Here is a 114,490-nt window from a genome sequence, read left to right on the forward strand (position 1 = left end):
GCCGTTGCTACTGTACCGCCAAGTACTTTAATAACGATGAAACTACCCGCTAATAAAAAGACGATACGAATAATTTGCTCAATAATTTGTGAAACCGTAGTCGGTCCCATCGATTGGTGGCCTTGGAAATAACCACGAATCAAACTTGCTGCCGGCACAACAATAAGCGCAAAACTTACGAGGCGAATAATCGTCGTAACTTCTTCTACCTTATTTTGTAAACTTTGTTTACCAAGCATTGCTTCTGCAAATAATGGTGCGGTCATGTATAGAACTAGGAACGAAAGAACTCCGGTTACTATCATCATAACCATTCCCGAGCGGAACATTCTCCGGCTCGTTTTATAATCGCCAAGTGCATTATATTTGGAAACAAACTTCGAAACAGCAAGCGGCACCCCTGCCGTTGCAATACTTAAAAATATCGTATATGGAATGTATCCATATGTATAGAGCGTTCCGCCTTCTGTGCCTACTAATGCATGAAACGGAAAGACGTAAATCATGCCTAAGAACTTTACTAAAAATGTCCCTAACGTCACAATAAGCGTTCCGCGCAGAAATTTTGAATCGGACATACAAAAAATCCTCCTACATCTACATAAAGTGAAACTATAATCAGTGGGGATTTTGTTCATCCCCACTGATTATTAGTTGAATCAATCGGGCGTTTACGGGCAGTTTATCTTCCACCTTACTTCCTGGCTCTAGCCGAATTTTGAGGTGGGAGTTTTACTGCCCGTTAATGCGGGATAAAGTGAAACTATAATTAGCGGAAGACTCCCCTTCTACTAATCATTCGAGCATTTACGGACCGTTTTAACTCCCTCTTTACTTCTCTTAAATCTTAAGATAGTAGTCTTATTGCCCATAAATAGCAGGATAGTGCTGAACTCTAACTTTTGTATTGTACCACAATTCTCCCCTTAAGCAGTACTTCACTCTATTTTTCTTTTAAGGGAAAACATGCTATTCTTTTAGGCAGGAAATGTAGAAAATGAGGTCGATATATTATGCATTATGATGTTATTGTCATCGGCGGCGGTCCTTCAGGGCTAATGGCTGCAATCGGTGCTGCTGAAGAAGGCGCAAGCGTCTTACTTCTTGATAAAGGAAATAAACTTGGACGTAAACTTGCGATTTCTGGTGGTGGCCGTTGTAACGTAACGAACCGTCTACCACTTGATGAAATCGTTAAACATATACCTGGAAATGGTCGCTTCTTATACAGTGCTTTTTCTATTTTCAGTAATGAAGATATTATTACATTCTTCGAAAATCTCGGTGTAAAACTGAAAGAAGAGGATCATGGCCGCATGTTCCCCGTATCAAATAAAGCGCAATCTGTTGTAGATGCACTTTTAACACGATTAAAAGACTTAGGTGTAAAAATACGCACGAATACGCCTGTTGAAACGATTGAATACGAAAACGGTCAAACGAAAGCCGTTGTATTACAAACAGGTGAAGTGTTAGAAACGAATCACGTCGTTATCGCTGTTGGCGGAAAATCTGTTCCTCAAACTGGTTCTACTGGAGACGGATACGCTTGGGCTGAAAAAGCTGGTCATACAATTACAGAACTTTTCCCAACAGAAGTACCAATTCTTTCAAACGAACCATTTATTCGTGACCGTTCATTACAAGGTCTTGCTTTACGAGATGTAAACTTAAGCGTATTAAACCCGAAAGGAAAAGTTGTCATTTCTCATAAAATGGACATGCTCTTCACTCATTTTGGCTTATCTGGTCCTGCCGCTCTTCGTTGTAGCCAATTCGTTGTAAAAACGTTGAAAAAATTTAAAACGAATACAGTTCAAATGAGTATCGATGCATTGCCAGAAGAAAATAGTGAACAACTATTCCAGCGCATGCTGAAACAAATGAAAGAAGATCCGAAAAAAGGAATTAAAAACGTATTAAAAGGTTATGTGCCTGAACGTTACTTCCTATTCTTATTAGAAAAAAATGAAATTGATGGCAGCGAACAAGCTGGACAAATTTCTCATGAGAAGATTCGTGCACTTGTGAAAGACTTTAAAGAATTTACTGTGAATGTAAATGGTACGCAGTCAATTGAAAAAGCATTCGTTACTGGCGGCGGTGTATCCGTTAAAGAAATTAACCCGAAAGAAATGTCTTCTAAATTCACGAATGGCTTATATTTCTGCGGAGAAGTTCTTGATATTCACGGTTATACTGGTGGCTATAACATTACATCTGCTCTCGTTACTGGTAGAATTGCCGGAACAACAGCTGGAGAAAACGCAAAAATGCAGTATTAAAAAAAGAAACAGGGATTCCTGTTTCTTTTTTTATATGTACATGAAATTATATCGGCGGTCTTTCACATATATCAGCGATTTCTCAATTATATCGGCGATTCCCCACTTATATCAGCGATTTCTCAAGATATACCGACTTACCAACAAAGAATGCCAAATCCCCTCGTTCTTTTTTGTTGCTTTATATACCTTAGTACCTTTATATTTTATATTGTTGAATATTTGAAAAAGGGTAAGGGGAAAACAAATGAGAAAAAAAGTCATGATGTCTTTAATGCTAATGACGTTTCTTTCTGCGGTAGAAGGAACGATTGTTAGTACAGCGATCCCTCGTATAACGAGTGATTTGTCAGGCGTCGAACTTGTTAGTTGGGTGTATGCAATCTATATGCTTGCAACAGCTGTTTCGACTCCAATATACGGAAAACTAGCTGATTTATTCGGCCGTAAAAAAGTTCTGCTCATCGGAGCAACAATCTTCTTAATCGGTTCTGCACTTTGCGGAGTCGTTACATCAATGGAACAATTAATCTTCTTCCGAGCCCTTCAAGGTATAGGGGCTGGTGCTGTTATGCCGATCACAATGACGATTATTGGGGACTTATATAGCGAAGCGAGAGACCGCGCGAAAGCACAGGGCTGGATGAGTGCCGTTTGGGGTGTATCTGGTGTTATCGGGCCGTTAGTAGGTGGATTTTTAGTTGATTCTCTTTCTTGGCGCTATATTTTCTTCTTAAACGTTCCTTTTGGAATTGTCGCTTGCATAATGTTTGCCATTTCTTATAAGGAATCTGTTAAGTCTGCCGCCAAGCAACATATCGACTACCTTGGTGCAACAGTCTTCTCATTAAGTACAATCGCTCTGCTATACGCATTATTAACAGGTAGCAGTAAGCAAAACTGGGGAGACATTTCAATTATCGGCCTATTAATCTTTGCCGCTGTTTCATTCATTATTTTCTTATACATCGAGAAAAAATCTCCGGAACCATTAATTCCGCTAGCACTTTTCTCTAACCGTACACTATCTACTATAAACATACTAACACTTATTGCTGGCGCAATGATTATTAGTATTACAGTGTATCTTCCAATTTGGAGCCAAGGTGTTTTAGGAAAAAACGCGACAGAAGCTGGACTCATTTTAATGCCGATTCCTGTTATGTGGACATTCGGTGCTATGTTCTCCGGTAACTTAGTTGGCAAGTTACAAACGAAACAAATTATTTTACTTGGAGCTAGCATTTTATCAGTTGCTACTTTCTTATTATTTACATTATCAACAGATTCACCATCGTTCCTTATCTATGTTGCAGTCGGATTATTCGGCTTAGGAATGGGACTTGTTACACCAATTTACATGGTCACAATTCAAGCAGCTGTACCGGCTCATACGCGCGGAACAGCCGTTGGTTTAAACACATTTATTAATACATTTAGTCAAACACTAGGCGCTGCAATCTTCGGAACAATCTTCAATACGATGATTCACGCGCGTGGTATTAAAAATCTTGATCTCGTATCTTCTGGCGGACACGGCGGAGCTACAGCAAACGTAGCAACCGAATCACAATCCGCATTAGCATCAAGTGTACACGTCATTTATATGAGCACTTTCGTATTAGCAGTATTCACATTAATTATCGCTTGGCTCTTATTAAAGCCAGCTAAACAAACAAGTGAGCAGTAAAAGAGGATGACCGAAATGGTCATCCTCTTTTACTCTTCATTCTCCACAATATGTTTAAGCATGGACAATTTATTATCCCAAAATCGTTCATAGTATGAGAGCCACTGCTGTAATTCTTCTAATGGTTCTGGATGCAAACGATATATCTTCTCTCTTCCACTCTTTCTTCCACTCACTAAATTCGCTTCCGAAAGAATATGAAGGTGCTTTACAACTGCAGTACGGCTCATCGGAAAATGATCCGTTATTTTGGAAATCGGTAACTCTTTATTACTTAATAACCGTATTACTTCTCGGCGGGTTGGATCAGCAATTGCTTGAAATACATCATATTTCGCTGCTGACGAAGACATTTAACCTTCAACAACCTTTTTCAGTTTTTCATTTACAATCGCTACCCAGCCGCCGCTCATTCTTTCGTGAATAATAGAGCTCTTCGCATTTGGTTTTGGAAGGATTTCATCAGGATGTTTCCAGCCGCCGTGAATTAACGTAAATTCTGTTTTATTATCTCCTAGATCTTTCAGGTTAAATGAAACAACCCAGCCATCTGTATCCCATGAGAAAGATAGATGGTTTGGCTCATCAATTTCTAACACTTTACATGGTGATGGCCCAAATGGTGATTGCACATGAAATTCATGTCCTACCTCTAATTCGAAATCATTTGGCATAAACCATGACGCAATCCCTTCTGCAGTTGATACTACATTCCATACTTTTTGAATAGACGCGTTAAAAACGATCGTTTGTTTAATATCAGTTAATGTATTTTGTTGTTCCATTTCCATTCTCCTTTATTCGGCGTTCAAATATAACACCTTTTGGTTATATTTAGATAATATAACACCTTTTAGTTTCATGTCAATCCTGATTCTTTTTTACTGTTGAGAAATTCTCAACATTTTTTCAACAGGACAAACACCCTCTGAGCATTCCCTCATAATATACTCACAAAGGCAACAAAAAATAAAAACTTCTCTCAACATGAAACTCCATCATTCATCTTGAAAGAAGCGCCTTACGTATATCATGCGTATTTCGTCTCTCCTCCTTCCCTCGGGGACACTACGCGAGATATGAAAAATCAGAAGGAATATGCCCACCATTTGAGTAGGTAGTTATTTCTCTTCTCCTCAACATTTCCTTAGGAGCGAAATGACTACCCACTCACTTTTTCAAACAAAAATACAAAGGGGATGAAAGCTATGTTCTATTGCATTAACTGTTCTGACATTCACCATGAAAAACATCCAAATGATAAAATATTCAAAAACGGTTTTTATATTGATCCATTTTTAGGTGATCGTTATCACCTCGGTATGTGTAAAGATGCCCAAAAACATGAAACAGAAGAACTTCTTTTAAAGACGAATAAGATAGGTACAGCACAATCTATTATGAACGGATTACCAACACATGTTGTCCCAACATAAAACATAAAAAAGAGCTGGCTCCCCAGCTCTTTTTTATGCTTTATAAACAATCATCGCTGAAAAACAATAAATTTGATTTTCATCATCATTAATCGAAACACCAACTTGATACTTTATATCTAAAAAATTTCCATCATCAATTTTTTTCAAAAATACATTTACAGCATCTTCTAAGTCTTTTTCATGACTTTCATCAAATACTTTCACACGAATCATGTTAACACCATCCTAGATCGCAGCCCTCCGCCGCTTGATTATTGCCACGGTGCGTATCTATGATGCGATAAAACTTTCCTTCTTCGTATATATATCCGTCTTCTAACACATATTGTTTACCTTCAGTATAGACATAAAACTTACCTATCATAAATTTACTCGTATATAATTCCAAATAATTTGGTCTAAATTTAGCTACAACTTTATTTGTAATATCAATTTTAATTGTGCGCCCCACCTTCTCTCCCTCCCTTGCAAAGAACGGATTTAGGTATATTGTATTAGCGATTTTACATTTTATGCTTAAAAATAAGTGGATATGCCCTCTTTCTTCGCCTGTACTATTTTTCTAAAAAAATCTCCTCTTTTCTTTCCACATATAAGGGCAAAAAAACATCTAAAAAAAACGCCTTTTATATATTGACTACAGTATATCAGATATGATATTATATAAAATTTGACATTTTTATCTAAATGTGTTATCATTAAAGATGGTTACCACATATGGAGGTGGATGATTTGTTTCAAATTGGTGATAAAATCGTTTATCCAATGCACGGTGCAGGAATCATCGAAGCAATTGAAGAGAAAGAAATATTAGGTACTACGCGGCAATATTGTGTTATACGCATCATTAATAAAGATATGCAAGTAATGCTTCCGATGGATCAATTACAAAAATCAGGTATACGTTATATCGTCGATAAAGGTACGTTAGATGGTATACTTCTTGAATTTCATCATGGGGAATCAGACCCCTCACTTTCCTGGAAACAAAGATATACAATGAATATGGAAAAAATGAAGAACGGCAATCTTCAAGATAGTGCAGAAGTTGTTCGTGATTTACTTCGTCGCAATAAAGAAAGAGCATTAAATGCGAGCGAAAAACAAATGCTAGATAATGCGCGCAAAATGGTTATTAGCGAAGTTGCGCTCGTACAGAATGTTTCAGAACATCAAGCAACAGAATTTCTTCAAGATACAATCAATCATTAATTTTAAAAATAGCTGACCGCTATTTTTTTTTGCAAAAAAGGACAAAGAGATAAAGCTCTTTGTCCTTTTCATATTATCCACGCCCAGCTTGGAACGATGGGTATAAAGTCATTCCACCATCTGCAAATAACGTAATTCCAGTTACGTAACTTGCCTCTGATGAAGCGAGCCAAGTTGCTACTGCTGCGATTTCTTCAGATTTTCCAATGTAGCCCATTGGTATCATACTTTCTACGTCAGCACGCTGCTTTGGATCAGCAAACTTTTCGGCATTAATCGGCGTATTAATTGCACCTGGCCCAATATTATTTACTCGAATACCTTTTGGCGCATATTCTAACGCTAACGTTTCTGTCATAAGTTTAATACCGCCCTTACTTGCTGCATAGTGCACGAATAGTGGCCACGGAATTTTCTCATGAACACTAGACATATTAATGACAGATCCTTTAATGTCGTGTTCCACAAAATATTTAATCGCTTCACGACTTCCTAAAAAAGCGCCTGTTAAATTTGTATTGATTACTTTATTCCAATCTTCTAACGGCATTTCATGCGACGGTACCGCGTTTTCTATCCCTGCATTATTAATCATAACGTCGAGCGTACCAAACTCTTTCACAGCAGATTGAATGAGATTCACAACATCTGCCTCTGCCGTCACATCACCTTTTACAGCAATCGCTTCTCCGCCTACTCTTTTAATTTCTTCTAACACATCATTCGCTTCTGACTCTCGTGAGCGATAGTTAATAACCACTTTCGCTTTCTCCTTAGCAAATCGTACTCCCATCGCTCTACCTAAACCAGTTGCTGATCCTGTAATAACGACGACTTTCCCTTCTAAATCACTATACATTTCAATGCCTCCTTATCCTTTTGCAATCCCTAACATAATTCCGGCTGCGATAATAAAAACGATACCCACAACGATACCTGTTAATTGACGTTTCGTTTTCTTTTCACCTAATATAAGAATCCCGCCAAGCGTCGAAATAATAATTCCCATTTGTGATAGTGAAAAGCTTGTTGCAACCCCGACACGTGGCTGTGAAATAAATAAAAACATATTTCCAGCTGCCCAAATTAATCCTGGAATAACATTTCGTATCGCATATTTATTAAATGGATGATGTTTAAAGGTAAGTAAAATGCCTCCTAACACCATACCAACTGCTTGTGGTAATAAAGCCGACCAACCATCTACGTTAAATAGCCTAATAACTACTACGTAAACTAAATAACCGACTGTTGAAATTAATAAAATTATGATGCCCCTTTTAAAATTTGCTGCTTGCTCTGCATTCTTTTCTTCTTCACTTTGAAGTGATGTTAAAATAACACCGATAATAATACAAACGAGCGCCAAAACTCCAAGGACGACTGATATTGTCGTGGACCACTCATGAAATACGATGACTCCAAATAAAGTCGTCGCAACTAATTGAAGTCCTGTTGAAATTGGCATCGTCCTCGAAACACCCATTAAATCAATACTTTTTAATTGATTCGCCTGACCAAGTGCCCAAAATAAACCTGATACAATTCCAACTCCAATAACAGTAGGAGTTAATACTGGCTTCACAAAAATATAAACAACAATCGAGAAAATAAGTGCACCAAATGTTGTACCGAGCGTTTGACTATACGGTCCTCCGCCGAGTTTAACGTTAAATAGCACAATACTCCCCCAAAATATAGCTGGTAAAATCGCTAAAAGTATATCCATCGCTCATTACCTTTCTTTACTAAATATCATCAGTTACCGCTCTACACCATTAGAGTGTGCTTTCATTTTTTCCTTCGCTCGTGCGCAAACCTTTTCTGCAATCGCACTAGACACATTTTTTTCTCGCTCTACTTTCTTTATCTTTATGTGATCTAAATTGTCTTCCAAAGTAAGTGTAACTTTGTCATTCGGCGGATTATGTGCACCTTGAAATGTAAGAAATTGTAGAGTTACTTCAAATCTAGGAACAAACTCATCTTTCTTACCTAGACGCTTTATATTTATAACTGAATCACATTCATATTGATCTTCTGTCGCTTGCCTTATAACTGAATAGTACCTATTAAGTAACGCACTCTCTAAAAGCTGTTCCTTTGACTCTTTCGCCCAAGAATAGCTTGGAGAAAAGAAAAAGATAGAACATATCATCGTCATCATTACACATATTTTTTTCATAATGCCCTCCTTGTTCTATAAATTAGTGTTCTCAAAACGCCCATAAAAAAAACGACTTCCCCTATTCAGGAAAGTCGTTTTAATAAATCCAATATTAACCACCGCTCACTGGTGGTATGAGTGCAACTACATCACCAGATTGTATCGTATCATCTTCATTTGCATATTCTTCATTAATCGCAACCATAATTGGTGCTGATACTGGTACATTATATTCCTTCGCGACAATATCTTTTAACTCTGCAACCGTAATATTTTCTTTCTCTATTTGTAATTCACTTGTTCCTGCTTCTTCTTGCAAGTTCGCAAATAACAATACTCGAATCATATTTATAGCTCCTTCCCAGGCTCTCCTGCTGGATATGGTGTCTTTTCTAATTGATCACCAATCCATGAGTCGCCATCTTCCCAAAACTCCTTTTTCCAAATCGGAACAATTTGCTTAATACGCTCCATAATATATTCATTTGCTTCATAGGCCTCTTTACGATGCGGCGTTGATACAGTAACAACAACCGCTATATCAGAAATTTGCAACGTGCCAATGCGATGTGTAATCGCAACATGTGTACCAGGCCATTTCTCCTTCACTTCTGTGCCGATTTTCTGTAGCATCTTTTCTGCCATCGACTTATAAGCAACATACTCTAAGTATAATGTACGACGCCCTTTCGTAAACTCCCTAACCGTTCCAATAAATGTTGTAACAGCACCGCATTCACGTCGAATTACTTTCTTTGCCACCTCTTCAATCGAGATTTCTGTATCAATTACTTCATAATACGTATTTATCATTTTGCACTCCTAACCGTTTGTAAAAACCAGTCTACATACAATTTTTCTTCTGTTATATGAAATACTTTATAGTCTTCTCTTAAATTTGACAGGACATTATCCCACGTAATAATTGCTACTACGTTTTCTACCTTATGTAAAAGTTCAATGTCTTCCGCAGAACGAAGTAACACTACTTTTGGATATTTCTCAGCTTTATAGCCCTCTATTAAAATCGTATCCACTTCAAAAAATTCGTACAAGCGGATAATTTCTTGCAAGGACCATTCATCTCGTAATGAAGACAGAGATAGTAATCCAGCGCCTTCTACACTACTTACGACAGCACCAGCTTTTCGGTGCCTTTCACTATCTTTTTGCGCTACTTCAGGAAAACCACCATGACCATGATGCTTAATTGTAGCAACTTTCATTTCGCTCTCGGCTAATGCATGCACAATTTTCTCTACAAGTGTTGTTTTCCCGCTATTTTGATACCCTACTATTTGTAAGATTGAAGGGGCGTTGCCCATGGCCAATCACATCCCTCAGAGTGTTCTAACAATAATACAGATACTTTCATCCCTGCTTCAAATCCTCTCGTTCCTCCGGGCAATACGATAAAAGCATTCGCATCTGCGAGTGAAGATACCGCACTCGATTTATCTAAACCGACCGGCGTCACTTGTAGTGCCCCATTAACAATGCTCGCTTTCGCTCTTACAAAACGAGTAAACGGATTTGGTTTCGGAAAATCTTTTTGCAAAATAGCGTCTGCCCTATATACGTGAGGTTCCTTCACATACAAATACGTTTTTATAATTGGATGCACAAATAATTCAAAGCCTACATAACAAGCTGACGGATTCCCTGATAAACCGAAAAGTAACTTTCCATCAACTTCAGCTACCGTCGTTACACTTCCTGGTCTCATCGCTATTTTATTAAAGAGTACATTCGCCTGTAATCTTTCATAAATAGCCGGTAAATAATCATAATCTCCTACCGACACACCGCCTGTTGTAATTAAAATATCAACTTCATCCATCGCTGATTGAACAGCTGTAAAACATCCATCTAACTCATCGGCAAGTTGGCCATAATAACGAACTTTCCCGCCGGCTTTCATAATTTGAGCTGCAATCATATAAGAGTTACTATTTCTAATTTTGCCTGGCTCTAGCGACTCATGCACTTCTAGTAATTCGCTTCCTGTCGTTACAATACCAACAACAGGCTGTTTTACAACTTTTACAGTGCTATATCCAAACGTCGCTAACAGTGCGGCAACACCTGGATTGATTACAATACCTTTATTAACAAGGACTTGATTTTGTTTTATATCTTCTCCTTTAAATGACACATTGTCACCATTTTGGAAAGAGCGTTTCAACTTCATATATGTACTTTCGTTCTTCTCGAATCCTTCCGTCAACTCTAGCATTACGACTGCATTGCAATCTTCTGGAATAGCTGCTCCTGTCATAATACGAACTGCCTGAAAAGCTCCTACTTCTTCTAAAAAAACAGAACCTGCTCCAATTTCTCCTATTACTTCAAATTCAACCGGATGCTCTTGACTCGCTTCCTTCGTATCTTCTGCTCGAATTGCGAAACCGTCGTAAGGAGAACGATCAAAGTGAGGAACGTCGTGATCTGAGACAACATCCTCCCCAAGAATCCTCCCATAACTTTCTGTAATAAAAACTTCTTCCACTTCACCATGCTTAGCGTATTTCATAACCCGCTCTACTGCCTCAGCAACTTGAATCGGGATTCGTTTTTCTACCATTGTTTCTCACCTCATATTTGCAAAATATCTAATCTCGATTACACTTTATATATTAAATCGTAATTACTTCAAGGAGGAATTCCATGTCTTCATTCACACATTTCAATGACCAAGGGCGCGCTAAAATGGTTGATATAAGCGACAAAAAAGTAACCGTTCGAACAGCAATTGCATGCTCTAGCATTCTCGTTACGAAAGAAATTTTTGACAAAATCTCTCACAATGAAATTGGTAAAGGTGATGTATTGGCTGTTGCACAAATCGCAGGCATTATGGCTGCAAAACGCACTTCTGATATTATCCCAATGTGCCATCCTTTATTGTTAAAAGGTGTTGATGTTTCTTTCGATTGGAAGCAGTCAGAAGAACAATATCGACTACTTATTGAAGTAAAAGTTAAAACAGAAGGTAGTACCGGCGTTGAAATGGAAGCTTTAACAGCTGCTTCCGCTACCGCTCTTACCGTGTACGATATGTGTAAAGCTGTTGATAAAGGCATGATTATTGGCGAAACGTACTTACTTGAAAAAACAGGCGGAAAAAATGGAGATTATATTAGAAATTCTTAATACTATCTTTTCCCTCTGAACCTAAAGGACTCTCCTTTAGGTTCACCCTATATATCTTGCATATAGGCGTTTCGCCACATTCATATCATTCGTCCCATGAATAAACGCTCTACCATCTGTAAATAAAACAAAACGATATTTTTCCACTGGAAATGATAATAAATAAGGCGTTTCCTTTACATCCACACTTTTTTGTAAGCGCTTTTTAATTTCTTCTAAATTAAACCCCTGTCGCACACCTGGACGGATTTGAACTGTATTTCGTCCACATAATACTTCTGTTTTCGTTTGTGCTTCAAATGTTAAGCTCGGATATGTACGTAGCTTTCCACAAGATAAACATGTATCCTTTTTCTGTCTATTCACTTTAAATGCCATCTGTTGATTATTCCAAAGATCAAATGATAGCATCGTTTCACGAAGTGCCTCAAAATCTTCTACTAATATTTTTAAAGCTTCCGTTATTTGATGCGCAACTACTAATTGCACTGCTGGTTGTATAATACCCGCCGTATCACATGTCGCTCCGCTCGCTGGATGTTCCATTAAACATCGAAAACATGGCGTTTTTCCAGGCAAGATTGTATAAGTTACTCCGTAGCTTCCAACGCACCCTCCGTATATCCACGGAACGTCATACATCTGGGATATATCATTAATAAGAAGACGCGTTTCAAAATTATCCGTCGCATCTAATATTAAATCTACACCTTTAATTAACTCTTCCATTTCTTGAACCGTTACATCGGTCACAACCGGTACAATTTCTACTTCAGAATTAATAGCTTTTAAATGTTCTGCTGCCGCTATCGCTTTCGGCTTATAATGTTTCGCATCTTCCTCTGTATATAATTGTTGCCTTTGTAAATTGCTCCATTCTACATAATCACGATCAGCAATCGTTATTTTACCAACACCTGCTCTAACAATTGCTTCTGCATTTGCTGCCCCGAGAGCACCAGCGCCGATAATAAGCACATGCTTCTCTCTTATTTTTCGCTGTCCTTCCTCTCCAACACCAGAAAATAATATTTGTCTTGAATATCGCTCCTGCATACAATAGCCTCCCTTCTTATCCTCCTATATAAGACATTTCAATTTTCGGACGATTCGTTGCACTTTCTTCTGTCCGTTCATCCGAATACCTGTCTTTTCTATTCATCCATACATCTTGTATAACGCTTACCAACTCATCATCCGAAAGATTTCCTCTAAGAAGTTCCCTTACATCCAATCCTTCTGTCGCAAATAAGCAAGTATAAAACTTTCCATCTGCCGAAATTCTCGCTCTCGTACAAGAAGAACAAAATGACTCTGAAACAGAAGTAATAAAACCGACTTCGACATTTGTTCCAACGTAACGATATCGCTTCGCAACTTCACCGAAATAATGCGCTTCAGCTAGCTCAAGCGGATACACGCTATGAATCATCTCAATTAACTCTCGCTTTGTAACGACTTGCTCAAAGTTCCATCCATTTGTACTACCAACATCCATAAACTCAATAAATCTAAGCGTGATTCCCTGCTCTTTAAAATACGCAGCCATCGGAAGTACTTGATGATCGTTCATCCCTTTTTTCACAACCATGTTGACCTTTATATCAAGCCCTGCCTCTTTTGCAGCCATAATTCCCTTTATAACAGGTTTCGTATTAATATTCCGGCCATTAATGCCCTTAAATACATCATCTTCTATTGCATCTAAACTAACATTTACTCTATGTAATCCAGCTTCTTTTAATGCTTTTGCTTGTTTCGTTAAATGAATCGCATTTGTCGTTAATCCTATATCTACTAACCCGTCAATTTTCACGAGACGTGCAATAAGTTTGGTTAAATCTTTACGAAGCAGTGGTTCGCCACCAGTAAGTCTAATTTTTCGTACACCGATGCTAACAAATAGTTTTGCCAAACGCTCAATTTCATCAAACGTCATTAAAAACTCATCTTTCAAAAAAGCATAATCTGGCCCAAATACTTCCGCCGGCATACAATATGTACATCTAAAATTGCAACGATCAATGACAGATATGCGCAAATCTTGAAGTGGGCGTCCAAAAAAATCTGTAACCATCTCCTGCATCGCCACCCTCCCTTTCTGCCAAATTTCTCTCTTTTCATTCTATTATAATATATTTTCGAACTGCGATGTTTTTTACTCAAACAAATAAAAAGCCTCGAAGCATAAAAGTTTCAAGGCTCTCTCCTTATTAACTTAAGCGAATAATTGTCAATACAGCCCCCGGTGTAGTCGTTGACAATGTCGCAATAGCAATTAAACCAAATAACTGCAAACTTATAGTCGCTCCTGCTGGAATATTTGCAATAACCGTAGCGCTAAACGCAGTTGTAGCTACTGCTGGTGAATTAACAGTTCCAGACAAAGCAGTTCCATTAACAATAATTTGCGAACTTACTAATAGCGAAGCAGTTATATTAATTGTATATGAAATATAGTAATTGCCTGCATTTGCAACTGTAAATACCGTATTAGCACCATTTACCGTAATTCCCGGTCCAATATTTTGGTTATTTGGCAAAGGAACATTCGTCCCCCCTAAAAGAACCGATATAGCTGTTCCAGATGTATTATTAGCAAAAGCATACGTAGCCGTTGTACTAACTCCAGTCGTCCCGGTACTTCCTGTTGAGCCGGTACCACCCGTCGGACCAGTGCTTCCTGTTGGACCCGTACTTCCTGTCGCTCCCGTACTTCCCGTTGCTCCGGTATTTCCTGTTGGACCTGTATTTCCCGTTGCTCCCGTACTTCCTGTTGCTCCCGTACTTCCTGTTGCTCCCGTACTTCCTGTTGGGCCTGTATTTCCTGTTGCTCCCGTGCTTCCCGTTACTCCCGTACTTCCCGTTGGGCCGGTACTTCCTGTTGAACCGGTACTTCCTGTTGGACCAGTGTCTCCGGTTGCTCCCGTATTTCCTGTTGATCCTGTACTTCCCGTTGGACCTGTGCTTCCTGTCGGGCCGGTGTTTCCTGTTGGACCGGTACTTCCTGTTGCCCCAGTATCTCCCGTTGGACCCGCGCTTCCCGTCGCCCCAGTATTTCCTGTTGGACCGGTGTCTCCGATTGCTCCCGTACTTCCTGTTGGACCGGTATTTCCTGTTGCTCCCGTACTTCCTGTTGCTCCCGTATTTCCTGTTGCTCCCGTACTTCCCGTTGCCCCAGTATTTCCTGTTGGACCGGTGTCTCCGGTTGCTCCCGTACTTCCTGTTGGACCCGTGCTTCCTGTTGAACCGGTATTTCCTGTTGCTCCCGTACTTCCTGTTGCTCCCGTACTTCCTGTTGCTCCCGTACTTCCCGTTGCCCCAGTATTTCCTGTTGGACCGGTGTCTCCGGTTGCTCCTGTTGCTCCTGTTGCTCCTGTTGCCCCAGTATCCCCCGTTGGACCCGTGCTTCCTGTTGCCCCAGTATCTCCCGTTGGACCCGTGCTTCCCGTCACTCCGGTACTTCCCGTTGCCCCAGTATTTCCTGTTGGACCGGTGTCTCCGGTTGCTCCCGTACTTCCTGTTGGACCCGTGCTTCCTGTTGAACCGGTATTTCCTGTTGCTCCCGTGCTTCCCGTTACTCCCGTACTTCCCGTTGGGCCCGTACTTCCTGTTGCTCCCGTACTTCCTGTTGCTCCCGTATTTCCTGTTGCTCCCGTACTTCCTGTTGGACCCGTGCTTCCTGTTGCTCCGGTATTTCCTGTTGCTCCCGTACTTCCTGTTGCTCCCGTATTTCCGGTCGGACCTGTATCTCCGGTTGCTCCTGTATTTCCGGCTGGACCTGTATCCCCCGTTGCTCCTGTATTTCCCGTCGGACCAGTGTTTCCTGTCACTCCTGTATTTCCCGTTGGGCCCGTGCTTCCTGTGGCTCCTGTATTTCCGGTCGGGCCCGTGCTTCCCGTTGCACCCGTGCTTCCCGTCGCTCCTGTATTTCCAGTTACTCCCGTACTTCCTGTTGCTCCCGTATTTCCAGTCGGACCTGTATCTCCCGTTGGGCCCGTGCTTCCCGTCGCTCCCGTATTTCCAGTCGGACCTGTATCTCCCGTTGGGCCCGTACTTCCCGTTGCTCCCGTATTTCCAGTCGGGCCCGTCACTCCTGTGGCTCCCGTACTTCCCGTTGCTCCCGTATTTCCGGTTGGACCGGTGTTTCCCGTCACTCCTGTGCTTCCCGTTGCTCCCTTATTTCCAGTCGGGCCCGTCACTCCTGTGGCTCCCGTACTTCCCGTTGCTCCCGTATTTCCGGTTGGACCTGTATCTCCTGTTGCTCCCGTACTTCCCGTTGCTCCTGTATTTCCGGTTGCTCCTGTATTTCCGGTTGGACCTGTATCCCCCGTTGGGGCCGTATTTCCCGTTGAACCAGTGTTTCCTGTCACTCCTGTACTTCCTGTTGCTCCTGTATCTCCCGTCGGGCCCGTCACTCCTGTTGCACCCTTACTTCCCGTTGGACCTGTATCTCCCGCTGCACCCTTACTTCCCGTTGGACCTGTACTTCCTGTCGCTCCCGTACTTCCTGTCGCTCCAGTTATCCCTGTCATTCCAGTTGGCACTGGAGGAAAAGTTGGGCCGACAAGATCTGGCGATATTTTAAAATTAGAATTTATCGACGCTTGTATTTTTTGTTTTCCATCATTTTTCCCCACCACTTCCACCCCCTCAAAAGCAAACTACAGCTGCCAAATATGTTCTATATAAAAATTCACCCTCCATTTGAATTGTATTTTCTAAAACTGTCTCCAATACTACTTTTAAAACAATTCCTGCTATTTTTATGTAACACAAGTTCTTCTTCTAAATAAAAACTCCCCTATTATTTTAGGGGAGTCCTGCAACTGAATCTGTATTATCCGTATTTGGTGCTGCTTGCGTAGTACTCGACGCATTTGCACTTTGGCCTGTATTCCCTCCTGTTAAAGTACTAGCAGAAATACCTCTCGTATATGTTGTCGTCACACTATCCCCCGGTTGTAAACAAAGCTTCGTCTCAGTCCCTATTATCGTAACAACATCAATACAAGTTGGACCTGTTGAACCACTATACGTTTTCGAAGCAGTAAACGAAGTATCACTCAAATTATCACCCGTAAATATATTCCCAGTATTATTAACAATAATAAACTCTTTAATATGTGCAGGCATAACTACACTCTACCTTTCCTTTATGAACCTAACGTACGTGTACTCGTCGCTAACGGTGGAATAAACACCGATGTTACAGGTACAACTGCTGCCATTCGTTTTCCATTTAAAAATGTCGCCGTGCTAGAACCACCCGCACCTGTATATATTTTTGCTACAGCGAAAGGTGCTAAATTATAACAATCACCTACATTAACAGCCCCTGTATTATTTATAATTTTTATTTTACGCATGTTAATGCTCATTCATCTCAACCTCCCTTTCATATACTCTATGCAAAATAAAAAAAACTTGAAACAAACACGTTTCAAGTTTTTTTAGCTAATTATTTAGTTTCACCTTCATATTGAAGCATACCGCCAACCATGTTCACTGTTTTAAATCCTTGTTCATTTAAATAATGGCATACATTTTCACTGCGCATTCCCGAACGACAAATAAAGATATATTCATTCTCTTTTTCAAAGAAATCTACTTTATTTGGAATATCACCCATTTTAATATGTACAGCTTCTGGAATTTTCCCTGCCGCTACTTCTTCATCTTCCCTTACGTCTACTAAAAATAACGTTTCTCCATTTTCTAAACGCTCTTGCACTTCTTCTGTAGTAATTGTTTTAACTTCTGTCATATGTCGTTCCTCCTTATATACAATAAACCCTTTAGTTTCTTCTTTAAACAACCATTTCTAATCAATTTTAGCATGCGAAAGAAAGAACGCAAAGAACCGAGAATTTATTTCTCAATTTTCTCGCAAAACTTATTCTTTACAAACATAACTCGTGCATTGTATCCTCAATATACTTGTTTTATGAAAGGAGCCAGTTAAAATGACACTTTTTCTTTTCATTATGGGTATCATTTTCTTAATTTCTGCGGTCATTGCTCTTAGTATGAAAAATAATAAAAAGATAAAATCCCCTCAAGAAATGTCATTCTTATTTCTATTACTTAGTATAGCTTTCTTTGGTTTATCAATCGCTTCATATATTTTCCGTCTGCAAATTATGTAAAAAAGGTGCCTATTATAAACAATGCACCTTTTCCACATTAATTATTTTCTACACAAAACTAGATACTTTCCGATTTAAAAACTCATACACTTTCTTTTCAAATAAATGAACATCTAACGCTCCTGCCATATGCCCATTTATACTTTCTATTTCATATACTTCTGCGTACTTCCCCTGCTTTTGCAAAAAATCTACCATTCTATAATTGTAACGAGATGGTTGAAGTAAATCTTGTTTGCATGGAATCATGAGTACATTCGCTTCAATCTTAGAAAGAGCCTCTTCTAAGGAAGAAAAACCATGTGCAATATCATGTAATAAGACTGCTTTCGCAGTGTACATCCATGAATTTGCATCTACTAAATCTATACTTTTACATGTCACTTTATTTATCTCTTTCTCAAATGATGTTAATACAGAAAATTGTTGATAAGGTTCCATTTCTATACTGTTCCGCGGGAATGCTGTTTCATAAAAATGTTCATCAAATGCATTCATAAACATCATTTTATTCGCTAAATGAAGCCCCTTCATTGGTTGCTCCTCTCCGTACTTTCCGCCTTTCCAATCTGGATCAAGCTGAATTGCTTCGATCGCATTTTGCGCTACATTTCCCGACGTTATAATTGGATTTTGCGGATTCGTAATAACTCCAATCATTCGTTCTACCTTATGAGGATAGTGGACAGCCCATTGCTGCGCAATCATCCCACCTGCCGATGGCCCGATTACAGCATGTAACCTAGCGATCCCCATATCTTTTATTAACTCATATTGCATCCGTGCTACATCTAAAAATGTGAAAACTGGAAAATCCATCGCATACTCAAAACCAGTCATCGGATTTATCGATTTCGGTCCCGTTGTAATCACATATGGGTTCTTCACTTGTACATTACAAAGGTTATCAGTACATATAATGAAATATTTATTTGTATCAATTGCTTTCCCAGGTCCAATTAATCCATCCCACCAACCAGCCCCCTCATCATGCTCTGTATATTTTCCTGCCGCATGACTTGTTGCACTAAAATAGTGACAAACCAAAATCGCATTTGATCTTTCTCTATTTAAAGTACCATACGTCTCATACCCCATTTGAACAGGAATCTCCCTACCATTTTCAAACACAAACTCTTTTAAAACAAACTTCTCCTTTTTTACAATTTGCACAGACTCGCCTTCTTCCCGTCATATTATGAACTGCTTACTAAAGGATTTTTTCTATGCAAACCAATCTCCTCCTTCTTTTCATAAATAAATGAATAATATACAAAATTAGCCACAAAATAGCACTATATTACACAATTAAAGAGGGCATACATATGATTTGGAATTGGCTACGTAAGAAAAAAAAATCAAATACAACAGAGAAAGACGAAACAGATAACTCGGAGCAACAACCTAGTAATCAAGAGGATGATAACAAAGAACAGACTAGAAGTATGAAACATAATAAAGGTAGCAATGGCGAGCAAAAAAAAGAAGAAAACAAGGATTCTGCTCAAGAACAGCAGCAACATTCTAAACAAGACGAATCAGCTCAGGATCAGCAACAACATTCTAAACAAGACGAATCTTCCCAGGATCAACAGCAACATTCTAAGCAAAATGATTCTGCTCAAGATAAGCAACAAAGTACTAAGAAAGAAGAATCTTCTCAAAATCAGCAGCAAAATAACTCAGCCCAAGATCAACAACAAAGCTCTAAACAAGATGATTCTGCTCAAGATAAGCAACAAAGTACTAAGAAAGAAGAATCTTCTCAAAATCAGCAGCAAAATAATTCAGCCCAAGATCAACAACAAAGCTCTAAACAAGATGATTCTGCTCAAGATAAGCAACAAAGTACTAAGAAAGAAGAATCTTCTCAAAATCAGCAGCAAAATAACTCAGCCCAAGATCAACAACAAAGCTCTAAACAAGATGATTCTGCTCAAGATAAGCAACAAAGTACTAAGAAAGAAAAATCTTCTCAAAATCAGCAGCAAAATAACTCAGCCCAAGATCAACAACAAAGCTCTAAACAAGATGATTCTGCTCAAGATAAGCAACAAAGTACTAAGAAAGAAGAATCTTCTCAAAATCAGCAGCAAAATAACTCAGCCCAAGATCAGCAACAAAGCTCTAAACAAAATGATTCTGCTCAAGATAAGCAACACTCCGGAAATAATAGTATTTATGATTTTACGAAACCAGGAAAAGACCGTATTCATTCTCTACAAGATTTAATAGAGAAGCTGAAAAGGTCTAGTGATTTTGTTAATTATCACACCTCTGACGATGAAACGATGCCTTATTGGATTTCTTACTATCGTCCTTCACTTGATGGTGAGAAATTACAAAAGTATTTAATGCCTACTCTTTTAGAACGACCTAACGCTTCGCTAGAAGAGCTGAAAGAACATATTCCGATGAGTGGTATCACAATTACGAATGACTTACAAAAAATTGAGGACATGGTTTTAAAAGGACATGCGATTATTCAATTGAACCAGCAAGATCAAAAATGTATGCTTGCAAACATTGCAATTGATAATTATCGTGCACCAACTCCTCCTTTAAATGAATCGACTGTTATCGGTCCTCAAGAAGGTTTCGTAGAGGATATTGATACAAATATTAATTTAGTCCGAAAACGTCTTCCTGTTTTAGATTTACAAACAAAAGAAATGATTGTCGGCGAATTTTCAAAAACAAAAGTTGTCATGATGTATTTAGACAACCTTGCTGAAAAAGATAATGTAGATTTTCTAGAAGAGTCTTTACGTGCTCTTGAATATGATCAAATTAATGATAGTGCTTATATACAAGAATTGATGGGAGAAAAGTCGATTTTCCCTCTCTATATCAATACAGAACGCACTGATAGAGTTACAAAAGCACTAATCGATGGGAAAATCGCTATTTTTGTTGATGGCTCTCCAAGTGTTTTACTAACACCTGTATCATATTTCGATTTTTTCATTTCACCTGAAGACTACAACGTCTCTTGGCTATACGCTACATTTTCAAGGATTTTACGCCTTATCGCCGTTCTATTCTCGATATGCGCTACACCGTTATACGTTGCAGTTTTAAATTACCATTATGAACTCATTCCGAGTGATTTACTTGAAACTTTAATTTTATCAAGAGCACAAGTACCATTCCCACCTTTAATTGAAGCACTCTTTTTAGAACTTGCAATCGACTTACTGAGAGAAGCTGGTGCGAGGTTACCGATGAAAGTTGGTCAAACGCTCGGTATTGTAGGCGGTATCGTAATCGGGCAAGCATCTGTACAGGCTGGTTTAACGAGTAATATTTTATTAATTATCGTTGCCTTATCAGCACTCGCTTCCTTTATTACACCTATTTACAAAATGGGTAACGCTGTTCGATTACTACGTTTTCCATTTCTTATCTTTGCCGAAATAGGAGGTCTCTTCGGGATTTCTCTTGGGTTTATCTTTTTATTTACTCATCTATTTAGACTTACTTCCTTACGTAAGCCGTACGCTTTGTTTTATCCGACAAGACAACAATCCGTTAAAGATTCTTGGATCCGTTTTCCATTAACAATGATTGATACAAGAGATGTGCAAGCAAGACCACAACATGTAAAAAAAGCAGCGAAAGGAATTTCAACAAAACATAGATCGGACTTTGATGATTAAGAAATGAGGTGCATTCGATGAGTAAAGTTCAAGAAAAATATCAAATATCTCCTGCCTTTGTTTTCTTCTTAATTCACGGTGCACAGTTTGGTGCTGGCGTTCTCGGTTTCGCTCGGATTATTGCAAAAGCTGCTGGATACGATGGATGGATAGGAGTTATTATCACAGGAATTGGTATCCATATTCTTATATGGATGATGTATTTTTTATTAAGGGAAACAAACGGGAATTTAATTGACTTACATCGGCAAACATTTGGAAAGTGGCTAGGGAATGGCTTTAATATCATCTTTGCAGCTTATTTTTTAATCGTCAGTATTTCCGTCATTCGAACATACGTTGAAATTATTCAAGTATGGATGTTCCCTACCGCTTCCACCTTTATGTTAACAATCTTTTTATGCTTAGTTAGTTATTACATTATTTCTTCTGGATTTCGTGTCATTACTGGCATTTGCGTCATCTCTGTTGGTGGTACACTAGGATATTTACTTCTTAGCTTATTCGTTTTGAAATACTCACATTGGGATAATTTACTTCCTATATTCACACATTCTTTTTCAGATATTTTAAAAGCCGCCAATCTGTCAATCTACAGTATGACAGGCTTTGAGATTTACCTCATGGTTTATCCATTTGTGAAAAAACCTATGCAATCTCATAAATACGCTCAATACGGGGCATTATTTTCAAATCTTCTATATTTATTTAGTACCCTTTTAGCCTTTGCGTTTTTTAGTGAGAAACAATTGTTAAAAACGATATGGTCACAACTTTCTATGACCCAAGTCATTCAATTACCATTCATAGAAAGGCTAGAATATATTGCAATTTCAGGCTATGCACTTGTTATTATTACAAGTTTCATCCTCCCCTTATGGGCGGCAACGAGAGCAACGCACGAAATATTCCGTGTAAAACAAAGAGGTGTTTTACTCGCTTTTATCCTTATCACTCTCATTGTTTCACAACTTTTAACAAACAGACATGATATTAATAACTTTATTAGTAATGCATCAAAAGTTAGTTTTTGGCTCATTTATGTATACATCCCAATCCTATTTATTATTGTGTGGGTGAAAAGAAAATGGAAAAAATCAAAAGCAAATTAATACTTATTTCTTGTATAGCACTCTTCAGTCTAACTGGATGTTTACAAAAAAATATTATCGACGATGTACAACTTATTCAAGGAACCGTTTTTGATGTAGCAAAAGATAATAAAGTAAAAGTGACATTCGTTTGTCCCATTCAGAAAAAAGGTAATAAAGTTCAAGTTTTTGAAGGCAGCGCAAATGCGGTAAAACAAGTAAAAGCAGATACATCTTTAGAGTCTTCTCAACCTTTTGCTAGCGGACAAATGCGGGTCGCTCTATATACTATAAGACTTGCCAAAAAAGGAATGTCTACTTCATTCGATACATTACTTCGAGATGTAAATATAGGGAACGCTTTATATGTCGGCTTATTAGAGGGGAATGGTACTGAACTTTTAAAAGGAAAATATACGACTTCATACAACGTTGCAATTTATATTAAAAAGTTGTTAGAACATAATATGGAGACCGGTCCTTTACCAACGGATAATCTGCATGTAGGAGCATTCCGTTATTATCAAGAAGGGCAAGACTACTATATTCCAATTTTAAAGAAACATGGTGATAAAATAAAAATTAACGGAATTGGTCTTTTTAAAAAGGATAAGTATATCGGTAAAATCGCGGAAAAAGATATGTTCATATTTAAAGGACTATTAGAGAAACACAAATTAGATTCTCACGAATTTAAAACAGATTCTGCGTACGTAATGATTAATAATATTCGTTCTGTTCCAACTTACGATATAAAAATTAAAAACGGGAAGCCTTCTTTTTTCATTCACGTTCATCTTGATGCACGTATTCAAGAACTATCGAAGCAAATTAACTTAGAAAATAACAAGAACACAAAAAAAATTGAAAAAAATGTCCAAAAACAATTGGATGTACAGGCTACCAAATTAATTAAGCAGTTTAAATCTTTAAACATCGATCCTCTCGGGCTAGGTGCAAAGTATAAGCAACATTATCGCCCATTCAAATTAGAAGAATGGAGACAAATGTATAAAGATGTTCCGGTTCATATAAAATACACCGTAAATATTACAAATTCTGGTGTAATTGAATGAGAAATGATTGAACTCCTCTCTCCAGCATGATACAACGGAGAGAGGAGTTTTTTATTACCAAATAGAGAGAGAAGATATTTACGGGGGAGCTTATGTCTAAAAAATTAGTAAAGCCTATTTTAAATGGTATTTTATTTCTCGGCGTCTTTTTATTTGCTCATACATACTTAAAAAATGTTTCTTTTACACGTTATTTATTTGTCGTTATACCGATGCTACTCATCGGAATATTTAGTATCGATCTTGTTTTATCCATTTTAATTAAGAAAGAAGAATAACGAGCGAACATCTTATTTCTCATAAGATGTTCTTTTTATTTAATAACTACCTTATGTTACAATAAACTTCGGCATAACGTAAGAAAGGATGAAACAACATGACAAACGAAAAAGGTTTAGATAAAGGGTACGAACTTGTTGCGAAAATGCACGAAGTATTCGGACATCCTGTGACAAACACTCCAACAAAACTAACAGAAGAGCGTGCAAAAATTCGTGCAAGTTTTATGCAAGAAGAGCTAGAAGAATTTCTAGAAGCAACGACTGTTGAAGATCAATATGATGCACTTATTGACCTTATTTACTTTGCATTCGGAACGTTTGCAGAAATGGGCGTACGTCCAGATAAAGGATTTGAAATTGTAAACAATGCCAACATGGCAAAACTATTCCCTGATGGAAAGCCTCGATTCCGTGAAGGCGATGGCAAAATTTTAAAACCAGAAGGATGGCAAGCACCTGAACCACAACTTCGTGCTGAAATTGAACGCCAGCGTCAAGAGGCGGAAAAAAACTGCTAGGATCTCCTAGCAGTTTTTTATTATGTCTTTTTTCACCGATATATTTTTCACGTAATTCATTAATGACCCGCGTGTCCTGCTGCTCCTGCAATACCAGCTGTTCCTGCTGCCGTCCCTGCTCCTGCTCCAACTCCACCAGTCCAAGGCTGTTGTTGTTGCTGATATTGTTGATATTGTTGTTGCTGTTGACCTTGGTGTTGCTGCTGACCTTGGTGGTGATGTTGACCATGGTGGTGATGTTGACCATGGTGGTGATGTTGACCGTGGTGACCATGATGATGACTTTGATGAGTTTGATAAAGGACAGCCTGCGGATGAACTTGGTGATGGCCTTGGTGATGTACTTGTTGCTGATGTTGGCCTTGGTGATGATGTTGACCGTGGTGGTGATGTTGACCGTGGTGATGATGTTGACCGTGGTGACCATGATGAGTTTGATGAGTTTGATAAAGGACAGCCTGTGGATGAATTTGGTGTTGGCCTTGGTGATGTACTTGTTGCTGATGACCATGGTGCTGTTGATGGCCATGATGCTGTTGATGGCCATGATGCTGCTGATGGCCGTGATGCTGTTGATGGCCATGATGTTGATGATGACCGTGGTGCATATGATGACCGTGATGCTGTTGCTGGCCATGATGTTGATGATGACCGTGGTGCACATGATGACCGTGAACACCTTGAGGAACGCCGCCGACTCCACCAGCTACAACACCGACGCCAGTTGGTACAGGAAATCCTGTTTGTACACCTCCCACAACAGATGGAAATGTAGTTGGCATACCTACAGGCACTCCTCCTTGTGCTCCTCCTACGAAAGAAGGGAATGTAGTTGGTACACCTACTGGAATTCCAGTTTGTGCGCCAGCCACTGATGTCGGGAATCCTCCTGTTAGTGTTGGCATTCCAGTTTGCATGCCAGCCACTGATGTCGGGAATCCTCCTGTTAGTGTTGGCATTCCAGTTTGCATGCCAGCCACTGACGTCGGAAATCCTCCAGCGGCTCCTCCCATCCAACTTGGGATTCCGCCATATCCGTGTTGACCATCTCCTCCCATGAACATCATTTGTCCATAACTATCCGATACACCTCCGAAGAAGCCATGTGGTGCATTATTGTCCATCCCTTTCATTCCTTTCACCTCTTCTGCTCAATTTAACCTACCTTTTTTATCATATTTCCTATAGAAGAATAGGTGTTTGTCTATATGGGAATTCCGCACCTTTTTCTTCGTTCTTCATTCATGATAGGATTAATGGACTGATTATTTTTCTTTCACTTGAAAGGGGGCATTTTCTTTGGAGAACGTAACAAAGGCTTCAATCGACGATTTAGGTTCAATTGTTCATATAGATATGGATGTAATTGGAAACGATAGTAGACGAAATTATATTAAACACGCTATTGATGCAGGAAACTGCATAATTACAAAAGAGGACAATTCCATTTCTGGTTTTCTAACATACGATACAAATTTCTTTGATTGTACTTTCCTCTCATTAATAATTGTTTCGCCAGTCAAAAGAAGGAGAGGTCATGCAAGCTCATTAATCTCATATATGTTAAGGCATTCCCCTACTCAAAAAATCTTTTCTTCAACGAACGAGTCGAATGAAAGTATGCAAAAAGTGTTTAAAGCGAACGGTTTTATACGCAGTGGAATAATTGAAAACCTAGATGAAGGTAATCCAGAACTTATTTTTCACGCAAAAAAACTCAGAGCATAAATGCTCTGAGTTTTTCTTTAAAATGAATTAGTTTGCAACAACGTTAACAAGTTTTCCAGGAACAACAATTACTTTACGAACTGTTTTCCCTTCAATTTGTTCTTTGATTGCCTCAAGTGCAAGTTGTTCCATTTCTTCTTTTGATGCGTCTTTACTCATTGTTAGTTTTGCGCGAACCTTGCCCATAATTTGAACAACGATTTCAACTTCATCTTCTACAAGTTTAGACTCATCAAATGTTGGCCAGCTTGCATATGTGATTGTTTCACTGTATCCAAGTTTGCTCCATAGCTCTTCCCCGATGTGAGGTGCAACTGGTGCAATCATTTTTACGAAACCTTCTACATATTCTTTCGGAAGTGTTTCAGCTTTGTATGCATCGTTGATGAATACCATCATTTGAGAAATCGCTGTGTTGAAGCGAAGCTCTGCATAGTCTTCTGTTACTTTCTTCACTGTTTGGTGGTAAGCTTTTTCAAGATCTTTGTTTGGTGCATCAGTAATTTTCTCACTTAATTCACCGTTATCTTGAATGAATAGGCGCCATACGCGGTCTAGGAAGCGACGAGCTCCGTCAAGACCATTTTCAGACCAAGCAATTGAAGCATCTAATGGTCCCATGAACATTTCGTATAGACGAAGTGTATCTGCACCGTGGCTTGCTACGATATCATCAGGGTTTACAACGTTACCTTTTGATTTACTCATTTTCTCGTTGTTTTCACCTAGAATCATACCTTGGTTGAATAATTGTTGGAACGGTTCTTTCGTTGGAACTACACCGATATCATATAATACTTTATGCCAGAAACGAGCATATAGTAAGTGAAGTACTGCGTGCTCTGCTCCGCCGATATAAATATCAACTGGAAGCCATTGTTTTACTTTTTCAGGGTCTACAAGTGCTTCGCTATTGTTTGGATCGATGTAGCGTAGGTAGTACCAGCAGCTACCAGCCCATTGTGGCATTGTGTTTGTTTCACGACGACCTTTTTTACCAGTTTCAGGATCAACAACATTTACCCACTCTTCAATGTTAGCTAGTGGTGATTCACCTGTACCTGAAGGACGGATGTTTTCTGTTTTTGGAAGAACTAATGGTAATTCTTCTTCTTTCACAGCTGTCATTGTGCCATCTTCCCAGTGGATTACTGGAATTGGCTCACCCCAGTAACGTTGACGGCTGAATAACCAGTCACGTAGACGGTACGTTACTTTTTGATTTCCTGCGCTCGTTACTTCAAGCCATTCAATCATCTTTACGATTGCTTCTTCTTTATTTAAACCATCAAGGAATGCTGAGTTTACGTGTGCACCATCACCTGTGTACACTTCTTTCGTAATGCCTCCGCCTTTTACAACTTCTTTCATTGGAAGATTGAATACTGATGCGAATTCATAATCACGCTCATCGTGAGCTGGAACTGCCATTACAGCACCTGTTCCGTAAGTTGCAAGAACGTAATCAGCGATCCAGATTGGTAATTTCTCACCGTTTACTGGGTTAACTGCGTAAGCACCAGTGAATACACCAGTTTTCTCTTTCGCAAGTTCTGTACGCTCTAAATCGCTCTTCATTTTAACAGAGTTAATGTAAGCTTCTACAGCTTCTTTTTGATCTGCTGTTGTAATGTCTGCAACAAGAGCATGCTCTGGAGCAAGTACACAGTATGTTGCACCAAATAATGTATCAGGACGCGTTGTGAAAACTGTGAATTTCTCGTCTGTACCGTCAATGTTGAAGTGTACTTCTGCACCTTCAGAACGACCGATCCAGTTACGCTGCATATCTTTTAAGCTTTCTGGCCAATCAAGCTCATCAAGATCTTCTAATAGACGATCTCCGTAAGCTGTAATTTTTAACATCCACTGTCTCATCGGACGACGTTCAACTGGATGCCCACCACGCTCACTCTTACCGTCAATTATTTCTTCGTTCGCAAGTACTGTACCAAGTGCTGGGCACCAGTTTACAGGTACTTCATCAACGTAAGCTAAGCCTTTTTCAAATAATTTTAGGAAGATCCATTGTGTCCACTTGTAGTAGTTTGGATCTGTTGTATTTACTTCACGATCCCAATCATAAGAGAAGCCTAATGCTTTAATTTGATTACGGAACGTATTAATATTAAGCTCTGTAAATTCTGCCGGGCTGTTTCCAGTATCAAGTGCATATTGCTCTGCTGGAAGACCAAATGCATCCCATCCCATTGGATGAAGAACGTTATATCCTTGCATACGCTTCATACGAGATAAAATATCTGTCGCTGTATAACCTTCTGGATGACCTACGTGTAAGCCTGCACCTGATGGATATGGGAACATATCTAGCGCATAAAATTTTGGTTTTTCTGTCTCATCTGGCGTACGGAATGTTTTATTCTCTTCCCAATGACCTTGCCACTTCTTCTCAATTTCTTGATGATTAAAGCTCATGAGATACCCTCCTTGAAATTCTATTTATTTTCACCGCCCAAAATACAAAAAACCTCTCATCCCTAGAAAGGGACGAGAGGTTATAGATTCCCGCGGTACCACCCTAAATTAATGTAATATATACATTCGCTTAGATCCGTAACGTGGATTAACGGCAATTGCTACTATTAGTTTCACAACTGCAACTCAAAGGCGAGTTCATAACGAAACGTGGATTGACTTGCACCGACCGTCAACTCTCTAAACCAGCTTCTATTACTACTACTCCTTCTCACTGTTATTACAAATATGAGTTAATTTAAATATATTCTAAAACATGTTGCATGTTCCGTCAAACTAAACTGCAATTTTTTCTTCAACTGCTTCTTCTACTTTTACTCGTTTATCGTAAATACTCGTTGCAATAAGCGCTACTACAAGCATTACCATGATCGCTATAAACAATACTTCCATATTGTATATATCAACAATTGCTCCGCCAACGACCGGTCCGAACATTTTCCCTACAGTCGCCGCACTATTTACGACCCCTTGATAAAATCCTAATTTATCTTTTGGTGCAAGTATATTTGCAATGGTCGGAACTGCTGGCCATACGAATAATTCACCAATTGTTAATGTCACCATCGCAACGAGGAACATCGTAAATTGCTGCGCTTGGCTTAACACAATGAATGACGCCGCAAAAATGACAATTCCAATCATAATTTGTTGCTTTAAAGAACGCTTCATCCAGCGAATTAGCATACTAACAAGCGGCTGCGCACAAACAATCATCGCTCCGTTTATCGTCCATAATAAACTATAGTGACGAAGGCTAATATTTAATTCTTGCATATGTGTTGCGATTGCACCTTGCCACTGTACGTATGTAACCCAGCATAAAGCATATGCTACACATACGATAAGAAGTGCTTTGAATCCTGGTGTAAGCGTCCACCCTTTTTTCGTTTCGACTTCTTTTTGTACCCCTGGCTCTTTTTTGTCTTCCATACCACGGAATCCAATAAAAGCAATTAAGAAGAAAACAAAGTATAAAATAAAGTTCGCTAAGAAAATATAATCAAAACGATACGACGCAACTAAACCACCACACGCTGTTCCAATCGCAATCCCGACATTTTGTCCAACATACATCGCATTAAACGCTCGTCTTCCGCCTTCTGGCCAAACCGTACCAACCATCGCATACATCGATGGGAAGACCATTCCAGAACCGAAGCCGATTAATGCTAGCCACACAACATATAACGGCCATCCGTGGAAGAACACAAGACCTAAAATCGATACGAGTGTAATGACAATCCCTACTAAAATTGATTTATAACCGCCCCATTTATCAAATAAAACACCGCCGAGCAAGTTTCCGATTACACCAGTAAGCGAGTTGATCATTAATACCATTCCGGCCACTGATAAAGATTTTCCTAGGTGATCATGCAAATAAATTGTATTAAAAGGCCATAAAAAAGAAGCACCCGTGACATTAATAATCATCCCAGCTACTAATAGCCATACTTTCCTTGGCATAGTCTCCCCTCCTATTCTATTTTTTTCGTTCATATATAACAGTAAAATTGTAGTCGTTTTTAAATAGGAAGGCAACTGATTAATAGTTGATGAAATTCAGATAACGGCATGTCGGTGAATGAAATTATATTGATTGCCGCTTGAAAATATATCAGCGATTCTTGAAATATATCAGCGATTATTAAAATATATCGACTTACCGACAAAGAACGACATCAGTAACAATATATAAATAAAGGGAGACTACATGAATTTCACATAGTCTCCCCTATACTATCCAACTTCTTTTTCTCGCTTCGCACGTTCTTTAGCGCTCCATTTAAATATCTTATCTAATAGAGAGTATATTCTCCCAGACTCTTTCGTTAATAAAGGACCTAACGATGCCAATATTAAAACGTATAGAGCTGAGAATGGTTTAATCGTTGCCATTAAGCCACCCGCAATTCCAATATTCGCGACAATAATGGAGAATTCACCTCGTGATACAAGCGTTAAACCAATATTCGTAGACGCCTTATGGGATAATCCAGCTTTACGCCCCGCAAACATTCCAGCTGTAAAATTACCGATGAGAGTAATGAAAACTGCTCCTAATGCCAACCACACTGCTCCTCCAAGCGAAAACGGATCTATACTTAAACCGAAGCTGAAGAAAAATATGGCTCCAAAGAAGTCACGAAACGGGACGACGAGATGCTCAATTCGATCACTATGCTCTGTTTCAGAAAAAACGAGCCCTAATAATAACGCTCCAATTGCCTCAGCAACATGAATCGTTTCTGAAAATCCAGCCACAAAGAATAAAATAGCGAATATTACGATAATAAAAATTTCATTGGACGAAATATCTAATACTTTATTTAGGAACGGCGTAGCTTTTCTAGCGATTACAAAGAATAGTAGCATATACCCTACTGCGATTAACACCGATGTAAGGGCACCTATAAATGATGTTGCACCTCCGAGTACTAATCCTGAAACAACTGACAAATATACAGCTAAAAAGATATCATCAAACATAATGATTCCTAAAATTAGTTCAGTCTCTTTATTACCAGATCTTCTTAAATCAACAATTACTTTCGCTACAATTGCACTCGATGAAATTGTAATGATTCCAGCAATGATTAATGTTTCTAGTAAGGGGAAGCCCATTATATATCCATAAAGTAAGCCTAATATGAAATTAAGCGATATATGAACACTACCCCCAAAAGCAATCGACTTTCCTGATTTAATTAATTTTTTTATTGAGAATTCTAACCCTAAGTAGAATAAGAGGAATATGACGCCAACACGGCCGAGAAAGGAAATAACTTCTCCGCTTTCAATAAACCTTAAATCGATAAGTCCTAAATCAGGGGCATGGGGCCCCACTAACATACCGAGTATAATGAGAAACGGAATAATCGAGAACTTTAACTTTGCAGCGAGGATAGCTGCAAAAGCTACTAATACTAACGCAGTTCCAACTTCAAAGATTAAAGTATCCATCGATTATGAATCACCTCCTGCTGAAAGCAATTCATTAATAATTCTTTTCACTTCATGTCTTTCACCCGACAACACGAGCATATCGCCAGCTTCAATAATAGAGTCTGGACCTGGATTGAAAAATTTCTTCATATTCTTTTTCAAAATAGCAATGATTGTTACGTTATATGTTTTTCGAACACTTAAACTGCCAATTGTTTTTTGCACAACTGGTGCGTTATTTTCTACTTTAAACCATTCAATTGATAACCCTTCAAAAGCCATCTCAATTGTGTCTAAAGCTTGTGGTCTATATACCATTCCGCCTAATATAGCCGCAATTTGTCTTGCTTCAGAATCACGAAGAGAAATGCTTGAAATACTCTCATCGTGATCCGCATCAAAATGATACATTTCTCTTCGGCCATCATCATGAATAACGATAACCATTTTTTCATTACCCTTTGTTATAACTTCAAATTTACATCCAATGCCCGGTAGTTCACTCTCTCTAATATTCATATTCCCGCCTCCTAAAATTTTTTAGTTACGGCTCTTCCCTTTTTACAAATCTACATCAATCTCTGTCTTAAACTTTTCATCTTTCGAGATTCCTAAATACTTTAATGTTTCTGATGGAGTCGCGTGATGGAAATGTTTTTGCAACAGTGCGATTGCTATTCCTCTTTTATATGCATGAAATCCAAATGTTTTTCGCATTGAGTTCGTTCCAATCTTACCAAGTATTCCGACCGCTTCAGCTGCGCTATGGATAACACGATACGCTTGTTGGCGTGAGATTGAATTTGTTGTTTTGTTCGATTGAAATACGTAGTTTTCTCTTTGAATATCAAAAGATTGTACGTACGCTAAAAGCGCTTCTTTTACTTTTGTATTTAAATAAATATCTTGTTTAAACTTTTCATCTTTCACAGGAAGAGAATAAAAATCTTTAACAGTTCTATCTTCATTTAATACATCTTCAAATTTAATACTTAATAGCTCAGTAATTTTTAATCCAGTGTTAATCCCAATAACAAATAAAAGATAATCTCGCTGCGAGTGCTCTTTTAAATATTTTTTCATATCCTCAATTTGGTTTATATCTTTCAATGCCTCTACAACTTCCATACATGTTTTCTCCTCATCTTATGAACGGTAATTTTCTCATTATGTTGTCCATTTTACCTTATCATGCTATGGGATTTCCATGTCTTATCCATTATTTTTACAATATACTTCTGTGGTCTCGGCAATTTTTAATGTGGAAACTTACGATTGTACAAATACGGTGTGGTTAGAAAAAAGTGTGGGGATAAAAGGTTCAGCTTCTTTCTACAGATCGGATTCCTCCTTTCCTTATCCAGCTGCTTCTACTTTTATTTTATGTTACTTATTTATATTATATTATATATTTCAGTAACATTAAATCGTTTTTTCTGAAAATAATAAAAACCGAGCAGTTTCGCTCGGTTTTTTATTAATCTTCTTTCGGAAGAACAATTCCTTTATACAATTGAACGGTAATGAAGTAATAAATCGTGTAAATAACTACGAAAATTACGATTGGTACCCAAATACGGAAGTACGGATCGATTAAAATAAATCCGAAAATATTCATACCGACTAATACGTGAGCAATACCTACAATTGCTGGGAATAGGAATACTAAGAATAATTCTTTATAAATTGATTTTGTTAATAATTCACGGCGCACCCCGATTTTACGAAGCATTTGATAACGCGTAATATCTTTTGATGCCCCAGAAAGAATTTTAAACATTAAACAACTTGCCATCATTGCTAAGAAAGCAATTCCAAGGAAGAATCCCATAAACACCGTTCCGCTCGCAACGCCATAGAACATGTCGTAAGCTTGATATTTACTATCTAATCTTTCAGCTGCTACATTTTTATATTTATCTAGTTGCAACTCGTCAAGTTTTTTCCATTCTTTTGTGTGTGCTTCAAAATCATCTGTTTTTCCAGTAAATACGATTCCTGCTTTACCATTTACAGTATCGTACATTTTTTGATCTACAATTTTAATTGCATGATCTTCATGTACGTAGAATGGCTCGATTGTTCTGAAAGCCTCGTCCCATTGTTGTGGAAGCTCTTTAGCGTTCGCATCTTTTTCATTCATTTCTCTAGAAACTGCACCTACTGGCAGTTCCTCTGAAACTTTTTTCGTTTTTACTAAATCCTTCATCGACTTCATGTTTTCCATATCTTTTACTACAGGACGATTTTTCTCTAAATCCTCTTTTACATAGTAAACGTATTTATCATCGACTTTGTAACGATATTCGCTTTTCTCTTTAAATGTAATACCGTCTAAAATTTTCTTTTCTTCAGCAGTTGGATTATGAACTACTGAATCATATATTACGAAACCATCAACCATTTTTATAACGTTATTTTTAAACGCCATACCACCTGAAATTGCACCAGCTCCAAGAGCAACTAACATCGCTACTGTCGCAAGCACCTTTGTTAAGCTATTAATACGGAAGTTTAATTGTGCAAATGTAAAAGCATTAAGCCCTTTTTCACTACGCTTCTTATTACTTTTTAACTTTTTAATAATGACTGGAAGAAGTGATCCAAATAGCATGTAAGTACCAGCTGTTGTTGTAATTAATGCGATAAGGATTCCCATTTCTCTTAACGTTTCCATATTGATCATAGCTGCATATCCAATGCCTAATAAAATAACAGCAAGGAATGCAACTACACCTGTCATTTTTCCTTTTACTGCAACTCGCTCTGTTTGCGCATCTGCATGTACAAGTTGTAATACAGAAATACGAGATAATTTAATACTATTCATAATTGCTGATAATACAAATAGTGCAAAGAAGAAGATGCAAGTAACAGTCATAGATGGCAGATAAAATGCTTTATAACCTTCACCCGCAAATTCGAGTTGTTTCATTAATAACTGCCCGATACCTTCTGCAAGTCCTACACCAACTGCAAGTCCAACCGCAAGAGACGCAGCTCCTAATACAATTGTTTCAATAAACATAAGTAATGTAACTTTATGCTTTTTTGCTCCTAACATCATATACATACCAAACTCTTTTTGACGAAGAGATAGTAAGAAAGAGTTCGCATATAAAATATAGAAGAAGGTTATTATTGCTAGTAAAAATGAACCTGCTTGGAATACGAATCCAATAGACTTAATCACTGAATTAGATTCGATAAACGCTTCATTAAGCGCTAACGTTTGAAACATATAAAAAATTGAAATCGACATGACAAGACCGACAAGTAAAACGATATAATCTTTCAGCTTACTTTTTAGTCCTGACATGGAAAGTTTGAATAACATGCTTGTACCTCCTTTCTTACGCTTTTTGTGTACCTAAATCTGCAAGTACATCTAAAATTTCTTTATAGAATTCTTCACGCGTACCACCGCGGTGAATTTCTTTATATAGCTCACCATCTTGAATGAATAAAATGCGCTGACAGTAACTTGCACTGTAAGGATCATGCGTAACCATCATAATCGATACGCCTTGTTCTTCATTTAAGTTTGTCATCGCATCAAGTAAACTTGCTGCATTTTTAGAATCAAGCGCTCCTGTTGGCTCGTCCCCTAAAATAATTGCAGGCTCATGTACTAATGCACGTGCTGCTGCTGAACGTTGCTTTTGTCCACCAGATACTTCAGATGGATATTTTTGAAGAATTGCTGAAATACCTAACATATCTGCTACTTTTTCTACTTTCGGTCCAATATTTCGTGATGAGACACCTTGAAGAGATAATGGAAGTGCAATGTTTTCATAAATAGATAAATTCTCTAATAAATTAAAGTCTTGGAAAATGAATCCTAATTTTTGTGAACGGAAATCTGAAAGCTCTCCTTGCTTCATTTTCGTAATATCCGTACCCGCAATTTCAACAACACCACCCGTTGCTTTATCAAGCGTTGAAATTACATTTAATAATGTCGTTTTACCAGAACCAGATGGCCCCATAATTCCTACAAACTCACCCTCTTGAATTGAGAATGATACACCTTTTAACGCATGTGATTGGTTCTCACCTTTTTTACCGTACACTTTTTGGACGTTTTTCACGTCTACAACTGGTTTCGTCATATATATCCTCCTACGCTTGTTTTTCCATTACCTATTTTGCGCCTTTTGGAGAGGAACTGCTATTTGTTAACATTACATTTACCTTACACTTTTGTAATATAAAAAGATGAGTGTGTAAGGTTCATTGGGAAACGAAATTTTATTAGCGATTCGACAAGTAATATCGACTGACCGAAAAAGATGACAATAAAAAATAGACTGTTCCACAAAAGGAACAGCCCACTTCTCTCTTTATTTCTTTAAAGGTGTTACCGTCCAATACGTAACAACACGCCAAATCCATTCTAGTGGACCCATTTTAAAGATTTTCATCCAAATTACACTAAACACAATTTGAATTGCATAGATTGCGATACATACATATAACGTCTGCATGTACGTTAAGTTTCCTGCAAAGTTAAATACACTTCCTGCAATTAAAATCATTGCAGTTTGTCCAATATAATTCGTTAAAGCCATACGACCATAGTACTTCAGTGGTGCTAACAATGTTTGAACTGGTTTTAATTGAAGCAGTAAAATTAATGCTCCAACATAGAAAGCTGAAATAATTGTTCCAACTGTAATACCAATTCTTAAGAATTGGCTTGCAGCATCCATTGTCCCATCCTCATTCTCAAGTATCATATTTACAAATGGAGCAGCAGGGACGTGCCCATATTGATACCATAAAGCTACAACACTTAAAACAAACATAATGCCTGTAAAAATAGCGACTTGCTTTATTTTCGCTGAAAGATTTTCAAATACTTTATACTGCCCTGCAGCAAGCCCTAATAAAATTAAACTTAGCGGCAGAAATTCTTTCGCAGCAAGTACACTAAAGGTAATCGTCAAAATAAGACCGATTACTAAGTTCACTTCTTTTTTCACTTTATAAAACGGTAAAACGATTAACCCGTAAATTGCATATAGCGTTAACGCTTCTCCAGGTTGAAACATTTGATGAATGTAGCCCAAAATAAATAGCGCAACTACACGGCGTAAAAATAAAACATATCCATTTTTCCCCTTCGCAATCGCTCTTGAAATAAAGATATAGAATCCTACCCCAAATAAGAATGAGAAGATTGAGAAGAAACGACCTTCTACAAATAAGTATAGAAATCTTTGATAACTCGCATCCACTGTATTAGGATCTGGAATTTTAATGTTAAGTAGTGCAAGAATATTTACTAAAATAATCCCCAGTAGTGCGAAACCACGAATGTAATCTAACTCATCAATTCGTTTGTTTGTAATATTGTTCCCCATAAAGCAACTCCTTGTATAAAATTTAATCCTTCCTTACTCTACTGGAGAAGTGGGCTTATAACTATCGACAAACCTTACAGAAATCTTACATTATTGTAATATAATAAAGTGAAACTTTAATCAGCCCTCACCAATCGGGCGTCTACGGGCAGCCCGACTCCCATCTAACTTCTTTGCTCCAGCCAAATTTTGAGGTGGGAGTCTTACTGCCCACAAATAGCGGGATAAAATAAAACCAGGTCATATTGCGACCTGGTCTACTCTGATTGCTTCGATTTTTGAGGTTGTCCTTTTTTACTGTTACGCTGTTTCACTTGAACAACTGGATCAAGCTCATTTGAAAATTCAGCGTTATGCCCATTTTGCGTTTTTTGCTCTGGGTTATTTTGATCTGAACGTTTCGCCATTACATTCACTCCTTATTAGTGCGGTGTAATAATCATTTGATGTTGCAATTGGCGAATTGCCATACGTGCTCTATTTAACTGCTCACGTTGCTCATCATTTGCATGTTGTTGCATCGTTTGTAAATCGTTATATGCTTGTTCTAATTGTAACTGCGCATCTCCATACTCCAACGTATTGTAATGCTCTTGTCTCATACCAAGATCTAATTGTTCTTTCGCATATTCCACCGCTTGTTCCGCTTGTGTAATATACGATTCAAGTGATTGACGCTCTGCCATAATTGTCCCTCCTTGCTTCAATTCCCCTTTAGTGTGTCCCTTCCATCTCTACCTTATGAGTATGTTATAATGGATTTTGTTTCATTTTGACTCGGCCTAGGAGGGAAAGTAATGAAGGTTCAAAACCCTTTTCCATATACAAACGACAATAAACGTTATCATACATGGAATTACCATTTACGAAATGAATTTGGTGAAAAAATCTTTAAAGTTTCATTAGATGCTGGCTTCGATTGTCCGAACCGTGACGGTACAGTAGCTTATGGCGGTTGTACATTTTGCAGTGCTGCCGGATCTGGTGACTTCGCTGGTGATCGCCGCGATGATGTTATAACGCAATATCATGAAATGAAAGAAAAAATGCGCTCAAAGTGGAAAGATGGAAAATGTATCGCTTATTTCCAAGCGTACACAAATACACATGCACCACTTGAAGTGTTAAAAGAAAAATTCGAACCGCTTCTAGCAGAAAAAGACGTTGTCGGTCTTTCTATCGCAACTCGTCCAGATTGCTTACCAGACGATGTCGTTGAATATTTAGCGGACTTAAATAAACGCACGTACCTTTGGGTTGAACTCGGATTACAAACTGTTCATGAACGAACTGCAAACCTTATTAATCGCGCTCACGATTATCCGTCTTATGTGGAAGGTGTTAATAAATTACGCAAGCATGGCATTCGAGTTTGTTCTCATATTATTAACGGTCTTCCACTTGAAGATTACGACATGATGATGGAAACAGCTCGTGAAGTAGCGAAGCTTGACGTACAAGGAATTAAAATTCATTTACTTCATTTATTAAAAGGAACGCCGATGGTGAAGCAATATGAAAAAGGACAACTAGAATTCCTTTCTCTTGAGGATTATGTAAGTCTCGTTGTTGACCAACTTGAAATTATTCCAGAAGACGTAATTGTGCACCGCATCACAGGTGACGGTCCACCTGATTTAATGATCGGCCCAATGTGGAGCTTAAATAAATGGGAAGTATTAAATTCCATCGATGCAGAATTTGTACGCCGCGGAAGCTGGCAAGGAAAATATGCAAATGAGGAGAAACAAAAATGAAATTAGAGCGTGTATTACCGTTTGCTCGCACGCTGCTGCAAACGGCTGTTAAAGAAGGAGATTACGCTGTAGACGCAACACTCGGCAATGGTCATGACACTTGCTTCCTAGCTGAAATCGTTGGAGATAACGGAAAAGTATTTGGATTTGATATTCAAAAAGAAGCAATCGAAAGCTCTACTATCCGTCTAAAAGAAAAAGGACTTTTTGAACGTACTGTTTTAGTTCACGATAGTCACGATACACTTGTATCCGTATTACCAGAAGATGCAAAAGGAAAAGTAACAGGCGCAATCTTCAACTTAGGTTACCTTCCTGGCGGAGACAAACATATCGTCACAAAACCGAACTCAACAATCTCGGCTATCGAACAATTATTAGACGTAATGGCACCAGAAGGTATCATCGTCCTTGTCATTTACCACGGACACCCAGAAGGACAAGTAGAACGCGACGCTGTTCTCAAATTTGCAGAAGAACTAGATCAAAAACAAGCTCACGTTTTGCGATACGGCTTCATTAACCAGCAAAATAATCCGCCATTTATTGTGGCGATTGAGAAACGATAATATATCAACGATTCGACACAACATAACAAAAAAAGACATGCATTCACTGCACGTCTTTTTCTTATTCTCCTATATAATGGATATATATAATATTGGAAGAAAGAAGGCTGGAACTTTGCTAGTAGAACTAAGGGGAATTCAAAAGAAGTACGACAAATCACTCATACTAGACAACATTGATTTATCCATTCCAGAAGGCGAAGCACTCGCTATTATTGGTGGGAACGGGACTGGAAAAAGTACTTTACTCAAAATAATTGCAGGATTTATTTCACCTACAGCAGGGACACTTCAAAAAAAAGAACACATACAAATCGGCTATGTACCTGAACATTTTCCTGAAGGGATTCGTTTTACATTAGAAGATTATTTATATCATCTCGGCCATATTCACGGTTTATCAACAAAATATTTAAGAAATAAAATTCCGATACTCCTTGAATCTTTTCACTTACATTATGCAAGGCATTCCGTTGTACGAAACTTTTCAAAAGGTATGAAACAAAAAACAGGCATTATGCAAGCATTACTTACAGACGTCCATTTATTAATTTTGGATGAACCTCTTTCTGGTCTCGATCCTAACTCTCAGCAAGAACTAGAGCACATTTTACTTTCATTAAAACAACAAGGTATATCAGTACTCTTCACATGTCACGAAAAACAACTACTAAAAAACTTCGCCGATAGAATTGTGACGTTAGCTAATCATACAATTTCGGAAGACGCCTCTGTGCAAAAATCAACAGAACAAGTCTATATTGAGGCAATCGTTCACGAAACATTTTCAGCGATAGAACTACAACAGCAATTAGGATGTATACACGTTACACACAATTCAAATCAAAACCTCATTCAATTACAAATCGAAAAAGAGTATACAAACGAAATGCTTCAGTTTTTATTACATAAAAAAGCATCTATCACACTGCTACAATCTAATTTTTAAATCGAAAGAAGGTTTATTATGTTCGCGCTTATTCGTTACCATTTTCTCGACTACACAAAATCGTATAAGTACATTCCTCCTATTGCAATGTACTGTATAAGCTTACTTTTTGTATATACATATAAGCCGACCCCTATTGTACCGACATATTTAGAAACAGCACTCGCACTTTATTTATTATCTGCCTGGATTACGGTCACAATTTTTCATACTGAAGACCCTGTACAAGAACAAATCACTATTTCACACACAAATAATATTTCTGCATTATACGTTGGTAAATATATTACGGCTCTCCTCATTTGTACTGTGTTATCTTTTATATCCGTAATCTACCCAATTATTTTGCAAATGTTTAATGAAAAAATGACAGCTTCTTTATTTCTAGTCGGATTTCTCGCTCATATGTCTTTCTCTATACTAGGGATTTCAATCGCGACATTATTTACAAGAAATATTATTCAAAAAGCAAGTACTGCTTGGCTTAGCCTTACATTTATATTACTTATAACGATTGCATCTATACGATTTAAAAAAGAGTTACTATGGTTTTTACCACCTGTCGAAAGCTTTCTAATGCTTGGACAATACAAATATAATATACTTACTCATACTCTCTGGCTCACAGCTTGGGCTATCGTCTATTCATTTTTATTACTTACTTTATTTCTTTTTCTCGTTCGCAGAAAACGTTTTTGATTACATATTAAAGGAGACGAAACAATGATTGGAATACTAGCAGGAATGGGTCCAAAATCAACTGGACCATTCGTTGATACAGTTATAGCAGGGTGCCAAACAATATACGGAGCAAAGCATGATATGGACTTTCCTCATATGATGATTTATTCTTGTCCAACGCCCTTTTACATGGATCGCCCTATTGAACATGCGGCGATGAAAAAAGCAATTATTGAAGGGGCACAAAAACTTGAAAGTACTGGCGTAGAATTTATCGCTATGCCGTGTAATACGGCGCATCTTTATTTTGAAGAATTACAGCGTTCTCTTTCTATCCCAATTTTAAATATAGTCGATGAAACGTTAAAAGCAATTCCTGAAAATACAAAAAGAGTCGCTCTTCTCGCAACAGAAGCAACTGTTCAAGCTGTGATTTACCAAGACGGCATTGCAAAGCGTAATATAGAGTACATTCACCATGAAAAATGGCAAGAAATGATTAATCAAATTATTACTTGTATTAAATCTGGAGAAATTGAAGAAGCTCGTGAATTGTGGAATACACTCGTTTTACAATTGCGAGTTGAAGTTGATACCGCTATTATTGCATGTACTGATTTGAATGTAGTCGCGAGTGAGAATTTTGTCGATTCCGCTCAATGTCTTGCTGAAGCGGTTGTTAGAATGTATGTAGAAAATATAAGGAGGTCCAAATGAATATACCTTTTGAAATGGGATACACATTTGATGAAAATCTTAGAGAAAAACCTATATCCCTTGCTGAAATGAAGCAAGGGATTGTATTTTTGAAAGAGCATTTACATAAAGGACCGTTATATGGAAAAAACTGCGGATTAATCGGTGTTTATGAACGAATCGCTGGCAACCTTTCTGACAGTAAGTATTACTTACAGGAGGCGATTGAATATTACACACAAACAGACAACATCCAAGGGATTTTTATTAACAAACTTCGTCTCGCACATACATATCATTGGGAAAGAAAATTTCCTGCTGCAAATGTACTCTTTATCGAACTTCTACAAACACTACCCGACTTACCTAATTATGAGGACTTCTTCTACCAACATTACGGAAAAAGTAAATTGGATGAGGGCGACTTCCACACCGCCCTTACTTATTTTCAAAAGGCACTTCAAATCAGGATACAAAAAGGAAATGAAGAGCTGATTCACTCAACTAAGCTTTGTATTACGTATTGTATGTCTCGCCGATAAAAATCCCCAAAACTTTTAACTTTCTTCACAATTCTTTCAAAGTATCCACACTTAATCTCGCTATATTAAATAAGTAGTTTATTCATATAGGGAAGGTTAGGGGAACTGAAAGTATGAAACAAAATCGTTCGCTTCATTATATTTTTTGGCGTTGGCATTTTTATGCTGGACTTTTTATTACGCCGCTTCTTATTACTTTGTCACTGAGCGGAATTGGGTATTTATTTCGGGAAGAAGTTGAGGATTTCATCTATAAAGATTTATATTTCGGGAAGAGCACCCAAACAGAATCTATTTCGATGTCTGATTCGCTTTTCTTAACAGAGAAAAAATATCCACATTATAGCGTGGCGAAAATTAGTGAGTTTAATGGGGATTATAATACGAGACTTACGATTGCAAATGAATATACTGGGCAACAAAAATATGTGTATTTAGATAGTAATAATCAAATTGTTGGGGATCAAAACGCAAGTGAAACGTTTGCTAATATAATGCGCGAATTGCATAGTTCTCTTTTAGTTGGTGGCACTGTCGTCAACTATACTGTAGAACTTGCGGCATGCTGGACAATCTTTTTAATTGTGACTGGGTTGTATATGAGTATACGCCAATTCAAAAACACACCGGCATCCAATAAGCGAGAAAAGGCAAAACGACGTCATTCTATTATCGGTATTATATTTACAATTCCTCTCGTTTTGTTAGTCGCATCTGGATTGCCGTGGTCAGGATTTATGGGTAACCAAATTTATAAAATTGCATCGTCGAATGAATCGCTCGGATATCCAAAGTTGTATATGGCACCGCCTGAATCGAAGGTAAAAGAATTGCCGTGGGCAACAAGAAAAGAAGCTCCTCCTGAATCTAATTCAAATGAGCCAAAAGCAATTTCAGTTGATACATTACAAAAAGGAATTGTAATAAAAAAGCCATATGTTATTTCACTACCAGCTGATCCGAAAGGTGTATTCACCGTTTCGAAATCGAGCGGTTCTGGTATTACGGGTATGCACGTCGCACCAAATGAAGAAATAACAGCTTACTTTGATCAATATAGCGGAGAACTCATTTCCAAAACGGACTATCGTGATTATGGCTTATTGGCACAATGGTTCACTTACGGTATCCCGCTTCATGAAGGTCATTTATTCGGATGGCCAAATAAAATATTATGCTTACTAACGACATTATCTTTATTACTTCTCATTTATTACGGAATAAAAATGTGGTTAGCAAGAAGGCCGAAAGGAAAATTAGCAGCCCCTCCAAAGCAAAGAGATAAGAAAAGTATATTCGTTTTCTTTGTCATGATGGTTATACTAGGCGCTGTCATGCCTTTATTCGGACTATCTGTTTTAGTTATTTTCACAATTGAACTTCTCATATACGTATTTTCAAAAATACAATCATAATAAAAAGAAAACCACTCTATATGAGTGGTTTTCTTCATCACTGCGCCATTTTCTTTCGGTACATCTTCCCGTTCCAGTAGAAGAATCGTGAAGTGAGCCCTCCGTATTTTACAATGCGCCGTGCCATTTTGTTCATATTCTTTTGTGCTGATACTTTTTGATCTGATAAATAAATACCAAGTAGGCCTCGGCTTATGAGACGATGAAACTTCGCATGAGGCAAATCACCAATGCTCTTCTCTGCTTCTTCAACAAAATGTTTCATACGATCTAATATAGCTTGCTCGTTTTCATAATAACTACAGAAATTCAAATCTCCGCCGATACGGTCTTCTTCTTGATCAATGAAATAATCAAGTAAAATGTGAAGTCCTTGTACGTAAGGAAAGTATCCTTGTCTAATTTTCACAATATCTTCTTCATGTAACTCATCATGAAATGCATATGCTACAAGACAGAAAATTCCAAGCGTAGAACCTGCACATGCTGAAAACTCAAACCAGCTCATTTCAGGTAAGTTTTCTTTATGCGCTTCAAACCATGTTTTTAAGCGTGGTTCTCTTTCTTCTAACTTCACGTGTTTATGAATTTGCAAATCACAATAATAACAAGCAAGCTCATGAAGAATTGGAGCAATTTTGTCATAATGCTTCGTTTTCTTTAAAACATCCTGACATGTTTCAACGAGCTCATCTAAATAACCACCATCATCTTGATCATCACGATAACGATAATAGTTACCGCCTCCTTCAACTTCAGGACTTAATGCCATTACCATCGACTCATGAAGAGCCGCAAAGTCTTTCGGGTCAAGTGATGTACTACGATCACATAAATTATCTAAGTAGTCGCTAATCGTTTGATACGCTACAATAAAACGAATACATTCCTCACGATGTTCATTTGCTAGCAGCGCTAAAATACCACCGCCTTCGCAATGAAACGTTTTATTTTCAATACTTGCGATCGCTTGACTATGAAGCTCGTCATTCGGAATATGGTAGGCACGCTCTTTCCACATCGCTAGCTCATGGTGTACAACCGGAAACACATCACGGTATACTTTGGCCATGAGCGTTATGGGATTACTCGGTACGTTCACTTCTTCCTTCATCTCCTCTATTAAATGTACAAATAATAATTTATTTGTTTGTTTCTACTATATTATTGACACGTATTTCAGTAAATGACTGAATATAATTCAAAATTTCATCACGCTCATACTCATTTAATAACTCATGATAACAATTAGGCCATTCCTTATATGCCTTATCACTCATTTTAACATTATCAAACCATGTGCGGACACGTGTTTTATCTACAAGTTTATCCTCACATGCCTGCATTAGCAAGAGCGGAACATCTGGAAAATCATCTATTTTCTCATGAGCAATCTCGATAGACTTAATTAATTCACTATACCAACGCACTGATACTTTACGCAAGAACAATGAATCATTCTCCATCGCATCCCTCACTTCATGATTGCGAGTTGACATTTCTACGGTGAGATTTGTTGCAAATTGTAACTTCGGGGCAACGATATTTAATATTTTTGAAGCAGCACGAAGCGGAGCGGAGGGTGCAGCTAATACTCCTAAACAAGGCGAGCTTAGTACAATCCCATCTATGTCCTCTCTTTTCGTTTCTTGCATCATACGAATAACGACAAGTCCTCCCATACTATGACCAAATAAAAAAATAGGCAATCTATATTTTCTTGCTTCTTTCACCCATAACTTTATTTCCTTTATGTATTCATCAAATGAGTCGATATGTCCTCTATTTCTTGAAGTTGTTCCGTGTGCTGGAAGATCGCCCATAACGACGTGATAACCGATATGATTCCACATTTCTGCAACCGCTTCATAACGCCCATGATATTCCATAGCACCATGCACGATAATAATGACGGCTTTCGCTTCTTCCGCTTCATAGTTCCACATACGAAACTCCTCCATTTCACTCTTTTTCATAATTTGATACACTAAAACTAGTCTCTAGGAAAGGAAGGCCTTACATGATATATCCTTATAAAGAAAAAAATCCCAAAATTGCGAGTAGTGCTTTTATCGCTGACTATGTTACTATTACAGGCGATGTTTCAATTGGTGAGGAATCAAGTATTTGGTTTAATACAGTCATCCGTGGTGATGTATCACCGACAATAATTGGTGACAGAGTAAATGTACAAGATCAGTGTACACTCCACCAAAGCCCGCAGTATCCTCTTATTTTAGAAGATGACGTTACCGTTGGGCACCAAGTTATTTTACATAGCTGCAAAATCGAAAAAGATGCTTTAATTGGAATGGGATCTATCATATTAGATGGTGCTGAAATTGGTGAAGGAGCTTTCATCGGTGCTGGAAGTCTCGTTTCACAAGGAAAGAAAATCCCTCCTAATACGTTAGCTTTCGGTCGTCCTGCTAAGGTCATTCGCGAATTAACAGAAGCAGACCGTAAAGATATGGAACGTATCCGCACACAATACGTTGAAAAAGGACAATATTATAAATCGTTACAAAAATGATTTTATCGCTGCCATAAGATTGGCAGCTTTTTTTATGAAAAAATCTAACTTTTTCTTTACAAAACATTATTATTCCCTCAATAAAATCTTATTAAAATAGAAGTTAATAACTCCATATATATGTAAATGAGGGAGGAAAAATCTCATGAAGGTCAGTGGACTATATAAAATAGAATGTTACATTTTCAAAGGAATTAATCGCTACTTTGATCAAAAAACATTAAACATCTTTTTCAGCAATATTACCCATATCGGTGGTGCTACTTTCTCAATCGCACTCACACTTTTCTTTTTAATTTTCGCAACAGGGAATTTGCATCAAGCTGCAATTGCAACTGCTATTTCTTTAACGATTAGCCATATTCCCGTGCAAATATTAAAAAGATGGTATCCACGAAAACGTCCATATTTGACAATTCAAGATGCGAAATATCCAATTCATCCATTAAAAGATCATTCTTTTCCATCCGGACATACAACGGCTGTTTTCTCTGTCCTCATTCCATTTATTTGCTATAATCCAAGCTTACTTGCTTTTCTATTACCGCTAGCGCTATGCGTCGGTATTTCCCGTATTTATTTAGGGCTTCATTATCCGTCAGATGTATTTGTAGGCATGTGCCTCGGCACTTGCTCTGGCATCATCTCTTTTTATCAACTCATTCCACTCATGTAAAGGAGCGATATGATGAGAGTCGCCATATTTACCGATACATTTACACCACAAGTCAACGGAGTGGCGAAAACTTTGGAACGTTTAACCAAATATCTCCAAAAAGAAAATATCGCCTATTCTGTTTTCGCCCCTCAGCATACGGCAGAAGATAATTTCGTAGCGAATGTAAATAAAATGAGAAGTATCCCGTTAACAATATTATATCCAGAATGTCGCTTTGCCTTTCCTACTCCGCGCATTAAGCGGGAACTTCTTACCTTTAAACCCGATATCATTCATATTGCTACGCCTTTCAATATGGGACTTTGTGGGTTATATTATGCAAAAAAGTTAAATATCCCGGTTGTCGGTTCTTATCATACTGATTTTGATGCCTATTTACGCTATTACAAAATCGAATTTCTCTCCAATATGCTATGGAACTATTTAAAGTGGTTTCATAGTCATATGCAAAAAAACTTTGTTCCTTCTCCTGAAACATTACATCAATTAAAGAAAAAAGGATTTCAACAGCTCTATATTTGGGGACGTGGTGTAGATTGCACCCTCTTTCATCCCACTTACAATAAAGACCTATTCCGAAAAAAATATAATATTACATCTAAGTATGTCCTTTCCTATATTGGAAGGATTGCTCCTGAAAAAGATATTGATACGCTGCAAAATCTTATCGTTAAATCAGCGCATTCTCTAGACGACATTCATTGGCTCATCGCAGGAGACGGGCCTCTAGCAACAAATTTGCGTGAAGCTGTTCCGAAAACAAATGTCACTTTTACTGGATATTTACAGGGCACGGATTTAGCTGAAGCATATGCTTGTTCTCATGTGATGGTATTTCCATCAGCTACTGAAACGTTCGGAAATGTCGTACTTGAATCATTTGCATGCGGTACACCTGTCATCGGAGCAAATAGTGGCGGGGTTAAAAATATTATTACAGATGGAAAAACGGGAATTCTTTGTCCACCAAAAGATACAGATTCCTTTCTATCCTCCATTAATTCTTTATTGCAAAATGAAGATCAACTTATGCAAATGGGCATAGCAGCTTCGTCTTATGCTAAATCAAAAAGCTGGGATGAGATCTTTCGTGGCTTACTTGACCAATATGAAGAAGTCCTTCAGCACACTGCATCAGAATTACTCGCTTAAACAGAAAAACTCCCTTCAAAGAACGAAGGGAGTTTATTACATGGTCATAAATTTTAGTTTAATAAATGATACATAAGGTTAAATATTGCATTATTTCTATATTTATTATAACAAAAATAAACATAACTAAACAGACTTGTAACAAAAACCCATAAAAATTAATATATGGTTATACAGTATTTTTTACTGTATGGTGATTTTAAGAAATTCCCCTTAAAATCAATTTACTCACATATCTTTATACAGTAATTGTTCCCCAATTTCTGTATATCAAAAAACCTTTCATTCATTTGAAAGGTCTTTTTGAGCCTGCACATATTCTTCTTTCGTATTCACATTTATAAACCAATCTGCGTTCGCTTGTACATCTTCACCGGCAACATATTTCACATTACATTGTGATAAAAGCTGGCCCATACTTCTTTTTTCTTCCTGAAGTAAAGCGTAAATCTTTTCTTTCACGCGATTATGGTACGCTGCAAGTAACGGTTGTTTTCTTCCATTAATAATAGGTACAATCGCATCATATTCATTACTCGTTTGCTCTAGTAAAATGGTAAACCATTCTTGCGAAACATTTGGCGCATCGCAAGGCATAATAGCGTACCAATCTGCTTCTATATATTCCATTCCTGATACAATTCCAGCAAGTGGTCCATTTCCTTTATAATGCGGAATATCTTCTATAACAGGAACTTGTACGAATTGCTCTACTCGCTCTTTTATATCGGAGTGACTAATGACTACAACTTCTTGCAACGCAGTTGTCATCACTTTCACAATATGCTCAACGAAAGTAGTCCCCTTCCAAATCGCTAACGCTTTCGGCTCACCAAATCTACTCGACATACCGCCCGCTAATACAATTCCAGTGTGCTTACTCATTGGCGATGCAGCTCAAATGTAATATGGCCTAATTCCGGTAAAATTAATTTATTCATCGCAAGGCGAACTGCTCCGCTAGATCCCGGCATCGAAAAGACTACTTTACGCCCAATTGTACCGCCAATTGCTCTACTTAACATTGCGCTACTTCCGATATCTTCTAAGTAACTTATCATACGGAACAACTCACCAAACCCGACGATTTCTTTATCTAATAGAACTGACACTGCTTCAATCGTTACATCACGTTTCGTAATACCAGTACCGCCATTTGTTAACACGACATCAACATCTTCCCTGTGATAACCAGCTAACACCGCTTGCTGAATACTTTCTTTATCATCTTTCACAATTTCATAAGAGGTCACTTTATGTCCTGCTTCTATTAATAATGCATGTAACAATTGACCACTCTTATCCGTCTCTTCCGTACGTGTATCGGAAATCGTCACGATCTTGCAACGCACTTCTTTTGGAGCTTGTTTTTTATGTTCAGTTACGCTCATTTTTTATCTTTCCTTTCTTAAAGACTTTTCTTCATTTTATCATACATATCTTTACACAATTATGTATGAAGCCAACGATGCATCATGATACAATATAAGTATATACACCCACAAAAAGGAAAATGAAAATTATTTATACTCCTAGACTTCACATCATTAGCTACTCTTTAACTCCCCTTATATTTTCTACATAGTAGATTTTATTTTAAAACTTACATTATAAAATAATTTGGAGGTTCACACACTATGGAACTATACAAAAAATTAACAACAACATTCATCCTCTTATTCGTCGCTTCCATTACTGTCGGTTTTTCGCTAAAAGGCGCGATTCCATATGCTACATTAATAAGCATTATATTCGCAACACTCTTTTTACTATGCAGTGCATTTTGCGCAGGAAAAGCACGTCAGATAAAGCAATGATTGCATATGTTCCGTAAGAAACCGACAATTTGTAAATCATGTAAAAAGGAAATACAAACGTATGAAAAAGTATATTGAGCTAGACGGAGAAGTGTATTGCAACTCATGCATCCAAATCATAAATAAAACCAAATAAAAAAAGCTTTGCGCACACAGCGCAAAGCTTTTTTTCATATATTATAGACCAGCTTGCTCTTTTAAAGTAGCTGCTTTGTCTGTACGTTCCCATGAAAGATCTACATCAGTACGTCCGAAGTGGCCGTAAGCTGCTGTTTGTTTGTAAATTGGGCGACGTAAGTCTAGCATTTTAATAATACCAGCTGGGCGAAGATCGAAGTTGTTACGAACTAGTTCTACTAGTACGTCTTCAGATACTTTACCAGTGCCAAATGTATCAACTGAAATTGATACTGGTTGCGCTACGCCGATTGCGTATGCAAGTTGTACTTCTGCTTTGTCAGCAAGACCAGCTGCTACGATGTTTTTCGCAACATAACGAGCTGCATATGCTGCTGAACGGTCAACTTTCGTTGCATCTTTACCAGAGAATGCACCGCCACCGTGGCGAGCGTATCCACCGTAAGTATCAACGATGATTTTACGTCCTGTTAAACCAGCATCACCTTGTGGTCCACCAATTACGAAGCGGCCAGTTGGGTTAATGAAGAATTTCGTTTCTCCATCCATTAATTCTGCTGGAACTACAGCTTTAATTACATGCTCTTTTAAATCGCGATCGATTTCTTCCCATGTAACATCTGGATGATGCTGTGTAGAAATTACAATTGTATCTACACGTACAGGTTTACCATTTTCATCATACTCAACTGTAACTTGCGTTTTTCCATCCGGACGTAAGTATGATAAAGTGTCATCTTTACGTACTTCAGTTAAACGACGAGCTAATTTGTGAGCAAGCGAGATTGGAAGTGGCATTAATTCTTGTGTTTCATTACATGCGAAGCCAAACATTAAACCTTGGTCTCCTGCACCAATTGCCTCAATCTCAGCGTCAGTCATTTGACCTTCGCGTGCTTCTAGTGCTTGGTCAACACCCATAGCGATGTCAGCAGATTGCTCATCGATAGATGTTAAAACTGCACAAGTTTCTGCATCGAATCCATATTTTGCGCGTGTGTAACCAATGCCTTGAATTGTTTCACGAACGATTTTCGGAATATCTACATAAGTAGAAGTCGTAATTTCCCCCGCTACCAATACTAAACCAGTTGTTACAGTTGTTTCACAAGCTACACGTGCATTTGCGTCCTTTGATAAGATCGCATCTAAAATTGAATCAGAAATTTGGTCACAAATTTTATCTGGATGTCCTTCAGTTACAGACTCAGATGTGAACAGATGACGTTTTTTTGTCATGTGGTAAACCTCCCTACAGTAATTGTATATATTGTACGGAACTCATCCTTAATTTGCCACAAACTGCGACATACATTTATTCTCCCACACAAGCATACAGAAAAACCTTTCCTACTTTACATAGAGGAAAGGTTTAATTTGCTACTTGCATACTGCTTTTTGCCCTTTGCTCTTATCGTTCGAGACCATTAGCCTCGCACAGGTTTTAGCACCTATTCACCTGTATTTACCACTACAAGTGAGGTTGCTGGGCTTCATCGGGCCTGTCCCTCCGCCAGCTCGGGATAAGAGAGTATCCGTCCCAACCTATACTAAAGAAATGATATTCATTTGTCAATTAATATTCACATTTTCCTGAAAGTTTTTCTCAATACGTATTAGGATGAAATATTAATAAGGAACTAATCCATTCACACAAACAAAAATAAATAAATAGTATACATTATTTATATAATTGTGTTATACTCTTGATGGGGATTACGAGAAATATTTCATTAAATGAAAAGGATGGTATATAAATATGAGTACTGTGAATGTCCAAATTGGTTTACATGAATTATTGAACGGAAGCAATGCACAGATTCAACTAAGTGTTCCGCAATTAGTGGAAAAAGTATTAATGCGAAATGAAGGGAAATTAACTTCTACTGGTGCCGTTTCTGCTTCAACAGGAAAATACACAGGACGTTCTCCTAAAGATAAATTTATTGTGAAGGAAGCATCGGTTGCTGACAAAATTGCTTGGGGAGCTGTGAACCAACCGATTTCTGAAGAACATTTTAATAAATTATATACGAAAGTTTTAGAATACTTAAAAGAAAAAGAAGAGTTATTCGTCTTCAAAGGATTTGCTGGCGCTGACCGCAGCTATCGCCTACCAATTCAAGTTGTTAACGAATACGCATGGCATAATTTGTTCGTACATCAATTATTTATTCGTCCAACTGAAGAAGAATTAGCAACTCATGAATCAGAGTTCACAATTGTTTCTGCACCAAACTTTAAAGCAGATCCAGCAGTTGACGGTACAAATTCTGAAGCGTTCATTATGGTTTCATTTGAACAACGTATCGTGCTAATCGGTGGTACAGAATATGCTGGAGAAATGAAAAAATCAATCTTCTCTATTATGAACTTCTTACTACCTGAACAAGACATTCTTTCTATGCATTGCTCTGCAAACGTAGGTGAAGAAGGCGACGTAGCACTATTCTTCGGTTTATCTGGAACAGGTAAAACAACATTATCCGCTGATCCAAACCGTAAATTAATCGGTGATGATGAGCACGGTTGGTCTGATAACGGCGTATTCAATATTGAAGGCGGTTGCTACGCGAAATGTGTAAACCTTTCTCATGAGAAAGAGCCACAAATCTTCGATGCAATCAAATTCGGTTCAGTTTTAGAAAACGTTGTCATTGATGGTCAAACACGCATCGCTGACTATAACGATACTACTTTAACAGAAAATACACGTGCTGCATACCCTATGCATGCGATTGACAATATCGTACTGCCAAGTGTTGCAGGACATCCAAATACAATTATTTTCTTAACTGCTGATGCATCTGGCGTATTGCCTCCAATCAGTAAGTTATCAAAAGAGCAAGCTATGTACCATTTCTTAAGCGGTTACACTAGTAAACTAGCAGGAACAGAGCGCGGCGTTACATCTCCGCAAGCTACATTCTCAACTTGCTTCGGTTCACCGTTCTTACCACTTGATGCATCTCGCTATGCTGAAATGCTTGGTGAAAAAATCGAGAAACATGATGCGAAAGTATTCTTAGTAAACACTGGCTGGACTGGTGGCGAATACGGCGTTGGTAAACGTATGAACTTAGGTTATACTCGCGCAATGATTCAAGCAGCATTAAGCGGAGAACTTGCAAAAGCTGAAACTGCGAAACACGATATCTTCGGTCTTGAAGTTCCACTTCACGTACCAGGTGTACCTGACGAAGTATTAATGCCTGAACAAACTTGGGCTGATAAAGATGCTTACAAAGTGAAAGCAATTGAACTTGCAAACGAATTCAAAGCAAACTTCAAAAAGTTTGATAGCGTTTCTGAAGATATTATTAACTTAGGCGGCCCAATCGCTTAAGTATAAACTTTCTGTTGGAATAACCCTTTTACTCATATGAATAAGTGTCGTGTAACCGTAAAGTTCCGCGTACTCACCGACAAAACCCAATGCGGCTTAACGGTTACACACACTTACATAAAAAAGAAGCTTACGTGAAAAACGTAAGCTTCTTTCTATATCTTATATAAAGTGAAACTTTAATCTCTTCATCTGTGACTTAGCTCATAAAATTCCATACCAATAACTCATGAAATTACAGAAAATTCATTTTATAATCATTCATTTTTAATTTTTATGATAAATTTTACATATACAGGAAAGGAGGAGGACTATAAAAAATTTTTTTCGTACAGGAAAAACTTTTTTAAGTTATGGAGCGATCCAAATGTTTTGGGGACTTGTGATGCTTAATGTTAATTTATTTGAGCATACAAGTGAAACGATAAAATACATTATTCTAATTACCGGAATAGTTTGTTGTATTGTATCTAACTTTTTTAAAGAACCTAAGAGTCATACTAATAAGTGATTTACTGTTAACTTAGTGGAAGCAGAAACCTGCATTTTATGCAAAGTTACGCTTCCTGTTGTACTATCCATCCCTGGATCCTCTATTCTATCTAAAAAAGAGTTTTTTTATCTTTTTATCTTTTTTTAGCTCTTTGTTAATTCTTTCTCATCTTTCATACTATAATAGCCTAAATTAACAACAATTAAGAAATAACCGCCCAAAATGCCTACTGCAAATGCCCACATAACCATATGGTGCTCAATTTCGTACATAATCACAGCGCCCAAAATGGCAGCTGCAAAACGATTAAACATACCGAGCGTCGGCGCTTTTGTCTTCTTTACGATACTATCTCCAAGCTTTTCAATTCGTCTCCCTAAAAGCCAAACACAGTACATACTTACAATAAGTCCAATTCCAGCACCTAGAAAATGAGCTGAAAACGGTGTTAACATCCAGCCTAATAACAGAATACCTAGTAGATAATACGATTGAATTTTAAACGATCTTAATGACATACTAATCATGCTGTACCCCTCTTCAGTAGTTTTTATCTATCCAACAAAAGCTGTATAACTCATTTCTTTCGAGTTCATACTACTTAAAATTCATTCCAAATTAAAAACAACATAAACAATGTGTTTATGTTGCTCAAATATTTTCAGGAAATAATATTATACAAGATTTCAAACATTATATTCTCATGATTTGTGACGTTTTTCCAAACATTTTTCGTCCATTTATGAAAAAAGTGATATCAATCTATGAACATACGGATATGATGTAATAAGCACATAAATAAAGGGGGCGTCTAATGATTTATTTTTTAATGGCTCTCATTCACCTCATTATCCCTGCACTTATTGGACTTTCATTGTATTGGTACACGAAAAATCATAGTATTTTCTACGCTGTCCTCGGTGTTCTTCTTCCAGGTATTATTCTTATCACACTCTTCCGTATTCCATTTTTAAACTTAATTCCACTTATTACTGCTATCTTATTTCTCGTCTTCTTACCAAAAATAAAAAAATAGGAAAGCAGATCATAGGTGATCTGTTTTCCTATTTTGATATAGGTTCCCCCGCAGTAGGATGAACTTTTACTTTCTCCGATTTCACAAACCATAGACCGAAGAAAATAATAATTCCACCGATTATTTGTTGAAACGATACATATTCATTTGCCCATATGGCCGCAAATAAGACAGCAACGAGCGGCGTAATATACATATATACCATCGTATGTGATGCTCCAATTTTTTGAATACCAACATACCATATCACTAAACCAAATACTGTTACAAAGAAAATAGAATATAGTAAAGCAAATAGTGTCATTCCGTGCGTAATGTGAAATGGCATTAAAAATACATGTGGACCACTTAACAATAAGAGCGGAATCGCACCAACTAGTGCAGACCATGCAGTAACACGTAGTGCTGAATATTTTTTAATTAATGGTCCTGCTAAAACAGGATAAAGCCCCCAGCATATCGATGTAATTAGCCCAATTCCATTTCCATAAAAAGAACTAGCAAGTGAATGCCCTGCTACTAAAACTAATGCTACACCAAAAAAGGCAATCATTGAACCGATTAACTTTCGAGAAGAAAACTTTTCTTGTTTCAAAAAAATCGCAAATACAGTTGTAAAGATAGGTGAAATAGAAATGAGTAAAGAGGCATTTGTAGCGGATGTATATTTGACAGTTTCCATAAATAATGTTTGATACAGTACAATACCTACAACGCTAACGATGATTAATCTAGGTATATCCTTTCGCTCCATATAAACCGACTTTTCAATAAAAAATGTAAGGAGTAACATAAGCGGTGCTGCCGATATCATCCGAAGTGCAGTAAACTCAATTGCTGTAAATTCTAAAAGTCCATATTTCGCAATTGTAAAATTAATCCCCCAAATAATAACGACACTTAAAATTAATAACTCAATCCCCCATCTTTTCATGCGCAACCCCCTCCGCAAAGAAGATTATACAGAAAATTCAATCATATGTACATTTCATTATGTGAAAAAATTCATAAGAAAAAGGAGCATATTATACACTCCCTCTCTCTTCATTATACTCGAACATGTAACTTCATATTTGGATTATAAAACTGGCTTGGGCTCTTCAGCTGAAAAGTCCCTCCACCTTCATGCCAATCAACTGTTAACTTATCATCCATAAATACAAGCTTTGTGCGGTCTGCAATAAAATTTAGTACGCTTGATTCGATATCTACATCGCGCTCATCTTTCTCTGAAACGGCTACTAAATCAATAATCCCACTCATGACACAACCGCAACCTTCATTATCATAAAATAACTTTATATATTTCGTTTCACTTGGAATCGTATCCATAATCTTTTTATATGCTGCCTCTGTTACAGTAACGTACATGTGTGAACCTACATCCTCTCTTCTCGCATCATTTATATATTGTACCACCATTTTTCTTAAATTTTATATACAGAAAATTAAGACTACTATACAATATATGTGATAAAGTGAAACTTTAATCAGGGGGATATCCATCCCCCTCTGATTATTAGCCCTCGCCAATCAGGCTTTTACGGGCAGTTAATACACGATAACGGAGGTTGTATCACTGATGTTCAAACTACAGCGATATCCCACTTTCTTAGGTCTATTAGGTAGCTTTTTTATTTCTATCGGAATGGTATTACAACATATACTTCCCTATTCTCCTTCTATTGGCTGGATTCTAGGTTTTATTTGTTTCCTATCCGCTTCTTATTTTTCCATAAAAAACAAAAACAACTAACAAAGTAAGAATTATCTTAAGGAGGATTACTAAACATGCCAGCCTTAAAAGAAATAGAACAATCACTTAATCATTTATTCCAAATTAAAAAATACGGAAAAGACAGTGCCTTTAGTCGCTTCATTCCAGCTACATATGATCAAATCCAGTTTCCATGGCAACAATTTTTCGAAGCAAATTTTGTTGAGCTATTTAACGGTCTTATGATAAGAGGTGCTGAAAATGTAAACACAACCTTTTTAGCTGTGTTCCCAACTGATGATGTTCTCGAAAAATTCATTTCACAATCCATGCCAGGTGATTTACTCTTCATGCACCATCCACTTGTGATGGAGTGTGGTGATCCACTCGGAAAATCAGGGCACGGATTTATTCCAATTTCATCAAAATATTTGCAGGCAATAAAGGAAAAACAACTTTCTATATATACATGTCACGTTCCAATGGATTTTCATCAAACGCATGGAACTAGCATTTCAATCGCAAAAGCACTACAAGCCAATGTAATTGACGGATTTGCTTACGGTGGTCCAGATAACGAACCGGTCGGTCTCATTTGTGAAATAGATGAAACAACAACAGAAAAACTCCAAAAACGTCTAAAAAAGCTCTTTAATATTCCTTATATAGACTTCGAAGGTAAACAACACGATTCCATCAAGAAAATTGCAATTATCGCTGGCTGCGGCGATGTCGTATCTTTAATGAAAGAAGCAGAAGAAAAAGGTGCTGAAGCATATATTACAGGAGAAATCCATTGTCATATCGACAATGATTACGGCAAGCATAAATACTCGCTCATTATGGATTACGTAAAAGAAACAAACATGTCACTCATCGGTGTGTCACACTCTGCCTCTGAATATTTAGTGAAAGAGACATTGATGTATGATTGGTTTAAAGAGAATTTTGATGCGGACGTTACTTTGCTTCCACAGGAAAAATGGTGGTTATAAAACCTTAGTTATCGAACTAATAAGACCTCCCCTATTTTTAAAATCTATATACACAATACAATTGACCACACAAAAATATAGAATCTACAATATATATATAGTGGTTCTACTTTTATAATAGATTTTCAAAAATATAGAAAGGAGAAAGTACATGTATCAACGCAATTGTTTTAGCTGTGACGGTAGACGTAACAGTAGTTCTATCGGAAGCACTGGACCTACTGGCGCTACAGGACCCACTGGTGCTACAGGACCTACTGGCAATGCCGGACCTACTGGGGCCGGTTTGCAAAGTACTACCGCTTTTAGTCTAGCAGCCGCTCCTAACTATAAAACGGGACAAGTTGTGACTTACACGAGTAGCGGCTATGTTGTAAAAAAAGATGCACCTCAAGGTTTTCCGAATGTATCTCCAGATTATATCGTATTAGTAGAAGCTGGTCCTACTGGAAGCACTGGACCTACCGGCATTACTGGGACTACCGGGGGCACTGGACCTACTGGCATTACTGGACCTACTGGCATCACTGGGACTACCGGGAGCACTGGACCTACTGGCATCACTGGGACTACCGGGAGCACTGGGACTACCGGGAGCACTGGACCTACTGGCATTACTGGACCTACTGGAAACACTGGATCTACCGGAATCACTGGGACTACCGGGAGCACTGGACCTACTGGCATTACTGGACCTACTGGAAACACTGGATCTACCGGAATCACTGGGACTACCGGGAGCACTGGACCTACTGGCATTACTGGACCTACTGGAAACACTGGATCTACCGGAATCACTGGGACTACCGGGAGCACTGGACCTACTGGCATTACTGGACCTACTGGAAACACTGGATCTACCGGAATCATTGGGACTACCGGGAGCACTGGACCTACCGGCATTACTGGACCTACTGGAAACACTGGATCTACCGGAATCACTGGACCTACTGGCATTACTGGACCTACTGGAAACACTGGATCTACCGGAATCACTGGACCTACCGGGAGCACTGGACCTACCGGAATCACTGGGACTACCGGGAGCACTGGACCTACTGGCATCACTGGGACTACCGGGAGCACTGGACCTACCGGCATTACTGGGACTACCGGGGGCACTGGACCTACTGGCATTACTGGGACTACCGGAATCACTGGACCTACCGGGAGCACCGGACCTACCGGGAACACCGGACCCGCTGGAAGCAGTTCAGCAAAAAGCATCCTTTTCCAAGGAACTAACACTGAGTTTCAACGTATAGCAGGTGCTCCAGCAGTTGATTCCAATATTATTCCTTATGTAGTTGCTGGATCTGGAAATATAGCTGGTTTTTCTGCATCTATAAATGTAAATAATTTGCCTATAGAAGTTTATACAATTCAAATCTGCACTAATGTCCCAACAAACCTTTCCGCCCCTACCTCTAATCACGTTATATCTACTATTACTTTTACCACTACGGCCAAAATCACTGGAACAATCACATTTACTATTACTCCTTCAGACGTTGGATCACAGCTAGTCCAAGTGTATGATCCTACCCCTTTACCAGGACCTGCCACTGTTATTTGGACTAGTACAACAACTGGAAATCCAGTTTCCAGAGGAGATGCATTATGCCTTTATATTAGCCCTGGGATTACTGACAGTGCTATATACTCCATTTTTCTAATTACCTCTATTTAAACTGTACTCTATAGAAAAAACTTTAATCAGTAGGGGGATCCCTTCCCTACTGATTATTGGTTCAACCAATTGGATCTTAGCGCAAGATAAATCAAAAAAACATCACTTTTGATTAAGTGATGTTTTCTATTTATCTCTTACACTATCATTAAATCGGCAACATAATCTCAACAGTCGTTCCAACTCCAACTTCACTTTCAAAGTTCAATTTACCGTGGTGATCTTTAATAATTTTTTCCGTAACTACTAATCCTAAGCCTGTTCCAGTTTCTTTCGTTGTGTAAAAAGCTTCATTTAGCTTCGGAATTTTATCTTTTGGAATGCCGCATCCCTCATCTATAATTTGAACAATTATCACATCTTCCACTATAACTTTTACAGTAATAGTTCCGCCAACTGACATTGCTTCAATCGCATTTTTTATTAAATTAAAAAATACTTGTTTCAATCGTTTTTCATCACATGTAATTGAAGGTATATCTTTACTATAAATAGCATGGATCTTTATCCCTTGTTCTAAAGCTGGCTTTTCCATAACTCTGATAACATAAGAGATGATTTCTTTAATATTATGAGTTTCGGATTCTACCGATTTAGATTTCTCAAACCCATTTAGTTCTGTAGCAATCGTATGAATTCGCTCTACTTCCTGTCTCATAATTTCACTATAAATCTTATCTTCTGGATATTTTTTCGCTTGCTTATTTACAAGTTTTTTCAATTTTTCTAACGGTCTTCTAATCTTATCACCAATTACTGTTGCCATTTTTCCAACCATCGCCAATTTTTCTACCTTTTGTATTTCTTTGTCCATCATTTCAAGTGTACGAACGTAAGATTGGAATCTTAAAAATATAATCCAACATATAATAACAAACACGCTATATAATGCTATTGGGATAAGAATAATAAAGGATTGAACAACGAATCCCATAAGTGCATATTTTCCAACAATAGTTCCGGCAACTAACCAAAAGTACCTCTTATTCACAAATATCGGTGCAAATAAAATAAAGAATCCTTCTACTATATTCCCGCCATCAAATTCCATATCACTTCCGTAATAAATAGTGAAGTTATTAATAAAATCCAATATATTATAGCCAATTAAAATAATATACTTCACAATATAAGGCTTTTTCCGTTTCATAAAATAAAGTCCTATAAAGAATAATCCAATCATCAAACTATATAGCCATAGACCTAAGCCTTCTCCAAAAACATCTGCTAGTTTTTGATTTTCATCTGATAAAAGGACACTAGCCTTTTCAGTAAAATCATACGCAAAAAATATAACGAAGAATAAGCTTAAAAACATTTTTAATGCCTTTATCTCTTCTTTTTCAAATATATTGTCTTTTTCCATATGATAACTCCTTTAACAACACCTCTTAATCTTGTGTCACATCGCGCCCACATTTTTTCGGGAGCAGTATTTCTACTCTCGTTCCTTTCTTTACTTCACTAGAAATGTGTAATTCTCCAAGATGCTCCGTAATAATTCGCTCTGCTACCGTAAGACCTAATCCAATTCTATCTTGCTTTGTTGTATAAAAAGCATTCTTAACTCTTCCTAAATTATCTTTTTTTATCCCAAAGCCACTATCTACTATACTTACTATTACGTAATCTCTTTTTTTATTTTCAACTTGTATTTTTAATGTTCCACCATGTTCCATTGCCTCTAAAGCATTTTTAATAACATACAAAAATACTCCTTTTAATTTGCGTTTATCACATTCAATTTCACTTCTATTTTGCTCTTCATTAAAGGTGCAATTTATATTTAACTCTTCCATTTTTCCGCGCATGTTTTCTACCGCTTGTACTAAAACATCACTTACAATGTGTTTTTCATAAACAGAAGGTTTACATGTAGCAACCTCCATTAATTCACTAATCATATTATTCATATTTTCTATTTCAAGAATCATTTGTCCATATGTTGCATCTTTTTCGTGTTTCTCTTTTTGTAATTGCGTAAACCCTTTTAATGAAGCAAGTGGATTTTTAATTTCATGTCCGACTGTCGCTGCCATTTTTCCGATAACCGCCAATTTTTGTGACTGACTTGCCTCTGCAATACGTCCCTTTACCGCTGAAAGATATTCTAAAAATCGATTTAAAATAATAAATGACACGAAAAGTAACACCATATTTATAACAAGAGGTATAAACAAGTTAAGTTCTCCAAATACAAATAGGTATATCATATATTTCCCTATAAGAAATGGTGCTAAGACAAATAAATATCTTTTACTCAAAAATATCGGTACGAAGAAAATGAAAATATATTCAATTACATTCCCTTCATCAAATGCTATTGTATTATGAAAAGCATACCATCCAATATTAAAAATCTCTGCGATCATGTATGCAAATAAATATGTATATTTAACTAAATATGCTTTTCCTCTCTCAAATAAATAAACACTAATACCTAATATAGCCATAATATATGCAAGCTTCCATATCACTTTATACCAATTTCCTAAAGGCATTTTATTTTCTAATATAATCACGTATGCAACCTCGTATACAATTAAAATAACATGCATTACCCATAAGAAAATCTGAGCGTTTTTCTTTTCTTCTTTAGCTGATAGAAAACTCTCTCCCACTTCAACACCCCTTCAAAAGAATACCATTTATTATAATAAATGATTTTCATAGACAAACAAAGATAAATTGAACAAATGAGGAAAATCAATCCATAGATAATATACTTCTTCAGACCATATGTAAGCATAAAAATCATGAAAAATAATACGTATAATATGGGAGGTGCTTTATATGGACGGTCGTGAAAATAAAAAAATAGAACAGTTACAATCCTTTACAAAAGACAATGAAGGAAAAGAGATGACAACAAATACAGGTGTCAAAATTTCAAATGATGAAAACTCTTTAACCGCCGGCGATCGTGGTCCTACACTTTTAGAAGATTTCCTTATGCGAGAAAAACTCGCTCATTTTGACCGCGAACGAATTCCTGAGAGAGTCGTGCACGCCCGCGGTTACGGAGCACATGGTGTTTTTGAGCTATATGAATCTTTAGAAGACTTAACAATGGCTCATTTTTTACAAGACCCATCTAAAAAAACACCTATTTTTATTCGTTTTTCCGAAGTTGCTGGATCAAAAGGTGCAAATGAAACGAACCGAGATGTACGAGGGTTTGCTGTTAAGTTTTATACAGAAGAAGGAAATTTCGATTTAGTAGGAAACAACATTCCAATTTTCTTCATTCAAGATGGTATTAAATTTCCGGATCTTATTCATGCTCTTAAACCCGAGCCACATAATGAGATTCCCCAGGGGCAAACAGCACATGATACTTTTTGGGACTTTATCGCCAATAATCAAGAATCAGCTGCGATGATGATGTGGATTATGTCGGATCGCTCAATTCCGAGAAGTTTTCGAATGATGCAAGGATTCGGCGTTCATACATTTCGCTTAGTTAATACGCACGGAAAGTCCCGATTCGTAAAATTTCACTGGAAGCCTAAGCTTGGCGTTCACTCGTTAATTTGGGATGAAGCTCAAAAACTAGGCGGTGCTGATCCAGATTATCATCGCCGTGATTTATGGGAAAATATTAATGCTGGAAACTACCCTGAGTATGAACTTGGCATTCAAATTTTAGAAGAAGAGGATGAATTTAAATACGATTTCGATATATTAGATGCAACAAAAATTTGGCCGGAAGAAGACTTCCCTGTTAAAATCATCGGAAAAATGACGTTAAATCGGAACGTTGATAACGTATTTGCTGAAACAGAACAAGTCGCACTGCATCCTGGAAGCATTGTCCGTGGTATTGATTTTACAAATGATCCTCTCTTACAAGGTAGGCTCTTTTCTTATACAGATACACAATTGGCGCGCGTCGGTACAAACTATCAAGAATTACCGATTAATCGTCCGATATGCCCGTTTCATAACAACCAAAGAGATGGTGCTTCTAAATATATAATTGATAAAGGGAAAGTCGCTTATCATAATAACTCCTTAGCTAATAATTCTCCTTACACTGTCCCTGGAACAAAGGGTGGATTTGTTACATACCCTTCTACTGTATCTGGGCATAAAACGAGAGAAACAGCTGCAAGTTTTAAAGACCACTTCTCACAAGCACGCTTATTTTGGAATAGTATGAGTCATGTCGAAAAAATCCATATTATACAAGCCTTCTCCTTTGAATTAGGAAAAGTAAAAAGTAAATCTGTTCGCCAACAAGTCGTAAGTATGATTGGTCATATTAGTACAGAATTGGCTACTTTAGTCGCAGAAGCGGTCGGGGTAACAGTACCCAATGTTCAAAAATCCAATGTCACAAAATCATCTCCAGCACTCAGTATGGCAAATACAACATTTAGTCCAAGTACATTACGGGTAGGTGTCATTGTTGCAAACGGGTATGACGGACAAAACGCACAATCTATGCTTCAGCAATTCAAACGAGTCGGTCTGCAGCCAGTAATTATTTCTGAACGATTAGGTATAGTGCAAGGAACACAAAATGTACAGTGGGATGTAAATGATACTTTTTTAACAGGATCTCCACTTCTTTACGATGGCCTACTTCTTATTGGTGGAAATATTGATGATCATTTTCTTAATAAAGCAAATTCATTTGTAGTAGAATCATATAACCACTTTAAGCCAATCGGGGCTTTCCAAAATGGAACTACTATTATTCAATCTTTAAATATTGAAGGAAAACCTGGCGTTATAACAGAACAAAACCCTACTCTATTTGCGAATGAATTTATTCAGGCAATGACAAAACGGCGCTTTTGGGAGAGAGCCTATTAAAATGTATGAGGAGGATATATCATGTTCGTTACAGTGGAAAAAGATGTACATATTTTTGTGCAAGATATGAACCCAGATCCTGACAGTAAAACTGTTTTCTTCGTACACGGATGGCCTTTGAATCACCAAATGTTTCAATATCAATTCAATGTTTTACCACAGCACGGTTTTCGCTGCGTCGCCATGGACATTCGCGGAAACGGGCAATCTGATAAACCATGGACCGGTTACACATACGATCGTTTAGCTGACGATATCGCAATTGTATTAGAAGCACTTCAAATACAAAATGCTACGTTAGTTGGTTTCTCAGTCGGCGGTGCTCTTTCTATTCGATACATGTCCCGATATAACGGTCGCCATATTTCTAAACTTGCATTAATCGATGCCGTCTCCCCCTCTTTCGTAAAAAACCAACAATCCCCTTACGGCGTACCGAAAGAACAAGCAGATACCCTTATTAATCAAATGTATGTAAATTTGCCTAAATTTCTAAATGATGTATCTTTATCATTTTTTAATAGGAACTTAGGAGCCGCTACGTTAGAATGGTTTTCTTATCTCGGTATGCAGTCCGCTTCCTATGCTCTCATCAAAATTTTGCAAGCTGCTGCAAACGAAGACGTAACGAAGGACTTAAGTAAAATTAACGTCCCAACAAAAATATTCCACGGTGTTCACGATCAACTTATTCCTTATAAAAGCGCTGAGCTAACAAAAGAGCGAATTAAAAACTCTGAAATATACCCTCTTACAAATAGCGGGCACGGCTCTCCTATCGATCAAGCGGATGAGTTAAATAAAGAACTTATTAAATTTTTAAATTCATAGTTACTTTACAAAAAAAGAATTTGCCCTTACGGCAAATTCTTTTTCTTAACTACCTTTTTCTATCGATTTAGAAGACACCGGAATGAACAATGATTTATCTATTTCCTTCTTTTCCTGTCTTTGTTCATATGGCTCTTTCTTTGTCTTTTTATACATAGAATATAGATTACTACCTTGCTCTTTCTTTATTCCTTTGATCATCATATGTAAAACGAATATAGAAACAGTAAAGAATAGTCATAGAATACGTATACGGTTCAATAATTCGTTCAAAAAAGGGAATTGACTGCATAGTGTTCGTATCAATATGTGCAATCTCCTTTGGAGAAGCTAACCTCTGTAAAAATGTAATAAAGTCAAGCTTATTCCCTAGAAACAAATCATCTAATTATACACTAAACGAAAGATTCACACACTTCTCACAAATCAATCAATAAATCGATTCTATTTTAATTTATACTAAATGTACAGGTAATATTCCCTAAACCCAGACTGTCTGGTTACCCCGTTAAATACTATGAAAAAAGAACTTGTATTGTATACAAGTTCTTTTTTTCGCTTATTTAAATAATATATCCTTACTATATTGCTTTCCGGCGAGTAAGTCATATTGAATAAACTCATATTGCTTTAACATTTCTTTTTGCTTCGCTGTTAAATTTTTTATTACTTCTCCGTCTTTTCCTATCATCAATTCGTCACGAAGTACGGGAACTTCTTCATATAACTTCGATAAAAATTGATAGAACGGTACCTTATTTAATCCAGCATAATCAAGGACAAGGTTTGAAAAATAAATTGGACTTACTAAACCTAAATTGTCATTTGGTATATCAAAATTGGCATACATTAATAATGGCGTTTGTGCCATTGCTAATCGTTCACTTGGCGTTTTTTCATTTGTTATATAGCCAGTCTCTTTATAAAGAGATTTATTTGTTCCTAGTGATGGGAGATGATCTCCAAAAAACACCAATAATGTAGGTCTATCTAGACTATCTAGTTGCTCTATTAAATATTGAAGAGCTTCATCTGAACGTCTTAAACCTTCTGTATAAGTCTCTAATTCAGCCCTCGATTCTTCATTTTCTAATCCACTAATCTCGATTTGATTTTCGCCAAATCTTCCTTCTGTAAATGGAAAATGATTTTGCATCGTAACTGCATGAACAAACGTAGGTTTCTTTTGTTTCTCTAATTCAGCTATTATCTCTTTACTTATAGATAAATCGCTAATATAATCTCCATCAACTTCTACATTTTCCATCGTATCTTGTGCATTAAAATTATCAAAACCTAACACTTTATATACATCATCGCGTTTAAAAAATGAGCGACCGAACGAATGAATAGCGCTCGTGTAATACCCTTCTTTTTTCAATGTTCGAGGAATGGATGGAATTTCTATTTTATTTGTAACGACTTGCTGATATGGTATAGATCCTGGTTTTAACAAACTCATTGAATAACTCGTTAACGCCTCAAATTCAACATTCGCAGTATTCCCTCCAAATGTTGGCGAAATAGTTTGTCCACCTGGAAAACTTTCTATATAATGATGCAAATTCGGTAAAGGATCTTCACTAAAGGAAAGATTCGTTAATTTCGTTGGATCCCAAAACGATTCACTCATTACAAAAATAATATTTGGTTTCTCTTCTTGTTTCTGTACCCCTATATTGCTACCATATTGTTTCTTTATGTCGTTTGCTATTTGAAGCATATTTTCTTTTGAATAATCTTTCGGCTTTTCAATGACTGTCGTATCTAAATTACTTATAAAGCCTAACACAAAACCATTCGAAGCATAATTTTCATTTTGATTCCACAAAACGAACTCTATACCCGACTTTTGAAACCATTTATTCATAAACGTATTCGTAAAATTACCATACGCATATAAAACAAAAACGGATCCTACTACTAATAAGGCTCTTACTCCTGGATGAATCTTTACACTTTGAATATATTTTCTAATATATATCCCCGCTATAATACAAGCTACAATACTTACGATAACGACAAAAATATAACTCCAACTAAAATATTCCATCACCATCGGTATAACAGATTGCATATGGCCAATCTGTGTAAAATCAGAAGGATATAGAGGCTCTCCTCTAAAAATAATTTTAAAGTGATTTACAATAGCCAAAATAATTAATACACTGCTTGTCAAAATAGTACTCAAAAAAACTTTTCCAAGTACGTTGTACACCAAGACATATATCGCATAAATTAAAATTAAGCTAAATATAAACTGTGCATTATAGCTGTAAATCCAATTCATTGTATTGAATAGGTCCATATTATTTTGCATAAAAATAAAAAGTAGAGTAACCGCATGAGCTACTAAAAAAGTTCTAATATAAATCCGAATAATCGGTTTAAATTTATTAACTATACCTTTATTTAAATATGCAACATACAGTAGTACAACCCACATCAAAATTGTCATTGTGCTTAAAACAATTTTTTGATTTAACATATCTTTCATCGCATCTAAACTAAAATATTTTAAAATCAAGAAAAGTGTGGGTACAACATATAAGGTTACTAAACCACTTAAAAGCGCTGAAATTAATATACTTCTTCTTGGCTGATGAAATGAAGAATTATCCCTCAATTCATTCCCTCTTTTCTGTTTATTAATTTCACCCCGCACCGTAATAAAATATTACTTATATAAACATAACATATTATGTACACAACGTCTTCTCATGTACACCCTCCGTATAGTGTCATCTGTTACCTTTTGTACATACCGAATAGAAAAAAGAGATTTCCTAAGAAAGGAAATCTCTTTTTCTTTTTCATTACCCAACACTTTGAACACGGCCAATTTGTCCATCTTGTAATCGAACTTTAATTCCGTACGTATGTGTTTCCGTGTTTGTTAAAATATCTTTCACAACACCGCTCACAGTTTTACTATAATCTTTATCTAATTGGATAACTACATGGGAACCGACCGAAATTTGTGATCTTGTCGGCTTCCCACCCGTTGCTTGTGTTGTTTTTTCTTGTTTCTGTGTTCTCTCTTGTTGTGCAGACTGTTGTTGCTGGATCTTCTGCTGTTCTTGCTTACGTTTTTCTTCTTCTACTCTTTGTTGCTCTTCTTGCTTACGCTTTTCTTCTTCTACTCTTTGCTGCTCTTCCTGCTTACGCTTTTCTTCTTCTACCCTTTGCTGTTCTTCTTGCTTACGCTTTTCTTCTTCTACTCTTTGCTGCTCTTCTTGCTTATGCTTCTCTTCTTCTACTCTTTGCTGCTCTTCCTGCTTACGCTTTTCTTCCGCTGCCTTTTGTTGTTCTTCTTGTTTACTTTCCTCTTCTACCTTCTTATCTTCTACTTTCTTCTCATCTATTTTCTGTTCTTCCGCTGCCTTCAGCTTGTCCTCTTCATCTTTACAAGCTGTTAAAACAACTACACATAAGCCCGTAAGTACAAATAATAATAATTTCTTTAACATTAAAAAATCCTCCTATATATACATTACAAATAATGACCTTTAATAGAATAACAAATATGTATGAACCCAATTGTCGTAATTTGTCGTATGCATTGAATTTCCCATGTAACACTATATGCTACAATTGGAAAAAGGGGGGCCAATGTGAATACACCTACATTCTCATTTCCCAAAATCATTTTCCTCATTATTTACTTCATGCTATATATTCCATTCTTCATTCGAATTACTTCTCACAAGCCGTTAGAATTTGGATTGCTTTCTCATACTCTTATCCTCTCTTCCTATTTAACAATTACCATTTTAAATTACAAAAAGAAGAACAACAACAAATGGACTAATTGTAGAATGGATAAAGGCGCTTTCTGTGTCTTAATTAGTAAAAACAAAGAAAAGACACCCATATAAGAGTGTCTTTTCCGATAGTTTTTTAGCAGAAGCAAGAAGCTCCAACTATGATTAATAAAATAAATAATACAACTAATAAAGCAAAGCCGCCGCCACAACTACTACAACTACCACCAAAGCCCATAATAGTTCCTCCTTTAGATAAGAGGAGAAAACAAGGTGTCACTCATGTATTTTAACGGATTCAATTTACTTTATGTTTTTACTCATTAATTGAGCAGGTCCTTTAAGAAAAAAAGAAAAGACACCCTAAGGTGCCTTCCTCTGACTTGATAACCAAGTTTTATGTATTAAACTTCTATCCAATATTCTTGGAATTTCAATTCTTTTTTTTCGAAAATTTCCAATCATACACCTTATGAAGTTTACAATTATTCACAGGTTAATCATACCAAATAATCGTATAGACAACGAGACTTGTATTTAAATTCCAATAGCAATTTGTATCGCAGATTTAGTTATTTTATTTTGGTTTGTTGTAATGGTTCTAACACGAAAGAAATAGATTTATAGTAATTTAAAAGTAATATTTTACTGATGTATAAACCTAAAAAACTCCCTTTAGATGCCTAAGGGGAGTTTTTTTAAAATCTATATTTTATATGGATTAAGGATAACGAGGTTTATTGATAAAAACACACAAAAACCCCGAATCATGGGCTTTTTTAAGTGCCCATGATTCGGGATACAGTTCAATGCGACAGGTTCTTTTTGTTACTTATTTATGAAAGGAAAAAATGATGAAATGATTAGCATGTTTACTATATAAGAGGAAGCATCCATATTTTCCATATGATACACACGATTACTATAAAGATAAAATCAAAAAAATCTAATCTCGGCCCCTTTTTCATAGTCATATCTAGCCACATATGAATCCATTTCATTTCCTTATACTTATGAATATTTTTCTTTGCAAATCGGTAAATGAGCACTTGCATAATGAAAACTCCGGCTACGCAAATACATAATAAGATGAGAAATCCAATCACGAAATTCCTCCTTATTTTTGCAGCGCTTTTTCTACGATATGGTTCCGGAGCACCCATTCTTCAAACTGTGCACTTCCAAATTCCCAGCTAAGATCACGAGCATGTACAGAAAAAACGTAATAACCGGCATATTCGTCCATAAACATTCCTGCCTCTACATCATCTTTCTGAATACCATATACTCCAAAATTAAAATATACATCCCACACGTCTTCATGCTTCCTCTTATAAGCAATCGATTCCATATCACATTCAGTTCCGAAATAATCAAGATGTAAATGTACGCTATCATCGTATTCGTAATCCATTTTATCACCCCTTATATTTGTACTTCTTTACTACCCCAAAAATTCCTGCTATATATACTCACATATGGGCACTTACCTACATATTATGCTTGTAGATTGACTTCTAGGAGGTGTCATATAGTGAAAAAATTAATTACCGTTTTTTGCATCATGTTATTAGCTGTTTTCACATTCACTGCTTGTAGTAGCACAAAGGAAAATACGAAAGAGCAAGATCAAAAAATTCGCGTTGGCGAAGTTACCCACTCTCTTTTCTACGCACCATTATATGTTGGAATTGAAAAAGGATTTTTTAAAGAGGAAGGTTTAAATATTGACTTACAAACAACAGCTGGCGGAGATAAAACGATGACCGCCCTTTTATCTGGCGGAATTGATATTGCGCTTGTTGGTTCAGAAACGTCTATTTATGTTCATCAACAAGGAGCAAAAGATCCTGTCATTAATTTTGCGCAGCTTACACAAACAGATGGCACATTTTTAGTTTCCCGTAAAAAATTAGATTCTTTTAATTGGAACGACGTAAAAGGCGTTACGTTTTTAGGACAGCGTAAAGGCGGCATGCCACAAATGGTTGGTGAATACGTTTTAAAGAAAAATGGCATTGACCCTCGCAAAGATACGAACTTAATTCAAAATATCGAGTTTGCTAATATTGCAAATGCCTTTTCATCTGGTACGGGAGAATTTGTACAGCTCTTTGAACCGACTGCAAGTATACTGGAAAAAGAGGGAAAAGGTTATATCGTCGCGTCTTTTGGAGCTGAATCTGGCACTGTTCCGTATACAACGTTTATGGCAAAAGAAAGTTTCTTAAAGAAAGATAAAGCTGCTGCTGAAAAATTCACGCGTGCACTATATAAAGCACAGCAATGGGTTGATACTCATAGTCCAGAAGAGATTGCCAATGCTGTTTCACCACTATTTAAAGACACTTCAAAAGACATTTCAGTGAAAGTAATTGAACGCTACAAAAAACAACATTCTTATGCAACAAATCCATTATTAGATGCTTCTGAATGGAAACAGCTCCAAACGATTATGAAAGAAGCTGGTGAATTGCAAAAAGAAGTTCCACATGAAACGCTCGTCAATACAAAAATTGCCGAAAGCGTTATTAAGAAATAGAGGCGAAGTGTATGAGCTTTTTACAAATACGTAACGTTTCTCACTGCTTTTTCGCAAAAGAAAATGCCAAACTTATTCTTGAAGATATGAGTTTACAAGTAGAAGAAGGAGAGTTTATTTCTATTCTTGGTCCGAGTGGTTGCGGAAAAACAACACTCCTCTCCATCATCGCAGGGCTACTTGATCCAATTGAAGGTATCGTATTTCTAGATGGTGAACCGATTACAACTAAGACCCCATCTATGGGCTATATGCTCCAGCAAGATTACTTGTTTCCATGGAAAACAATTGAAGAAAACATTATGCTCGGACTTCATATTCGGAAGATTTATGACGAATATACGAAAGAGCATACATTAAAGCTTTTACAACAAGTCGGTTTGCATGATATAGAACTGCAATATCCTCGTGAACTATCCGGCGGTATGCGCCAACGTGCAGCACTCGTTCGAACGTTAGCGACCGATCCAAAAATTTTATTGCTGGATGAACCATTTTCCGCACTCGATTATCAAACAAAGTTAAAACTAGAAGATCTCGTCTTCACATTATTACGTAACTATAAAAAAACATCTCTACTCGTGACACACGATATTGAAGAAGCAATCGCGATGAGTGATCGTATTTATTTACTGCAGGCAAACCCTGGAAAAATTGCAAAAACGTTCATCGTCCCAGAAAGTATTCGTTCCTTATCACCGTTAGAAGCACGCCACCACCATGACTTCCCATCCCTCTTCCAAGAAATATGGAAGGAGTTGGAACGACTTGGATAATATAAAACAACTACATGAACAGTTTCGAAAAAAAGAACGCAGGCGCGCATGGTTAGCACGTTCTTTACAGCTTTTACTGCTCATCCTCTTTTTTGCGCTATGGGAAATAGCTAGTAAAAAGGAGTGGATTGACCCTTTACTCTTTAGCTCTCCTTCGAGCATTTGGGATCTCTTCTTAGCGAAATGGATTGACGGTTCACTTTGGATTCACATATGGACGACATTACTGGAAACCGGAGTAGGTTTTATTCTCGGAACTGTACTCGGAGCTATTATCGCTACTTTCCTTTGGTGGATGCCACTTTTAGCCCGCGTACTTGATCCTTATCTCGTTGTCCTAAATGCAATGCCAAAAGTTGCACTCGGTCCAATTATCATTGTTATTTTTGGTCCAAACATTTCATCTTCTATCGCAATGGGAGTAATCATTTCCATCATCATTACCATTCTCGTTATTTACAGCGCATTTCAAGAAGTCGATTCCAACTATATAAAGGTCATGGACACATTTGGCGCAAATAAATGGCAATGCTATAAACACGTTATTCTCCCTTCATCTTTCCCTGCAATTATTTCAACGTTAAAAGTGAATGTTGGCTTATCGTGGGTCGGTGTTATTTTTGGGGAACTCCTCGTTTCTAAACAAGGACTTGGCTATTTAATTAGCTATGGATTCCAAGTCTTTAACTTCACACTCGTCTTGCTCAGTGTATTGCTCACTTGCGTCCTCGCAACTCTTATGTATGTATTTGTCGAGGCGTTTGAAAAACTCCTTATCGGAAAGCGAAAAAAAAGCTGACTTAGAGCGATACGCCAGAGTCAGCTTCTTTCTTTTATCTTTGATCGCACATTTTTGATTCATTTGTAACGTTTCCATTCGCAACCGTAACTGTATGGAAACAATCTTTCACACGCACTGTAACGACATTATCTTTTCGATCTATCACATGATAATCATTAAACTTTTTATCCAATGCACTACGAATTTGCTCTCCTTCAAAAATCGGAAAACCATGAGACATTACCCAAATGAGACCAGCAACCGCAAGAATCGTTTTCATACGCTTCATTACCTCCTCGAGAGTAAACTTATAGCCCCTATAATATGCGCATTATAATTGTGTCTAATTTGTGACATTTTTATACTAATTCTATTTTAAAGCTTCAGTTCCTTCTTCTTTTTTAAAAAAGACAGAATTTTCAATCTTATAAATATAAAGAAACGCAAAGAAGTAAAATTCTTCACGTTTTCCCTTGGCTAAAATATATCGAACACATCCATCGCATTAGTGTCCACTTTATTGTTCTATAGTTTTCGAAACATCATATAATCCCGCTAACACTTCCGCTCTCATTTTTACAAGCTCAGGGAATTGATAGAAGAAGGCAATTTTTTTATATTTTAATTCTGATCCTTCTTTCACCTTTTTTGAATCTTGTAATATAAACGCTGTAAATGTATCCGCAATATCCTCTGCTACATTTGTCGTTCCATACAGTGAAACAAACTCATCATGCTTTTCCTTAAAGAATTCAATTTGAGCTTCTTCGCTTTCTTCCACTTTCTTTTCTGTCCACTCCTGCTCAATTGGTTTCCAGAATAAATTATGGAATTGATTTATATAAGAGCTCTCTTTCGCACATCCTTCTTGTAAGAAAAGAGATTTACATTTATTTTGGTATGATGAAATATCTTTATCTTCTTCAAAAGCCTTTAAGTACTTTTCATTTACTGGTATTTGTTTATTCCCCAGCGTCAATACGTGAGCCGTCTCATGAATTAATGTTTTCATCACTTGATCGATATTTACTGCAGAATCAAGCGTATCTAAACTAATGGTCCACTCTTTCGGATACTCCACACTTGGCATAACGTGGGCGACAATTCCGTCGTAACCGTCTGTTACCATGTCAAACTCTTTTATATCAGTGCGATACTTAGCTGGAATAAGAGTGCTATACATCTCCCATAACGATTCATGATAATCCCTATCTTTACGTTGCTTTAATACTTCTTCTTTCGCTTCCTTATCATCCGCAAAAGCCTTATTCAATCGTTTACGATCTAGTTTGTCGAAATAAGGCTCTATAATTTCATTACCATCAATATAATACGAAGCTAAAAAGAAATAATTTTCATCATCCTCTTTTTTCATTCCTGCTTCTTTCATATCGTTATTTGTATGCTGTTCCACTACATAATCTTCTGGTACTTCAAGCTCTGAAAGTCCATCTATCTTTTTATATACTTTTTGAAGCGTTTTATCGCCTATTTGTGTGCATTCTTCTTTCGTTTCGCACACATCTTTCTTCTCTCTTTTCGAAGTTTGCTTCGTCATATCACATCCAGCCACTAAGCTAATTGAAATAATGAAACAAACTAACCTTCCATACAGTTCTTTCATATAAACCTCCGTCGTTTCATTCTACAAAAATATGATAATCATTTTCCAACGAATATGCGATAATTATTTATAAAACTTTGAGGAGGTTACATATGATTCGTGCAGTCCTATTCGACTTAGATGGAACACTATTAGATCGTCGTCAATCTTTAGAGCGATTTATTCACGACCAATACAATCGCTTTTCTCTTCATTTTATAAACATAGAACAAGCCGAGTATTGTTCTCGTTTTCTTGAACTCGACAATAATGGCTACACGTGGAAAGATAAAGTATATGCTACTCTCCTTTCCGAATACAACATTACCACTTTAACACCAGAGCAACTGTTGCACGACTACATTACAAATTTTCAACATCACTGTATTCCTTTCTCAAACATGCATGAATTACTTCAGCAACTAACTCAGCACAATATAAAAATTGGTATTATTACAAACGGCTTTACTGATTTTCAAACAAATAATATTCGTGCCTTAAACATACATACGTATACAAATACAATTCTCATTTCCGAAGCAGAAGAAATTAAAAAACCACATCGAGAAATTTTCGAACGAGCTTTGCAAAGGCTAAACGTAAAAGCGGAAGAATGTATTTACGTTGGGGATCATCCAGAAAACGATGTACTTGGGGCTGAAAACGTAGGAATTCGTGGCGTTTGGAAGAGAGATTTATTTTGGGGTGATTTTGAACATTCACATGTGGTGGATGATTTGTTGGAAGTACTCTTGTTTTTCGAGTTAGAAATTAAGTAAACTTTTTAAACAATACGATAGTAAATGAAATTATATCGACGTTTCGACAAGGAATATCGATTTACCGAAAAAAACTGATAATAGTAAGAGGAGACTTTGATTCAAAAAAAGAAATCGGCCACTTTACTTCGTAAAACAGCCGATTTCTTCTATATGTTTCATCGTACGCGCTAATACATCATCGCGCATAATAAAGCTAAATTTTCTATCCGTTTTAATGTTATCAGGAATGTCTGTTAATAAAACAGATCCTTTCGTTTCTTCGTAATGCGTATGTGCTTCTACCGCACTAATTGTTGCAAAATAAATGTTTTTAATGATTATTTTGTCTTTTCCGGATACTTTATATTGTCCTAAGTAAGTTAAATCAGAAACTATGCCGCCGGTTTCCTCATGAACTTCTCGAACTGCCGCTTCTTCCGGTGTTTCCCCGAGTTCTACTTTACCACCTGGAAATTCAAGACCGCGGCGTAAATGATGCGTTAATAACCATTGATCCCCGTACCGGCATACAACCCAAACATGCTTTGGCTCAGGAGAAAATGGGTAACGTTCAAACGATAATTGTACAGTGTTGTGGTAATAATCTTTAAATTTGTACATGCCATTACTCCCCTATTGATGGTTACAAGCTTTCCCTACCACAAATTGTAGCATATTCTCGCTTTTCTGCATAATATTATCCAATTATAATCCATTGATTATTCCCATTTGTGCGACTAATTCTTTCGTTTCGTGATTCCCTAAGTCATAAATCATTTTATATGCTTCTTGTAGTTGTTCATCATATCGATCATTATTTGAATCATGATGATACTCAACGAATGGAACGTGGGAGCGTACAAACGAACCTAGATCCTCTTCATATGCTTGATCAAAATACTCCCTTAACTTTGTAATCTCCTCGTCATTTGCATAAATTTCAAAATTATATGTGTCCGCCGTCTTCACTTGTGAAATTTGACCATTTCCAACTGATACATAATATGTTTTTTTATTCTCCATGTAACACCCTTCTTTCATCCTTTTAATTTCTATTGTTTTCATCAATTACAAAATTATGTAAAATAAAGAAAAGGAGGGGTTTCATGTTCAAAATATTAGTTATCGGGATTATAATCGTCCTAGTCATCCTAGTACTCTCCGTCATGACGATTAATAAAGGCTATGCATATAAAGTGAAACTATAATCAGTGGGGGTTTTGTTCATCCCCCACTGATTATTAGTTGAACCAATCGGGCGTTTACGGGCAGTTGATCTCCCGCCTAACTTCTTTGCTCCAGCCAAATCTTGAGGTGGGAGTTTTACTGCCCGTTAATGCGGGATAAACATTCCGTTGATAAACCAGAAGATAACCCTTATACAAAAAGCAGCAAGGAGAATTCATAATATGCTTCGTATACTTCGTTTACTAATTGCGTTCATTGTAATAATCATATCCACAATTGGTTTACTAACAGGCCAACATAACTTTCTACCACTTTCGCAATTTTTCTTAGGAGCTTTAATGTTTCTCATCGCAATTGAACAAATAAAGAAAAAGGATTCAGGAACCGGATTTATTTGTATTGTTGCTGGTGCTTTCTCTTGGATTGTTCTCATCATTACATACATAAGATAGAAGGAGAGTGACTTCATGCTAAAAGGATTACGGATTTTTCTCATACTTTTCATGATTCTCGTACTCTCTCTTTGCACTTATTCTCTTATTACCGGTAATTTCATACTTCTCCCATACATGCAATTTTCTCTTAGTTGCTTCTTTATTCTTATAGGAGTTAATGAACTGAAATCTGGACGAAAATCGATGAGTATTCCGTATTTTTTCGTTGCTAGTCTTATATTCTTCGTTTTAATATCAAACTACTTTCACTACATGTAAAATGTAATTTCAATCACCTACTGAATATATCACTTTCACCAATTTGGCTTTGTCGAACAGATAATAAATTTGAGGATAATCTAAACAAAAAAAGGTGGAGAATAGTATGCTAAAAGTATTTCGTATTATATCCGCACTCATCGTCATCGCCCTCGCTCTATATGGAATGTTTAGAAACCCACTTGTTACGATGCCCTATATGCTTATTGCCTTAGCTGTTATGAGTTTCATCATAAGTGCAGAAGAAAAACAGAAACAAAATAAAGTAAATAGTACACTCTCTTTCTTTTCTGGCGTCTTTATTTTAAGTATTGTCATCCTTATTCTTGTCTCTCGATAACAATACTTCTACTAAGGAGGATACCATGCTAACAAACCTTCGAATCTTACTATCTGCTATTGCTTTTATTCTTGCTTTATTTAGCCTCTTTGCACAGATTTCTATTCTTTTCCCATACGTATTTATCCTTTTAAGCATCATATTTATCCTTTGGGGTATTGATGAAATACAGCAAATACAAAAATCGAAAGCAATCGCTTGTTTTATAGTTGCGACAATCATTTTCTTCGTTGGAATTTCCGATATACTTCCATGAAAAAAGAAGAGCATTCCTGCTCTTCTTTTTTCAACTCCTATTAAAGTATTTCTCCATTAGAACTAATAACATCTTTATACCAGAAGAATGAGTTTTTCTTTTTGCGCTCTAATGTCCCAGTTCCATCATCATGCTTATCAACATAAATGTAACCGTAGCGTTTAGACATCTCTCCTGTGGAAGCACTCACTAAATCAATATATCCCATGTCTACAAAAGAAAAAACTGCCCTTTAACAGGCAGTTTTCTTTTATCCAAACACTTTCTCAAGTTCATCTTTATCTTGGCTTAACCAGAAGTTCATTAAGCGTTGTGCTCCTTCTAAGTCATGAAGCTTCGCTTGGCCACACTGCGTTTCATTTGCAGCTGGAATTTCTGTAATTTGAACCGCATCTTTTAATGTTAGTTCTAATAAATCAATGATTTCTCGGACCGTCGGTGTTCCGCTTACTACAAGGTAATACCCTGTTTGGCAACCCATTGGTGAAATATCAATAATATCAAAATGCGGATAACGATCAATATATTTACGTAAATTAAATGCTAATAAATGCTCTAACGTATGAATAACATCTGGTTTCATCGCTTGTTTATTTGGTTGGCAAAAACGAATATCAAATTTATTTACAATACCGTCACTACCTACATTATGGACTCCGCAATGTCTTACATAAGGCGCTTTTACAATTGTATGATCTAATTCAAAGCTTTCTACTGATGGCATATAACATCTCTCCCGCTTTTAATTTAATTCCGTTATATCCAATATGATATAACGGAAATCGACATTAGTAAAGAATTATGTACGGTCGTGCTATAATACTTTAAGACTATGCTGAAAAGGAGACCATTATGAAACAGATTTTTATCGGTATTATACGCTTTTATCAAAAGTTCATTTCTCCAATGACACCACCAACATGTCGCTTTCATCCGACTTGTTCTCATTATGGATTAGAAGCGTTTCAAAAACATGGTGCACTCAAAGGATTTTGGCTTACATGTAAGCGTATATTAAAATGTCACCCTTTCCACCCGGGAGGATTTGATCCTGTCCCAGATAAAAAGGATGACAAAGTAAATTCTTAATTGTCGTAGCCATTCACAACTAAATCTAATTTTCCTGTGTCAGGATCTATAACAAGACCGTGAACAGGTACTTCTCCCGGAAGTAATGGATGGTTGCGAAGTATTGACACACTATGTTCTACACTTTCTTCTACACTAGAGAACCCTTGTAGGAATCTTTCTAAATCGATTCCAGAATAACGAAGTGTATCTAATTTCTCTTCTGTTACGCCGCGTTCTTTCATTTTTTCAATTGTACTGCTTGCTTGAATTTTTGCCATACCACAATCGTGATGACCAACTACACATACTTCATCAGCACCAAGTTCGTATACAGCAACTAAAATACTACGCATAATACTTCCGAATGGATGTGAAATAACAGCGCCCGCTACTTTAATAATTTTCACGTCACCGTTACGCATATTCATTGCTTTCGGTAATAGTTCAACAAGACGAGTATCCATACAAGAGATAATTACCATTTTTTTATTTGGAAATTTTCCTGTTTCATACTCTTCGTATTTTTTCTCTTCAACAAACTTTTCATTGTATTGTAAAATCTCTTCTAATGACTTCATAGTTAAAAACCCTCTTTTCTCTCATTTACACTACATAGATAGTGTACCAAAATATGAAAAACTCAAAAAGGATATTGTCTTATTATAAAAGCAATATATTTTCAGATAACCGACATAATTCTTTCAAAATATACACACAGCTTTGTAACAAGTCACATATACCTTACCCCTATTCACACTATAAACTAACTGTAGATAATGTAAAAAGGAGTGAATATTTATTATGTCCGACGTTCTGTTACTGAGTCGTTTTCAATTTGCAATTACTATTTTTTATCACTTTTTATTTGTACCTTTGACAATCGGACTTGTTATTTTAGTTGCATGTATGGAAACTCAATACGCCCGCACATTGAATCCAACATACCGCAAAATGGCAAATTTCTGGGGTAAATTATTTACAATTAACTTCGTAATGGGGATTATAACCGGGATTACGATGGAGTTCCAATTTGGCACAAACTGGTCTGAGTACTCCAAATATATGGGAGATATTTTCGGTTCACCTCTCGCAATCGAAGCACTCGTTGCCTTCTTCTTAGAATCTACTTTCATGGGAATATGGTTATTCGGTAAAGACAAAATTTCACCAAAGTTCCGTGCTTTCTGTATGTGGATGGTTGCACTTGGAACAAATATTTCTGCCCTTTGGATTATTACTGCAAACGGATTCATGCAAAATCCTGTTGGGTACGTAGTACGTAACGGACGCGCTGAATTAAATGACTTCTGGGCTCTTGTTACAAATCCATATGCATGGAATATGTTCTTCCATACTGTAATTGGTTGTTATATTGTCGGTGCTTTCTTCGTTATGGCAATTAGTGCATATCATTTACTACGTAAAAACGAAGTAGAATTCTTCAAAAAGTCATTTAAGTTTGGTTTAATGTTAGGATTATTCGCAGCAACTGTTACACCTTTTATGGGACACCAATCTGGTGTATCAGCAGCTAAGTATCAACCAGCAAAAGGGGCTGCAATGGAAGCTGTTTGGGAAACTGGAAAAGGACAAGGTTTCTCAATCATTCAAATTCCTGATGTGAAAAATGAAAAGAACTTTGAACTACTTACAATTCCAAAACTCGGAAGTTTCTTCTATACAAACTCATTTGATGGAGAAATTGTTGGTTTAAAAGATATTCCGAAAGAAGATCGTCCAAACGTTAACCTCGTGTACTATAGCTTCCGCTTAATGGTTGCACTTGGCATGTTCTTTATGGCATTAACTTGGTTCGGTTTCTATTTAAACCGAAAAGGAAAACTAGAAAACTCAAAACGCTATTTAAAAATTACAATGTGGTCTGTCTTACTGCCGTACATTGCAATTAACGCTGGTTGGATTGTTGCTGAAGTAGGTCGTCAACCGTGGACAGTTTATAAACTAATGCGTACAGCAGAATCTGTATCACCTATATCAGTTCCACAAATTTGGTTCTCATTAATTAGTTTAATATTGTTCTACACTTTACTCTTAATTGCAGACGTATACTTAATGCTAAAGTTCGCGAAAAAAGGACCAGCAGCATTAGAAGAACCTGCTACTGAAGGAGGTACAGCTCATGTCTCATGATATGCTTGCAGTCATCTGGTTCGGTTTATGGGGCGTAATTTGGACAGTTTACTTTATTCTTGATGGCTACGCACTCGGTAACGGGATGATTTTCCCATTCGTTGCGAAAGACCGACAAGAACGAAATCAATTACAAGAAGCCATTGGCCCTTTCTGGGGTGGTAATGAAGTATGGTTAATTACAGCTGGCGGCGCAACATTCGCTGCCTTCCCAGTCACATATGCCAATATGTTTAGTTATCTATATACACCGTTATTCTTAGTATTACTTGCACTGTTTGCTCGTGCTGCTGGACTTGAATTTATGCATAAAGACGATTCACCAATTTGGCAAAAAACTTGTAAATGGGCATTTACAATTGGTAGTTTCCTAATCGCCTTCTTATTCGGGGTTACGTTCGCTAACCTTTATTACGGACTACAAATCGGAAAAAATGGCTATGAAGGAAATTTACTTAGCTTACTAAACCATTACGGTATTTTGGGAGGTCTGTTCTTCACCGCTATATTCGTCGTATCTGGTGCCCTTTGGGTTATGATCAAAACGACTGGTGAAGTATCTGATCGTGCTTATAAAATCGCAAGACCATTTTCAATGGCAGCTGCTATCATTTTAGCTATTTTCTATGTAGCAACTGCAAATCGTACAAACTTATTCCAAAACTTTACGGAATATCCGGTACTATTCATCCTTCCAGTACTCGCAATGTTAATGAGTGTACTCGCACTTATTATGGTGTATAAACACAAAATCGGCCTTGCATTTACATTCGTTTGCTTAACAATCGCAATGTTTATGACAACTGGCTTTGCAGGTATGTTCCCAAGAATGTTACCATCTCGCATTAACGACGCGTATAGTACAACGTTATACAACGCAGCTGGTAGTCAATTAAACTTAAAAATTATGTTCTTCGTTGCAATGGTTATGGTACCAATTGTTATTGGATATCAACTTTGGAGCTACAGTATCTTTAAAAATAAAATTCATAAAGACTCTGCTAAAGGATATCACTAAAATGCAAAAAGACACTTCGTTTGAAGTGTCTTTTTGGTACGTATGATTTTCGATAAGATGTTATATTTCCAATCTAACAACTATAATACAGAAGAATCATTAACAGCTCACAGTTAAATTGTATCACAGGACAAACACGTTACTTTATGCAACTTTGCATATAAAAATTATAACGTAGATTGGATTACTTGATCATACACATCGTTATCCCTTACATCCGCTGTACTAATACCACTAAACGTCCTCACATTAAATCCTGTATTCGATGATCCCGATCCATTATAAGCTTTCGTTTTTTCAATCGGCTGCACGTTATATTTATCCCCTAAATTAATCGTTCCATTACAGTTTTCAATAATAACCCCTTCCACAACTGACGGCATTTTGTCACCTACTTTCATCTCCTTACTTTCATTTTATGAAAAGCGCCTAAAAAAATAGCATGTTTCAATAAGAAAAAGCACTCAAATTGAGTGCTTTTTCTCTAAGCATGAATGGCAAGTTTGGAGACAGTTGACTTCTTCAAAATTTTATTAGGGGTAATATTTTGAAAAAGAAAGCCTTTCATATGTAGCTTAACATCGCTGGAATATATAGTGAATTGATAATCTTTATACGGAAGATTGCCAATGTTTAGTATAGATACTTTCCACTATACTAACAGTAAAAACTCACCTCCACTAAACAACAAAAAGTGCCCTCAAAGAAGACACTTTTCATAAACAGACACTATAAAACAGAATTATTTATTGTTATACGATTGTTAGATACAAAAAAGTAGAGGAAATGTTTGTACAAAATTCTGCTTTATAAAGCCTGTCTACAACTTATATTTTAATCCTCTTTTTTTGAAAAGAAATACAATATGCACAATTACATACAAAAAAGAAAAGACACTCTACTGAGTGCCTCTTCAACCACTTTACTTTTAATATATCACCTTACATGCATTTTAACATATGTATCTATATATTTTGTTAAGAAAATTCAAAATCCTTTTTCTTTCATTTTCACTTATAAAATCATGTAATATAAAAGGTATGTCAAATTCTTATACAAGTTGAGGTGTACTATATTTATGCTGTATTTTGGAATTATTCCTCTTATATTGTTTATTATTTTTCTTATCTCGTATTTAAAAGATCCGCGAAAAATAATAAACGGCTTTTTATTTAATGCCTTTATCTGTTTTTTCCTTCTTTTTTGCGTGATCGTATCTTTGAACTCAGATAGTGCTGTCTTGCGTTACATTATATTTTTACCTTTTTTAGCACTCCTCATTATGCTTCCTTTCGGTATTATCGCTTTAATGTTTGGATTATTTCTTAATGCTAGAATTTTAATGAAGCGAGAAGGAAGACGGTTCACTAACTGTTTAACGCTCCTTGCTGCTTTAGGGATGTTATTCTTTATGTTACTCCCTATTATAAATCCAGCAAGTTTGGTCTCATCACATTTAGAGCCTATTTTTGCAGGTATTTCTCTTATAAGCGTATATTTCTTTATACACTTATCTAACTTCTTAAGCGCTTATTTTCTATACCAATTCAACAGACCAAGACGTAATCAGGATTTCATTATCGTTCTTGGTAGTGGCTTAATTAATGATAAAGTACCACCTTTACTTGCAAGTCGTATTAATAAAGCAATCGACTTTTATTGGAAACAAGCAGCTGTGAATACACCACCAACAATTATTTTCTCTGGTGGACAAGGTCCAGATGAAGGGCTTCCAGAAGCAGAAGCGATGCAAAATTATGCTGTTGAAAAAGGAATTCCTCTTGAACATACAGTGCAAGAAAATCGCTCTGTAAACACATATCAAAATATGTCGTTCTCTAAAGAAATTATGGATTCTTTAAAACCTGAAGGTAAGTATAGAAGTATCTTTACAACGAACAACTTCCATCTTTTCCGCGCTGGTATATATGCAAGACAAGCGGGTCTTAATAGCCAAGGAATCGGATCAAAAACTGCATTTTATTACTGGCCTAATGCAATGATTCGCGAATATGTCGCGATTATCGTAATGGGACGTAAGCGCCATATGAAAGTGTGCGGGACTATTTTAGGTTTCGCTTTATTCCTAACAGTCGTTAGTCTTATATTTTCTTAACAACACCCCATCCTTTAAAAGGATGGGATTTCCTATACCCATTTCAAAAATATTTTAAAGATAATATGGTGATAATATTCCCTGCATACATCCATTAAAGGAGAATTTTTTCAGATTAAATGTTAAAATAAAATTTAGGTGTGAATGATGTAACAAACAAGAAACTAGTTTGAAACGAGGAAATTACATGGAGAAAATTATCAAAAACAAGCCCAATAAGCTAAAAATCGCTTCAAAAGCTTTGATGATTATTATTGGGGCGTTTATCACAGCGTACGGATTAGAAGCAGTATTAATTCCAAATAACGTATCAGACGGTGGTGTGACTGGTTTAAGTATCGTTAGTTCAAGACTATTTGGATTGCCATTAGGGGCTCTAATCGCAGTTATTAACATTCCTTTCGTTTGGTTAGGATATAAACAAATTGGTAAAAGCTTTGCAATTTATTCTATTATCGGGATTGCTTCATTAGCAATAGGTACCGTTGTCATGCACGGAATACCAACTATTATTGAAGGCGATACACTACTCGTTACAGTTGTTGGTGGTATTATTATCGGTTTCGGTATGGGACTAGCACTACGTAACGGCGGCGCATTAGATGGAATCGATATGCTAGCTGTATTACTTTCTCGCAAGTTACCTTTTGGAACGAGTGACCTTATTTTATTCTTAAACATGTTCGTGTTTATTTTCGTATCAACAGTATTCGGTCTTCAAGGAGCTATTCTTTCGGCAATTGCTTACTTTATTGCTTCGAAAGTGATTCATATCGTTGAAGTTGGTTTAAGTGGTTCGAAAACATTTAAAATCATCACAAAAGAGCCTGAATTAATGGTAGAAACCATTCGCGATCGTTTAGGCCGAAGCGCAACGTATAACGAAGTATACGGTGGTTATTCAAGAGAGAAATTCAAAGAAATCTCTTGTGTAATTAACCGTTTAGAAGAAAGTAAAATGAAGGACCTGATTAATGAAATCGATCCTAATGCCTTCATTACAGTTTATGATGTAGCTGAAGTAAAAGGCGGTAATTTCAAGAAACGTGATATTCATTAATCGTTATACAAAAAAGAGGCAGTCCCCAAATTTCGGGACTACCTCTTTTTATTATTAAGTTGCTATCGTTGTCAGTTTTTGTCGGTAAGTCGATATATTTCAATAATCGCTGATATATTTTGAGTTGCGGTCGATATATTCTAATAATCGCTGATATATTTTGAGTTGCGGTCGATATATTCTAATAATCGCTGATATATTTTGAGTTGTGGTCGATATATTCTAATAATCGCCGATATACTTTTACTCCCCCCATCTTCCTCCATTCTTAATCCATGCCACGTATTTTTGAAAGACGGTTACTTCATGTTGAAAGCGAAGCGGAAAATACAAAAAGAGGGTACATGTACATAGTATCCATAGAATACCTACTACAAAGTGAAATTTCATCGTTGTGCTAATAAACAAGCTGAGGAATAAGACGAGGAACATAATCAAACTAAACCTTTTATATATAGTCATACTAATCTCCTCCTTATAACTTAATTGTACCAGCTAAAAGGAATTAATTCCCACACAACAAAAAAAAGACCGAAAAGCAACTTCCACCTCTCGGTCTCTCTACTATCTTCTTTTCGTAACTTTCCCTGAACCGCCAACCCTTGTTTTCGGGGGAGACGTATTCTTTGGCGGAGTTTTAATGGATGATTTCGGCTTCACATCAGATCCGCTCGATCCATCTGGCATTTTCGTAATTTTCCCTTTGCTTCCGGTAGAAGGTGGAGGCGTCGTATTACTTCCTTTTTCAGTAATACTTCCCTTATCACCTACTGATGATTTCGAATCTACATTATCGCCTCGCTTAATGATAGATCCTTTCCCTTCCTTCGTAATTGGAGGCGGGGTTTTCTTTTCTTCTTTCGTAGGTGGCCTTTCCGGGATAACCGGTTTATGATTTTGTCTATCGTTATATCCGCGATAATCACCGTATGATGATTTCCGTGAACCGAATATATCGTTTAATATACTCCCCATAATATATCCTTGTAAGAAGGATGGTTGGTAATTTTGACGAACAAATTCTTCATTACTTATTTCAATTAGCGTATCAGATGGTTTCTCTTTATCCTTTTGAAGATTATACATTTTATCAGAATAAACGAGGAACATTTGATTTTCGTCTTCTTTAGATGCTTGCTTCGGTTTCCTTTCGGCTATAAGTTCCTTTGCGACTTCAGGAACTGACCGATTGGCGGCCCTATACACGTAAGATTCTTGTTTACCTTCTTTTGCGACAGACTCAAGCGGATAACGGTCTTGAATTGACTTCGCTTGACCACTTTGACAGCCTGATAAAGCATAACCAGCAATAACAAGTAATGTAACGATAGCAAGTATAGGGATTACGAACGATTTAATCATGGTAAACAATCGGTTTGACATGATTACGCCCCCCTTATGTTGCTCTTATGATTTGTACATCAGCAGGAATAATTGTTTCTCCCTCATACATCATTGTGCGACCATTCTGCCATTCAATACGTAATAATTTTCGGTTATCAGATTGGAATTCCCATACGTGCTGTTCTTCTGAAGCAGCGAATGGTGTTTTCCCCATGACAACAACACGTCCGTTATATTGCTCTTCCATATGGTACTCTGTATCATCCATTTCAATTGTCGTCGGAATTTCATCAATTGAATCTAAACGACCATCAATCGGTGTATATAATTTGTAATACGTATTTTCACGGTCTTCAATTTTTAAATAGCGAATATCTTTCCCGTCCTGCAGGGTTAAAACAATCTCCTTACGAGAATGCATACTCGTTTTCCCAGTTAATTCGTACATTACTAACGAAACTTCGATCATATCGCCAGGAGCTAACGTTAAAAGACTCTTTTCTGGTTTCGGCGGTTCCGGGCTTTTCATTATATTTTTAATACGTTTAAATAAGCTCACAATCTACCCCTCCTTCTCTCTTTATAAACAAGCACCTAAAATAAGTGCACCAACAATATGTAATGAACCAGCTAACATCGCATGTGCTACGCTGCCTTCTTTCGTTCCTTCTTCTAAATCAAGACCTGCCATTTTTCTTAAAACAAATTCAATAAACATTTCTACAACTAATAAAATAACGAAAGAAACTGCTGAAGCAAGAAGTGCCTGCCATAAATCATTCGCTTTCGTAATCGATTGGGATAAAATATAACCTTGCGCAAATAATTTCATAACGAAACGAGTTGTTACAGCTGTATTCCCGTTTTTTATTTCTTTTAAATCATTGTATTTTGTAAAAATCGAATCAACCCACATAATTGCAAATAAAAGTACTGCACTTGCTCCAGTCCATACAAGCATGGCTAAAACATTCGTCCACGTCATTGCAAAACCTCCTCTAAAAGGTAATAGAAAACCGACATGAATTCTCTTCAGACATGTCGGCTTCTTTGTCTATTCTATATTATTTCTCATACTGCTTCATAATACGAGCTAATTCATCGTCAACAGCAGAATTTTTGTTTAAGCTTGCGAACTCATCGTCTAATGACTTTTCTTTCTTGTAAATTTCACCGCTTGCTTCTGCTTCAGCCTCTAATTGAAGAGCTTTCTCTTCCATACGGCTTAAACCAGCTTTTGCTGTATTTGAGTCAAATCCAGACATCGCCTGATTAATATTCTTTTGTGCTTTCGCCGCATTTACACGTGCTACAAGTGTTTCACGTTTATTTTTCAGCTCTGTTAATTGCTTACGCATTTCTTCTAGTTTCAGGCGAAGATTATCAGCAGCAGCTTTATTTTGCTCATAGCTCGCTTTATATTCATTCATCTTTTGCTCTGCATTTTGTTTTTCTTCAAGAGCACGACGCGCAAGATCAAGATTGCTTGCTTGAACAGCCATATGAGCTTGCTCTTCACGTTTTTTCACAAGTGCTTCTTGCTCTTCAAATAATATTTTAAATTTCTTCTCAAGTGCGATTTGAGCTGCTACACTTTTCTCAGCTTCTTGTACATCCGCTTGCATATCGCGTAAATATTGATCCGTCATCTTAACTGGATCTTCAGCTTTTTCAATTAATGAATACACATTCGACATTGTTAAATCTCTTAATCGTTTAAATACAGACATCCAAATTCCTCCTATGATATACCTCATATTTCAAATTCACTACTTGGAAATTTAAAAATCTCCCTTTACAGTAAGAATATTCATTTTTACGACCTATGTGTTTATTATAACAAAACAAAGATGTCCTTACATGTTATTTCCAAAATACATACAATATAATATGACATTCTAGATAGAATATTGTATTCCTACTATATTCTTATTATTTCTTTTCTCAAAATTAACTTATTTTTACGTACTTTCACTAAATTACATAATTGTAATGTTACTGTAAGCTAACTCGATAGTTACGTTTCAACATTTCTTATACACTAATACCAGAGGCAACACAATAACAAACATGCTTCTCATCATTTAAGGACTAATACAAAAAGTGTATTTACTATAAAACATACAAAGAGGAGAAATCATCATGAAAAAATTAGTAGGAATCGGGTTAGCTGCAGCAATTTCATTCGGAGCATTATCAGGTTGTTCTTTATTAGGAGAAAAGGCGAACGGCTTTGTACTGTACGGATCAGAAGAGCAAGTCACGCAAATTGCAGATAAAAACAAAAAAGAAGTAAAAGAAAAAGATATGTATAAAATGAAACTTACAACACTTGAAGATAAAAAAGTTCTTGTAATGGATAAAAAAACTGGTGAAGAGTTTGTTAAAAAAGAATTACTGAAAAAAGTCGATAAAAATGACGACACAAAAGCAATTGATAAATTACCAGCTGTAACAGCAGACCAAGGTGTATTATTTGCAAAAGATAAAGTAGAAAATGCTACACTTGATGGAGCAAAATTAAAATATGAAGGCAACACAATTATCGGAAGTGGCCGCGCATATGCAGATATGTTCGCAATAGTTGACGATACAACTTACGGAAATGTAAAAGGTGAGGAAAAATCTGTAGGTGTACTAAAATTCGATAAAGACCCTAGTAAAGAGTTCCCTGGAAAAGTTGGTGTAGAATCCGCTCAACTTGTTACAATTAAAAAATAAGTAAAAAAGCTTTGCGAAATTCGCAAAGCTTTTTTCTATTTATGAGCAATTTGCTCCATATCAGGACTACAAGTTTGTGACTGACATGATTTATTTAAAGAACATGCTGCGCATTTTCCTTTTTTACTTCTCTTTACAAAATTCACTAGCGTATATGTTGCATAACCAAAAATGATAGCTCCAATTATAATATTGACCATCATCGTAATACATCTCCTTCTAGAATCCGAGTAAGGACCCAACTTGGTATATAATGAACGTTAATACATAAGCAACAACTAATGGATACGCGACTGAGAAAATTGTCCATTTCATCGATCCTGTTTCGCGTCTAATAACAGCTACTGTCGCTAAGCATGGAACATATAATAAGACAAAGAACATAAATGCGTACGCTGATAAAGCAGTATAATGTGCCCCCATTACATTTCCTAGCACATCTTCTTTAACCGCATAAATAATTGCCATTGTAGAAACAACAACTTCTTTTGCTAAAAATCCTGTTAAAAGAGATGCCCCAGCTTGCCAAGTTCCAAAACCGAGCGGTGCAAATAGTGGCGCGATAAATCCACCAATCATCGCTAAGAAACTATCTCCCATATCAACACCAAATCCTGATGGACCTGCATAGTTTAATAACCAAATAACAACCGAACCACCGAAGATGAATGTACCTGCTTTACGAACAAATCCTTTACCTTTCTCCCACGTGCTGAGCCATAACGTTTTCGCTTGCGGCACACGGTAAGGAGGTAATTCAATTACGAAAATAGATTTTTCCGCTTTTAAAATAGTAAGAGACATAATTTTTGTAACTAATAGGGCAAGAACTATACCCGCCACATATAAAGAAAATACAACAGTCGCCTGACTATGAGGGAAGAACACTCCCGCAAATAATGCATATACAGGTAAACGTGCTGAACAAGACATAAACGGTGTTACAAGGATTGTAAGTAAACGTTCTTTTTCCTGTTCAATCGTTCTCGCTGCCATAATCCCCGGAACGTTACATCCAAAACCGATAATCATCGGAATGAACGCTTTTCCGTTTAAACCGAAAAATTCCATAATTCTATCCATAACAACTGCAATTCGTGCCATATATCCCGAGTCTTCTAATAATGAAATGAAAAAGAATAGTGCAAAGATTTGTGGAACGAATACTAATACCGCACCAACACCGGCAATAATACCTTCTGTAACGAGTGCTTGAATAAAATCAGAAGCCCCAACACTTGTGAGCCCAGCTGTAACCCAATCAGTAAGTTGTCCGCCAAAAAATCCATCAAGCGTATCAGATAAAGGCGTACCAATCCACGTAAACGTAACCTGAAAAATAAAAAACATAACTGCTAAAAAGATTGGAAGTCCTAAAATTTTATGTGTAATTAACTTATCGATTTTTTCCGAAAAAGGAATTTTTCCTTCTTTCTCATGCTGAATGACATTTGTTTTTAACTTTTCAATATACGCTTCACGAGTTTTGTAAATGTGCTCTTCTAACGTACAATCAAGTTTTCCTTCTAAACGAGATCGAATGGCTACAAGTTCCTTATAAATTGGTAATGCTTTCATTTCTTTTTCTACTACTTCGTTATTACTTAAAAATTGAAGGGCTAACCATCTTGGATGCTCATAATTCGCTGTCTCTAAAAGAGCAATTACCTCTCCGATTCCTTCATCCAATTGTACACCATATGAAATAATGAATGACTTTTTCTCTTTTTGTTTCTCTTCATGAAGAGTAGCAAGTAATTCTTCACAGCCTTTTCCGCTTCTTGCAACGACAGGAACAACTGTTACACCTAATATTTCTGATAATCGTTTTACATTAATAACAATTCCTCTTTGCTTTGCCACATCAATCATATTTAAACCAATTGAAACCGGCTTACCAAATTCAAGTAATTGTAATGTTAAATGCATATTTCGCTCAAATTGCGAAGAATCCACTATATTTAACATATGATGAAATTCGTCTGTTAGTAGAAAGTTTGTAACGACACCTTCATCACGTGAAACTGGATTTAAATCATAAACGCCTGGTAAATCAATTAGTGTTCCTTGCTTATCTTTTAATTTACCAACCTTCTTTTCTACTGTTACACCGCTCCAATTTCCTACATATTCATAAGAACCAGTGAGCGCATTAAATAATGATGTTTTCCCTGTATTTGGATTCCCTAGCAAAGCAACCTTATTCACGCTAATTCCACCTTTATCATTTTCGCGTCACAATGACGAATACTAATTAACTGTCCGCGACACTCCAATGTACAAGGACCTTTAAACATCGCTTTCTGTTTCAGGCGAAGTTCGCTTCCTTCCGCGAGACCGAAAGCAGCCAGTCTTCTCTTTAGTAAATTATCTAACGACTGAATACTTTTTACTAACACTTTCTCACCAATTTTAATATCTACTAAGCTCATAACCTTCCCCCTCAGAAGAGAATGATAATTATTTTCAAAAAAATTATATCATACTCTATTTCAATTGGACTATATCTTTTTGCTTCATATTTATTAACATTTCAATACAATTATATTTCACTTATTGTCATACGAGGTTCATTTGCCATTCTCATCCATTTCGCTTACAATAAAAAATAGCAAATAAAGAATCTCGTTATCACAGGGGGAGCCTTATCGCTGAGAGGGAACACTTCGTTCCGACCCTTAGAACCTGTTAGTTAATGCTAACGCAGGGATTGTGCAAACGTCCGAAATACATACCTCTTTTTCATTTACGTATTTCGTATCCTCCTATGATAATGTTCTTTTTTGTGCAACTTGGATTTAGGGGGAGACAACATGCGTAACACCAATTTACAAGCGATGATCGAATCTGCTATTCTTGCAGCCTTCGCCTTGATTATCGACATTTTACCATTATCAATTAAACTTCCAACAGGCGGTTCCATCTCATTTGCTATGATTCCTATTTTTATTATTGCATACCGCTGGGGCTTCAAAATGGCTTTCTTAGGTGGCTTAATTTGGGGACTATTACAAATTGTCGTAGGTGATGCCTACATTCTAACACCAGTGCAAGCATTCATTGAGTACTTCGTTGCCTTTGCCTTTATCGGCTTTGCTGGTTTATTCTATCGTCCAATTCAAAAAACACTTGCCTCAGAAAACAATAATGCAGAGCATTCAAGTTTCGGTAATCGCAAAGATAAACCAAAACAAAACAAGGGAAAAAAAGCACTCGTTTACATTATCCTTGCCACATTTGTCGGCAGCTTTGCACGTTATTTCTGTCACTTTATTGCTGGTATTATTTTCTTTGGTCAATATGCACCTAAAGGACAATCAGCTGTCTTATATTCATTAATTGTAAACGGCAGTACAATGATCGGCTCTTTCATACTATGTACTGTATTACTAATTCTTTTATTTACAACTTCACCACGCTTATTCAAAAGCATCGGTGCTTATCAAATGAATAGAGCAAAGAAGAGCGCTTAATGAGCGCTCTTTTTTCACATCGTAATATCAATTAAAAATACAATAAATGCACAAAAGAAAATAAATACCATTATACTTAGCCAATTGCTATGCACGGTTCATCGACTCCTTACATAACCTCATTTTCTATTCAAAGTATACTGCTCCAAAATAAAGATTAGGTAAAGATAATATGAAAATAAATTAAAAAAGCGTAGATTATATTGTCTACGCTTTTTTCGGTAAATAGAAGTAAAATAACACACCATCTTCGGTATTCTTCACCCCATATTCAGCATTATGCAGTTCTAAAATATTCTTTGAAATTGCAAGACCAAGCCCTGTTCCACCTTGTGAACGCTGGCGAGCTGCATCCACTCGATAAAAACGATCCCAAATTTTATCTAATTGTTCTTCTTCAATGTGAGTACCTTTATTTTCGATACACACTTTTATATGATTCGTCTCGTCTATTGTGGAAATAATAATATCTTCTTTTTCTGGTGTATAACGTATTGCATTCGTAATAAAATTCACAATTACTTGTTCAATTCTATTTTGATTTCCAATGACTTCTGCTGGACATATATGTTTGTGCACACTCAGTTCTTTTTTCTCTATCTCCGGTGAAAGCTGTTCACATATTTCTTCAATCGCTCCATCTATATAGAAAGAATCCATATTCATGTTATACGTGCCAGACTCGAATTTAGCTAATTCAAGCATATCCACAATTAGTATATCCATCTTGTCTACTTCTTTTTCCATTGCCTGAAAATAGTAGTCTTTCTTATGTTCAGCTACCCCATCTTTTAAAATGGAAATACAGCTTTTCATAATACTAAGCGGCGTTTTTAGTTCATGCGATACACCTGCAATAAATTCTTTCCTTGTGTTTTCTAACTTTCTTTCTTTTTCAATATCTTGCTCTAACTGTCCAATATGTGAATGTAGTTTATTAGATAATGTATTAATATTTTGCGATAAATCACCAATTTCATCTTTTGAAGTTATCGGAATTTTTTCTGTGAAATCCAAATGTGCTATTTTCTTCGTTGTATTATTTATTTTTAATAATGGTTTTGCAATTTGTTTTGAGTAATAGAACGAAGCTAGAAAAATAAGAATGACTACAAATGCAATAATGTAAATGTAGTAATCTTGCACCATTTGCACAGCCTCGTCTACAGGTTGTAAAGAAGCCATCGCATATATATATGTTACTGATCCGTCTTTTTCTTTTATTGGTTTAATTAATAATTTATATTTTATATCATTCTTTTCATAGTCCATTGTTTGTGTTGCATATTTTATTTGATTGCTTTCTTTTAATAATAAATTAGCTTGAAATTCTTTTATATTATCCAAAAATAAATTATTTTTATAAATTGGATTTACAGGTCCTTTTACATCAGGGAACTGTACTTTCGTAACACGTCCTCCTATATAAACATCTGATTCCTGAGCAGCTTGTTCCTGAACGGCCGGCTTCTTTTCCTTAGCAAATTGTTCTTGAGCCGCTTTCTTTTTCTCCTCATTTAATTTAATCACTTTCCCCTGAAACGCTTTTTCTAACGGTTTATTAGATCCATTTAAATTTTGCTTACTTAACGTGAAAGAGAATGGAATGAAACTATCTTCTTGTTTCACTCCAGAAACATAAATTTCTTGTCCTAAAAACTGATCTGATGATTTATTATCAATCTCCTCTATATTGACGAGATTGTATAAGGGAACCTTGAATATTTGTTGTCCAAAGTTCTTTTGTTGCCTACGGTCTATCGTTACCTCAAAATAAAAATCATCCGCATGTTTTAAATTCCCATTCTGATCTAACGTCGTAATCCACGTATTATTTTCTCTTAAAAAATCTTGCTCCAGCTTCTGAATTCCATCTGCACTTCCTGCATAATTTAAATAGTTCTTTACAAAAGAATTTAAATTTACTTTAATACCTTCCACTTTTCGATTCGCATAATATTGCTTAAAAAATATCGTTTGTCCAATAAATATCGTCGCTAAAATCAACATGCACAATGCTGTTGTGAGAGTAAATAATTTTAATACAATCCCTTTTCTCATACATTCCCCTCGAATTTATAACCGGTTCGCACTACAGTTGTAATGTACTTTGCTTTCTCTCCTAATTTATTTCGCAAATTACGAATATGGCTATTAACAGTTCGATCATCACCAGCAAACTCATATCCCCAAATTCTTGAAATTAATTGCTCTCTTGTTAGTACAATTCCTTGGTTTTTGATGAAATACACTAATATTTCAAATTCTGTATGTGTTAAAGTAATATTTACTTCATCAACAGTAACAGTACGTGACGGGAAATGGACATGAATGCCGTGAATTGATAACGTATCATCTTCATTCTCTAAAGGTTTCTTTGTTGCTTTTCTACTTTCCAACAACCTTTTCGCTCTCGCTAATAAAATAGGCGGACTATATGGTTTCGCAACATAATCATCTGCCCCAAGCTCAAACCCAAGTAACGTATCATCTTCATCTACACGTGCCGTCAGCATAATAATTGGAACCCCGGACGTCTTACGAATTCTTCGGCAAACAGACCATCCATCTAGTTCTGGTAACATAATATCAAGTATAACTAAATCGACCTCTTCTTCTTCAAATAAGACTAAAGCTTCTTTTCCGTCTCTCGCTTCAAGCACTTTATATTGTTCACTCAAAAAGTAATCCTTTAATATTTCACGTAAAATATCTTCATCTTCAACAATTAAAATGTTTTTTGACATAATCTATGTCTCCCCCTCTCGCTTTAAGAAATTACTATTCAAAGCTCTATAATTTATTTTGAATTACTCGTAATTAACTTTGCCTCGATAATATATCGATCCGGTGCATCCCCTATATAATCAAATGGATAACAAGTCGTCAATGTTAATGTCGGTTCTTCTTTTTTTACAATAACAGTGCGATCATCCGCATGTGTAATCCACATCTTTTGAATTTCATATGTGTACATTGTATTGTCATATTCTAAAATGAGATTGTCTTTTTCTTTAAGCTCCCCTAATTCTGTAAATACAGTATCCCTATGCCCGCTCAGTACAGTATGCCCGCCTCCAGATGGCGTTGTCGTTAAATCACTAACAAACATACCTACTCCTTTTTTCAATGTTGCATCATTTGCTCCCCAATATATAGAAAACTTCTTCTTTATTTTCGGTATATTTAACATTGCTACCTTTTCTCCTTCTTTATGCTGTATTTGAGAAGAAGGTACTTGCGCATTTACTGGTACCTCACTAGAAGGCTGCTTATATGTTTGCTGCTCAAAATTTTTAATTTCTTCTGTCGTTAAATCTTGTGCAGAACTTTTTCCTTTATACCATTCAAAAGCGTAATAGGCTCCCATTAATAGGCCTACTATCATTAACGTAAATCCAATACGATTTAGAACTGTCACTGTGAATCCCTCCATGCAAAAAATGGTAGGAGTAACCTACCATTTTTAATATATGAAATTATCCCATTCTTTATAGGCTAATATTTTATTTACGCTTTAACCTTATTGCGACGATTCAATCCAAATAATGTCCCTATCGCTACAAGACATGCGCTTAATGCCATCATTGCTACATTACCTGATGCTGTGTTTGGTAATTTTTCACCTTTTACAGCTGGTTTCGCTACTTCTTTTTTCTCTGCATCATTCTTTTGCCCGGCCTGAATTGCTGCTTCTTTTTTTGCAAGAGCTTCCTTTTCTTGCACTTGTGGTGTTACTTCTTTTTTCGCTGTATCATTCGTTTGTCCAGCTTTTATTGCTTCCTCTTTTTTAGCCATATCACTTTTTTCTTGTACTTGTGCTGCTTGCTTTTTCTCTGCATCATTTTTTTGCTGTGCCTTAATTGCTTCTTCCTTTTTAGCTACATCTGACTGCACTTGCGCTGCTTCTTCATTTGTCAGTGTCCCAGTTGAAGCGCTCGCTACCGAAGAATATCCTACTGTTAAAAGTGCCATCGCACAAATTGGTAATAGTTTTTTTTTCATTTTATTTCTCTCCTTTTATTCTAGGAATACATCACGTCGCACCGGATGTATTCCTAGAATAAACAAGAGATGTAAATATAAGATGCAGATGAAATGGAATTCTGTTAAAGATTTCATTATAAAAAAAGGTTATCCAAAAATAATCTTTTGGATAACCTTTTTTATTTAATCTACACTTAAAGCTTTCTTACCCATTTGGTTATAAATACTTGCAAACCAACTCTTACTTACTTTTACATTTTTCGTTCCATAAAAAGGATCATTATAATACACATAATTATCATCGGCACCTGTTAAAACGACCGCATGAGTATTCATTCGCCCATTAATTGTTTTTCCGCCTGGTGTTTTCCATGTTGTAATTGGTCTAGGATTATTTAGTGCTACAGTTACCCAAGTAACAACTGGTTTCCCATTTCGTACATAATCTTCTAGGACTGAAAAATCATTTCCTGTTAAGTTCGTTCCCCTTGCATACTTATCTAGCAATCTTTTTAATGGTTCTGGATTAATAGAATATCCTGGCGTATTTCCTGTCACATCACCTACAAACCCTACATCTGGATCTCCCCAAATTTGTGATGATGTTTTATAGTTCTTTAATTTCGTTTGATCAAAAGGCATTTCAAATGCAAATGCTACTTTATTTAATGAACGACCAATTTGATGTTCCACAAGCATTTGTAAAGAGACTACTTCACAGCCATTGTGTAATTCTGGGAATTGATAAATTGATGGTACGTTCAATATCACTTGACTACGATTAACATTGCCTTCATTAACCCATTTCAAACCATTATTAGTTTGTATTTGAATCCAACCGCCTTCTCTTTCGCCATAAACTTCTACTGTTTGCGGAGAATATTTCCCTGATACACGCGATACAAAACTAGGACTGTCATATGCAAAAAACACTTTAGATAAATACTTTGTCTCCCTTTTCGTGTCCAACCATTGGTATCCTGCATATGTACTTATTCGAAGCCACGTTCCTCTTTCTTCTACAACAGTTACTGTTTGTGGTCCATAATACGCTAAAATTTTCGCAGAGCGTGACGGAGCATCGTAAGTAGTAAAGTCTCTATCAATCTGTACTTTCTTTTCAGTTAGACATACCCATTTATAGCCTAAACTAGTATGAATTTTAATCCAATCGCCTTCTCTTTCTTCAACAACCGTCACTTCTTGCGGAGTATACTCGCCTGAAATACCCGACGATAATGACGATTCATTATATGTAACGAAGTTTTTCGCTATATTTACTTTCTTCTCAGTTAAGCACACCCACTTAAAACCCAGATCCGTATGAATTTTTATCCATCCACCGTCTCTTTCTTCATATACCTTTACTTCTTGTGATGCATACGCATTTGAAATACCTGATGATAATGATGGCTCGTTATACGTAAAGAAACTTTTCGTTATATTTACCTTTTTCACTTTTACTTCGCTATCTTTGGATTGATCTGTTACCGCAACAAGTCGCGCTGCCTCAGCACGTGTTATCGATTTGTCAGGTTGCCACTGTGTTCCATCAATACCATTTGATATACCTAATTCTACTAAAATATTAATGGATTTCTCACCCCAATGATCTTTCACATCATTAAATAATGTCGGTAATTCTCCATTAACTTTCGAATCTAATTGATATGCTCGTACAAGCATTGTTGCCATTGCCGCCCTTGTCATTTGACCGTACGGATTAAATTTCCCGTTTCCTTCACCTTTAATAACACCTGCTTTTTCCACCGCTGCAATGTAGGAAGATGCCCAATTATCTTTCGAATCTATAAAGGTCGGCTTGTCCCCTTCTTTAACTTCTAATCTTAAAACTTTAGCCATAATTGTAGCCGCTTCAGCCCTACTTAATACGTTATTCGGTGAAAATGTTCCATCCGGCATTCCTGTAATTACTTTTTTATTCACTAAATAATTAACAGACTCTTCCGCCCACCCTGGAACATCAGGGAATGATTGTGGTGCTGTTTGTAAATTACTCACTGCCCTTTTTAATTCTACTTCTCTTTTTTCCTGTTCTTCCTTTTGCTTTAACTCAAGCTCTTGTTTTTCTTGCTCTTCTTTTTGCTTTAACTCAAGTTCTTGTTTTTCTTGCTCTTCTTTTTGCTTTAATTCAAGTTCTTGTTTTTCTTTTTGCTTTAACTCAAGTTCTTGTTTTTCTTTTTGCTTTAACTCAAGTTCTTGTTTTTCTTGCTCTTCTTTTTGCTTTAATTCAAGTTCTTGTTTTTCTTGCTCTTCTTTTTGCTTTAATTCAAGTTCTTGTTTTTCTTGCTCTTCTTTTTGCTTTAATTCAAGTTCTTGTTTTTCTCGCTCTTCTTTCTGCTTTAACTCTATTTGTTGCTGCTCCAATTGTTGCTGCGTTATTCTTAATTCTTCTTGCTGTTTCTTTAATTCCTCTCTCTTTTGTTTCTCTTTTAATTCAGGATTTGTTTCTTCTTGATTATTCTTTTCTTTTTCTTCTAATCGACTCTTCTCTTCAAGCTCTTTCTTCCTTTTTTGTTCCTCTAATTCATTCAAGTTTGTCTCTTCTTGGTTATTCTTTTCTTGTACTTCTAACGGATTTTTCTTTTCAAGTTCTTCTTGTTGTTTCTTTAATTCATCTAATTTTTGCTGAACTTCTTCTAATTTTTCTTTATCTTTACTATCTTGTTTTAGTAATTCTTCTTTTTTCTGCTTTAATTCGTCAACTTTATCAAATAACTCTTCCTGCTGTTTCAAAATACCTTTTCTTTTTTCTAATTCCATTTGTCTCTCTTTTATAGCATCAAATTGTTTTTGCAATTCACTCTGTCTATCACTATGTATACTCTGTAAAGCTTCTATATTATTTTCAATTTCCGCTAGCGAACTAGAAGGAAACGCTAATAGATTTGTTGTCAATAAACTGGCTACTGCAATTACACTATATTTTTTCATCATACACACCTTTTCTAATTTTACTAAAATCCCATTTCCTACCATACGTAAAATGTAAGATTCCTCCATAATCATAGCAAATCTGTTCTACGCAAAGGGACTTTTCGTAAAAATAAAAAAAGCATCGTATAATACAATGCTTTTTTTGATGTGCCTCGATATTTATTTGTTACTTTCACGTGACTTAGAAGTAGAAAGGGCCGGAGTGATAACTAATTGTCTCGGCTCAGTTTTCTTTAAGTGATTTTTGACGTTACACTTACGACGTTGAACAACCCACGCTTTAATAGGATTTGTCAAAATAATCTTTTGCTCTTCGTTAGGGGCCTCTTCTTCCAACCTACAACTTTCGCTCCATTTATTCCATTTCATTGTAAGTTTAGAAGAAGAATGATCGTCTTCTCGATCAAACAAGTGCAAAAAATCCATTTCGCCAGCTAGCATTACGGTGTTGCTAGTTGCTAAAAAAGAAAAGGTCGTCCAACGTTTCTCCATGCCCTCCTACTCCTTTTTCACATATAGAGTGCCTAAAACTTAATTTACCTAAAATATGCTTGCCTTTTACCTTACACTTATAGTTTATCCAAAACACTACTATGCAACTATCGATTTGCCTTACAACTACCTTACATTTTTGTAAGAAACAAAAAACCTTCACTCTCTATACGTGAAGGTTTCTCATTTCTCATCTATATGATCTTTCATATGATCGACTCCAGCTTCTTGTAGCTGTGACATCATACCGTGGGAAATTGCGCCTAATACTAAAGTCATTCCAATTAGTGAAATCCGAATCGCTGGTACATCAATTATGTAAGCCAAACTACCAAGAACAATTGTTAAAAGTAATGCTTTTATAAATGTTGCACTTGTATACTCTTTCTTTTTCATCATAATCACCCTTTATGGAAGCGTTTTCTTAATGTAATCAGTATATCATATCATCTGACTATTTTGTGGGGATTTCTGTAAAAACCTTATATCTTCTTTGACTTTTTTCTTTCTATCCTTTACAGTCGAAATGTTCACAAGTTTTACACTGTAGGAGGATTCAAATGAAAATTGAAATAAAAGACACTTTAATTTCTGAAGAACAATTACAAGAAAAAGTAAAAGAACTAGCGCTTCAAATCGAACGTGATTTTGAAGGAGAAGAAATCGTTGTAATCGCTGTATTAAAAGGATCTTTCGTATTCGCTGCTGATTTAATTCGTCATATTAAAAACGAAGTAACTATCGACTTTATCTCTGCATCTAGCTACGGAAATCAAACAGAAACAACTGGAAAAGTAAAACTATTAAAAGATATCGATGTAAACATTACTGGAAAAAACGTAATTGTCGTAGAAGACATTATCGATTCTGGTTTAACACTTCACTTCTTAAAAGATCACTTCTTTATGCATAAACCAAAAGCATTGAAATTCTGTACGTTACTTGATAAACCTCAGCGCCGTAAAGTGGACTTAAAAGCTGAGTATGTTGGCTTCCAAATTCCAGACGAATTTATCGTTGGCTACGGTATCGACTGCGCAGAAAAATATCGTAACTTACCATTTATCGCTTCAGTTGTAACGGAATAAATATAATAAAATAAACTTCCATCAATTATTGATGGAAGTTTATTTTCTATCACAATTCGTAAAAAACAAAGGGAGAGAATAAAAATGACAAAGACAAAATTTGAAAAAGTACTCCTCATCGTAAATCCGAAAGCCGGTCAAGGCGACTTACATACAAATTTAACGAAAATCGTACCACCTCTTGCCGCAATTTTTCCTGATCTACATATCCTTCATACGAAAAAGCAAGGTGATGCAACAAAATATTGTCAGAAGTTTGCTAGTAAAGTAGATTTAATTATCGTCTTCGGTGGTGACGGGACTGTATTTGAATGCACAAATGGCTTAGCCCCTCTTGAAACTAGACCTACACTTGCAATCATTCCAGGCGGAACTTGCAACGACTTCTCTCGCACACTTGGTGTTCCGCAAAATATTGCAGAAGCAGCGAAACTCATTACAAAAGGACATGTAAAACCAATTGATGTTGCAAAAGCAAACGGACAACACTTTTTAAACTTCTGGGGCATTGGACTCGTATCTGAAGTATCAAACAATATTGATGCAGAAGAGAAAGCAAAGCTTGGTAAAATCGGTTACTACTTAAGTACCATTCGAACTGTCAAAAACGCTGAAACATTCCCAGTAAAAATTACTTACGACGGACAAGTATATGAAGACGAAGCTGTCCTTGTTATGGTTGGAAACGGTGAATATCTTGGCGGTATCCCGTCCTTTATTCCGAACGTGAAATGTGATGACGGAACACTTGATATTTTCGTAGTCAAATCAACAGGCATTCAAGCCTTTAAAGATTATATCGGAAAGAAACTATTTGAAGACTCAAATGAAAATGACATCTTCCACGTCAAAGCTAAATCCATTCATATTGAAACAGAAGAAGAAAAAGAAGTAGATACAGATGGTGAAAGCTCTCTACATACACCGTGTCATATTGAATTGTTACAAGGGCACTTTACGATGATTTATAATCCTGCGGTTGTGTAATGCAAAAAGAAGAGCTAAAGTTTCAACACTTTGGCTCTTCTTTTTTATTAGCAAGGCATTTTAATCTACTCTTTAATTTTTAATATAAGTTTTCATAATCAAACTCCACCCAATTTTTCCAGTGCGTATTAGCATCCTTATCTACAATAACACTTGGATCTTGCTTCTCTATCGCTGCAGCTACTGATTGGAAGAATTCATTTTCACTTACTTTCTCTTCTTCAACATGTTGCCACTCTTCCGTTTCATAAGCTACTTCCCAATCACCTTTTAAACCGAACTCTTCTAAAACTTCTTCTTTATCCCACCATAATAACTTTCTAGCTTCTTCATTAGTAGCCAGCATACGCATGAAATATATTGGATAAGACTCTTTCGTTTTCACTTCTATTCCATTATTCGCATAATCTTCTTCTGTAAATTGATATTCAAAATGATGATCACGAATTTTTAAACTACCGTTATGAATATCCGGTATAAATTCACCTTTATTATCAAATAATTCATAATCTCCATCATTTACTTGCAAAATACCGTCATCACCAATTGAATGATTCATTCTATCGCCATATACTTGAATATCATTAAATACACCTAATGAACCTACACCGAGAATTTGAAACACCATTAACCAATCCTTAGTACCTTTAAAGAAAAGAGAGAATTTCACTTGCGAAATATCCATATATTCATTATCAAAGGCAGGAAATTCATAGTTACTTTGCTTTCTATCTAATAGCTTCAAAATATCTTTTTGCATATGTATCACCTTTTCTTCAATTTCTTCAATATAAACAAAATTTTTTTTGATTTCACTAGAGTATAACATAGACATACTTGCCTTTCATTTTCTAATAATACTACTAACAAAATGACAGAAAGGTCTGTTTGCATGGCCTAGTTCTTTTTAGGTACAATGAGGGAAAGAGGCAACCTGATATACAAGGGAGAGGAAAAGCTGTGTTCAACCAACAGTTAGTTAATTTACGCATTGATTTTGCATTTAAACAATTGTTTGGTACGAATGGTAGTGAAGATATTCTAATTGCATTTTTAAATGCAATGTTACAAGATTCTTTAGAATCACCCATCGCTTCTCTACAACTAGAAGATCCACATTTACACCGGGAACATGAAGAGGATAAGTTATCTATTTTAGACATTTCAGCGACATTAAACACAGGAATAAAAGTAAATGTAGAAATACAACTCAATAATAATCACGATATGATGAAACGCAGTTTATATTATTGGGGAAGACTATACACATCTCAATTACAAAAGGGCATGCCATATAGCTCACTTCATAAAACCATCACCATAAATTTATTAAACTTCATAATGTTTTCAGAACAAAAAGCCTTCCATTCGACAAGTATATTATGGAATACACAACAACAGAAACTACTAAGTGATGACATAGAAATCCACATTGTAGAAATTCCAAAATTAACACTGCAATGGCATGAAGAAAAAGTCAATCCGTGGAAAGACCCGTTTGCTCGTTGGCTCTTATTACTTCCAGCAAATGAGGATGAGCATTTAACTAAAACATTGGAGGATATTGCTATGAACCAAGATCCTATTTTACAAAAGGCATTAAATAAATGGGAACGTATGAGTCAAGACTCCTCTTTTCGCCAAGCCTATGAAGCGAGGGAAAAGGTTTTAATGGATGAGGCTGCAAAATTTGCCCACGCAGAGAAAGAAGGAATGAAAAGAGGCATAGAAAAGGGTATGGAAAAAGGCATGGAAAAAGGGATTCAACAAGGAAAAATACAAGTGATTAAAGGTATGTATGAACTTGGTATCCCTCTTGAAACGATTTCTCAAGCAAGCAAATTAAGTGTACATGAAGTTGAACGCATGTTAAGACATAAATAATGATGAAAAAGAGCTTGAATGGTTTCAAGCTCTTTTTCATCAACTTTCCTCAATTCTTTCCATCTTCCAAACTAAATTATCTGGATCGTTTTTCTCTAAAAAGGTTAACATCCACATAGTTTTCCCTTTGTCGTTCATCAACATCACTTTATGGTTTAACTTCCATGCCACGTCACTGACATGATTAAACATTTTATACATATCTTCTTCTCTAATAAGCTTTTCCTTTTTGATTAACCGTCTCGTTCTATACTCTCTTATTTCTAAGTAAATATCAGCATAAGCCACTTCATGTTGACAAATTATACTACATACATATTTTTTATTTGGACTACTCTTCTTTATATATACAAGTTCATTTTTATAATCCAAATCCAGTATCTTATTGTATGCTTTTTCTAACACCTCTATATCCCAATCATATTTTCCAGCTAAATTCTTCATTTCAGAGTGTACAATACGAAGAGCCAATTCTTTTTTCTCTCGATCTAATAAATACAAAAAATCCTTTTCACTCCCATACTCTACAAACACATTCATATATTCAGGAAAAATTCGATATTGCTTCTCCCACTGATTTAATAATGAAATATCATCCACACAGTAAATCAAAATACCTTTTTCATATTCTGTTCTTAACTTCTTTATATGTCGTCCATATAAAGAAGTAATACAGCTCGTTTCTTTAAAAAAAGATATCTCTTCATCGTAGTTGCTGGAGGATGTTAATTTTAATACCTCTAGACTACTTATATTCTCTTTTCTTTTTAGAAAACTTACTCGGATATCTCTTATAATTGGCATTTACTCTCTCCTTTTTAACACTACGACTATATAATTGATTCTCTAGCTTCAACTAATCAATTTCAACCCATCCCATTCCCATAGAGAGAAATAAAAGCCCCACTACAAAAAAGAGCGCACCAATTAAAAAGTAGAACGGCGCTCCGTGCAGCGGATCGCTAAATAGCTCTAGAAAATCCCGCGCCACTATTATCCATTTGTCTTTCTTTGAATCTGTTTCTTTTATTTCTTTTACAAACCTATAAATACTTAGACCAATAAAAATGATGCCTGTTAATAGGCATCCTACTACGATGAGAATTCCCAAATATAACACTCCACTTAAAATATCCTTGTTATGTACACCCCATTTTAACTAAAAGGGCGAAAGAGAACATCATTTTCTCTTTCATTTTTCTGAAATCGTGCTGTGATTTTTCAACATAAAAAATCCAAAACCATACAAAGTGATTTTGGACTTAATATAGTTAAAATGTTACATTGCATTTCGAACAAAAAGGAGCGGAATTACCTCTCCTAATTTTCGCATTACATTTTGGACAATATACATATCGCTCTTCTATCTTTTCTCGTTCTATCATATGTAAGGATACTATTCTCATACTACACATAAATCCAATTAAAATAAGACTAACAATGAGTAGCATCATTCTTGCCCCCTCCTACTACATTTTACCATAAAATAGCAAAACCGATTCCTTTATTAAGAATCGGTTTTATACTTACAGTCCTAACTTAGCCCTCGCCCCATCAGGAATTTTGTCTATCGTTACTTGCACTTTATCATGTAAGAACTTGCCACTCGTGAGCACATGCCAGTATGAACCTTTTGGCAATTCATCTACTCCGTTAATTGTAACTTCTTTTTCCTTCCCATCCTGATCGTAAGCTTTCACCGTATATTCACGACTTTTATTTCCGCCTAACTCTTTTCCATCTGTATCAATAATTGCATAATGATTCTCTATATCAAGAAAGGGATTCATTTGATCTAACAGCTTACTCCCATTTAATAAATATGCGGCTCCTGCCACAATAACAAGTAACGATCCAAAAATAAATCTTTTCATCTATACTCCGCCTTTCATTATATTTTTCTGTAAGACGTTTCTCAGTATATAGCGTATTTCTTAATAAAAACTCATATAGCTTCTTAACATTTTCTTAAACTAAAAGTGAAATAGTAATTAGCAATATCAAAATAAACAAAAGTAACCCTTTACACTATCATTGACAAAATTATACCTTTAGTGTAATTTTACACCATATTAAAAAAGGAGCTGTATTATGAATAAACAAGAATTTATTGAACTCGTTAATTCAAAATTAAAACTCATCCGTGTTGAAAGTGATTTATCACAAGATAAAATGTCAGAAATTATTGGTCTATCGAAGAAAACATTAGTGGAAATTGAAAAAGGAAGACGCACGCTAACATGGACAGGAGCAGTTTGTGTCGTAACACTCTTTGAACAGAGCGATACAGTCCAGATGACATTCGGAGATGATGTGAATGAAATTATAAAAACGATTGCTTTTACACATTACAATACGAACTTCCCGAAGACTTTAGGAGGAAAAGTATGGTGGCGACAAATAAAAGAATTAAACGGTTATAAAATACAACAAAATATGCTATCTCAACACTATAGAATTTTAGATACAGAAGACCGCAGAATATGCCATTCATTCGAATTGGATGAAATTGAACAAAGATTTATGGAAATGGCAAAAACATCTCAATAAAATAAATTTCGGAGTTTAATTCAAATGAAGGAACAGACAAATATCACGATTTTAAATACGCTAATCATTAGCACGTTAGTATTCAATTTATTTATTTTCACATCGAGAATGAGCTTTTTACCTTGGTATATTGAATATGGATGGAGATATTTAGGATTATTATTTACATCCTTTATTTTCTTACTTTGCTTCTTTAAATCTTCGAAGCTTCATAAAGATGGAAAGTTAACTACGCTACAAAAGTTCATTCCACTTGCTTCTGCCGCACTTTCAATCTTTGTTCCTGTCACTCCATCAAGTGATTTTATGACTATATTAGCTAATCTAATCAATACAATCATATTAACAATTTATATAATTGTATTTCAAACAACACCTAATGTAAGTAATGAGAAGCTATTACAGTAAAAGGGAGAGTTATTCTACAAAATAACTCTCCCTTTTATACTACTCTCAATAAGCATAAACCTTTATTCTATTTATTTACTCATCACCGTACTTCTTCTTTGCTTATACAAATAAACACCACTCGCAACAACAAAAACAATCCCGCCAAAATACACGCCATACTCTATAGCAATTGCTACAATCCTGTTAATATGTTGTCCAAATAAAGAACCGAGCACAAAGTAAACGAGTATCCAAACAAATCCTGTCGTATAGGAATATAAAGCATACGTCTTAAATGACATGTTATTCATCCCAACTAAATACGGCACGATATGTCTTACAACTGGTATGAAGTAACTTGTAACTAACGCATAATGACCATATTTCTCTACCATCTCTTGCGATTTCATAACATATTTTGCTTTTTTCTTTTTCATCAACTTGTTTAGTACTTTTACACCAAAGATTTTCCCTAGTATATAACCTAAAGAAAGCCCGGATACAACACCTAAATATGTTAATAAAAACGCAGGAATAACACTTAATACGCCTAGTGAAGATACAAAACCACCGCTCATCACAATCATTTCATCTGGAATCGGCATACCGATAATGCCTAACCATAAACAGAAAAATAACGCCCAATAACCGTACTGCTCAATATATGATAATAATTCATGTAATTCCATTATGCATACGCTCTCCTTAGCTCTTTTTTACAGCTAAAGACGTAAGCTGGCGGGAAATTGAGCCACACTTTTTCTAGTGTAATTTCCGGAAAGAAATGCTGTATAAATCCTTTTTTCACAAGTGAATATTGAAATGTAATGAATTCCCCATTCTCATGTATCGCTTCCATTACATTGTTTAAAATGCGTTTTGAAACTTCTTCTGGTAAAGAAGTAAAAGGCAATCCTGATAAGACGTAATCAATGCATTCTATATTGAACTCTTCCATATACTTCTTTATATTTTCAGCTGAACCGTGCACAACAATGACGTTCTTCTCATCTTTAAACTTTCTCTTTAGCTCTTTGCAAAACACTTCATTAATTTCAATAAGAAGAAATATTGTTTCCTTCTTCTTTCTCTTCATAATTTCTTTCGTAAAGACTCCTGTACCAGGACCTAACTCTACGATGCACTTTGCTTTATTAAAATCAATTACATTTACCATTTTCTTTGCTAATATTTTTGAACTGGGCGCAATTGCACCAGTATGTTTCGGATGTTTAATAAATTCGTGTAAGAATGTTATGAGCTGCATATAAACCTCCCTCCATTCGTTCAATAGTTTTTAACTTGTTTCTAAGTATAACTATCGTTTCTTAACAAAAATTGAGGAGATTTCTTAAGATTTTATGAAGAATTAAAAAGCAGTATCTAGCATTCATTCTTATACATGAAACATTTCGTATTCCATATATAAATACCTCTTTTATATTTATTAATTTGGTATAATGGATATAAAAAGAAATTTTATGGAAGGTACCATCACTACGTCTATTTTCATACAACATGTGCGGAAATGAATCTGTAACTCACCTTTCATCATTATCCAATATATGTAATCCTTTTCGTGTAAGCGAAAAAATTCAAATAACAAGAAATTTATATCTTATAGAAATGCATGTAGATTTAAGTATACATATTTAGTACTTCAAAACTATTTAAAAGGAGAAGACAATGAATAATTCCATCGACCTACAGCACTTATGCGACCTTGTACACAGCACTTTTCATGTACCTGTTCAATTTTTATCTACTGATAGAAAAATTGTGTATGAATCTACTTCTCATACGATTGGCAGTCCGTTTTATTCTTCTAAAGAAGAACATCTGAATGAACTTTATCAAGAAAATACTCCTTGTAATTTTCCAATTTTCAAAGGGAATAAGTATCTTGAGAATTTCATTAGCATCCATATAACTGATCATGAACAGATAAAAGGAACGATTATAATCGGCCCTACTACCTATCCAAAAGTATCAGATGAAATGGCTATTAAACTTATGAAATATTTCAACTGTAATAATAAAATGCAACAAGGAGTAGACTACTATCAATTTCTACCCGAGATAAAAAAAAGTACGCTAATTGATATAAGTATTTGGTTACATTACGTAATTTTCAATAAAAAATTAGATCGCGATATTGTTTGGGAAAAAAATAAATTGCTCGAGGATGTTTCTTATAAAATCGTAAATCCTGATCTATATATTTCAAAACGTCGCCGGCATGATCCGCAAAATTATGACATATCATTGGAACGTAAATTTTTTTCAGCAATTAAAGAAGGCAATAAAGAAAAGGTCATACAATATGCGTATTCCTTCCCTCAAGAAGATGCGGCAATTTCATCCAAAGGAGATCAACTGAGAAATCAAAAAAATAACGGTATTATCGCAATTACACTAGCTATTCGATATGCGATAGATGGTAATCTTCCGTCAGATATTGCTTTTTCACTCGGTACTTTATATATCCAGACCATTGAAAAGCTAGATAACATGTATTCCGTAAATAGGTTAATTGAAGATGCATTATGTACTTTTGCAGAACGTGTGAAAGAATATAGTAATCAAGCATATTCTAATTCCATTACTACGTGCCTAAATCATATTCACAAACATATTTACGATGAAATAACTCTCAATGACCTTGCTAACCTTTTACATATTTCCCCTACTTATTTATCAAAATTGTTAAAAAAAGAAGTGGGGATTCCTTTAATTGAATGCATCCAGAGAGAACGGGTAGAAGAAGCTAAAAAGTTATTAACATTAACGACCTATCCATTATCAGATATTTGTGCCTGGCTTAATTTTAATGATCAAAGTTATTTCACAAGAGTCTTCAAAAAAATCACTAGTATGACTCCTAGACAATATCGTGAAAATCATACAGTTATATAAAAACGCTTTCTTGATAGAAGGTGAGATAGTTGTCATACTAGCTCGCCTTCCTCAAGCCGATTTATTCTCCTTCATCCAAACTCAACTTAATAAAGTTTTAATCCTCTTCAAAAAAGTACAAGAATGACAAATAAATTACTATAAATAAGTTAATAACTTTGGTAATTTTTTATTACTAAGCAAATTAGTCTTTCAATCATCCATAATTTCTTCGTTCTATACATAATAAAACTAACATAAGTTGCTTACGCAATTATAAGTAACAGCTACTTCCATAGTGATTAACCTTTCTATATAGAAAATATATTATTAGGAGCATAGAAAGCATGAGTAGTACAAATATATCAAAATCGGCTCAAATAACTATTATGTCTAAACAATCTGCTGACATGAAAGAATCGCGAAAAGCATCACCATATGATGATAGAGAAAAAATTGAAGACAATTTATTACGCTCATTCATTTCAGAAAAAGAAATATTGATCACTTATTATAAAGATGGTTATTTCCCTACACGTTATATGACTGTAATTGAATTAAACCCATTGAAACGTTCTTTAATATGCATAGATACCTTTGACCGGAAACATACTTTTAGTTTCATCGACATAATCGATGCGCGTTAATTATTTCTATAAAACTAAAAGTAGCCATTCACCTCATAAAAAATGAGGTGAATGGCTACTTTATTTTCTTACAGCTTCACTTATTATTTCGCACTCACAATCTTATAATAAGAACGAACTGTTAAGAAGTAATATCCAATATAAATGACACCGTATACTCCAATACTAATTAGAAGCGGGATCATAATTTCAAATGGTAATATATTTGCTAATCCTTTTAGTGCAAATAAGCTGTGTAAAATACCGATTACTAACGGAATAGCGAAGATAAAGCTCACTTGTTTTGCGATAGCTTTCTTCATCTCTTGCTTCGTTACACCAACTTTATGAAGGACAACGTAACGATCACGATCAGCACTAGCTTCTGTTAACTGCTTGAAGTAAATAATTGAGCCTGTCGCTAATAGGAAGACTAATCCTAAAAATAGTCCGATGAACATCATTAAACCTGTCGTTTCCAGTCCCATTTGGAATCCTGTATAGAAATCGTTAAATGGTTTTAAAACTTCTGATTCACCAGCTGGCATAATGCTTGTTAATTTCGCTGTTAACTCTTTACTATTTCGCTCACCTTTTACATCAATATTTTTTACAATGCGCGTTTCGTTTACTTGTTTCGCTTGCTCATATGTTTGATCCGGAACGATTACAAATAGTTCATTTAAGTTTGTAACACTTCTACTATTTACGCCTTTAATCTTTAACTCTTTTGATTCATTTCCAACAGGGAATACAGCTGTATTTCCTGTGTAAAGAGGACCAAAATCAAGCTTTTCAATATATAAGCTATCGTATACAAAAGCTTCATTCGTACTTAAATTTACAGGTTCTACATCTAAATGTTTCGCAAGTGCATTGAAGTTTGATTGAGAAATAAGCTCGTACTGATTCGTAATATTATAGTGTGTGTTCAGAACTTGATCCGCTCTTTCACCTTTAAATGTTCCTTTCACAGGAATCATTTCAACTTCTGCTTCATATGTCACTGGATGATTATTCTTCTCTCCAGCAAGTATTTCATTTACTTTTTTATCTAATGCTTCATCTTTTTTCTCATAAGAATAACTATATGGTGCAGCTACTTTTGATTGCGTGAATGTATTGTAATACATCGTAACTGACGTACCAACCGCCGTTAATGTTACTGCACTTAAAATAGCAATTGTCGCAAGTGATTTCGCGTTTCCTTTAATACGATATAGTAACTGTGATGTCGTTACCATATTCATACCGTTATAAAACGCTGACTTATTATTTCTTGCACGTTTCAATACAAATACTGTGAAGAACATGAATAATAAATAAGTCCCTGCTACTGTCGCCAATAAAATGTATAATGCAACGACCATAAAGTCTGCATACATAACTGCTTTCATGTACATTAACGCTAAGAAATAACCTGAACCGATTAAGAACACTGAAATTAATGCCATAATAACTGAGCCTTTTGGCATTGCTTCTCCTTCGCGCTCTGCACGGAAAAGTTCAATTAACTTAAAGCGATAAATTAAACGATATCCTTGAAGTGATGTATATAAAATAATCACAAAGAAAATAATTGCTGTATCAATAATCGCAGCCATCGGTACTTCAAAATGAACATTTAAGTTTAGTCCCATCATACTTACTAATAACTCAAGGAATAATTTTGAAAGAACGCTACCGATTGCAATCCCGATAATTAAAGACATTAATCCCATTAACATATTTTCATAAAAGAGCATTTTACCAATTTGTCTTTTACGAATACCTAGTAAAGAATATAATCCAACTTCTTTTTTACGTTTACGTGTAAAGAATCCGTTCGAATATATAATAAACACTGCCACGAAAATGATAAGCATCACACTAGAAACTTGGAATGCTCCACTAATTTTTTTAGAAGCTTCCGCTGCTTTTTCCATTTGTGAATTATATTGCAGTGCTTTAAATGTAAAGTAAATAACGATACTAAAAATCATAGATGCAAAATATACAAAGTAGTCTTTAAAGTTCCGCTGTATGTTGCGGAGGGCAATGCTAGATAAGGTCATCAGCCATACCTCCAGAAATAGAAGACATTACGTCAACGACTTGTTGGAAGAACTGTTTACGTGTTAATTCACCACGATGTAATTCTTTATATAACTCACCATCTTTAATGAAAACAACTCGTTTACAATAACTTGCCGCAAATGCATCGTGCGTTACCATTAAAATTGTTGAGTTATCATATTCATTTAACGACTTCATACTTTCAAGTAAATCTGTTGCAGATTTAGAATCAAGCGCTCCAGTTGGCTCGTCCCCGAAAATCATACTCGGATTTGTAACAATTGCACGTGATGCCGCACAGCGCTGCTTCTGTCCACCAGATACTTGATATGGGAACTGACTTAAAATATGATCAATACCAAACTTCTTTGAGATTTCAAGAACGCGTCGATCAATTTCACTTGCCTTCACTTTTGATAACGCAAGAGGTAACGCGATATTCTCTTTCACCGTTAACGTATCTAATAAGTTATAATCTTGGAAGATGAAACCTAAATGATCGCGGCGGAATAAAGCCAACTTATCATCATTCATCTTCACAATGTCTTTTCCATCAATTAAAATTTCACCGTTCGTCGCATTATCAATTGTAGAAAGAACATTTAAAAGCGTCGTCTTACCAGAACCAGAAGGTCCCATAATTCCAACGAACTCACCTTCTTTTACTTGTAAGTTAATACCTTTTAACGCTTCAAATTTATTTCCACCCGTGTCATACACTTTTGTAATATTTTTTGCTTCTAACACTGTTTTCATCTCGACATCCCTCATTTCTTCTATTCTCTATTTTCAACTATATACATTCCCTACTCTTGCCACTATCGATGTTTCTTACACAAACATGACAGTTATGTAAGGCATATGAGTAAAGACACCATAATTTAACCTAATGAACGAAAGTACTTTGTTACTATAACATTGGGATATCATACCATCCATTCATTCTCCTTACAGGAACATTACATTTTTGTAAGGTGAAAAAGCTACCTACAAAGTTGTGCACGAAATGTCGGATGGAGCTATTTCGTTCCTGCTATTCTATGTACAGAGGAGGTCATAATATGGATTCACTTAAAAATATGAATGCAGCAATGCACTATATTGAAGATAACCTTACTAATGAAATTGATTTTAAAGAAGTTGTGAGGCTAGCACTCTGCTCCGAGTATCACTTTAAAAGGATGTTTTCATTTCTAGCTGGCATATCACTGTCAGATTATATTCGCTGTAGACGTCTTACTCTCGCTGCCTTTGAACTAAAAAACAGCAATATAAAAGTCATTGATGTTGCTATAAAATATGGCTACAATTCACCAGATTCATTTGCACGTGCATTTCAAAATTTGCATGGCATAACGCCTTCAGAAGCTCGAAGTACTAGTCATTTTTTGAAAGCTTATTCACCAATGACCTTCCAATTATCTATTCAAGGAGGAAATGAAATGCACTATCGAATTGAAGAAAAAGACTCATTTCGAATTATAGGTATTACAAAACGAGTACCAATCGTTTTCAATGGTGTAAATGAAGAAATTGCTTCTATGTGGAAAAGTTTAAACCCACAGTCCATTCAAACATTAAAGATGCTTTCAAATGTGGAACCCGATGGAATCATTAGTGCATCTACTAACTTTTCTGAAGGAAGAATGGAGGAAAAAGGCGAACTCGATTATTATATTGGAGTAGCCACAACGAAAGATTGTCCAGAGCAATTCGCGCAACTTGAAGTCACAGCTTCAACATGGGCTATATTTGAAGCTGTCGGTCCATTTCCTGATGCA

At 36.2% G+C, this 114,490-nt stretch carries 129 protein-coding genes, 2 pseudogenes, 2 riboswitches and 1 other annotated feature (2 of these 134 only partly in view); of the genes and pseudogenes, 53 read left to right on the forward strand and 78 right to left on the reverse strand.

Features of this window, described 5'->3' with window-relative positions:
- Positions 1-578, reverse strand: the start of a protein-coding gene (locus tag LUS72_RS23375; RefSeq protein ID WP_097829034.1) for a putative polysaccharide biosynthesis protein. It extends 1,075 nt beyond the left edge of the window; 578 of the gene's 1,653 nt are visible here — the first part of the coding sequence; the start codon lies at positions 576-578; its stop codon lies off the left edge, out of view.
- A gap of 435 nt (positions 579-1,013) precedes the next feature.
- On the opposite strand from LUS72_RS23375, the gene LUS72_RS23380 reads away from it, so the two are divergent.
- Both LUS72_RS23380 and LUS72_RS23385 read left to right on the forward strand, forming a co-directional pair.
- Positions 1,014-2,285, forward strand: coding sequence for a BaiN/RdsA family NAD(P)/FAD-dependent oxidoreductase (locus LUS72_RS23380; protein WP_097829033.1), 1,272 nt, complete (start codon positions 1,014-1,016; stop codon positions 2,283-2,285).
- Positions 2,286-2,532: 247 nt separating this feature from the next.
- On the forward strand, positions 2,533-3,975 hold the full coding sequence (locus tag LUS72_RS23385) for an MDR family MFS transporter (protein ID WP_264448335.1): 1,443 nt from the start codon (positions 2,533-2,535) through the stop codon (positions 3,973-3,975).
- A gap of 29 nt (positions 3,976-4,004) precedes the next feature.
- On the opposite strand, the gene LUS72_RS23390 is transcribed toward LUS72_RS23385, so the two are convergent.
- Together LUS72_RS23390 and LUS72_RS23395 are read right to left on the reverse strand one after the other, a co-directional pair.
- Positions 4,005-4,328, reverse strand: coding sequence for an ArsR/SmtB family transcription factor (locus LUS72_RS23390; RefSeq protein WP_097829031.1), 324 nt, complete (start codon positions 4,326-4,328; stop codon positions 4,005-4,007).
- Positions 4,329-4,760, reverse strand: coding sequence for an SRPBCC family protein (locus LUS72_RS23395; protein WP_097829030.1), 432 nt, complete (start codon positions 4,758-4,760; stop codon positions 4,329-4,331).
- A gap of 423 nt (positions 4,761-5,183) precedes the next feature.
- Here LUS72_RS23395 and LUS72_RS23400 point away from each other — a divergent pair, with 423 nt between their 5' ends.
- A complete protein-coding gene (locus LUS72_RS23400) occupies positions 5,184-5,411 on the forward strand; it encodes a DUF3973 domain-containing protein (RefSeq protein WP_097829029.1) in 228 nt (75 codons plus the stop codon).
- Positions 5,412-5,444: 33 nt separating this feature from the next.
- Here the strand turns inward: LUS72_RS23400 and LUS72_RS23405 are convergent, their stop codons facing one another.
- Complete coding sequence (locus LUS72_RS23405; RefSeq protein WP_097829028.1) at positions 5,445-5,627, reverse strand: sporulation protein Cse60; 183 nt, start codon at positions 5,625-5,627, stop codon at positions 5,445-5,447.
- A gap of 1 nt (position 5,628) precedes the next feature.
- On the reverse strand, positions 5,629-5,865 hold the full coding sequence (locus LUS72_RS23410) for a DUF2553 family protein (protein WP_000533805.1): 237 nt from the start codon (positions 5,863-5,865) through the stop codon (positions 5,629-5,631).
- 266 nt (positions 5,866-6,131) lie between these two features.
- Between LUS72_RS23410 and LUS72_RS23415 the strand changes: the two genes are divergently transcribed.
- A complete protein-coding gene (locus LUS72_RS23415; protein WP_002077588.1) occupies positions 6,132-6,626 on the forward strand; it encodes a CarD family transcriptional regulator in 495 nt (164 codons plus the stop codon).
- A gap of 73 nt (positions 6,627-6,699) precedes the next feature.
- Here the strand turns inward: LUS72_RS23415 and LUS72_RS23420 are convergent, their stop codons facing one another.
- The 7 genes from LUS72_RS23420 to glp all read right to left on the reverse strand — a co-directional run bounded on the left by LUS72_RS23420 (position 6,700) and on the right by glp (position 11,377).
- On the reverse strand, positions 6,700-7,485 hold the full coding sequence (locus tag LUS72_RS23420; protein WP_097829027.1) for a glucose 1-dehydrogenase: 786 nt from the start codon (positions 7,483-7,485) through the stop codon (positions 6,700-6,702).
- A 12-nt stretch (positions 7,486-7,497) separates the two neighbouring features.
- Entirely contained in the window at positions 7,498-8,355 is an 858-nt protein-coding gene (gene glcU, locus LUS72_RS23425; protein WP_264448337.1) for a glucose uptake protein GlcU, read from the reverse strand.
- Between the two features lie 33 nt (positions 8,356-8,388).
- Entirely contained in the window at positions 8,389-8,811 is a 423-nt protein-coding gene (locus LUS72_RS23430; RefSeq protein ID WP_097829026.1) for a DUF3888 domain-containing protein, read from the reverse strand.
- Positions 8,812-8,905: 94 nt separating this feature from the next.
- On the reverse strand, positions 8,906-9,139 hold the full coding sequence (gene moaD, locus LUS72_RS23435; protein WP_000621795.1) for a molybdopterin converting factor subunit 1: 234 nt from the start codon (positions 9,137-9,139) through the stop codon (positions 8,906-8,908).
- Positions 9,140-9,141: 2 nt separating this feature from the next.
- Positions 9,142-9,606 (reverse strand): molybdopterin synthase catalytic subunit MoaE, encoded by a 465-nt coding sequence (gene moaE / locus LUS72_RS23440; protein WP_264448341.1) that lies wholly within the window; start codon positions 9,604-9,606, stop codon positions 9,142-9,144.
- Entirely contained in the window at positions 9,603-10,124 is a 522-nt protein-coding gene (mobB, locus tag LUS72_RS23445) for a molybdopterin-guanine dinucleotide biosynthesis protein B (protein WP_002094381.1), read from the reverse strand. Before mobB ends, moaE begins: the two co-directional genes overlap by 4 nt.
- Positions 10,088-11,377: a molybdopterin molybdotransferase MoeA gene (gene glp / locus LUS72_RS23450; protein ID WP_264448343.1), complete on the reverse strand. Its 1,290-nt coding sequence runs from the start codon at positions 11,375-11,377 to the stop codon at positions 10,088-10,090. The genes mobB and glp overlap by 37 nt, the downstream gene beginning before the upstream one ends.
- A gap of 83 nt (positions 11,378-11,460) precedes the next feature.
- Between glp and moaC the strand changes: the two genes are divergently transcribed.
- Positions 11,461-11,946, forward strand: a complete 486-nt coding sequence (gene moaC / locus LUS72_RS23455; RefSeq protein WP_000094156.1) for a cyclic pyranopterin monophosphate synthase MoaC — start codon at positions 11,461-11,463, stop codon at positions 11,944-11,946.
- A 42-nt stretch (positions 11,947-11,988) separates the two neighbouring features.
- On the opposite strand, the gene LUS72_RS23460 is transcribed toward moaC, so the two are convergent.
- From LUS72_RS23460 to LUS72_RS23485, 6 genes are all read right to left on the reverse strand, one after another.
- Complete coding sequence (locus LUS72_RS23460) at positions 11,989-13,002, reverse strand: molybdopterin-synthase adenylyltransferase MoeB (protein WP_097829023.1); 1,014 nt, start codon at positions 13,000-13,002, stop codon at positions 11,989-11,991.
- A gap of 16 nt (positions 13,003-13,018) precedes the next feature.
- Positions 13,019-14,032: a GTP 3',8-cyclase MoaA gene (gene moaA / locus LUS72_RS23465; protein WP_097829022.1), complete on the reverse strand. Its 1,014-nt coding sequence runs from the start codon at positions 14,030-14,032 to the stop codon at positions 13,019-13,021.
- A gap of 127 nt (positions 14,033-14,159) precedes the next feature.
- Positions 14,160-16,586 (reverse strand): beta strand repeat-containing protein, encoded by a 2,427-nt coding sequence (locus LUS72_RS23470; protein ID WP_272502239.1) that lies wholly within the window; start codon positions 16,584-16,586, stop codon positions 14,160-14,162.
- Between the two features lie 172 nt (positions 16,587-16,758).
- Positions 16,759-17,082 carry a hypothetical protein gene (locus LUS72_RS23475; protein ID WP_097829625.1) on the reverse strand — a complete coding sequence of 108 codons (324 nt, stop codon included), beginning with the start codon at positions 17,080-17,082 and terminating at the stop codon, positions 16,759-16,761.
- 20 nt (positions 17,083-17,102) lie between these two features.
- A complete protein-coding gene (locus LUS72_RS23480) occupies positions 17,103-17,327 on the reverse strand; it encodes a spore germination protein (protein ID WP_097829624.1) in 225 nt (74 codons plus the stop codon).
- An 80-nt stretch (positions 17,328-17,407) separates the two neighbouring features.
- Entirely contained in the window at positions 17,408-17,713 is a 306-nt protein-coding gene (locus tag LUS72_RS23485) for a rhodanese-like domain-containing protein (RefSeq protein ID WP_000141214.1), read from the reverse strand.
- 199 nt (positions 17,714-17,912) lie between these two features.
- Here LUS72_RS23485 and LUS72_RS23490 point away from each other — a divergent pair, with 199 nt between their 5' ends.
- Complete coding sequence (locus tag LUS72_RS23490) at positions 17,913-18,095, forward strand: hypothetical protein (RefSeq protein WP_000171885.1); 183 nt, start codon at positions 17,913-17,915, stop codon at positions 18,093-18,095.
- 48 nt (positions 18,096-18,143) lie between these two features.
- Here the strand turns inward: LUS72_RS23490 and LUS72_RS23495 are convergent, their stop codons facing one another.
- The gene (locus tag LUS72_RS23495; RefSeq protein ID WP_097829623.1) at positions 18,144-19,268 is read right to left on the reverse strand and encodes a homoserine O-acetyltransferase family protein; all 1,125 of its coding nucleotides are present in this window, start codon (positions 19,266-19,268) and stop codon (positions 18,144-18,146) included.
- A 152-nt stretch (positions 19,269-19,420) separates the two neighbouring features.
- Between LUS72_RS23495 and LUS72_RS23500 the strand changes: the two genes are divergently transcribed.
- The 5 genes from LUS72_RS23500 to LUS72_RS23520 all read left to right on the forward strand — a co-directional run bounded on the left by LUS72_RS23500 (position 19,421) and on the right by LUS72_RS23520 (position 24,720).
- Positions 19,421-21,754, forward strand: coding sequence for a spore germination protein (locus LUS72_RS23500; RefSeq protein WP_264448345.1), 2,334 nt, complete (start codon positions 19,421-19,423; stop codon positions 21,752-21,754).
- A gap of 17 nt (positions 21,755-21,771) precedes the next feature.
- On the forward strand, positions 21,772-22,866 hold the full coding sequence (locus tag LUS72_RS23505) for a spore germination protein (protein WP_097829621.1): 1,095 nt from the start codon (positions 21,772-21,774) through the stop codon (positions 22,864-22,866).
- Entirely contained in the window at positions 22,842-23,921 is a 1,080-nt protein-coding gene (gerHC, locus tag LUS72_RS23510; RefSeq protein WP_097829620.1) for a spore germination protein GerHC, read from the forward strand. The genes LUS72_RS23505 and gerHC overlap by 25 nt, the downstream gene beginning before the upstream one ends.
- Positions 23,922-24,013: 92 nt before the next feature.
- Complete coding sequence (locus LUS72_RS23515) at positions 24,014-24,199, forward strand: hypothetical protein (protein ID WP_097829619.1); 186 nt, start codon at positions 24,014-24,016, stop codon at positions 24,197-24,199.
- A 98-nt stretch (positions 24,200-24,297) separates the two neighbouring features.
- A complete protein-coding gene (locus LUS72_RS23520) occupies positions 24,298-24,720 on the forward strand; it encodes a pyrophosphohydrolase domain-containing protein (protein ID WP_000180554.1) in 423 nt (140 codons plus the stop codon).
- Positions 24,721-24,779: 59 nt separating this feature from the next.
- On the opposite strand, the gene LUS72_RS23525 is transcribed toward LUS72_RS23520, so the two are convergent.
- Positions 24,780-25,853 (reverse strand): VrrB protein, encoded by a 1,074-nt coding sequence (locus LUS72_RS23525; RefSeq protein WP_098519849.1) that lies wholly within the window; start codon positions 25,851-25,853, stop codon positions 24,780-24,782.
- Positions 25,854-26,019: 166 nt separating this feature from the next.
- Here LUS72_RS23525 and LUS72_RS23530 point away from each other — a divergent pair, with 166 nt between their 5' ends.
- Positions 26,020-26,448 carry a GNAT family N-acetyltransferase gene (locus LUS72_RS23530; RefSeq protein ID WP_141533502.1) on the forward strand — a complete coding sequence of 143 codons (429 nt, stop codon included), beginning with the start codon at positions 26,020-26,022 and terminating at the stop codon, positions 26,446-26,448.
- A 27-nt stretch (positions 26,449-26,475) separates the two neighbouring features.
- On the opposite strand, the gene leuS is transcribed toward LUS72_RS23530, so the two are convergent.
- The 10 genes from leuS to LUS72_RS23580 all read right to left on the reverse strand — a co-directional run bounded on the left by leuS (position 26,476) and on the right by LUS72_RS23580 (position 37,948).
- Positions 26,476-28,884 (reverse strand): leucine--tRNA ligase, encoded by a 2,409-nt coding sequence (leuS, locus tag LUS72_RS23535; RefSeq protein WP_264448347.1) that lies wholly within the window; start codon positions 28,882-28,884, stop codon positions 26,476-26,478.
- Positions 28,885-28,949: 65 nt separating this feature from the next.
- Positions 28,950-29,168 (reverse strand) — a binding site (T-box leader).
- A 52-nt stretch (positions 29,169-29,220) separates the two neighbouring features.
- A complete protein-coding gene (locus tag LUS72_RS23540; protein WP_097829616.1) occupies positions 29,221-30,414 on the reverse strand; it encodes an MDR family MFS transporter in 1,194 nt (397 codons plus the stop codon).
- Positions 30,415-30,687: 273 nt separating this feature from the next.
- A complete protein-coding gene (locus tag LUS72_RS23545; RefSeq protein ID WP_097829615.1) occupies positions 30,688-31,911 on the reverse strand; it encodes a cation:proton antiporter in 1,224 nt (407 codons plus the stop codon).
- A 3-nt stretch (positions 31,912-31,914) separates the two neighbouring features.
- The gene (locus LUS72_RS23550) at positions 31,915-32,412 is read right to left on the reverse strand and encodes a cation:proton antiporter regulatory subunit (protein ID WP_071771091.1); all 498 of its coding nucleotides are present in this window, start codon (positions 32,410-32,412) and stop codon (positions 31,915-31,917) included.
- A 42-nt stretch (positions 32,413-32,454) separates the two neighbouring features.
- On the reverse strand, positions 32,455-33,021 hold the full coding sequence (locus LUS72_RS23555) for a tyrosine-type recombinase/integrase (RefSeq protein ID WP_097829614.1): 567 nt from the start codon (positions 33,019-33,021) through the stop codon (positions 32,455-32,457).
- Between the two features lie 349 nt (positions 33,022-33,370).
- On the reverse strand, positions 33,371-35,230 hold the full coding sequence (locus tag LUS72_RS23560; RefSeq protein WP_097829612.1) for an FtsX-like permease family protein: 1,860 nt from the start codon (positions 35,228-35,230) through the stop codon (positions 33,371-33,373).
- A 16-nt stretch (positions 35,231-35,246) separates the two neighbouring features.
- Entirely contained in the window at positions 35,247-36,008 is a 762-nt protein-coding gene (locus LUS72_RS23565) for an ABC transporter ATP-binding protein (protein ID WP_016106411.1), read from the reverse strand.
- Between the two features lie 231 nt (positions 36,009-36,239).
- Positions 36,240-37,262 (reverse strand): DUF418 domain-containing protein, encoded by a 1,023-nt coding sequence (locus LUS72_RS23570; RefSeq protein ID WP_097829611.1) that lies wholly within the window; start codon positions 37,260-37,262, stop codon positions 36,240-36,242.
- A 257-nt stretch (positions 37,263-37,519) separates the two neighbouring features.
- Positions 37,520-37,669, reverse strand: a complete 150-nt coding sequence (locus LUS72_RS23575) for a hypothetical protein (RefSeq protein WP_001129344.1) — start codon at positions 37,667-37,669, stop codon at positions 37,520-37,522.
- A 15-nt stretch (positions 37,670-37,684) separates the two neighbouring features.
- Positions 37,685-37,948 carry a YtzC family protein gene (locus LUS72_RS23580; RefSeq protein ID WP_061676783.1) on the reverse strand — a complete coding sequence of 88 codons (264 nt, stop codon included), beginning with the start codon at positions 37,946-37,948 and terminating at the stop codon, positions 37,685-37,687.
- A gap of 111 nt (positions 37,949-38,059) precedes the next feature.
- Here LUS72_RS23580 and LUS72_RS23585 point away from each other — a divergent pair, with 111 nt between their 5' ends.
- From LUS72_RS23585 to LUS72_RS23615, 7 genes are all read left to right on the forward strand, one after another.
- A complete protein-coding gene (locus LUS72_RS23585; RefSeq protein ID WP_000868033.1) occupies positions 38,060-39,019 on the forward strand; it encodes a tRNA modification radical SAM protein MnmL/YtqA in 960 nt (319 codons plus the stop codon).
- Positions 39,016-39,588: a tRNA 5-(aminomethyl)-2-thiouridylate-methyltransferase MnmM gene (locus LUS72_RS23590; RefSeq protein WP_097829610.1), complete on the forward strand. Its 573-nt coding sequence runs from the start codon at positions 39,016-39,018 to the stop codon at positions 39,586-39,588. The genes LUS72_RS23585 and LUS72_RS23590 overlap by 4 nt, the downstream gene beginning before the upstream one ends.
- A 115-nt stretch (positions 39,589-39,703) precedes the next feature.
- Positions 39,704-40,537 (forward strand): ABC transporter ATP-binding protein, encoded by an 834-nt coding sequence (locus LUS72_RS23595; protein ID WP_097829609.1) that lies wholly within the window; start codon positions 39,704-39,706, stop codon positions 40,535-40,537.
- A gap of 18 nt (positions 40,538-40,555) precedes the next feature.
- Positions 40,556-41,236 carry an ABC transporter permease gene (locus LUS72_RS23600; RefSeq protein WP_264448349.1) on the forward strand — a complete coding sequence of 227 codons (681 nt, stop codon included), beginning with the start codon at positions 40,556-40,558 and terminating at the stop codon, positions 41,234-41,236.
- A gap of 24 nt (positions 41,237-41,260) precedes the next feature.
- Entirely contained in the window at positions 41,261-41,935 is a 675-nt protein-coding gene (locus LUS72_RS23605) for an aspartate/glutamate racemase family protein (protein ID WP_097829607.1), read from the forward strand.
- Positions 41,932-42,456 carry a tetratricopeptide repeat protein gene (locus LUS72_RS23610; protein WP_071744442.1) on the forward strand — a complete coding sequence of 175 codons (525 nt, stop codon included), beginning with the start codon at positions 41,932-41,934 and terminating at the stop codon, positions 42,454-42,456. The genes LUS72_RS23605 and LUS72_RS23610 overlap by 4 nt, the downstream gene beginning before the upstream one ends.
- A 113-nt stretch (positions 42,457-42,569) precedes the next feature.
- Positions 42,570-43,871: a PepSY-associated TM helix domain-containing protein gene (locus LUS72_RS23615; protein WP_097829606.1), complete on the forward strand. Its 1,302-nt coding sequence runs from the start codon at positions 42,570-42,572 to the stop codon at positions 43,869-43,871.
- A gap of 37 nt (positions 43,872-43,908) precedes the next feature.
- Here the strand turns inward: LUS72_RS23615 and LUS72_RS23620 are convergent, their stop codons facing one another.
- Entirely contained in the window at positions 43,909-44,973 is a 1,065-nt protein-coding gene (locus tag LUS72_RS23620) for a tetraprenyl-beta-curcumene synthase family protein (protein WP_141533501.1), read from the reverse strand.
- Between the two features lie 40 nt (positions 44,974-45,013).
- Positions 45,014-45,817: an alpha/beta hydrolase gene (locus LUS72_RS23625; protein ID WP_097829604.1), complete on the reverse strand. Its 804-nt coding sequence runs from the start codon at positions 45,815-45,817 to the stop codon at positions 45,014-45,016.
- 74 nt (positions 45,818-45,891) lie between these two features.
- On the opposite strand from LUS72_RS23625, the gene LUS72_RS23630 reads away from it, so the two are divergent.
- The 3 genes from LUS72_RS23630 (at position 45,892) to LUS72_RS23640 (ending at position 48,235) form a co-directional block, all read left to right on the forward strand.
- A complete protein-coding gene (locus LUS72_RS23630) occupies positions 45,892-46,404 on the forward strand; it encodes a gamma carbonic anhydrase (protein ID WP_097829603.1) in 513 nt (170 codons plus the stop codon).
- Between the two features lie 145 nt (positions 46,405-46,549).
- Positions 46,550-47,080, forward strand: a complete 531-nt coding sequence (locus tag LUS72_RS23635) for a phosphatase PAP2 family protein (protein ID WP_097829602.1) — start codon at positions 46,550-46,552, stop codon at positions 47,078-47,080.
- Positions 47,081-47,092: 12 nt separating this feature from the next.
- Positions 47,093-48,235 carry a glycosyltransferase family 4 protein gene (locus tag LUS72_RS23640; RefSeq protein ID WP_097829601.1) on the forward strand — a complete coding sequence of 381 codons (1,143 nt, stop codon included), beginning with the start codon at positions 47,093-47,095 and terminating at the stop codon, positions 48,233-48,235.
- Between the two features lie 282 nt (positions 48,236-48,517).
- Here the strand turns inward: LUS72_RS23640 and LUS72_RS23645 are convergent, their stop codons facing one another.
- A complete protein-coding gene (locus tag LUS72_RS23645; RefSeq protein WP_097829600.1) occupies positions 48,518-49,120 on the reverse strand; it encodes a molybdenum cofactor guanylyltransferase in 603 nt (200 codons plus the stop codon).
- Positions 49,117-49,626, reverse strand: coding sequence for a MogA/MoaB family molybdenum cofactor biosynthesis protein (locus LUS72_RS23650; protein WP_002015669.1), 510 nt, complete (start codon positions 49,624-49,626; stop codon positions 49,117-49,119). The genes LUS72_RS23645 and LUS72_RS23650 overlap by 4 nt, the downstream gene beginning before the upstream one ends.
- Before the next feature lie 246 nt (positions 49,627-49,872).
- On the opposite strand from LUS72_RS23650, the gene LUS72_RS23655 reads away from it, so the two are divergent.
- Positions 49,873-50,052: a hypothetical protein gene (locus LUS72_RS23655; RefSeq protein ID WP_097829599.1), complete on the forward strand. Its 180-nt coding sequence runs from the start codon at positions 49,873-49,875 to the stop codon at positions 50,050-50,052.
- 177 nt (positions 50,053-50,229) lie between these two features.
- On the opposite strand, the gene metK is transcribed toward LUS72_RS23655, so the two are convergent.
- Positions 50,230-51,429 carry a methionine adenosyltransferase gene (gene metK, locus LUS72_RS23660; protein ID WP_097829598.1) on the reverse strand — a complete coding sequence of 400 codons (1,200 nt, stop codon included), beginning with the start codon at positions 51,427-51,429 and terminating at the stop codon, positions 50,230-50,232.
- A gap of 169 nt (positions 51,430-51,598) precedes the next feature.
- Positions 51,599-51,720, reverse strand: a riboswitch (SAM riboswitch).
- Between the two features lie 229 nt (positions 51,721-51,949).
- On the opposite strand from metK, the gene pckA reads away from it, so the two are divergent.
- Positions 51,950-53,536, forward strand: a complete 1,587-nt coding sequence (gene pckA, locus LUS72_RS23665; protein ID WP_097829597.1) for a phosphoenolpyruvate carboxykinase (ATP) — start codon at positions 51,950-51,952, stop codon at positions 53,534-53,536.
- A 313-nt stretch (positions 53,537-53,849) separates the two neighbouring features.
- Complete coding sequence (locus LUS72_RS23670; RefSeq protein WP_264449080.1) at positions 53,850-54,047, forward strand: hypothetical protein; 198 nt, start codon at positions 53,850-53,852, stop codon at positions 54,045-54,047.
- A 125-nt stretch (positions 54,048-54,172) separates the two neighbouring features.
- On the opposite strand, the gene LUS72_RS23675 is transcribed toward LUS72_RS23670, so the two are convergent.
- Positions 54,173-54,556: an ATP synthase subunit I gene (locus LUS72_RS23675; RefSeq protein ID WP_097829595.1), complete on the reverse strand. Its 384-nt coding sequence runs from the start codon at positions 54,554-54,556 to the stop codon at positions 54,173-54,175.
- Between the two features lie 287 nt (positions 54,557-54,843).
- Here LUS72_RS23675 and LUS72_RS23680 point away from each other — a divergent pair, with 287 nt between their 5' ends.
- Positions 54,844-55,065 carry a hypothetical protein gene (locus LUS72_RS23680; RefSeq protein WP_000639043.1) on the forward strand — a complete coding sequence of 74 codons (222 nt, stop codon included), beginning with the start codon at positions 54,844-54,846 and terminating at the stop codon, positions 55,063-55,065.
- A gap of 28 nt (positions 55,066-55,093) precedes the next feature.
- Here the strand turns inward: LUS72_RS23680 and LUS72_RS23685 are convergent, their stop codons facing one another.
- Positions 55,094-55,999, reverse strand: coding sequence for a DMT family transporter (locus LUS72_RS23685; RefSeq protein WP_097829594.1), 906 nt, complete (start codon positions 55,997-55,999; stop codon positions 55,094-55,096).
- Between the two features lie 113 nt (positions 56,000-56,112).
- The gene (locus LUS72_RS23690) at positions 56,113-56,436 is read right to left on the reverse strand and encodes an iron-sulfur cluster biosynthesis family protein (RefSeq protein WP_000289574.1); all 324 of its coding nucleotides are present in this window, start codon (positions 56,434-56,436) and stop codon (positions 56,113-56,115) included.
- Between the two features lie 420 nt (positions 56,437-56,856).
- Between LUS72_RS23690 and LUS72_RS23695 the strand changes: the two genes are divergently transcribed.
- Positions 56,857-57,777, forward strand: coding sequence for a Nif3-like dinuclear metal center hexameric protein (locus tag LUS72_RS23695; RefSeq protein WP_097829592.1), 921 nt, complete (start codon positions 56,857-56,859; stop codon positions 57,775-57,777).
- Positions 57,778-57,928: 151 nt separating this feature from the next.
- Positions 57,929-59,467, forward strand: a complete 1,539-nt coding sequence (locus LUS72_RS23700; RefSeq protein ID WP_272502240.1) for a collagen-like protein — start codon at positions 57,929-57,931, stop codon at positions 59,465-59,467.
- Between the two features lie 148 nt (positions 59,468-59,615).
- Here the strand turns inward: LUS72_RS23700 and LUS72_RS23705 are convergent, their stop codons facing one another.
- Positions 59,616-60,833: an ATP-binding protein gene (locus tag LUS72_RS23705; protein ID WP_097829591.1), complete on the reverse strand. Its 1,218-nt coding sequence runs from the start codon at positions 60,831-60,833 to the stop codon at positions 59,616-59,618.
- A 25-nt stretch (positions 60,834-60,858) separates the two neighbouring features.
- Positions 60,859-62,088, reverse strand: a complete 1,230-nt coding sequence (locus LUS72_RS23710; protein ID WP_097829590.1) for an ATP-binding protein — start codon at positions 62,086-62,088, stop codon at positions 60,859-60,861.
- A 172-nt stretch (positions 62,089-62,260) separates the two neighbouring features.
- Between LUS72_RS23710 and LUS72_RS23715 the strand changes: the two genes are divergently transcribed.
- Positions 62,261-64,288 carry a catalase gene (locus LUS72_RS23715; RefSeq protein WP_264448353.1) on the forward strand — a complete coding sequence of 676 codons (2,028 nt, stop codon included), beginning with the start codon at positions 62,261-62,263 and terminating at the stop codon, positions 64,286-64,288.
- A 21-nt stretch (positions 64,289-64,309) separates the two neighbouring features.
- On the forward strand, positions 64,310-65,119 hold the full coding sequence (locus tag LUS72_RS23720; protein WP_097829588.1) for an alpha/beta fold hydrolase: 810 nt from the start codon (positions 64,310-64,312) through the stop codon (positions 65,117-65,119).
- 45 nt (positions 65,120-65,164) lie between these two features.
- Here the strand turns inward: LUS72_RS23720 and LUS72_RS27295 are convergent.
- The 6 genes and pseudogenes from LUS72_RS27295 to LUS72_RS23745 all read right to left on the reverse strand — a co-directional run.
- A pseudogene (locus LUS72_RS27295) lies at positions 65,165-65,356 on the reverse strand (hypothetical protein); the annotation flags it as partial.
- Positions 65,357-65,678: 322 nt separating this feature from the next.
- On the reverse strand, positions 65,679-67,745 hold the full coding sequence (locus LUS72_RS23725) for an LTA synthase family protein (protein ID WP_097829586.1): 2,067 nt from the start codon (positions 67,743-67,745) through the stop codon (positions 65,679-65,681).
- 190 nt (positions 67,746-67,935) lie between these two features.
- Positions 67,936-68,589, reverse strand: a complete 654-nt coding sequence (locus tag LUS72_RS23730) for a YwbE family protein (protein ID WP_097829585.1) — start codon at positions 68,587-68,589, stop codon at positions 67,936-67,938.
- 430 nt (positions 68,590-69,019) lie between these two features.
- Positions 69,020-69,121, reverse strand: coding sequence for a YjcZ family sporulation protein (locus LUS72_RS23735; protein WP_000505688.1), 102 nt, complete (start codon positions 69,119-69,121; stop codon positions 69,020-69,022).
- Positions 69,122-69,758: 637 nt separating this feature from the next.
- Entirely contained in the window at positions 69,759-69,989 is a 231-nt protein-coding gene (locus tag LUS72_RS23740) for a hypothetical protein (RefSeq protein WP_097829583.1), read from the reverse strand.
- Positions 69,990-70,000: 11 nt separating this feature from the next.
- Positions 70,001-70,297, reverse strand: coding sequence for a DUF3986 family protein (locus LUS72_RS23745; protein WP_097829582.1), 297 nt, complete (start codon positions 70,295-70,297; stop codon positions 70,001-70,003).
- A gap of 120 nt (positions 70,298-70,417) precedes the next feature.
- Here LUS72_RS23745 and LUS72_RS23750 point away from each other — a divergent pair, with 120 nt between their 5' ends.
- The 3 genes from LUS72_RS23750 to LUS72_RS23760 are packed head-to-tail and all read left to right on the forward strand — an operon-like array spanning position 70,418 to position 73,000.
- On the forward strand, positions 70,418-71,425 hold the full coding sequence (locus LUS72_RS23750) for an ABC transporter substrate-binding protein (RefSeq protein WP_097829581.1): 1,008 nt from the start codon (positions 70,418-70,420) through the stop codon (positions 71,423-71,425).
- A gap of 11 nt (positions 71,426-71,436) precedes the next feature.
- The gene (locus tag LUS72_RS23755; RefSeq protein ID WP_097829580.1) at positions 71,437-72,201 is read left to right on the forward strand and encodes an ABC transporter ATP-binding protein; all 765 of its coding nucleotides are present in this window, start codon (positions 71,437-71,439) and stop codon (positions 72,199-72,201) included.
- Complete coding sequence (locus tag LUS72_RS23760; RefSeq protein ID WP_097829579.1) at positions 72,194-73,000, forward strand: ABC transporter permease; 807 nt, start codon at positions 72,194-72,196, stop codon at positions 72,998-73,000. Before LUS72_RS23755 ends, LUS72_RS23760 begins: the two co-directional genes overlap by 8 nt.
- Positions 73,001-73,034: 34 nt before the next feature.
- Here the strand turns inward: LUS72_RS23760 and LUS72_RS23765 are convergent, their stop codons facing one another.
- Positions 73,035-73,262: a hypothetical protein gene (locus tag LUS72_RS23765; RefSeq protein ID WP_097829578.1), complete on the reverse strand. Its 228-nt coding sequence runs from the start codon at positions 73,260-73,262 to the stop codon at positions 73,035-73,037.
- Between the two features lie 237 nt (positions 73,263-73,499).
- Complete coding sequence (locus LUS72_RS23770; RefSeq protein WP_097829577.1) at positions 73,500-74,606, reverse strand: hypothetical protein; 1,107 nt, start codon at positions 74,604-74,606, stop codon at positions 73,500-73,502.
- Between the two features lie 92 nt (positions 74,607-74,698).
- Here LUS72_RS23770 and LUS72_RS23775 point away from each other — a divergent pair, with 92 nt between their 5' ends.
- Positions 74,699-75,364 (forward strand): HAD family hydrolase, encoded by a 666-nt coding sequence (locus LUS72_RS23775; protein ID WP_097829576.1) that lies wholly within the window; start codon positions 74,699-74,701, stop codon positions 75,362-75,364.
- 123 nt (positions 75,365-75,487) lie between these two features.
- Here the strand turns inward: LUS72_RS23775 and mutTA are convergent, their stop codons facing one another.
- Positions 75,488-75,967 carry an antimutator 8-oxo-(dGTP/GTP)ase gene (mutTA, locus tag LUS72_RS23780; RefSeq protein ID WP_000276383.1) on the reverse strand — a complete coding sequence of 160 codons (480 nt, stop codon included), beginning with the start codon at positions 75,965-75,967 and terminating at the stop codon, positions 75,488-75,490.
- An 84-nt stretch (positions 75,968-76,051) separates the two neighbouring features.
- The gene (locus LUS72_RS23785; RefSeq protein WP_097829575.1) at positions 76,052-76,369 is read right to left on the reverse strand and encodes a hydrolase; all 318 of its coding nucleotides are present in this window, start codon (positions 76,367-76,369) and stop codon (positions 76,052-76,054) included.
- A gap of 62 nt (positions 76,370-76,431) precedes the next feature.
- On the opposite strand from LUS72_RS23785, the pseudogene ytzI reads away from it, so the two are divergent.
- The 4 genes and pseudogenes from ytzI to LUS72_RS23805 form a co-directional block, all read left to right on the forward strand.
- Positions 76,432-76,542, forward strand: a pseudogene (gene ytzI, locus LUS72_RS23790) (YtzI protein); the annotation flags it as partial.
- Positions 76,543-76,755: 213 nt separating this feature from the next.
- Positions 76,756-76,986 carry a DUF3953 domain-containing protein gene (locus LUS72_RS23795; protein WP_097829573.1) on the forward strand — a complete coding sequence of 77 codons (231 nt, stop codon included), beginning with the start codon at positions 76,756-76,758 and terminating at the stop codon, positions 76,984-76,986.
- 367 nt (positions 76,987-77,353) lie between these two features.
- Complete coding sequence (locus tag LUS72_RS23800; protein WP_097829571.1) at positions 77,354-77,587, forward strand: hypothetical protein; 234 nt, start codon at positions 77,354-77,356, stop codon at positions 77,585-77,587.
- Between the two features lie 25 nt (positions 77,588-77,612).
- Entirely contained in the window at positions 77,613-77,843 is a 231-nt protein-coding gene (locus LUS72_RS23805) for a DUF3953 domain-containing protein (protein WP_097829570.1), read from the forward strand.
- 40 nt (positions 77,844-77,883) lie between these two features.
- On the opposite strand, the gene LUS72_RS23810 is transcribed toward LUS72_RS23805, so the two are convergent.
- The gene (locus tag LUS72_RS23810) at positions 77,884-78,051 is read right to left on the reverse strand and encodes a family 1 glycosylhydrolase (RefSeq protein WP_097829569.1); all 168 of its coding nucleotides are present in this window, start codon (positions 78,049-78,051) and stop codon (positions 77,884-77,886) included.
- 42 nt (positions 78,052-78,093) lie between these two features.
- Positions 78,094-78,567 carry an S-ribosylhomocysteine lyase LuxS gene (luxS, locus tag LUS72_RS23815; RefSeq protein WP_001141371.1) on the reverse strand — a complete coding sequence of 158 codons (474 nt, stop codon included), beginning with the start codon at positions 78,565-78,567 and terminating at the stop codon, positions 78,094-78,096.
- Between the two features lie 128 nt (positions 78,568-78,695).
- On the opposite strand from luxS, the gene yidD reads away from it, so the two are divergent.
- The gene (gene yidD, locus LUS72_RS23820) at positions 78,696-78,932 is read left to right on the forward strand and encodes a membrane protein insertion efficiency factor YidD (RefSeq protein WP_000809328.1); all 237 of its coding nucleotides are present in this window, start codon (positions 78,696-78,698) and stop codon (positions 78,930-78,932) included.
- On the opposite strand, the gene LUS72_RS23825 is transcribed toward yidD, so the two are convergent.
- The gene (locus LUS72_RS23825) at positions 78,929-79,492 is read right to left on the reverse strand and encodes a beta-class carbonic anhydrase (RefSeq protein WP_000838171.1); all 564 of its coding nucleotides are present in this window, start codon (positions 79,490-79,492) and stop codon (positions 78,929-78,931) included. The two genes, yidD and LUS72_RS23825, sit on opposite strands and share 4 nt — an antisense overlap.
- Positions 79,493-79,715: 223 nt before the next feature.
- Here LUS72_RS23825 and cydA point away from each other — a divergent pair, with 223 nt between their 5' ends.
- Both cydA and cydB read left to right on the forward strand, forming a co-directional pair.
- Positions 79,716-81,065 (forward strand): cytochrome ubiquinol oxidase subunit I, encoded by a 1,350-nt coding sequence (cydA, locus tag LUS72_RS23830; RefSeq protein WP_097829568.1) that lies wholly within the window; start codon positions 79,716-79,718, stop codon positions 81,063-81,065.
- Positions 81,055-82,083, forward strand: coding sequence for a cytochrome d ubiquinol oxidase subunit II (gene cydB, locus LUS72_RS23835; protein ID WP_000017673.1), 1,029 nt, complete (start codon positions 81,055-81,057; stop codon positions 82,081-82,083). Before cydA ends, cydB begins: the two co-directional genes overlap by 11 nt.
- Before the next feature lie 167 nt (positions 82,084-82,250).
- Here the strand turns inward: cydB and LUS72_RS23840 are convergent, their stop codons facing one another.
- Positions 82,251-82,484, reverse strand: a complete 234-nt coding sequence (locus LUS72_RS23840) for a spore germination protein (RefSeq protein ID WP_098341958.1) — start codon at positions 82,482-82,484, stop codon at positions 82,251-82,253.
- Positions 82,485-83,161: 677 nt separating this feature from the next.
- Between LUS72_RS23840 and LUS72_RS23845 the strand changes: the two genes are divergently transcribed.
- The gene (locus LUS72_RS23845; RefSeq protein ID WP_097829567.1) at positions 83,162-84,199 is read left to right on the forward strand and encodes a YdcF family protein; all 1,038 of its coding nucleotides are present in this window, start codon (positions 83,162-83,164) and stop codon (positions 84,197-84,199) included.
- Between the two features lie 187 nt (positions 84,200-84,386).
- Positions 84,387-85,259 (forward strand): YitT family protein, encoded by an 873-nt coding sequence (locus tag LUS72_RS23850; protein ID WP_000411242.1) that lies wholly within the window; start codon positions 84,387-84,389, stop codon positions 85,257-85,259.
- 243 nt (positions 85,260-85,502) lie between these two features.
- Here the strand turns inward: LUS72_RS23850 and LUS72_RS23855 are convergent, their stop codons facing one another.
- From LUS72_RS23855 to LUS72_RS23875, 5 genes are all read right to left on the reverse strand, one after another.
- Positions 85,503-85,721, reverse strand: a complete 219-nt coding sequence (locus LUS72_RS23855) for a hypothetical protein (protein WP_097829566.1) — start codon at positions 85,719-85,721, stop codon at positions 85,503-85,505.
- 102 nt (positions 85,722-85,823) lie between these two features.
- Positions 85,824-86,642, reverse strand: coding sequence for a DUF4247 domain-containing protein (locus tag LUS72_RS23860; protein ID WP_098361805.1), 819 nt, complete (start codon positions 86,640-86,642; stop codon positions 85,824-85,826).
- 13 nt (positions 86,643-86,655) lie between these two features.
- The gene (locus LUS72_RS23865; protein WP_016095930.1) at positions 86,656-87,162 is read right to left on the reverse strand and encodes a DUF4178 domain-containing protein; all 507 of its coding nucleotides are present in this window, start codon (positions 87,160-87,162) and stop codon (positions 86,656-86,658) included.
- A gap of 21 nt (positions 87,163-87,183) precedes the next feature.
- Positions 87,184-87,588, reverse strand: a complete 405-nt coding sequence (locus LUS72_RS23870; RefSeq protein ID WP_002067791.1) for a DUF350 domain-containing protein — start codon at positions 87,586-87,588, stop codon at positions 87,184-87,186.
- Positions 87,589-87,667: 79 nt separating this feature from the next.
- Positions 87,668-88,333, reverse strand: coding sequence for a PspA/IM30 family protein (locus tag LUS72_RS23875; RefSeq protein ID WP_070145249.1), 666 nt, complete (start codon positions 88,331-88,333; stop codon positions 87,668-87,670).
- Between the two features lie 412 nt (positions 88,334-88,745).
- Here LUS72_RS23875 and LUS72_RS23880 point away from each other — a divergent pair, with 412 nt between their 5' ends.
- On the forward strand, positions 88,746-89,324 hold the full coding sequence (locus LUS72_RS23880) for a lipoprotein BA_5634 family protein (RefSeq protein WP_097829564.1): 579 nt from the start codon (positions 88,746-88,748) through the stop codon (positions 89,322-89,324).
- Positions 89,325-89,359: 35 nt separating this feature from the next.
- Here the strand turns inward: LUS72_RS23880 and LUS72_RS23885 are convergent, their stop codons facing one another.
- From LUS72_RS23885 to LUS72_RS23895, 3 genes are read right to left on the reverse strand one after another with little or no spacing between them, the layout of a single operon-like run.
- Positions 89,360-89,527, reverse strand: coding sequence for a FeoB-associated Cys-rich membrane protein (locus LUS72_RS23885; protein ID WP_046956111.1), 168 nt, complete (start codon positions 89,525-89,527; stop codon positions 89,360-89,362).
- Positions 89,528-89,543: 16 nt separating this feature from the next.
- Entirely contained in the window at positions 89,544-91,532 is a 1,989-nt protein-coding gene (gene feoB / locus LUS72_RS23890; protein WP_097829563.1) for a ferrous iron transport protein B, read from the reverse strand.
- Complete coding sequence (locus LUS72_RS23895) at positions 91,529-91,756, reverse strand: FeoA family protein (protein ID WP_002145210.1); 228 nt, start codon at positions 91,754-91,756, stop codon at positions 91,529-91,531. The genes feoB and LUS72_RS23895 overlap by 4 nt, the downstream gene beginning before the upstream one ends.
- 194 nt (positions 91,757-91,950) lie before the next feature.
- A riboswitch (TPP riboswitch) is annotated at positions 91,951-92,052 on the forward strand.
- An 85-nt stretch (positions 92,053-92,137) separates the two neighbouring features.
- On the opposite strand from LUS72_RS23895, the gene thiT reads away from it, so the two are divergent.
- On the forward strand, positions 92,138-92,797 hold the full coding sequence (thiT, locus tag LUS72_RS23900; protein WP_097829562.1) for an energy-coupled thiamine transporter ThiT: 660 nt from the start codon (positions 92,138-92,140) through the stop codon (positions 92,795-92,797).
- Positions 92,798-93,004: 207 nt separating this feature from the next.
- On the opposite strand, the gene LUS72_RS23905 is transcribed toward thiT, so the two are convergent.
- The 7 genes from LUS72_RS23905 to LUS72_RS23935 all read right to left on the reverse strand — a co-directional run bounded on the left by LUS72_RS23905 (position 93,005) and on the right by LUS72_RS23935 (position 100,633).
- Positions 93,005-94,858 (reverse strand): sensor histidine kinase, encoded by a 1,854-nt coding sequence (locus tag LUS72_RS23905; protein ID WP_264448359.1) that lies wholly within the window; start codon positions 94,856-94,858, stop codon positions 93,005-93,007.
- Entirely contained in the window at positions 94,855-95,544 is a 690-nt protein-coding gene (locus tag LUS72_RS23910) for a response regulator transcription factor (RefSeq protein WP_097829560.1), read from the reverse strand. Before LUS72_RS23910 ends, LUS72_RS23905 begins: the two co-directional genes overlap by 4 nt.
- A gap of 53 nt (positions 95,545-95,597) precedes the next feature.
- Positions 95,598-96,218: a class D sortase gene (locus LUS72_RS23915; protein ID WP_097829559.1), complete on the reverse strand. Its 621-nt coding sequence runs from the start codon at positions 96,216-96,218 to the stop codon at positions 95,598-95,600.
- An 89-nt stretch (positions 96,219-96,307) separates the two neighbouring features.
- A complete protein-coding gene (locus LUS72_RS23920) occupies positions 96,308-96,802 on the reverse strand; it encodes an LPXTG cell wall anchor domain-containing protein (protein WP_097829558.1) in 495 nt (164 codons plus the stop codon).
- A gap of 165 nt (positions 96,803-96,967) precedes the next feature.
- Positions 96,968-99,742: an S-layer homology domain-containing protein gene (locus tag LUS72_RS23925; protein ID WP_264449082.1), complete on the reverse strand. Its 2,775-nt coding sequence runs from the start codon at positions 99,740-99,742 to the stop codon at positions 96,968-96,970.
- Positions 99,743-99,901: 159 nt separating this feature from the next.
- Positions 99,902-100,234, reverse strand: coding sequence for a hypothetical protein (locus tag LUS72_RS23930; protein WP_097829557.1), 333 nt, complete (start codon positions 100,232-100,234; stop codon positions 99,902-99,904).
- A 183-nt stretch (positions 100,235-100,417) separates the two neighbouring features.
- The gene (locus tag LUS72_RS23935) at positions 100,418-100,633 is read right to left on the reverse strand and encodes a hypothetical protein (RefSeq protein ID WP_002073368.1); all 216 of its coding nucleotides are present in this window, start codon (positions 100,631-100,633) and stop codon (positions 100,418-100,420) included.
- A 161-nt stretch (positions 100,634-100,794) separates the two neighbouring features.
- Here LUS72_RS23935 and hpt point away from each other — a divergent pair, with 161 nt between their 5' ends.
- Complete coding sequence (gene hpt, locus LUS72_RS23940; RefSeq protein WP_071744381.1) at positions 100,795-101,322, forward strand: hypoxanthine phosphoribosyltransferase; 528 nt, start codon at positions 100,795-100,797, stop codon at positions 101,320-101,322.
- A gap of 84 nt (positions 101,323-101,406) precedes the next feature.
- Entirely contained in the window at positions 101,407-102,309 is a 903-nt protein-coding gene (locus tag LUS72_RS23945; RefSeq protein WP_097829555.1) for a diacylglycerol/lipid kinase family protein, read from the forward strand.
- A gap of 79 nt (positions 102,310-102,388) precedes the next feature.
- On the opposite strand, the gene LUS72_RS23950 is transcribed toward LUS72_RS23945, so the two are convergent.
- Positions 102,389-103,069 (reverse strand): DUF7003 family protein, encoded by a 681-nt coding sequence (locus LUS72_RS23950; protein WP_097829628.1) that lies wholly within the window; start codon positions 103,067-103,069, stop codon positions 102,389-102,391.
- A gap of 200 nt (positions 103,070-103,269) precedes the next feature.
- Here LUS72_RS23950 and LUS72_RS23955 point away from each other — a divergent pair, with 200 nt between their 5' ends.
- Entirely contained in the window at positions 103,270-104,193 is a 924-nt protein-coding gene (locus LUS72_RS23955; RefSeq protein ID WP_097829554.1) for an Rpn family recombination-promoting nuclease/putative transposase, read from the forward strand.
- Between the two features lie 39 nt (positions 104,194-104,232).
- On the opposite strand, the gene LUS72_RS23960 is transcribed toward LUS72_RS23955, so the two are convergent.
- From LUS72_RS23960 to LUS72_RS23975, 4 genes are all read right to left on the reverse strand, one after another.
- A complete protein-coding gene (locus tag LUS72_RS23960; RefSeq protein ID WP_097829553.1) occupies positions 104,233-104,997 on the reverse strand; it encodes a hypothetical protein in 765 nt (254 codons plus the stop codon).
- A 52-nt stretch (positions 104,998-105,049) separates the two neighbouring features.
- Positions 105,050-105,304 carry a hypothetical protein gene (locus LUS72_RS23965; RefSeq protein WP_097829552.1) on the reverse strand — a complete coding sequence of 85 codons (255 nt, stop codon included), beginning with the start codon at positions 105,302-105,304 and terminating at the stop codon, positions 105,050-105,052.
- A gap of 160 nt (positions 105,305-105,464) precedes the next feature.
- Complete coding sequence (locus tag LUS72_RS23970; RefSeq protein ID WP_097829627.1) at positions 105,465-105,644, reverse strand: hypothetical protein; 180 nt, start codon at positions 105,642-105,644, stop codon at positions 105,465-105,467.
- 75 nt (positions 105,645-105,719) lie between these two features.
- Positions 105,720-106,067: a YxeA family protein gene (locus LUS72_RS23975; protein WP_097829551.1), complete on the reverse strand. Its 348-nt coding sequence runs from the start codon at positions 106,065-106,067 to the stop codon at positions 105,720-105,722.
- A 217-nt stretch (positions 106,068-106,284) separates the two neighbouring features.
- Here LUS72_RS23975 and LUS72_RS23980 point away from each other — a divergent pair, with 217 nt between their 5' ends.
- Positions 106,285-106,743, forward strand: a complete 459-nt coding sequence (locus tag LUS72_RS23980; RefSeq protein ID WP_097829550.1) for a helix-turn-helix transcriptional regulator — start codon at positions 106,285-106,287, stop codon at positions 106,741-106,743.
- A gap of 24 nt (positions 106,744-106,767) precedes the next feature.
- Positions 106,768-107,151 (forward strand): hypothetical protein, encoded by a 384-nt coding sequence (locus LUS72_RS23985; protein ID WP_097829549.1) that lies wholly within the window; start codon positions 106,768-106,770, stop codon positions 107,149-107,151.
- A gap of 71 nt (positions 107,152-107,222) precedes the next feature.
- Here the strand turns inward: LUS72_RS23985 and LUS72_RS23990 are convergent, their stop codons facing one another.
- Together LUS72_RS23990 and LUS72_RS23995 are read right to left on the reverse strand one after the other, a co-directional pair.
- Positions 107,223-107,822 (reverse strand): DedA family protein, encoded by a 600-nt coding sequence (locus LUS72_RS23990; protein WP_097829548.1) that lies wholly within the window; start codon positions 107,820-107,822, stop codon positions 107,223-107,225.
- Positions 107,822-108,400 carry a class I SAM-dependent methyltransferase gene (locus LUS72_RS23995; RefSeq protein ID WP_097829547.1) on the reverse strand — a complete coding sequence of 193 codons (579 nt, stop codon included), beginning with the start codon at positions 108,398-108,400 and terminating at the stop codon, positions 107,822-107,824. Before LUS72_RS23995 ends, LUS72_RS23990 begins: the two co-directional genes overlap by 1 nt.
- 419 nt (positions 108,401-108,819) lie before the next feature.
- Between LUS72_RS23995 and LUS72_RS24000 the strand changes: the two genes are divergently transcribed.
- Positions 108,820-110,049: a helix-turn-helix domain-containing protein gene (locus LUS72_RS24000; protein WP_097829546.1), complete on the forward strand. Its 1,230-nt coding sequence runs from the start codon at positions 108,820-108,822 to the stop codon at positions 110,047-110,049.
- 326 nt (positions 110,050-110,375) lie between these two features.
- The gene (locus LUS72_RS24005; RefSeq protein ID WP_097829545.1) at positions 110,376-110,675 is read left to right on the forward strand and encodes a YolD-like family protein; all 300 of its coding nucleotides are present in this window, start codon (positions 110,376-110,378) and stop codon (positions 110,673-110,675) included.
- 83 nt (positions 110,676-110,758) lie between these two features.
- On the opposite strand, the gene LUS72_RS24010 is transcribed toward LUS72_RS24005, so the two are convergent.
- Positions 110,759-112,708, reverse strand: a complete 1,950-nt coding sequence (locus LUS72_RS24010; RefSeq protein ID WP_264448361.1) for an ABC transporter permease — start codon at positions 112,706-112,708, stop codon at positions 110,759-110,761.
- Complete coding sequence (locus LUS72_RS24015; protein ID WP_097829543.1) at positions 112,695-113,465, reverse strand: ABC transporter ATP-binding protein; 771 nt, start codon at positions 113,463-113,465, stop codon at positions 112,695-112,697. The genes LUS72_RS24010 and LUS72_RS24015 overlap by 14 nt, the downstream gene beginning before the upstream one ends.
- A gap of 305 nt (positions 113,466-113,770) precedes the next feature.
- Here LUS72_RS24015 and LUS72_RS24020 point away from each other — a divergent pair, with 305 nt between their 5' ends.
- On the forward strand, positions 113,771-114,490 hold the 5' portion of the coding sequence (locus LUS72_RS24020; RefSeq protein ID WP_097829542.1) for an AraC family transcriptional regulator. The gene runs 165 nt beyond the window's last position; the window shows 720 of its 885 coding nt (coding positions 1-720); the start codon lies at positions 113,771-113,773; its stop codon lies off the right edge, out of view.

Source organism: Bacillus cereus, assembly GCF_025917685.1.
GTDB classification, from domain to species: domain Bacteria; phylum Bacillota; class Bacilli; order Bacillales; family Bacillaceae_G; genus Bacillus_A; species Bacillus_A cereus_AT.

Bases quoted from the DNA above. Each gene is read 5' to 3' on its own strand.
- moaA (WP_097829022.1), bottom strand. From the start codon at position 14,032: ATGCAGGAGATGGTTACAGATTTTTTTGGACGCCCACTTCAAGATTTG.
- LUS72_RS23460 (WP_097829023.1), bottom strand. From the start codon at position 13,002: ATGCAGGAGCGATATTCAAGACAAATATTATTTTCTGGTGTTGGAGAG.
- LUS72_RS23805 (WP_097829570.1), top strand. From the start codon at position 77,613: ATGCTAACAAACCTTCGAATCTTACTATCTGCTATTGCTTTTATTCTT.
- LUS72_RS23850 (WP_000411242.1), top strand. From the start codon at position 84,387: ATGGAGAAAATTATCAAAAACAAGCCCAATAAGCTAAAAATCGCTTCA.
- LUS72_RS23585 (WP_000868033.1), top strand. From the start codon at position 38,060: ATGAAGGTTCAAAACCCTTTTCCATATACAAACGACAATAAACGTTAT.
- LUS72_RS23525 (WP_098519849.1), bottom strand. From the start codon at position 25,853: ATGAAAGGGATGGACAATAATGCACCACATGGCTTCTTCGGAGGTGTA.
- LUS72_RS23635 (WP_097829602.1), top strand. From the start codon at position 46,550: ATGAAGGTCAGTGGACTATATAAAATAGAATGTTACATTTTCAAAGGA.
- LUS72_RS23395 (WP_097829030.1), bottom strand. From the start codon at position 4,760: ATGGAACAACAAAATACATTAACTGATATTAAACAAACGATCGTTTTT.
- LUS72_RS24000 (WP_097829546.1), top strand. From the start codon at position 108,820: ATGAATAATTCCATCGACCTACAGCACTTATGCGACCTTGTACACAGC.
- LUS72_RS23930 (WP_097829557.1), bottom strand. From the start codon at position 100,234: ATGGAGAAACGTTGGACGACCTTTTCTTTTTTAGCAACTAGCAACACC.
- LUS72_RS23505 (WP_097829621.1), top strand. From the start codon at position 21,772: ATGAGTAAAGTTCAAGAAAAATATCAAATATCTCCTGCCTTTGTTTTC.
- LUS72_RS23690 (WP_000289574.1), bottom strand. From the start codon at position 56,436: ATGTACGTTACTGTAACAGAGGCAGCATATAAAAAGATTATGGATACG.
- LUS72_RS23400 (WP_097829029.1), top strand. From the start codon at position 5,184: ATGTTCTATTGCATTAACTGTTCTGACATTCACCATGAAAAACATCCA.
- LUS72_RS23925 (WP_264449082.1), bottom strand. From the start codon at position 99,742: ATGATGAAAAAATATAGTGTAATTGCAGTAGCCAGTTTATTGACAACA.
- LUS72_RS23405 (WP_097829028.1), bottom strand. From the start codon at position 5,627: ATGATTCGTGTGAAAGTATTTGATGAAAGTCATGAAAAAGACTTAGAA.
- LUS72_RS23860 (WP_098361805.1), bottom strand. From the start codon at position 86,642: ATGTCAAACCGATTGTTTACCATGATTAAATCGTTCGTAATCCCTATA.
- LUS72_RS23895 (WP_002145210.1), bottom strand. From the start codon at position 91,756: ATGAGCTTAGTAGATATTAAAATTGGTGAGAAAGTGTTAGTAAAAAGT.
- LUS72_RS23880 (WP_097829564.1), top strand. From the start codon at position 88,746: ATGAAAAAATTAGTAGGAATCGGGTTAGCTGCAGCAATTTCATTCGGA.
- LUS72_RS23555 (WP_097829614.1), bottom strand. From the start codon at position 33,021: ATGGAAGTTGTAGAGGCATTGAAAGATATAAACCAAATTGAGGATATG.
- LUS72_RS23885 (WP_046956111.1), bottom strand. From the start codon at position 89,527: ATGATGGTCAATATTATAATTGGAGCTATCATTTTTGGTTATGCAACA.
- LUS72_RS24005 (WP_097829545.1), top strand. From the start codon at position 110,376: ATGAGTAGTACAAATATATCAAAATCGGCTCAAATAACTATTATGTCT.
- LUS72_RS23960 (WP_097829553.1), bottom strand. From the start codon at position 104,997: ATGCCAATTATAAGAGATATCCGAGTAAGTTTTCTAAAAAGAAAAGAG.
- LUS72_RS23875 (WP_070145249.1), bottom strand. From the start codon at position 88,333: ATGTCTGTATTTAAACGATTAAGAGATTTAACAATGTCGAATGTGTAT.
- LUS72_RS23540 (WP_097829616.1), bottom strand. From the start codon at position 30,414: ATGCCAAGGAAAGTATGGCTATTAGTAGCTGGGATGATTATTAATGTC.
- moaC (WP_000094156.1), top strand. From the start codon at position 11,461: ATGTCTTCATTCACACATTTCAATGACCAAGGGCGCGCTAAAATGGTT.
- hpt (WP_071744381.1), top strand. From the start codon at position 100,795: ATGAAAATTGAAATAAAAGACACTTTAATTTCTGAAGAACAATTACAA.
- LUS72_RS23485 (WP_000141214.1), bottom strand. From the start codon at position 17,713: ATGACAGAAGTTAAAACAATTACTACAGAAGAAGTGCAAGAGCGTTTA.
- LUS72_RS23600 (WP_264448349.1), top strand. From the start codon at position 40,556: ATGTTCGCGCTTATTCGTTACCATTTTCTCGACTACACAAAATCGTAT.
- gerHC (WP_097829620.1), top strand. From the start codon at position 22,842: ATGGAAAAAATCAAAAGCAAATTAATACTTATTTCTTGTATAGCACTC.
- metK (WP_097829598.1), bottom strand. From the start codon at position 51,429: ATGACAAAAAAACGTCATCTGTTCACATCTGAGTCTGTAACTGAAGGA.
- LUS72_RS23570 (WP_097829611.1), bottom strand. From the start codon at position 37,262: ATGGGGAACAATATTACAAACAAACGAATTGATGAGTTAGATTACATT.
- yidD (WP_000809328.1), top strand. From the start codon at position 78,696: ATGAAACAGATTTTTATCGGTATTATACGCTTTTATCAAAAGTTCATT.
- LUS72_RS23590 (WP_097829610.1), top strand. From the start codon at position 39,016: ATGAAATTAGAGCGTGTATTACCGTTTGCTCGCACGCTGCTGCAAACG.
- luxS (WP_001141371.1), bottom strand. From the start codon at position 78,567: ATGCCATCAGTAGAAAGCTTTGAATTAGATCATACAATTGTAAAAGCG.
- thiT (WP_097829562.1), top strand. From the start codon at position 92,138: ATGCGTAACACCAATTTACAAGCGATGATCGAATCTGCTATTCTTGCA.
- LUS72_RS23950 (WP_097829628.1), bottom strand. From the start codon at position 103,069: ATGCAAAAAGATATTTTGAAGCTATTAGATAGAAAGCAAAGTAACTAT.
- LUS72_RS23695 (WP_097829592.1), top strand. From the start codon at position 56,857: ATGCCAGCCTTAAAAGAAATAGAACAATCACTTAATCATTTATTCCAA.
- cydB (WP_000017673.1), top strand. From the start codon at position 81,055: ATGTCTCATGATATGCTTGCAGTCATCTGGTTCGGTTTATGGGGCGTA.
- LUS72_RS23380 (WP_097829033.1), top strand. From the start codon at position 1,014: ATGCATTATGATGTTATTGTCATCGGCGGCGGTCCTTCAGGGCTAATG.
- LUS72_RS23515 (WP_097829619.1), top strand. From the start codon at position 24,014: ATGTCTAAAAAATTAGTAAAGCCTATTTTAAATGGTATTTTATTTCTC.
- LUS72_RS23630 (WP_097829603.1), top strand. From the start codon at position 45,892: ATGATATATCCTTATAAAGAAAAAAATCCCAAAATTGCGAGTAGTGCT.
- LUS72_RS23870 (WP_002067791.1), bottom strand. From the start codon at position 87,588: ATGACGTGGACGAATGTTTTAGCCATGCTTGTATGGACTGGAGCAAGT.
- LUS72_RS23975 (WP_097829551.1), bottom strand. From the start codon at position 106,067: ATGAAAAGATTTATTTTTGGATCGTTACTTGTTATTGTGGCAGGAGCC.
- LUS72_RS23785 (WP_097829575.1), bottom strand. From the start codon at position 76,369: ATGGAGAATAAAAAAACATATTATGTATCAGTTGGAAATGGTCAAATT.
- LUS72_RS23920 (WP_097829558.1), bottom strand. From the start codon at position 96,802: ATGAAAAAAAAACTATTACCAATTTGTGCGATGGCACTTTTAACAGTA.
- LUS72_RS23795 (WP_097829573.1), top strand. From the start codon at position 76,756: ATGCTTCGTATACTTCGTTTACTAATTGCGTTCATTGTAATAATCATA.
- cydA (WP_097829568.1), top strand. From the start codon at position 79,716: ATGTCCGACGTTCTGTTACTGAGTCGTTTTCAATTTGCAATTACTATT.
- LUS72_RS23980 (WP_097829550.1), top strand. From the start codon at position 106,285: ATGAATAAACAAGAATTTATTGAACTCGTTAATTCAAAATTAAAACTC.
- glp (WP_264448343.1), bottom strand. From the start codon at position 11,377: ATGGTAGAAAAACGAATCCCGATTCAAGTTGCTGAGGCAGTAGAGCGG.
- LUS72_RS23800 (WP_097829571.1), top strand. From the start codon at position 77,354: ATGCTAAAAGTATTTCGTATTATATCCGCACTCATCGTCATCGCCCTC.
- LUS72_RS23935 (WP_002073368.1), bottom strand. From the start codon at position 100,633: ATGATGAAAAAGAAAGAGTATACAAGTGCAACATTTATAAAAGCATTA.
- LUS72_RS23645 (WP_097829600.1), bottom strand. From the start codon at position 49,120: ATGAGTAAGCACACTGGAATTGTATTAGCGGGCGGTATGTCGAGTAGA.
- LUS72_RS23970 (WP_097829627.1), bottom strand. From the start codon at position 105,644: ATGCTACTCATTGTTAGTCTTATTTTAATTGGATTTATGTGTAGTATG.
- LUS72_RS23550 (WP_071771091.1), bottom strand. From the start codon at position 32,412: ATGAATATTAGAGAGAGTGAACTACCGGGCATTGGATGTAAATTTGAA.
- LUS72_RS23905 (WP_264448359.1), bottom strand. From the start codon at position 94,858: ATGAGAAAAGGGATTGTATTAAAATTATTTACTCTCACAACAGCATTG.
- glcU (WP_264448337.1), bottom strand. From the start codon at position 8,355: ATGGATATACTTTTAGCGATTTTACCAGCTATATTTTGGGGGAGTATT.
- LUS72_RS23675 (WP_097829595.1), bottom strand. From the start codon at position 54,556: ATGATTAGTATGTCATTAAGATCGTTTAAAATTCAATCGTATTATCTA.
- LUS72_RS24015 (WP_097829543.1), bottom strand. From the start codon at position 113,465: ATGAAAACAGTGTTAGAAGCAAAAAATATTACAAAAGTGTATGACACG.
- LUS72_RS23385 (WP_264448335.1), top strand. From the start codon at position 2,533: ATGAGAAAAAAAGTCATGATGTCTTTAATGCTAATGACGTTTCTTTCT.
- LUS72_RS23390 (WP_097829031.1), bottom strand. From the start codon at position 4,328: ATGTCTTCGTCAGCAGCGAAATATGATGTATTTCAAGCAATTGCTGAT.
- LUS72_RS23840 (WP_098341958.1), bottom strand. From the start codon at position 82,484: ATGAAAGTAGGTGACAAAATGCCGTCAGTTGTGGAAGGGGTTATTATT.
- LUS72_RS23605 (WP_097829607.1), top strand. From the start codon at position 41,261: ATGATTGGAATACTAGCAGGAATGGGTCCAAAATCAACTGGACCATTC.
- LUS72_RS23810 (WP_097829569.1), bottom strand. From the start codon at position 78,051: ATGGGATATATTGATTTAGTGAGTGCTTCCACAGGAGAGATGTCTAAA.
- LUS72_RS23685 (WP_097829594.1), bottom strand. From the start codon at position 55,999: ATGAAAAGATGGGGGATTGAGTTATTAATTTTAAGTGTCGTTATTATT.
- LUS72_RS23845 (WP_097829567.1), top strand. From the start codon at position 83,162: ATGCTGTATTTTGGAATTATTCCTCTTATATTGTTTATTATTTTTCTT.
- LUS72_RS23945 (WP_097829555.1), top strand. From the start codon at position 101,407: ATGACAAAGACAAAATTTGAAAAAGTACTCCTCATCGTAAATCCGAAA.
- pckA (WP_097829597.1), top strand. From the start codon at position 51,950: ATGAGTACTGTGAATGTCCAAATTGGTTTACATGAATTATTGAACGGA.
- LUS72_RS23765 (WP_097829578.1), bottom strand. From the start codon at position 73,262: ATGAAAACGATTCTTGCGGTTGCTGGTCTCATTTGGGTAATGTCTCAT.
- moaD (WP_000621795.1), bottom strand. From the start codon at position 9,139: ATGATTCGAGTATTGTTATTTGCGAACTTGCAAGAAGAAGCAGGAACA.
- LUS72_RS23775 (WP_097829576.1), top strand. From the start codon at position 74,699: ATGATTCGTGCAGTCCTATTCGACTTAGATGGAACACTATTAGATCGT.
- LUS72_RS23825 (WP_000838171.1), bottom strand. From the start codon at position 79,492: ATGAAGTCATTAGAAGAGATTTTACAATACAATGAAAAGTTTGTTGAA.
- LUS72_RS23650 (WP_002015669.1), bottom strand. From the start codon at position 49,626: ATGAGCGTAACTGAACATAAAAAACAAGCTCCAAAAGAAGTGCGTTGC.
- LUS72_RS23420 (WP_097829027.1), bottom strand. From the start codon at position 7,485: ATGTATAGTGATTTAGAAGGGAAAGTCGTCGTTATTACAGGATCAGCA.
- LUS72_RS23735 (WP_000505688.1), bottom strand. From the start codon at position 69,121: ATGGGCTTTGGTGGTAGTTGTAGTAGTTGTGGCGGCGGCTTTGCTTTA.
- LUS72_RS24010 (WP_264448361.1), bottom strand. From the start codon at position 112,708: ATGACCTTATCTAGCATTGCCCTCCGCAACATACAGCGGAACTTTAAA.
- LUS72_RS23995 (WP_097829547.1), bottom strand. From the start codon at position 108,400: ATGCAGCTCATAACATTCTTACACGAATTTATTAAACATCCGAAACAT.
- LUS72_RS23745 (WP_097829582.1), bottom strand. From the start codon at position 70,297: ATGGATTACGAATACGATGATAGCGTACATTTACATCTTGATTATTTC.
- LUS72_RS23655 (WP_097829599.1), top strand. From the start codon at position 49,873: ATGGAACTATACAAAAAATTAACAACAACATTCATCCTCTTATTCGTC.
- LUS72_RS23730 (WP_097829585.1), bottom strand. From the start codon at position 68,589: ATGTTAAAGAAATTATTATTATTTGTACTTACGGGCTTATGTGTAGTT.
- LUS72_RS23430 (WP_097829026.1), bottom strand. From the start codon at position 8,811: ATGAAAAAAATATGTGTAATGATGACGATGATATGTTCTATCTTTTTC.
- LUS72_RS23415 (WP_002077588.1), top strand. From the start codon at position 6,132: ATGGAGGTGGATGATTTGTTTCAAATTGGTGATAAAATCGTTTATCCA.
- LUS72_RS23520 (WP_000180554.1), top strand. From the start codon at position 24,298: ATGACAAACGAAAAAGGTTTAGATAAAGGGTACGAACTTGTTGCGAAA.
- LUS72_RS23615 (WP_097829606.1), top strand. From the start codon at position 42,570: ATGAAACAAAATCGTTCGCTTCATTATATTTTTTGGCGTTGGCATTTT.
- LUS72_RS23500 (WP_264448345.1), top strand. From the start codon at position 19,421: ATGATTTGGAATTGGCTACGTAAGAAAAAAAAATCAAATACAACAGAG.
- LUS72_RS23715 (WP_264448353.1), top strand. From the start codon at position 62,261: ATGGACGGTCGTGAAAATAAAAAAATAGAACAGTTACAATCCTTTACA.
- leuS (WP_264448347.1), bottom strand. From the start codon at position 28,884: ATGAGCTTTAATCATCAAGAAATTGAGAAGAAGTGGCAAGGTCATTGG.
- LUS72_RS23755 (WP_097829580.1), top strand. From the start codon at position 71,437: ATGAGCTTTTTACAAATACGTAACGTTTCTCACTGCTTTTTCGCAAAA.
- mutTA (WP_000276383.1), bottom strand. From the start codon at position 75,967: ATGTACAAATTTAAAGATTATTACCACAACACTGTACAATTATCGTTT.
- LUS72_RS23705 (WP_097829591.1), bottom strand. From the start codon at position 60,833: ATGGAAAAAGACAATATATTTGAAAAAGAAGAGATAAAGGCATTAAAA.
- LUS72_RS23910 (WP_097829560.1), bottom strand. From the start codon at position 95,544: ATGTCAAAAAACATTTTAATTGTTGAAGATGAAGATATTTTACGTGAA.
- LUS72_RS23720 (WP_097829588.1), top strand. From the start codon at position 64,310: ATGTTCGTTACAGTGGAAAAAGATGTACATATTTTTGTGCAAGATATG.
- LUS72_RS23700 (WP_272502240.1), top strand. From the start codon at position 57,929: ATGTATCAACGCAATTGTTTTAGCTGTGACGGTAGACGTAACAGTAGT.
- LUS72_RS23575 (WP_001129344.1), bottom strand. From the start codon at position 37,669: ATGGCGAAACGTTCAGATCAAAATAACCCAGAGCAAAAAACGCAAAAT.
- LUS72_RS23475 (WP_097829625.1), bottom strand. From the start codon at position 17,082: ATGCCTGCACATATTAAAGAGTTTATTATTGTTAATAATACTGGGAAT.
- moaE (WP_264448341.1), bottom strand. From the start codon at position 9,606: ATGATAAATACGTATTATGAAGTAATTGATACAGAAATCTCGATTGAA.
- LUS72_RS23985 (WP_097829549.1), top strand. From the start codon at position 106,768: ATGAAGGAACAGACAAATATCACGATTTTAAATACGCTAATCATTAGC.
- LUS72_RS23625 (WP_097829604.1), bottom strand. From the start codon at position 45,817: ATGTGGAACTATGAAGCGGAAGAAGCGAAAGCCGTCATTATTATCGTG.
- LUS72_RS23640 (WP_097829601.1), top strand. From the start codon at position 47,093: ATGAGAGTCGCCATATTTACCGATACATTTACACCACAAGTCAACGGA.
- LUS72_RS23480 (WP_097829624.1), bottom strand. From the start codon at position 17,327: ATGAGCATTAACATGCGTAAAATAAAAATTATAAATAATACAGGGGCT.
- LUS72_RS23580 (WP_061676783.1), bottom strand. From the start codon at position 37,948: ATGGCAGAGCGTCAATCACTTGAATCGTATATTACACAAGCGGAACAA.
- LUS72_RS23855 (WP_097829566.1), bottom strand. From the start codon at position 85,721: ATGACTATATATAAAAGGTTTAGTTTGATTATGTTCCTCGTCTTATTC.
- LUS72_RS23490 (WP_000171885.1), top strand. From the start codon at position 17,913: ATGACACTTTTTCTTTTCATTATGGGTATCATTTTCTTAATTTCTGCG.
- LUS72_RS23770 (WP_097829577.1), bottom strand. From the start codon at position 74,606: ATGAAAGAACTGTATGGAAGGTTAGTTTGTTTCATTATTTCAATTAGC.
- LUS72_RS23610 (WP_071744442.1), top strand. From the start codon at position 41,932: ATGAATATACCTTTTGAAATGGGATACACATTTGATGAAAATCTTAGA.
- LUS72_RS23990 (WP_097829548.1), bottom strand. From the start codon at position 107,822: ATGGAATTACATGAATTATTATCATATATTGAGCAGTACGGTTATTGG.
- LUS72_RS23565 (WP_016106411.1), bottom strand. From the start codon at position 36,008: ATGACGAAACCAGTTGTAGACGTGAAAAACGTCCAAAAAGTGTACGGT.
- LUS72_RS23545 (WP_097829615.1), bottom strand. From the start codon at position 31,911: ATGGATACTTTAATCTTTGAAGTTGGAACTGCGTTAGTATTAGTAGCT.
- LUS72_RS23680 (WP_000639043.1), top strand. From the start codon at position 54,844: ATGATTTATTTTTTAATGGCTCTCATTCACCTCATTATCCCTGCACTT.
- LUS72_RS23560 (WP_097829612.1), bottom strand. From the start codon at position 35,230: ATGTTATTCAAACTTTCCATGTCAGGACTAAAAAGTAAGCTGAAAGAT.